Source organism: Mesorhizobium sp. M6A.T.Ce.TU.016.01.1.1 (assembly GCF_003997065.1).
GTDB lineage: Bacteria > Pseudomonadota > Alphaproteobacteria > Rhizobiales > Rhizobiaceae > Mesorhizobium > Mesorhizobium mediterraneum.
The window spans coordinates 172,831-284,909 of the sequence record NZ_RZTJ01000003.1 but is presented as its reverse complement, the minus strand read 5'-3'; the positions used below and the strand labels follow the sequence as shown (position 1 = coordinate 284,909).

At 62.7% G+C, this 112,079-nt stretch carries 116 protein-coding genes (2 of these 116 only partly in view); 62 read left to right on the top strand and 54 right to left on the bottom strand.

What is annotated here, in order from left to right; all coding sequences use genetic code 11:
- The 7 genes from EOC94_RS07540 to EOC94_RS07510 form a co-directional block, all read left to right on the top strand.
- Positions 1-764, top strand: the 3' portion of a protein-coding gene (locus EOC94_RS07540; protein ID WP_126103479.1) for a BMP family ABC transporter substrate-binding protein. It extends 241 nt beyond the left edge of the window; only the last 764 of its 1,005 coding nucleotides appear in the window; its start codon lies off the left edge, out of view; the stop codon is at positions 762-764.
- 177 nt (positions 765-941) lie between these two features.
- On the top strand, positions 942-2,468 hold the full coding sequence (locus EOC94_RS07535; protein ID WP_185928193.1) for an ABC transporter ATP-binding protein: 1,527 nt from the start codon (positions 942-944) through the stop codon (positions 2,466-2,468).
- Positions 2,469-2,481: 13 nt separating this feature from the next.
- Positions 2,482-3,525 carry an ABC transporter permease gene (locus EOC94_RS07530; protein ID WP_185928187.1) on the top strand — a complete coding sequence of 348 codons (1,044 nt, stop codon included), beginning with the start codon at positions 2,482-2,484 and terminating at the stop codon, positions 3,523-3,525.
- Positions 3,513-4,499, top strand: coding sequence for an ABC transporter permease (locus tag EOC94_RS07525; RefSeq protein ID WP_126103481.1), 987 nt, complete (start codon positions 3,513-3,515; stop codon positions 4,497-4,499). Before EOC94_RS07530 ends, EOC94_RS07525 begins: the two co-directional genes overlap by 13 nt.
- 11 nt (positions 4,500-4,510) lie before the next feature.
- Positions 4,511-5,524 (top strand): nucleoside hydrolase, encoded by a 1,014-nt coding sequence (locus tag EOC94_RS07520; protein WP_126103482.1) that lies wholly within the window; start codon positions 4,511-4,513, stop codon positions 5,522-5,524.
- A gap of 11 nt (positions 5,525-5,535) precedes the next feature.
- A complete protein-coding gene (locus EOC94_RS07515) occupies positions 5,536-6,468 on the top strand; it encodes a nucleoside hydrolase (protein ID WP_127289509.1) in 933 nt (310 codons plus the stop codon).
- A gap of 69 nt (positions 6,469-6,537) precedes the next feature.
- Positions 6,538-6,768, top strand: coding sequence for an AbrB/MazE/SpoVT family DNA-binding domain-containing protein (locus tag EOC94_RS07510; protein WP_126103484.1), 231 nt, complete (start codon positions 6,538-6,540; stop codon positions 6,766-6,768).
- A 98-nt stretch (positions 6,769-6,866) separates the two neighbouring features.
- Here EOC94_RS07510 and EOC94_RS07505 read toward each other — a convergent pair whose 3' ends face one another.
- From EOC94_RS07505 to EOC94_RS07445, 13 genes are all read right to left on the bottom strand, one after another.
- Entirely contained in the window at positions 6,867-7,952 is a 1,086-nt protein-coding gene (locus tag EOC94_RS07505; protein ID WP_127289507.1) for an ABC transporter ATP-binding protein, read from the bottom strand.
- A 12-nt stretch (positions 7,953-7,964) separates the two neighbouring features.
- Positions 7,965-8,753: an ABC transporter permease gene (locus tag EOC94_RS07500; protein WP_127289505.1), complete on the bottom strand. Its 789-nt coding sequence runs from the start codon at positions 8,751-8,753 to the stop codon at positions 7,965-7,967.
- A gap of 3 nt (positions 8,754-8,756) precedes the next feature.
- A complete protein-coding gene (locus EOC94_RS07495) occupies positions 8,757-9,677 on the bottom strand; it encodes an ABC transporter permease (RefSeq protein WP_245465519.1) in 921 nt (306 codons plus the stop codon).
- A 142-nt stretch (positions 9,678-9,819) separates the two neighbouring features.
- On the bottom strand, positions 9,820-10,974 hold the full coding sequence (locus EOC94_RS07490) for a PotD/PotF family extracellular solute-binding protein (RefSeq protein WP_126103488.1): 1,155 nt from the start codon (positions 10,972-10,974) through the stop codon (positions 9,820-9,822).
- A gap of 245 nt (positions 10,975-11,219) precedes the next feature.
- Positions 11,220-11,900, bottom strand: coding sequence for a GntR family transcriptional regulator (locus EOC94_RS07485; RefSeq protein WP_095483756.1), 681 nt, complete (start codon positions 11,898-11,900; stop codon positions 11,220-11,222).
- A 78-nt stretch (positions 11,901-11,978) separates the two neighbouring features.
- Entirely contained in the window at positions 11,979-13,616 is a 1,638-nt protein-coding gene (locus EOC94_RS07480; RefSeq protein WP_127289503.1) for a choline dehydrogenase, read from the bottom strand.
- A 54-nt stretch (positions 13,617-13,670) separates the two neighbouring features.
- Positions 13,671-15,170 (bottom strand): aldehyde dehydrogenase family protein, encoded by a 1,500-nt coding sequence (locus EOC94_RS07475; protein WP_127289501.1) that lies wholly within the window; start codon positions 15,168-15,170, stop codon positions 13,671-13,673.
- 93 nt (positions 15,171-15,263) lie between these two features.
- The gene (locus tag EOC94_RS07470) at positions 15,264-16,175 is read right to left on the bottom strand and encodes a dihydrodipicolinate synthase family protein (RefSeq protein WP_127289499.1); all 912 of its coding nucleotides are present in this window, start codon (positions 16,173-16,175) and stop codon (positions 15,264-15,266) included.
- A 109-nt stretch (positions 16,176-16,284) separates the two neighbouring features.
- On the bottom strand, positions 16,285-17,367 hold the full coding sequence (locus EOC94_RS07465; protein WP_126103492.1) for a Gfo/Idh/MocA family oxidoreductase: 1,083 nt from the start codon (positions 17,365-17,367) through the stop codon (positions 16,285-16,287).
- Positions 17,360-17,944, bottom strand: coding sequence for a DUF1349 domain-containing protein (locus EOC94_RS07460; RefSeq protein ID WP_127203612.1), 585 nt, complete (start codon positions 17,942-17,944; stop codon positions 17,360-17,362). The genes EOC94_RS07465 and EOC94_RS07460 overlap by 8 nt, the downstream gene beginning before the upstream one ends.
- A 76-nt stretch (positions 17,945-18,020) precedes the next feature.
- Complete coding sequence (locus tag EOC94_RS07455) at positions 18,021-19,049, bottom strand: proline racemase family protein (RefSeq protein ID WP_095483750.1); 1,029 nt, start codon at positions 19,047-19,049, stop codon at positions 18,021-18,023.
- A gap of 326 nt (positions 19,050-19,375) precedes the next feature.
- Complete coding sequence (locus tag EOC94_RS07450; protein ID WP_127289497.1) at positions 19,376-20,893, bottom strand: peptidase S10; 1,518 nt, start codon at positions 20,891-20,893, stop codon at positions 19,376-19,378.
- 101 nt (positions 20,894-20,994) lie between these two features.
- Positions 20,995-22,092 (bottom strand): lactonase family protein, encoded by a 1,098-nt coding sequence (locus EOC94_RS07445; RefSeq protein WP_127289495.1) that lies wholly within the window; start codon positions 22,090-22,092, stop codon positions 20,995-20,997.
- 190 nt (positions 22,093-22,282) lie between these two features.
- Between EOC94_RS07445 and EOC94_RS07440 the strand changes: the two genes are divergently transcribed.
- The 8 genes from EOC94_RS07440 to EOC94_RS07405 are packed head-to-tail and all read left to right on the top strand — an operon-like array spanning position 22,283 to position 29,806.
- Positions 22,283-22,834 (top strand): MaoC family dehydratase, encoded by a 552-nt coding sequence (locus EOC94_RS07440; protein ID WP_095484001.1) that lies wholly within the window; start codon positions 22,283-22,285, stop codon positions 22,832-22,834.
- Between the two features lie 3 nt (positions 22,835-22,837).
- Complete coding sequence (locus EOC94_RS07435) at positions 22,838-23,998, top strand: CaiB/BaiF CoA-transferase family protein (protein WP_127289493.1); 1,161 nt, start codon at positions 22,838-22,840, stop codon at positions 23,996-23,998.
- Positions 23,995-25,161: an extracellular solute-binding protein gene (locus tag EOC94_RS07430; protein ID WP_126103497.1), complete on the top strand. Its 1,167-nt coding sequence runs from the start codon at positions 23,995-23,997 to the stop codon at positions 25,159-25,161. The genes EOC94_RS07435 and EOC94_RS07430 overlap by 4 nt, the downstream gene beginning before the upstream one ends.
- A gap of 20 nt (positions 25,162-25,181) precedes the next feature.
- The gene (locus tag EOC94_RS07425) at positions 25,182-26,369 is read left to right on the top strand and encodes an ABC transporter substrate-binding protein (RefSeq protein WP_127289491.1); all 1,188 of its coding nucleotides are present in this window, start codon (positions 25,182-25,184) and stop codon (positions 26,367-26,369) included.
- Positions 26,370-26,426: 57 nt separating this feature from the next.
- Complete coding sequence (locus EOC94_RS07420) at positions 26,427-27,164, top strand: ATP-binding cassette domain-containing protein (protein WP_127289489.1); 738 nt, start codon at positions 26,427-26,429, stop codon at positions 27,162-27,164.
- Positions 27,157-27,888: an ATP-binding cassette domain-containing protein gene (locus tag EOC94_RS07415; RefSeq protein WP_127289487.1), complete on the top strand. Its 732-nt coding sequence runs from the start codon at positions 27,157-27,159 to the stop codon at positions 27,886-27,888. The genes EOC94_RS07420 and EOC94_RS07415 overlap by 8 nt, the downstream gene beginning before the upstream one ends.
- On the top strand, positions 27,885-28,835 hold the full coding sequence (locus EOC94_RS07410) for an ABC transporter permease (protein WP_127289485.1): 951 nt from the start codon (positions 27,885-27,887) through the stop codon (positions 28,833-28,835). Before EOC94_RS07415 ends, EOC94_RS07410 begins: the two co-directional genes overlap by 4 nt.
- A gap of 5 nt (positions 28,836-28,840) precedes the next feature.
- Positions 28,841-29,806, top strand: coding sequence for an ABC transporter permease (locus EOC94_RS07405; protein ID WP_127289483.1), 966 nt, complete (start codon positions 28,841-28,843; stop codon positions 29,804-29,806).
- 6 nt (positions 29,807-29,812) lie between these two features.
- Here the strand turns inward: EOC94_RS07405 and EOC94_RS07400 are convergent, their stop codons facing one another.
- Positions 29,813-30,649: an amidohydrolase gene (locus EOC94_RS07400; RefSeq protein WP_127289481.1), complete on the bottom strand. Its 837-nt coding sequence runs from the start codon at positions 30,647-30,649 to the stop codon at positions 29,813-29,815.
- 67 nt (positions 30,650-30,716) lie between these two features.
- The gene (locus tag EOC94_RS07395) at positions 30,717-31,502 is read right to left on the bottom strand and encodes an IclR family transcriptional regulator (RefSeq protein WP_127289479.1); all 786 of its coding nucleotides are present in this window, start codon (positions 31,500-31,502) and stop codon (positions 30,717-30,719) included.
- Between the two features lie 163 nt (positions 31,503-31,665).
- On the opposite strand from EOC94_RS07395, the gene EOC94_RS07390 reads away from it, so the two are divergent.
- The 8 genes from EOC94_RS07390 (at position 31,666) to EOC94_RS07355 (ending at position 38,986) form a co-directional block, all read left to right on the top strand.
- Positions 31,666-32,985, top strand: a complete 1,320-nt coding sequence (locus tag EOC94_RS07390) for a sugar ABC transporter substrate-binding protein (RefSeq protein ID WP_127289477.1) — start codon at positions 31,666-31,668, stop codon at positions 32,983-32,985.
- 138 nt (positions 32,986-33,123) lie between these two features.
- Positions 33,124-34,020 carry a sugar ABC transporter permease gene (locus EOC94_RS07385; protein ID WP_127289475.1) on the top strand — a complete coding sequence of 299 codons (897 nt, stop codon included), beginning with the start codon at positions 33,124-33,126 and terminating at the stop codon, positions 34,018-34,020.
- Positions 34,021-34,022: 2 nt separating this feature from the next.
- Positions 34,023-34,889, top strand: a complete 867-nt coding sequence (locus EOC94_RS07380; protein WP_127289473.1) for a carbohydrate ABC transporter permease — start codon at positions 34,023-34,025, stop codon at positions 34,887-34,889.
- Between the two features lies 1 nt (position 34,890).
- A complete protein-coding gene (gene ugpC / locus EOC94_RS07375) occupies positions 34,891-35,988 on the top strand; it encodes a sn-glycerol-3-phosphate ABC transporter ATP-binding protein UgpC (RefSeq protein WP_127289471.1) in 1,098 nt (365 codons plus the stop codon).
- A gap of 4 nt (positions 35,989-35,992) precedes the next feature.
- Positions 35,993-37,105: a mandelate racemase/muconate lactonizing enzyme family protein gene (locus EOC94_RS07370; RefSeq protein ID WP_127289469.1), complete on the top strand. Its 1,113-nt coding sequence runs from the start codon at positions 35,993-35,995 to the stop codon at positions 37,103-37,105.
- 10 nt (positions 37,106-37,115) lie between these two features.
- Complete coding sequence (locus EOC94_RS07365) at positions 37,116-37,445, top strand: L-rhamnose mutarotase (protein ID WP_127289467.1); 330 nt, start codon at positions 37,116-37,118, stop codon at positions 37,443-37,445.
- On the top strand, positions 37,438-38,514 hold the full coding sequence (locus EOC94_RS07360) for a Gfo/Idh/MocA family oxidoreductase (protein ID WP_127289465.1): 1,077 nt from the start codon (positions 37,438-37,440) through the stop codon (positions 38,512-38,514). The genes EOC94_RS07365 and EOC94_RS07360 overlap by 8 nt, the downstream gene beginning before the upstream one ends.
- Before the next feature lies 1 nt (position 38,515).
- A complete protein-coding gene (locus tag EOC94_RS07355) occupies positions 38,516-38,986 on the top strand; it encodes a MaoC/PaaZ C-terminal domain-containing protein (protein ID WP_127289463.1) in 471 nt (156 codons plus the stop codon).
- A gap of 449 nt (positions 38,987-39,435) precedes the next feature.
- Here EOC94_RS07355 and EOC94_RS07350 read toward each other — a convergent pair whose 3' ends face one another.
- The 11 genes from EOC94_RS07350 to EOC94_RS07300 form a co-directional block, all read right to left on the bottom strand.
- Entirely contained in the window at positions 39,436-40,392 is a 957-nt protein-coding gene (locus EOC94_RS07350) for a C-terminal binding protein (protein WP_127205658.1), read from the bottom strand.
- 15 nt (positions 40,393-40,407) lie between these two features.
- The gene (locus EOC94_RS07345; RefSeq protein ID WP_127289461.1) at positions 40,408-41,163 is read right to left on the bottom strand and encodes an aldolase/citrate lyase family protein; all 756 of its coding nucleotides are present in this window, start codon (positions 41,161-41,163) and stop codon (positions 40,408-40,410) included.
- Between the two features lie 43 nt (positions 41,164-41,206).
- Positions 41,207-41,926: a hypothetical protein gene (locus EOC94_RS07340; protein WP_127289459.1), complete on the bottom strand. Its 720-nt coding sequence runs from the start codon at positions 41,924-41,926 to the stop codon at positions 41,207-41,209.
- Between the two features lie 26 nt (positions 41,927-41,952).
- A complete protein-coding gene (locus EOC94_RS07335) occupies positions 41,953-43,263 on the bottom strand; it encodes a TRAP transporter large permease subunit (protein WP_127289457.1) in 1,311 nt (436 codons plus the stop codon).
- A gap of 3 nt (positions 43,264-43,266) precedes the next feature.
- Complete coding sequence (locus EOC94_RS07330; protein WP_126103513.1) at positions 43,267-43,779, bottom strand: TRAP transporter small permease; 513 nt, start codon at positions 43,777-43,779, stop codon at positions 43,267-43,269.
- A 59-nt stretch (positions 43,780-43,838) separates the two neighbouring features.
- A complete protein-coding gene (gene dctP, locus EOC94_RS07325; protein WP_127289455.1) occupies positions 43,839-44,816 on the bottom strand; it encodes a TRAP transporter substrate-binding protein DctP in 978 nt (325 codons plus the stop codon).
- A gap of 95 nt (positions 44,817-44,911) precedes the next feature.
- Positions 44,912-45,457 (bottom strand): flavin reductase family protein, encoded by a 546-nt coding sequence (locus tag EOC94_RS07320; RefSeq protein WP_127289453.1) that lies wholly within the window; start codon positions 45,455-45,457, stop codon positions 44,912-44,914.
- Positions 45,457-46,551 carry an LLM class flavin-dependent oxidoreductase gene (locus EOC94_RS07315; protein WP_127205677.1) on the bottom strand — a complete coding sequence of 365 codons (1,095 nt, stop codon included), beginning with the start codon at positions 46,549-46,551 and terminating at the stop codon, positions 45,457-45,459. Before EOC94_RS07315 ends, EOC94_RS07320 begins: the two co-directional genes overlap by 1 nt.
- Positions 46,551-47,267 carry a GntR family transcriptional regulator gene (locus EOC94_RS07310; protein WP_185928186.1) on the bottom strand — a complete coding sequence of 239 codons (717 nt, stop codon included), beginning with the start codon at positions 47,265-47,267 and terminating at the stop codon, positions 46,551-46,553. Before EOC94_RS07310 ends, EOC94_RS07315 begins: the two co-directional genes overlap by 1 nt.
- 387 nt (positions 47,268-47,654) lie before the next feature.
- Positions 47,655-48,302, bottom strand: coding sequence for a PQQ-binding-like beta-propeller repeat protein (locus tag EOC94_RS07305; RefSeq protein WP_127289449.1), 648 nt, complete (start codon positions 48,300-48,302; stop codon positions 47,655-47,657).
- Positions 48,303-48,311: 9 nt separating this feature from the next.
- On the bottom strand, positions 48,312-49,532 hold the full coding sequence (locus EOC94_RS07300) for a helix-turn-helix domain-containing protein (protein ID WP_095483723.1): 1,221 nt from the start codon (positions 49,530-49,532) through the stop codon (positions 48,312-48,314).
- 124 nt (positions 49,533-49,656) lie between these two features.
- Between EOC94_RS07300 and EOC94_RS07295 the strand changes: the two genes are divergently transcribed.
- Both EOC94_RS07295 and EOC94_RS07290 read left to right on the top strand, forming a co-directional pair.
- On the top strand, positions 49,657-50,427 hold the full coding sequence (locus EOC94_RS07295) for a DUF899 domain-containing protein (RefSeq protein ID WP_127289447.1): 771 nt from the start codon (positions 49,657-49,659) through the stop codon (positions 50,425-50,427).
- A 7-nt stretch (positions 50,428-50,434) separates the two neighbouring features.
- Positions 50,435-50,740, top strand: coding sequence for a hypothetical protein (locus EOC94_RS07290; protein ID WP_127289445.1), 306 nt, complete (start codon positions 50,435-50,437; stop codon positions 50,738-50,740).
- Between the two features lie 152 nt (positions 50,741-50,892).
- Here the strand turns inward: EOC94_RS07290 and EOC94_RS07285 are convergent, their stop codons facing one another.
- The 5 genes from EOC94_RS07285 to ehuB are packed head-to-tail and all read right to left on the bottom strand — an operon-like array spanning position 50,893 to position 54,696.
- Positions 50,893-51,615: a GntR family transcriptional regulator gene (locus tag EOC94_RS07285; protein WP_095483720.1), complete on the bottom strand. Its 723-nt coding sequence runs from the start codon at positions 51,613-51,615 to the stop codon at positions 50,893-50,895.
- Complete coding sequence (ehuA, locus tag EOC94_RS07280) at positions 51,612-52,391, bottom strand: ectoine/hydroxyectoine ABC transporter ATP-binding protein EhuA (protein ID WP_095483719.1); 780 nt, start codon at positions 52,389-52,391, stop codon at positions 51,612-51,614. Before ehuA ends, EOC94_RS07285 begins: the two co-directional genes overlap by 4 nt.
- On the bottom strand, positions 52,388-53,047 hold the full coding sequence (gene ehuD, locus EOC94_RS07275; protein ID WP_095483718.1) for an ectoine/hydroxyectoine ABC transporter permease subunit EhuD: 660 nt from the start codon (positions 53,045-53,047) through the stop codon (positions 52,388-52,390). Before ehuD ends, ehuA begins: the two co-directional genes overlap by 4 nt.
- Positions 53,044-53,772 (bottom strand): ectoine/hydroxyectoine ABC transporter permease subunit EhuC, encoded by a 729-nt coding sequence (gene ehuC, locus EOC94_RS07270; protein ID WP_127289443.1) that lies wholly within the window; start codon positions 53,770-53,772, stop codon positions 53,044-53,046. Before ehuC ends, ehuD begins: the two co-directional genes overlap by 4 nt.
- Positions 53,773-53,826: 54 nt before the next feature.
- Positions 53,827-54,696 carry an ectoine/hydroxyectoine ABC transporter substrate-binding protein EhuB gene (ehuB, locus tag EOC94_RS07265; protein WP_127289441.1) on the bottom strand — a complete coding sequence of 290 codons (870 nt, stop codon included), beginning with the start codon at positions 54,694-54,696 and terminating at the stop codon, positions 53,827-53,829.
- Between the two features lie 241 nt (positions 54,697-54,937).
- Here ehuB and EOC94_RS07260 point away from each other — a divergent pair, with 241 nt between their 5' ends.
- The 6 genes from EOC94_RS07260 to EOC94_RS07235 all read left to right on the top strand — a co-directional run bounded on the left by EOC94_RS07260 (position 54,938) and on the right by EOC94_RS07235 (position 62,399).
- Complete coding sequence (locus EOC94_RS07260; protein ID WP_127289811.1) at positions 54,938-56,128, top strand: M24 family metallopeptidase; 1,191 nt, start codon at positions 54,938-54,940, stop codon at positions 56,126-56,128.
- A gap of 89 nt (positions 56,129-56,217) precedes the next feature.
- Complete coding sequence (locus EOC94_RS07255; RefSeq protein WP_127289439.1) at positions 56,218-57,366, top strand: Xaa-Pro peptidase family protein; 1,149 nt, start codon at positions 56,218-56,220, stop codon at positions 57,364-57,366.
- Between the two features lie 10 nt (positions 57,367-57,376).
- Positions 57,377-58,633 (top strand): sarcosine oxidase subunit beta family protein, encoded by a 1,257-nt coding sequence (locus EOC94_RS07250; protein ID WP_127289437.1) that lies wholly within the window; start codon positions 57,377-57,379, stop codon positions 58,631-58,633.
- A 16-nt stretch (positions 58,634-58,649) separates the two neighbouring features.
- Complete coding sequence (locus EOC94_RS07245; RefSeq protein WP_210212070.1) at positions 58,650-58,958, top strand: sarcosine oxidase subunit delta; 309 nt, start codon at positions 58,650-58,652, stop codon at positions 58,956-58,958.
- The gene (locus EOC94_RS07240) at positions 58,955-61,909 is read left to right on the top strand and encodes a sarcosine oxidase subunit alpha family protein (protein WP_127289434.1); all 2,955 of its coding nucleotides are present in this window, start codon (positions 58,955-58,957) and stop codon (positions 61,907-61,909) included. The genes EOC94_RS07245 and EOC94_RS07240 overlap by 4 nt, the downstream gene beginning before the upstream one ends.
- Entirely contained in the window at positions 61,902-62,399 is a 498-nt protein-coding gene (locus EOC94_RS07235) for a sarcosine oxidase subunit gamma family protein (RefSeq protein WP_127289432.1), read from the top strand. Before EOC94_RS07240 ends, EOC94_RS07235 begins: the two co-directional genes overlap by 8 nt.
- Positions 62,400-62,426: 27 nt before the next feature.
- On the opposite strand, the gene EOC94_RS07230 is transcribed toward EOC94_RS07235, so the two are convergent.
- The 7 genes from EOC94_RS07230 to EOC94_RS07195 all read right to left on the bottom strand — a co-directional run bounded on the left by EOC94_RS07230 (position 62,427) and on the right by EOC94_RS07195 (position 69,468).
- Positions 62,427-63,464: a phosphotransferase family protein gene (locus tag EOC94_RS07230; protein WP_185928185.1), complete on the bottom strand. Its 1,038-nt coding sequence runs from the start codon at positions 63,462-63,464 to the stop codon at positions 62,427-62,429.
- A 31-nt stretch (positions 63,465-63,495) separates the two neighbouring features.
- Positions 63,496-64,707 (bottom strand): acyl-CoA dehydrogenase family protein, encoded by a 1,212-nt coding sequence (locus EOC94_RS07225; protein WP_127289430.1) that lies wholly within the window; start codon positions 64,705-64,707, stop codon positions 63,496-63,498.
- 265 nt (positions 64,708-64,972) lie between these two features.
- Positions 64,973-65,935 carry a 3-keto-5-aminohexanoate cleavage protein gene (locus EOC94_RS07215; protein WP_127289428.1) on the bottom strand — a complete coding sequence of 321 codons (963 nt, stop codon included), beginning with the start codon at positions 65,933-65,935 and terminating at the stop codon, positions 64,973-64,975.
- Positions 65,932-66,879, bottom strand: coding sequence for a 3-hydroxyacyl-CoA dehydrogenase (locus EOC94_RS07210; protein ID WP_127289426.1), 948 nt, complete (start codon positions 66,877-66,879; stop codon positions 65,932-65,934). The genes EOC94_RS07215 and EOC94_RS07210 overlap by 4 nt, the downstream gene beginning before the upstream one ends.
- A gap of 10 nt (positions 66,880-66,889) precedes the next feature.
- Positions 66,890-67,696: an SDR family oxidoreductase gene (locus tag EOC94_RS07205; RefSeq protein ID WP_127289807.1), complete on the bottom strand. Its 807-nt coding sequence runs from the start codon at positions 67,694-67,696 to the stop codon at positions 66,890-66,892.
- 264 nt (positions 67,697-67,960) lie between these two features.
- A complete protein-coding gene (locus EOC94_RS07200; RefSeq protein WP_245461590.1) occupies positions 67,961-68,548 on the bottom strand; it encodes a sulfocyanin-like copper-binding protein in 588 nt (195 codons plus the stop codon).
- Positions 68,549-68,796: 248 nt separating this feature from the next.
- Positions 68,797-69,468, bottom strand: coding sequence for a GntR family transcriptional regulator (locus EOC94_RS07195; RefSeq protein WP_127289424.1), 672 nt, complete (start codon positions 69,466-69,468; stop codon positions 68,797-68,799).
- Positions 69,469-69,614: 146 nt separating this feature from the next.
- Between EOC94_RS07195 and EOC94_RS07190 the strand changes: the two genes are divergently transcribed.
- The 8 genes from EOC94_RS07190 (at position 69,615) to EOC94_RS07155 (ending at position 78,399) form a co-directional block, all read left to right on the top strand.
- Positions 69,615-70,202, top strand: coding sequence for an amino acid synthesis family protein (locus tag EOC94_RS07190; RefSeq protein ID WP_127289805.1), 588 nt, complete (start codon positions 69,615-69,617; stop codon positions 70,200-70,202).
- A complete protein-coding gene (locus EOC94_RS07185) occupies positions 70,195-72,003 on the top strand; it encodes an alpha/beta fold hydrolase (protein ID WP_127289422.1) in 1,809 nt (602 codons plus the stop codon). Before EOC94_RS07190 ends, EOC94_RS07185 begins: the two co-directional genes overlap by 8 nt.
- Complete coding sequence (locus EOC94_RS07180) at positions 72,000-73,052, top strand: LLM class flavin-dependent oxidoreductase (RefSeq protein WP_127289420.1); 1,053 nt, start codon at positions 72,000-72,002, stop codon at positions 73,050-73,052. The genes EOC94_RS07185 and EOC94_RS07180 overlap by 4 nt, the downstream gene beginning before the upstream one ends.
- A complete protein-coding gene (locus tag EOC94_RS07175) occupies positions 73,049-74,524 on the top strand; it encodes an aldehyde dehydrogenase (protein ID WP_127289418.1) in 1,476 nt (491 codons plus the stop codon). The genes EOC94_RS07180 and EOC94_RS07175 overlap by 4 nt, the downstream gene beginning before the upstream one ends.
- 63 nt (positions 74,525-74,587) lie before the next feature.
- Entirely contained in the window at positions 74,588-75,592 is a 1,005-nt protein-coding gene (locus EOC94_RS07170) for an ABC transporter substrate-binding protein (RefSeq protein ID WP_095483701.1), read from the top strand.
- Between the two features lie 71 nt (positions 75,593-75,663).
- On the top strand, positions 75,664-76,524 hold the full coding sequence (locus EOC94_RS07165; RefSeq protein WP_127289416.1) for an ABC transporter permease: 861 nt from the start codon (positions 75,664-75,666) through the stop codon (positions 76,522-76,524).
- 1 nt (position 76,525) lies between these two features.
- The gene (locus tag EOC94_RS07160) at positions 76,526-77,326 is read left to right on the top strand and encodes an ABC transporter permease (protein WP_126103534.1); all 801 of its coding nucleotides are present in this window, start codon (positions 76,526-76,528) and stop codon (positions 77,324-77,326) included.
- Positions 77,323-78,399, top strand: a complete 1,077-nt coding sequence (locus EOC94_RS07155) for an ABC transporter ATP-binding protein (RefSeq protein WP_127289414.1) — start codon at positions 77,323-77,325, stop codon at positions 78,397-78,399. The genes EOC94_RS07160 and EOC94_RS07155 overlap by 4 nt, the downstream gene beginning before the upstream one ends.
- A gap of 29 nt (positions 78,400-78,428) precedes the next feature.
- Here EOC94_RS07155 and EOC94_RS07150 read toward each other — a convergent pair whose 3' ends face one another.
- Positions 78,429-78,908 carry a cupin domain-containing protein gene (locus EOC94_RS07150; protein WP_164897808.1) on the bottom strand — a complete coding sequence of 160 codons (480 nt, stop codon included), beginning with the start codon at positions 78,906-78,908 and terminating at the stop codon, positions 78,429-78,431.
- An 83-nt stretch (positions 78,909-78,991) separates the two neighbouring features.
- On the opposite strand from EOC94_RS07150, the gene EOC94_RS07145 reads away from it, so the two are divergent.
- Entirely contained in the window at positions 78,992-79,930 is a 939-nt protein-coding gene (locus EOC94_RS07145) for a LysR family transcriptional regulator (protein WP_245465517.1), read from the top strand.
- 121 nt (positions 79,931-80,051) lie between these two features.
- On the opposite strand, the gene EOC94_RS07140 is transcribed toward EOC94_RS07145, so the two are convergent.
- On the bottom strand, positions 80,052-80,237 hold the full coding sequence (locus tag EOC94_RS07140) for a hypothetical protein (protein WP_127289410.1): 186 nt from the start codon (positions 80,235-80,237) through the stop codon (positions 80,052-80,054).
- 68 nt (positions 80,238-80,305) lie between these two features.
- Here EOC94_RS07140 and EOC94_RS07135 point away from each other — a divergent pair, with 68 nt between their 5' ends.
- The gene (locus EOC94_RS07135; protein WP_127289408.1) at positions 80,306-81,202 is read left to right on the top strand and encodes an arginase family protein; all 897 of its coding nucleotides are present in this window, start codon (positions 80,306-80,308) and stop codon (positions 81,200-81,202) included.
- A 74-nt stretch (positions 81,203-81,276) separates the two neighbouring features.
- On the opposite strand, the gene EOC94_RS07130 is transcribed toward EOC94_RS07135, so the two are convergent.
- Together EOC94_RS07130 and EOC94_RS07125 are read right to left on the bottom strand one after the other, a co-directional pair.
- The gene (locus tag EOC94_RS07130) at positions 81,277-81,954 is read right to left on the bottom strand and encodes a TetR family transcriptional regulator C-terminal domain-containing protein (RefSeq protein WP_126103539.1); all 678 of its coding nucleotides are present in this window, start codon (positions 81,952-81,954) and stop codon (positions 81,277-81,279) included.
- Positions 81,917-82,111, bottom strand: coding sequence for a hypothetical protein (locus EOC94_RS07125; protein ID WP_127289406.1), 195 nt, complete (start codon positions 82,109-82,111; stop codon positions 81,917-81,919). The genes EOC94_RS07130 and EOC94_RS07125 overlap by 38 nt, the downstream gene beginning before the upstream one ends.
- A 68-nt stretch (positions 82,112-82,179) precedes the next feature.
- Between EOC94_RS07125 and EOC94_RS07120 the strand changes: the two genes are divergently transcribed.
- The 8 genes from EOC94_RS07120 to EOC94_RS07085 all read left to right on the top strand — a co-directional run bounded on the left by EOC94_RS07120 (position 82,180) and on the right by EOC94_RS07085 (position 91,240).
- Positions 82,180-83,031, top strand: a complete 852-nt coding sequence (locus tag EOC94_RS07120) for a uracil-DNA glycosylase (RefSeq protein WP_245465516.1) — start codon at positions 82,180-82,182, stop codon at positions 83,029-83,031.
- A 2-nt stretch (positions 83,032-83,033) separates the two neighbouring features.
- Positions 83,034-84,665, top strand: a complete 1,632-nt coding sequence (locus EOC94_RS07115; protein ID WP_126103540.1) for a choline dehydrogenase — start codon at positions 83,034-83,036, stop codon at positions 84,663-84,665.
- A complete protein-coding gene (locus tag EOC94_RS07110) occupies positions 84,662-84,982 on the top strand; it encodes an NIPSNAP family protein (protein ID WP_095483693.1) in 321 nt (106 codons plus the stop codon). The genes EOC94_RS07115 and EOC94_RS07110 overlap by 4 nt, the downstream gene beginning before the upstream one ends.
- A 101-nt stretch (positions 84,983-85,083) precedes the next feature.
- On the top strand, positions 85,084-86,154 hold the full coding sequence (locus EOC94_RS07105; protein WP_127289404.1) for a BMP family ABC transporter substrate-binding protein: 1,071 nt from the start codon (positions 85,084-85,086) through the stop codon (positions 86,152-86,154).
- Between the two features lie 61 nt (positions 86,155-86,215).
- Positions 86,216-87,739: an ATP-binding cassette domain-containing protein gene (locus tag EOC94_RS07100; protein ID WP_245465515.1), complete on the top strand. Its 1,524-nt coding sequence runs from the start codon at positions 86,216-86,218 to the stop codon at positions 87,737-87,739.
- Positions 87,736-88,782, top strand: coding sequence for an ABC transporter permease (locus tag EOC94_RS07095; protein WP_095483690.1), 1,047 nt, complete (start codon positions 87,736-87,738; stop codon positions 88,780-88,782). Before EOC94_RS07100 ends, EOC94_RS07095 begins: the two co-directional genes overlap by 4 nt.
- Positions 88,767-89,660 (top strand): ABC transporter permease, encoded by an 894-nt coding sequence (locus tag EOC94_RS07090; RefSeq protein ID WP_126103543.1) that lies wholly within the window; start codon positions 88,767-88,769, stop codon positions 89,658-89,660. Before EOC94_RS07095 ends, EOC94_RS07090 begins: the two co-directional genes overlap by 16 nt.
- A 68-nt stretch (positions 89,661-89,728) precedes the next feature.
- A complete protein-coding gene (locus EOC94_RS07085) occupies positions 89,729-91,240 on the top strand; it encodes an amidohydrolase (RefSeq protein WP_127289400.1) in 1,512 nt (503 codons plus the stop codon).
- A gap of 71 nt (positions 91,241-91,311) precedes the next feature.
- Here EOC94_RS07085 and EOC94_RS07080 read toward each other — a convergent pair whose 3' ends face one another.
- From EOC94_RS07080 to EOC94_RS07045, 8 genes are all read right to left on the bottom strand, one after another.
- Positions 91,312-92,658, bottom strand: coding sequence for an FAD-binding oxidoreductase (locus EOC94_RS07080; protein ID WP_127289398.1), 1,347 nt, complete (start codon positions 92,656-92,658; stop codon positions 91,312-91,314).
- Between the two features lie 174 nt (positions 92,659-92,832).
- Positions 92,833-93,099 (bottom strand): hypothetical protein, encoded by a 267-nt coding sequence (locus tag EOC94_RS07075; protein WP_126103546.1) that lies wholly within the window; start codon positions 93,097-93,099, stop codon positions 92,833-92,835.
- A gap of 71 nt (positions 93,100-93,170) precedes the next feature.
- Positions 93,171-93,926, bottom strand: coding sequence for a cyclase family protein (locus tag EOC94_RS07070; protein WP_185928184.1), 756 nt, complete (start codon positions 93,924-93,926; stop codon positions 93,171-93,173).
- Between the two features lie 173 nt (positions 93,927-94,099).
- Entirely contained in the window at positions 94,100-94,534 is a 435-nt protein-coding gene (locus tag EOC94_RS07065) for a type II 3-dehydroquinate dehydratase (protein WP_095483684.1), read from the bottom strand.
- A gap of 4 nt (positions 94,535-94,538) precedes the next feature.
- Entirely contained in the window at positions 94,539-95,840 is a 1,302-nt protein-coding gene (locus EOC94_RS07060; RefSeq protein WP_095483683.1) for a TRAP transporter large permease, read from the bottom strand.
- Positions 95,837-96,355: a TRAP transporter small permease subunit gene (locus EOC94_RS07055; RefSeq protein ID WP_095483993.1), complete on the bottom strand. Its 519-nt coding sequence runs from the start codon at positions 96,353-96,355 to the stop codon at positions 95,837-95,839. Before EOC94_RS07055 ends, EOC94_RS07060 begins: the two co-directional genes overlap by 4 nt.
- Before the next feature lie 79 nt (positions 96,356-96,434).
- Complete coding sequence (gene dctP / locus EOC94_RS07050) at positions 96,435-97,421, bottom strand: TRAP transporter substrate-binding protein DctP (protein WP_127289394.1); 987 nt, start codon at positions 97,419-97,421, stop codon at positions 96,435-96,437.
- A 48-nt stretch (positions 97,422-97,469) separates the two neighbouring features.
- Positions 97,470-98,378 carry a shikimate dehydrogenase gene (locus tag EOC94_RS07045; protein ID WP_126103548.1) on the bottom strand — a complete coding sequence of 303 codons (909 nt, stop codon included), beginning with the start codon at positions 98,376-98,378 and terminating at the stop codon, positions 97,470-97,472.
- A gap of 178 nt (positions 98,379-98,556) precedes the next feature.
- On the opposite strand from EOC94_RS07045, the gene EOC94_RS07040 reads away from it, so the two are divergent.
- The 7 genes from EOC94_RS07040 to EOC94_RS07010 all read left to right on the top strand — a co-directional run bounded on the left by EOC94_RS07040 (position 98,557) and on the right by EOC94_RS07010 (position 104,842).
- Entirely contained in the window at positions 98,557-99,243 is a 687-nt protein-coding gene (locus tag EOC94_RS07040; RefSeq protein ID WP_127203916.1) for a TetR/AcrR family transcriptional regulator, read from the top strand.
- A gap of 84 nt (positions 99,244-99,327) precedes the next feature.
- Positions 99,328-101,220, top strand: coding sequence for a sugar phosphate isomerase/epimerase and 4-hydroxyphenylpyruvate domain-containing protein (locus EOC94_RS07035; RefSeq protein WP_127289392.1), 1,893 nt, complete (start codon positions 99,328-99,330; stop codon positions 101,218-101,220).
- A gap of 5 nt (positions 101,221-101,225) precedes the next feature.
- Positions 101,226-102,026 carry a 3-oxoadipate enol-lactonase gene (gene pcaD, locus EOC94_RS07030; protein ID WP_127203927.1) on the top strand — a complete coding sequence of 267 codons (801 nt, stop codon included), beginning with the start codon at positions 101,226-101,228 and terminating at the stop codon, positions 102,024-102,026.
- Positions 102,023-102,427: a 4-carboxymuconolactone decarboxylase gene (gene pcaC, locus EOC94_RS07025; protein ID WP_127203914.1), complete on the top strand. Its 405-nt coding sequence runs from the start codon at positions 102,023-102,025 to the stop codon at positions 102,425-102,427. The genes pcaD and pcaC overlap by 4 nt, the downstream gene beginning before the upstream one ends.
- Positions 102,424-103,182 carry a protocatechuate 3,4-dioxygenase subunit beta gene (pcaH, locus tag EOC94_RS07020; RefSeq protein ID WP_127203913.1) on the top strand — a complete coding sequence of 253 codons (759 nt, stop codon included), beginning with the start codon at positions 102,424-102,426 and terminating at the stop codon, positions 103,180-103,182. Before pcaC ends, pcaH begins: the two co-directional genes overlap by 4 nt.
- Complete coding sequence (gene pcaG, locus EOC94_RS07015; protein ID WP_127203912.1) at positions 103,182-103,796, top strand: protocatechuate 3,4-dioxygenase subunit alpha; 615 nt, start codon at positions 103,182-103,184, stop codon at positions 103,794-103,796. Before pcaH ends, pcaG begins: the two co-directional genes overlap by 1 nt.
- Positions 103,793-104,842, top strand: coding sequence for a 3-carboxy-cis,cis-muconate cycloisomerase (locus EOC94_RS07010; protein WP_127289390.1), 1,050 nt, complete (start codon positions 103,793-103,795; stop codon positions 104,840-104,842). The genes pcaG and EOC94_RS07010 overlap by 4 nt, the downstream gene beginning before the upstream one ends.
- Before the next feature lie 44 nt (positions 104,843-104,886).
- On the opposite strand, the gene EOC94_RS07005 is transcribed toward EOC94_RS07010, so the two are convergent.
- The 3 genes from EOC94_RS07005 to EOC94_RS06995 are packed head-to-tail and all read right to left on the bottom strand — an operon-like array spanning position 104,887 to position 106,553.
- Positions 104,887-105,147: a hypothetical protein gene (locus tag EOC94_RS07005; RefSeq protein WP_210212064.1), complete on the bottom strand. Its 261-nt coding sequence runs from the start codon at positions 105,145-105,147 to the stop codon at positions 104,887-104,889.
- Position 105,148: 1 nt separating this feature from the next.
- Positions 105,149-105,820: a 3-oxoacid CoA-transferase subunit B gene (locus EOC94_RS07000; protein ID WP_127203910.1), complete on the bottom strand. Its 672-nt coding sequence runs from the start codon at positions 105,818-105,820 to the stop codon at positions 105,149-105,151.
- Between the two features lies 1 nt (position 105,821).
- Entirely contained in the window at positions 105,822-106,553 is a 732-nt protein-coding gene (locus EOC94_RS06995) for a 3-oxoacid CoA-transferase subunit A (RefSeq protein WP_127203909.1), read from the bottom strand.
- 138 nt (positions 106,554-106,691) lie between these two features.
- On the opposite strand from EOC94_RS06995, the gene EOC94_RS06990 reads away from it, so the two are divergent.
- Entirely contained in the window at positions 106,692-107,453 is a 762-nt protein-coding gene (locus EOC94_RS06990) for an IclR family transcriptional regulator C-terminal domain-containing protein (RefSeq protein WP_127289388.1), read from the top strand.
- Positions 107,454-107,643: 190 nt separating this feature from the next.
- Here EOC94_RS06990 and EOC94_RS06985 read toward each other — a convergent pair whose 3' ends face one another.
- Complete coding sequence (locus EOC94_RS06985; protein ID WP_095483669.1) at positions 107,644-108,549, bottom strand: LysR family transcriptional regulator; 906 nt, start codon at positions 108,547-108,549, stop codon at positions 107,644-107,646.
- A gap of 135 nt (positions 108,550-108,684) precedes the next feature.
- On the opposite strand from EOC94_RS06985, the gene pxpA reads away from it, so the two are divergent.
- The 5 genes from pxpA to EOC94_RS06960 form a co-directional block, all read left to right on the top strand.
- Entirely contained in the window at positions 108,685-109,407 is a 723-nt protein-coding gene (gene pxpA / locus EOC94_RS06980) for a 5-oxoprolinase subunit PxpA (RefSeq protein ID WP_095483992.1), read from the top strand.
- Positions 109,408-109,473: 66 nt separating this feature from the next.
- Positions 109,474-109,707 (top strand): acetyl-CoA carboxylase, encoded by a 234-nt coding sequence (locus EOC94_RS06975; protein ID WP_013533152.1) that lies wholly within the window; start codon positions 109,474-109,476, stop codon positions 109,705-109,707.
- The gene (locus EOC94_RS06970; RefSeq protein WP_127289386.1) at positions 109,707-111,071 is read left to right on the top strand and encodes an acetyl-CoA carboxylase biotin carboxylase subunit; all 1,365 of its coding nucleotides are present in this window, start codon (positions 109,707-109,709) and stop codon (positions 111,069-111,071) included. The genes EOC94_RS06975 and EOC94_RS06970 overlap by 1 nt, the downstream gene beginning before the upstream one ends.
- 9 nt (positions 111,072-111,080) lie before the next feature.
- Positions 111,081-111,956, top strand: a complete 876-nt coding sequence (locus tag EOC94_RS06965; protein WP_126103558.1) for a carboxyltransferase domain-containing protein — start codon at positions 111,081-111,083, stop codon at positions 111,954-111,956.
- Positions 111,946-112,079, top strand: partial view of a biotin-dependent carboxyltransferase family protein gene (locus tag EOC94_RS06960; RefSeq protein WP_127289384.1) — the start only. It continues 838 nt past the right edge of the window; the window shows 134 of its 972 coding nt (coding positions 1-134); its start codon is at positions 111,946-111,948; its stop codon lies off the right edge, out of view. Before EOC94_RS06965 ends, EOC94_RS06960 begins: the two co-directional genes overlap by 11 nt.

The window sequence follows — 112,079 nt, the reverse complement described above, 5'->3', positions numbered from 1 at the left end:
AGGCCAAGCAGTACGACCTGATCTTTGTGATGGGCTGGGAACTGGTGGACTCGCTGCAGAAGGTCAGCAAAGCCTATCCCGACCAGCGCTTCGTGTTCATCGACGGCGTGCTCGACAATCCCAACATGATCTATGCCAATTTCGCGGAGGAGCAGGGATCCTTCGTCGCCGGCGCGCTCGCCGGCATGATCGAGGCCAAGGGCAGCGAATTCCCCAAGATCGGCGACGGCATGGCGATCGGCTTCGTCGGCGGCCGTGATATCCCCGTGATCCGCAACTTCCTCGGCGGCTACGAGCAAGGCGCGAAATATGCCGCGCCCGACGTGAAGGTGAACTCCGTCTTCGCCGGAACCTTCGATGACCCGGCCAAGGGCAGCGAGCTTGCCCAGGCGCTTTACGGCCAGGGCGCCGACATCGTCTACAACGTCGCCGGCCCGACGGGCGAAGGCGTGATGCAGGCAAGTGCTGCGGTCGACAAATACTCGATCGGCGTCGACATCGACATGTGCGGCACGGCCCCCGGAAATGTGCTCGCAAGCATGCTGAAGCGCGGCGACATCGCCGTCTACACGCTGATCAAGGACGAAGTCGAGGGCCGTAAGGTGACCGCTGGCACCCGCACCTTCGACCTCGCTTCGGGTGGCGTCGAGGTCAAGGTCTGCGATGATATCGCCCCGACGATCCCGGCCGATGTGACGGCCAAGCTGGACGAGATCAAGAAGGCCATTCTCGATGGCAAGATCGAGATCGCCAAGGCGAAGTAAGACAACAACCGCGCATCCTCCCAGGAAAGCGCTACGCTGATCCGCTGCGGCTTGCCGCGACGGATCAGCGTCCAATTTGCGAGAAGCAAGGTGTCGAACGTGCCGGGGTTTCCGACCCTCCACAATGCCAGCAACAATGCTGCCGGCGCCAATGTTGCCAGCCCCAATCTTGCTGGGATGGCCGTCGCGTTGACGGGCATCACCAAGCGTTTTGGCGCCTTCGTTGCCAATGATGGCATCGACCTTGCCGTGCGCCGGGGCGAAATTCACGCCATCATCGGCGAGAACGGCGCCGGCAAGACGACGTTGATGAACATCCTGTTCGGCCTCCTGCAGCCCGACGAAGGCTCAATCCGGCTTAACGACGAGGAGACGGTGGTCGCCGATCCCGCCGTCGCCATCAAGGCCGGTCTCGGCATGGTGCATCAGCATTTCAAGCTGGTTCCGTCGCTCTCGGTCGCCGACAATGTTTTTCTCGGCATGGAGATCCGCCGCCATGGGCTGATCGACCACGCCACGCAGATCGCGCGCACGCGCGAACTGTCGGAGCGTTTCGGGCTGCGGGTCGACCCGACCGAGCGCGTCGGACTGCTCTCGGTCGGCATAGAGCAACGCATCGAAATCCTGAAGGTGCTGGTGCGCGGCGCGCGCACCATCATCCTCGACGAGCCGACGGCGGTCCTGACGCCACAGGAGAGCCGTGAGCTGTTCCAGACGCTGCGCAGTTTCGTGGCGGAGGGTATGACGGTGATCTTCATTTCGCATCACCTGGAAGAAGTGATGGAAGTCTCGGACACCGTGACGGTGCTGCGCAACGGCAGGAGGGTGGCGACGCGCCCGACGGCCGAACTCAGCAAGGACGAATTGGTGCGCATGATGGTCGGCCGCGAGGTCAGCTTCGATCGCCGCCCGCGCGAACCGCTGCACGGCGAGGTGATCCTCGAAGTCGAGCAACTGTGGGCGCGCGACGACCGCCGATTGCCGGCGCTACGCGACGTTAACTTCACCGTCCGCTCCGGCGAGGTGGTGGGAATTGCCGGCGTGGCCGGCAATGGCCAGACGGAACTGGCGGAGGTGCTTTCGGGCCTGCGTCCGGCAAGCCATGGCGTAGCCCGGCTGAAGGGCCGCAACCTTGCCACCCTCTCCCCCGCCGAAATCCGCGAGGCCGGCCTTGCGCATGTGCCAGGCGATCGGATGGTCCGCGGGGTCGACCGCAATGCATCGATTGCGGCAAACATGCTGATGGGCCGCCAGCGCCGTGCGCCATGGAGCAGCAGTGGCCTGCTCAACTGGAACGCCATCGGCCAAAACGCCTCCAAGCTGATCAAGGATTTCGATATTCGCGCGCAAGGATCGGGCGATGCCGTCAAGCGGCTTTCGGGCGGCAATATCCAGAAGGTCGTGCTGGCGCGCGAGTTCACCAACGGCGCCGACTTCCTGCTGATCGATCAGCCGACGCGCGGCGTCGACATCGGCGCGCAGGAGGCCATTCATGACGAGATCATGCGCCAACGCGCGGCCGGCCGCGCAATCCTGCTGATATCCGTGCAGCTCGACGAACTTGCCGCCCTTGCCGATCGCATCCTGGTGATGTTCAACGGACGGATCATGGGCGAGGTCGCCGGCGATGATGCCGATGAAGACCGTATCGGCATGATGATGGCAGGCGTGGCTGTGCCGGAATTCGCCGCGGAGCTTGCATGATGCCGGAGTCTCCATGATGAACGACCGCTTGCGTGCCGTTTCCGGTCAGATCATTGCCGTCGCCGTGGCGCTGCTCATGGGCGCGATCATCATCCTCATGGTCGGTGAAAGCCCGGTACGCGTCTTCATGACGCTGTTGCGCGGCGCCTTCGGCGATCAGGCAAAGATTGCCGGGACATTGCTGCAGACGACGCCGATCCTGATCTGCGGCGTCGCTGCCTGCGTCGGCTTGCGCGGCGGCATGTTCAACGTCGGCATCGAGGGTCAGCTTTTCCTCGGCGGCTTCGCTGCTGCTTGGGTTGGCTTCGCCTTTCCGCTCCCCGCGGGCATTCACATGCTGGCGGCACTGGCGCTCGCGGTCGTCGCGGGTGCCGCCTGGGTCGCCATCCCTGCCTATTTCCGCGCCCGCTACAACACCAACGAAGTCGTCTCGACGATCCTGTCGAACTACGTCGCGGTGCTGCTGACCTCCTATTTCACGATCTTTCTGTTCAAGCGGCCAGGCGGCTGGTCGGAGACTCCGCCGATCCTGCCGACGGCCTATCTGCCCGGGATCTTCGACTTCTCGCGGTTGAACTGGGGCCTGGTCATCGGTCTGGTGCTGGCGATCGGCGCGGCACTTGTCTTTCGCTACACCAGTTGGGGCTATGGCGTGACGATGGTCGGCTCGGCGCCGAAATTCGCCGAATATGGTGGCGTCAACGTCAAACGGCAGGGCTTTTTGGTCCTGCTCCTTTCAGGCGCCGTTGGCGGCCTGGCCGGTGGCGTCGAGACGCTCGGCGTCCATCACCGGTTCATGGAAGGGTTTGCTCCCGGTTTCGGCTTCGATGGGCTTATCGCCGCCCTGCTCGCCAATGGCTCGCCGGTCGCCACCATCTTCACCGCGCTGTTCTTCGGCGCCCTGCGCAACGGGTCGCTGCTGCTCGAGGTCGATACCGGCGCGTCGCGCGAGATCATCACCGTGATACAGGCGCTCATCATCCTCAGCGTGTCGGCGCAGGTTCTGGTCAGGCGCCGCGGCGACAGCCAGGCAGGGGAGCGGCGATGGAAATTCTAGACAAGCTCGTCAACGTCGCGCTGATCGCCGCGACGCTTCGCACCACCGCGCCCATTCTTCTGGTCGCGCTCGGCGGCTCGTTCACCACCAAGGCCGGCATCTTCAACATCGGCCTCGAAGGGCAGATGCTGGCAGGCGCCTTCTTCGCCGTCCTCGGCTCGATCTGGACAGGTTCCGCGCTGCTGGGGGTCGCCTGCGGCGTCGCGGCAGCGCTCGCCTTCGCCTTGGTTTTTGCGGTTCTGGTGGTGAGTTTCCGCGCCAATGAAGTGGTTGTCGGGCTGGCGCTCAACATCCTGGCCGGCGGCATGACGATCTCGCTGATGAAGGCGATCTTCGGCACGCGAGGCTCCATTGTCGGTCAAGGCATCGTCGGCCTGCCGAAAGTCCAGCTGCCCGGCGCCCGCGACCTTCTCGGCTCATGGGCATCGCTGATCTCCGGCTTCACGCCGATCGTCTATGTCGCCTTCATCGCGGTGCCGCTGCTGGTCCTGTTCTACAACCGCACCCGCCTCGGGCTTTACATCCGCGTCGTCGGCGAGAAACCCGAGGCTGCCGAGGCGCTCGGCATCTCGATCACGCGTGTCCGTTACATCGCGTCGCTGCTGTGCGGATTTCTGGCGGGGCTGGCCGGCGCGCATCTGTCGCTCGGCTACATAACCATGTTCACCGAAAACATGTCGTCGGGCCGTGGGTTCATGGCCGTGGCGATCCTGATCTTCTCCAATGGTGATCCGCTCAAGGTGCTGGCCGGCTGCCTGCTGTTCGGCTTCGCCGATGCCTTCTCGCTGCGCCTGCAGACGTTCGGCTATCCGTCCTACCTGGTTCTCACGGTTCCTTATGTCGTCGCGCTCACGGCGCTGTTCGCGCTCTCCTATCGCGCGCGGCCAAAGATCATCACGGAGACGCTGGCGTCGATGCAGAAACTGCTGTCGGCAGACAAAAACACCGAGCCGGGCAGCAAACATCCCTCATGAAGGAAACCTCCATGGAACGCATAATCCTCGACGTGGATTCTGCCGGCGACGATATTCTCGCCGTGCTGTTTGCCGCGGCGAATCCAAATCTTCGGCTCGAAGGCGTGACCACGGTGACCGGCGCGGCCGGCCCGATCGAGCAGGTCACCAATGTCGTGCTCAACACGCTGGCGCTTGCCGGGCGCGACGACATCCCGGTTCACGCCGGTGCGTGGCGGCCGATCGTCGGCAACGCCAAGGCCGACATGGAAGCGCCGGTTCATTTCGAAAAGCGGCTCGTGGCGCGCTTCGGCGACCGCCTGAAGAAATTCAATCCACCGGCGCCGACGCCGGCGCGCCAGGCAACGCCGGGGCACGCGGTCGACTTCATTATCGAGACGGTGATGGCCAATCCCGGCGAGATCACGCTGGTGACGACCGGCCCGCTGACCAACGCGGCGATGGCGCTGCTGCAGGAACCCCGGCTGACGGAGGCGCTCAAGCGCCTGCTGGTGCTCGGCGGCAACTTTCAGACGCCCGGCAACATCACGCCGCTGTCGGAATACAACATCTGGGCCGACCCGGAGGCCTCGCGCATCGTGCTGAACGCCGATGTCGACAAGATCCTCGTGCCGCTCGACATCTGCGAGGACAACCGTGTCGCCGCCTCGATGCTGACGCGCGACGACCTCGCGGACATGCAGGCCGGCGCCAAGGACAATCCCGTTCTCGAGATGATCGCCGACAGCTTTCCGATCTATATCGACATCTGGCGCGAATTCTTCGATCTGGTCGGCTTCCCGATGGACGACGTGATCACTGTAGCGCTAGCTTTCGATCCGGGCCTTGCCACGATGACCGAGCCGCTGTTCGTCGACGTCGTGCTGGACGGGCGTATAGCGCGCGGACAGATCGTCGCCTATCGCGGCCGGCAATTGCTGCCCGGCGGCGGACCGAAGACCACGCGCATCTGCACCGACCTCGACGGCCGGCGCTTCCTCAACATGTTCAAACAGACCGTCGCGCAGTACGAGCGGGCGGCGTGAGGAACGATACGATGACCACTGCAACTCCCATATTGTTCGATTGCGATCCTGGTCACGACGACGCCATTGCGCTGGTCATGGCGCATCGCTCGCCGGCCATCAAACTGCTCGGCGTCACCACGACCTGCGGCAACGCAGAGGTCGAGAAGACGACGGCCAATACGCTGCGCATCCTCGAATTCATCGGCGCCGGCGGCGTTTCGGTGGCGCAGGGCTGCCATCGCCCGCTGGCACGGCCTCTGGTGCTCGGCACCGCCGACGGGCCAAGCGGCCTGGAAGGCTCCCCCTACCTGCCGCAGGCAACGATCAAGCCGGTCAAGCAGCATGCGGTCGATTTCCTCGCCGACACGTTGCGCGCCTCGCCCGAGCCGATCCTGGTTGTCGCCACCGGGCCGCTGACCAATATCGGCCTGCTGATCCTGAAACATCGCGACGTGCTGCCCAAGATCAAGGAACTGATCTGGATGGGCGGCGTGTTCTATCGCAGGAGCGAGATCATCACGCCGACCGAGTTCAATGCCTTCTGCGACCCGGAAGCGCTGAAGATCGTCCTGGACAGTAGTGTGCCGATCCTGATGGTCGGCCTCGATGTTACCATGCAGGTGCTGATCGAGGCGCCACAATATGCCGAGCTCGCAACCATCGACACGCCGCTCGGCCGGCTCGTCAACGACTGGCTGCTGTTCTACGAGAAGCTGCATCGCAACTCGATGGGCGTCGGTGGGGCGATGCACGATCCTCTGGTGCTGGCGCTGGCCATCGACCCGACGCTGGTGCGCACGCGTCCCGCCCATATCGGCGTCAATCTGTCGGGCACTTACGCATTCGGCGCGACCGTTGCCGATTTCTGGGGCGAGCGTGGCGAACAGGACAACGCCCGGATCGCGCACGAAGTCGATGCAAACCGCTTCTTCAAATTGATGTTCGATCTGCTCCGGGATTAGACTGGGTCTTTCGGTCCTAGCCTCCTGCGGATATACATCTCGCCGGACGTATATCCATGGGAGAGCGTGATGCGGGTCTCGAAGTGGGGCGACAGTCTCGCCATCCGTCTTCCCGCCGTTGTCGTCGAGGCGCTCGAACTCAGGGAAGGCGATGAGATTGAAATCCATGTGACCGATGCCGGACGGCTTGGCGTCGCGCGCAAAGCTGCGCCCGAGGAATTGCTGAAACGGCTTCGCGCCTTCCACGGTCGCCTTCCCGCCGATTTCAAGTTCGACCGGGAAGAGGCGAATGCCCGGTAGAACGAGCCGCGGAATGTTTATCAGCCGGTCAGTTAGGTCTTAGCGGCACATATCCTGTGCAGGCTTCCTTTTCCGAAGATCTGACCGACAGCCGGCAATCAGGATTGCGGAAGGATGACGACATTTTCCGAGTCCCAGAAAACTTCTGCCTTCTCACCCGGTTTCGGCAAGCTGGTACGCGTGCTCCGCTGGATTTGAACGCGAACGCGAATGCCGTCAGCCAGGCGGATGGTATAGAACGATCTGCTGCCGATGAAGATGACATCCTCGACCTGCCCGGTCGCCGATTGCGTGGTGTCATTGTCTCTGGCGAAGCGGAAGGACTCCGGTCGGATTGAGACGATCACCTTGCCGCGCAATTCGCCGGCGGGAACGACAGAACTGTGAAAGCGGAGCCCCGATGCGGTGACGGCAGTCATGCCGGAAGCATCGTCGCTTGCCATTGCCGCCTCGAACAAATTGGTCTCGCCGAGGAACTTGGCGGCGAACAGCGACTTTGGTGCCGCGTACATGATTTCGGGCCGGTCGATCTGAACGATGCGGCCTTTCTCCATGAGAACGACACGGTCGGAGAGGATCATCGCCTCGTCCTGATCGTGCGTGACGTAGACGAAGGTGGCGCCGGTCTCGGCGTGAATGCGCTTCATCTCGACCAGCATGTGCTGGCGGATCTTCAGATCGAGGGCGGCAAGCGGCTCATCGAGCAGCAGAACTTTCGGACCATTGACGAGCGCCCGGGCGAGCGCCACGCGCTGGCTCTGGCCGCCGCTCAACTCGTTGATATAGCGGTTGGCGAAGCTGTCGAGTTGAACGATATGCAGCATGCGCTGGACCCGCTCGCGGATTTCCGCCTTGGGCGTGCCCCTGACCTTCAGGCCGAAGGCGACGTTCTCGAAAACGTCGAGATGCGGAAAAAGCGCATAGCGCTGGAAGACCATGTTCACAGGCCGCCGCTCGGGCGGCTGGTCGGCACAATCCTTGCCATCGATCTTGACGGTGCCGGCAGTCACTGTCTCGAAGCCTGCTATGAGCCGCATGAGGGTCGTCTTGCCGCAGCCGCTGGGACCAAGCAAGGTGACGATCTCGCCCTGTTCGATGGACAGGCTTATGTCGCTCAGCGCCTGAAACGAGCCGAACATTTTTTGGGCAGCGGCGATCTCGATCACCGGTGGGCGAATAGTCATGCCTGTCGATCCTTATGTCACGGTACGGCCGGCGACGGCTGATCTTCTGCGCAGATGGCCGATGAGCCAGGCGATGAAGAGGATGGCGATCGAGAACAGGAGAGCGAGCGTGGAAATGGCGTTGATGAGCGGGGTGACGGTGCGGCGCATCATCGACCAGATATACATGGGCAAGGTCGTCTCGGTGCCGGCGACGAAGGACGTCACGACGAATTCGTCGAAAGACACGGCAAACGCCAATATGGCCGAAGCGATCAAGGTCGGTGCGATCAGCGGCAGCGTCACCTTGCCGAAGGTCTGGATCTGGCTGGCGCCCAGGTCGCGCGAAGCTTCCTCCAGCGACGGGTCGAACAAGGCAAGCCGGGCGCGCATCGCCACGATCAGGATGGGCAGGGCCAGCACAACGTGCGAGATGACGATGGTGACCGTCGAGAGCTGGACGCGTGCCTGGGCGAACAGCACCAGAAGCGAGACGCCGACGAAGAGGCCTGGAAGCGCGATCGGCGTCAGGCACAGCACCTCCAGCAAGACGCGACCTCCCGGCCCCAGGCGAAGCCAGGCGAGCGAGGCAGCCGCACCGAGGACAAGCGTGATCAACGCGGTGAAGCTGGCGACGGCGAGGCTCTTGACCATTGCCGAGCCTAGCTGGGCGTTGCCAAGCACATCGGCGTACCAGCGCAGACTGAAGCCGGCAAAGGGAAAGGACAGCGACGGGCTCGCGTGGAAAGAGAACAGAACGATAATCACCAGCGGCATCAGCAAGAACGCCAGGATCGACCAGACCACAATTCTGAGGACCACTGGCTACGCTCCCGCTTTCTTTGCAGGCCGGCGCTTCACGATCAGACCTGTTGCACGCCCAAGCCCCATCACGGCGAAGTAGATGGCGATCGACACCAGAAACATCAGGAAGGCCTGGGCGGCACCGAGGGGCCAGTTTCCGGTCTTGCGGAACTGATCGGCGATCAGCAGCCCCGTCGTCTGGCCCGACGAGCCGCCCAGCATCTGCGGCGTGACATAGTCGCCCGCGACCATGACGAAGGTCAGCATGAAGGCGCCGACCAGCCCGTTGGCGGCGTTGGGCGCGATGACGCGGAAGAAGGCGCCAAGCGGCGAGGCGCCAAGGTCGCGCGCGGCGTCAACAAGGTCCTTCTTGATCTCGCTGAGCGACGACACCACCAGCAGGATGCAGAATGGCAGGTAGATGTGGATCAGCGTGATCGCGACCGCAAACCGGCTGAAAAGGAATACCCCGACCGGCGTGTCGACGATGCCGGCCTGAAGCAGGATGGTGTTGAGGACGCCGCTGGTGCCAAGCAGGGTGCGCCAGGCATAGATGCGGACCAAATAGCTGGAGAACCAGGTGATCAGGATAAGATAGAGGATGACCTGCGAGCGGCTGACATAGACGAGGTAGTAGCCGACCGGGATCGCCAATACCAACGTGATCGAGGCCGTGACAAGCCCGATCAGGATGGCGTTGATCGTCACCGTCCAGAACAGTGGCGACATCAGCGAATTCAGGTAGTTCGAAAACACGAAGTCCGGCACGATCCTGTACGAGGCCGCCGTCCAGAAACTGTAGACGAACAGGATCAGGCTCGGCACGACGAAAAACACGACCATGTACAGAACGGCGGGTGCTGCCAGCAGCCCGCCCATATTAGAGCGCCGCGCGTCCTTTTGGACGCGCAAAGGACGCTCTAACACTTTAAATCTACGCATCGTGCTTTCCGAAAATCGAGTGCGATTTTCGGGCCGATGCGGTAATTCTTGATGCCTTCATGGACCGATCCCACGCAAGAACGCGCTATCGGCAACAACGCCGATAGCCAATTCTCAATTCAACCTGTTGAAACGGGGATATCTACATTCCCGCCTTGAATTCCTGCCACGCCGCGACCCAATCGTCGTAGGTGGCATGGGTGTCGGATGCCCGTGGTGGAATGCCGGGCAGGCCGGCTGCGAACATCGTCTCAATGGCATCATAATCGATGCGGCTGCGCGACTTCTCATCAAGCAATGCGACCGCCTTTTTGGAAACCGGCGCCTGAACCACAGCCATGGCGACCTTGGCCTGCACGGCGGGATCGAGCGACTGGTTGATGAAGGCGTGAGCGGCCTCGATATTGTCCGCCGAAATCGGGATGAACCAAGCATCCACCCACAGGACCGGGCCTTCTTTCGGCATGGCCATCTCGATCTTCATGTTCTGCTGGTCGGTCTGTGTGATGATAGAGGGATCGGCGCAAAGTGCTGCAACGACCTCGCCGGAAACCATGAGATTGACGAGCTCGCCCTGGTTGAGGGCGATGACGCGGGCCTGAGCGCGGTATTTGGAGAATTCCGCGAAAGTCTTGCCGAGCTCGTCTTTGGTCAGCAGCGGATATTTGTCGCCGAAACCGGCAACGCGCGCGGCGACCGGCCAGGAGCTTACCGTGTCGTCCATGATGGCGATCTTGCCCTTGAGCGAAGGATCGAGCAGGTCGGCGTAGGATGTCGGCTTGGCCAGCTTGTCGGCATTGAACAGGATCGTGTTGAACCCCCAGATATAAGGCGATCCCCAATGTTGCCCGTCGGCGAACCATGTCGGCTGGTCGTAGAACTGGCCGAAGAGGTTGTCGGGATTGTAGTTCGGCACTTTCGACATATCGATCGGATTTACGATCTTCATTTCCCGGACGTAGAGATCGGCATAGGCCTGATTGTATTCGGCCAAATCGATGGGCGGTGGATTGCCGGCCACGAATTTTGCCTGCACGTCATCCTGGTTGGCGATCGACGTGGCCTCGACCGTCACGCCGTTTGCCTTGCGCCAGTCCGAAAGCTCGTTGGTCAGGTCATAGCCTTCCCAGGCCATGACCTGGAGTTCGCCGCCCGCAGCGGCCTGCGCAGGCAGCGTGGACAGCCTCAACAGGAATGCCCCGCCTCCCAAACCGGCCATTCCGGTGAGTACGGCTCTCCTGCTGATCGCTGACGTGAACAAGCCCGAATTGACCTCGTCTCCTGCTTTGCGTGTCATTGCGAATTCCCCTTTTTTTGGTGGCAATTTACGACAATCTTGCTTTACAGGATATTGGATACAATAATCTTCAGAGTCAAACGAATTCGCCCTACCACCGCTCGGCTTTGATTGTCTTGCGAAGATTTTGCGGATGCGTCACGGCTATCCAGATCGGCTGCGCTCGCTTCAGCCGATTTTGAACGACAGGCAGATGTGCGCCCGGCTTCGACGCTACGAAAAAGGCTGATACAGCTGAAGCAGCATCAGCCGGCGGCTTCGCCTCGCTTCAGTTGGCTGACGATTTCTTCGGCCGCGTCGGCGACATGCTTCTTGAGCAGTCTCGATGTCTCGACGGCGTCACGCAGGCGATAGGCTTCAAAAATGTCACGATGCTCCTGCAGCGCTTTGGTCTGCGCCTTCAACGGCTCGATCTGCAGGCGCAGATAGCGATCCGCCGAACTGTAGAGCGTTTGTAGCACCGCCATCGAACGCGGTCGCATCGACGGCTCGAGCAGCGCCGTATGAAAGGCCCAGTTGAGACGGCTGAGCTCCTTCGGATCGCCCCTGGCGATAGCAGCCTCATAGTCACGAAGCGCTCGCTCGACATTGGCGATGTCCTGATTGGACAGGCGCGCTATGGCCTTCTTGACCAGGAAGGGTTCCAGCAGAAGCCGCGCGTCGAACAGGTCGATCGCATCGTCAGCCGATAGATCGGAGACGACTGCGCCGCGATGCGTCCTGATGACGACGAGACCTTCGGCTTCCAGTTGCAGAAGCGCCTCGCGCACCGGAATCCGGCTGACGCCCAACTCGGCCGCTATCGCCTCCTGGCGAATCTGGTGGCCGCCGGGATAGTCGCCGCCGATAATTTTGGCGGCTATATATTCGGCCACCATCGCGGTTACGGTCTGGCGCTGCAACAGAGGCTTGGGCGGTGTCGGCATGGCAGGCGCTTTCAGAATCGTTCTACTTGTCGCAGGATCGTATCCAATATTTCATTGAGGTCCAATGTCGGCGTTGCATCAACGCTGATCCGCATAATCAACCGTCTCTGGCGGCAGCGGCGCGCGCCCACGCACGCGTTCGACAAGCTTTTCCGCAATCATCATGGTCGGGCAGTGCAAATTGCCGCTGGTGATGCGCGGCATGACCGACGCATCGATGACACGCAACCCCTCGGTCTCGTGCACCTTGCCGTCGGCGTCGACGACCGACATGTCGTCGACGCCCATACGGCAGGTCGAGCACGGGTGGTACTGCGTGCCGAGGTTTTCCTTTAGCCAGGCAAGCACTTCGGCATCGGGCATCGTCCTGAGCCCTGGCGTCAGGGCTTGCCCGCGCATGCCGTCCCAAGCGCGTTGCTGGATGATCTCGTCGGTGTGACGCACGCCGTCGATCAGATCCCGCTGGTCCTGCGGATGCGCGAGGTAATTGGAAATGATCGACGGATGCATCCGCGGATCGGCTGATTTCAGTGTAACGGCGCCCCGGCTCTTCGGCCGCATCAGACAGGTCTGGTATTGGAACCCCTCCTCGATGTTGACCGTGCCGTGCATGAGTTCGCCCAGCATCGGCAGAAACTCGTGCTGGATGTTGGCATAATCGGCAGCCGCACTGCTCCTGAAGAATGTGCCGACCTCCCAAAGATTTGTCACGCCGAGCCCGGAGCGCAGGAACAGCCATTGCGCGCCGATCAGGCCCATCTTGAACATGTTCAGGTCCATGGCGGGGGAGACGCCGCGACGCGATGCCCGGTAACGCACCGAAACGGCGACATGGTCGACCAGCCCCTTGCCGACACCTGGCACATTAGCGACGGACTTGATACCCAGATTGCCCAGTTCGTCTGAGCGACCGACGCCCGACAGCAGCAAAAGCTGCGGCGAGTTGAAGGCGCCGCCGCACAGCACCACCTCGCGTCCAGCCTCGACTGTGTGGGTCGCGCCATCTGCCTCGTAGGTAACGCCGACCGCGCGCTTGCCGTCGAAATTGACCCGATGCACCAGCGCATTCAGCTTCAGCTCGACATTGCCCCTGCGCATGGCAGGCCTGAGATAGGCCCTGCCGCCGCTCGCCCGCACACCCCTGTCGATATTTGCCTGGTAGATATGGACGCCTTCCTGGCGATAGGCGTTGTAGTCGGGATTGAGTGGATGACCGGCCTGTTGGCCAGCCTCGAGAAACGCCTTGAAGACCGGCAGATCGCCTTTGAGCGTCGTAATCGCGATGGGGCCATCGCCGCCTCGATAGGCATTGGCGCCCTTGTCATAGGTTTCCAGCCTCTTGAAGTAAGGCAGGCAATGCGCATACGACCAATCCGGCAGACCGTCCTGCGCCCAGCCGTCGAAGTCGCGCGGATTGCCGCGGACATAGACCATGCCGTTGAGCGACCCGGAGCCGCCCAGCATCTTGCCCCTGACATGCGTGATCATGCGCTCGCCGAGCGCGGCCTCCGGTCCCGTCTCGAAACTCCAGGTCCGGCGCTGGTCGGTCAGCGGGTAGGACATGGCGGCCGGCATGCGCACGTAGATGGAATTGTCGCTCGGGCCGGCCTCCAGCACCAGCACTCGAACGCTCTTGTCCTCGCCTAGCCTGGCGGCGACGATCGAACCGGCGGCACCTGCCCCGACGACGATGTAGTCATACGCCTTGGAAGCCATGTCGAACTTACCTTCGCTTGCACCTGACCGGATGTTTCGGGCCAGGCTGAGTTCCTATGTTGCCCACCAGATGCTTTTGGTCCGGGAATACTGGTCGAGCGAATGAATGCCTTTGTCCTTGCCGCCGAAGCCGGACGTCTTGAAGCCGCCGAACGGAGTCGTGAAGTCGCCCTCGCAGAAGGCGTTGATCGCCACGAACCCCGCGTCGAGCGTGGCCGATGCCTCGCGAATTGCGTTTGGATCCTCGCCGAAGACATAGGCACTCAGGCCATATTGCGTGTCATTGGCGCTGCGGATCGCGCCGTCGAGATCGTCGTAGAACCTGACGGACAGAACCGGGCCGAAAATTTCTTCCCTCCAGGCCTCGGCGCTTTCGGCGACATTGAAAAGCACGACCGGCTCGACCAGGCGTGGCGATGCGCCTTTGGTTTCGGCTGCCGACACGCTGAAATCACTGTTGTGCCGCTTCTCGTTATCGATGGCGCGATTGACCTTGGCCGCATGGGTGTCGCTGACCAGCGGCCCGATGCGTGTGGCCGGATCGAACGGATCGCCGATCGGCCATTCCTTCATCTTCGCGGCGAGCATGTCGCGAAGATCGGCTTCCAGCGTGCGCGGCGCGAGAACCCTCGATATGGATGAGCAGAGCTGGCCGGAATTCATCAGGAAGCCGGTCGCAATGTCGTCGGCGAAACGGTCGAGCGATTTGACATCGGGCAGGATGATGGCAGGATTCTTGCCGCCGCATTCCAGCGAGATTTCCTTCAAATTCGAATCGGCCGAATAGTGCAGGAAGCGCCGTCCGGTGGCGGTCGAGCCGGTGAAATTGATCGCCGAAACATGATCATGCAGGCCCAGCGCCTTTCCGGCAACCGCGCCAGTGCCGGGCACGACATTGATGACGCCAGCCGGGAAACCCGCTTCGACCGCGAGTTCCGCCAGCCGCAGCGTCGTCAGCGGCGTATCGTCGGCCGGCTTGCAGACCACCGCGTTGCCGGCGGCCAGCGCCGGACCGATCTTCAGCGCCAGCGTGGTCAGCGGATAGTTCCAGGGCAGGACGATGCCGACCACGCCTTGCGGTTCGCGCACGATCTGGCTGAGCACGCCATTGCGACGGGCAGGGCTGAGATCGTAGGCGGTTTCGGTCAGGCTGGCATACCAGCGCAGCACGCCGACCGTCGTCGGCACATCGTCATTGTAGGAATGCAGGATGGGCTTGCCGACGTCGAGGCTTTCGAGAAGCGCCAATTCGAGCCGATTCTTTTCGACGGCGTCCGCCAGCGCGCGGATCAACGCCGCACGTCGCTCGTGCCCCATCGTGCCCCAATCTGCCTTCAGCGCGGCGCGGGCGGCGTGCACGGCAAGATCCACCTGCCTCTCGCTGGCAAAGGCGACTTCGCTGATCGTCTCCCCATCGAAGGGAGACATGATGTTTCTGACGTCGGAGCCGCCGTCGCGGGAAAACCCATCGCCAATCCAGGACGTGTCCAGCCGCCGCGCCATATCGCGGACCTGCTTCAGGTCGGACACGCCGAACATTGGAACTTTATCCATGCAATCCATCCCTGACACATCCATCGGCTGCGGCTTTCGAAGCGCAACCGACGACGCGGAGCTTTGCGTGCCGACCCAGACGTCCGCGTGGGATCAGGCGGCCCGGCGTGACTGCATCTGCTTGAGCTGCTCGATTGTCGCCTTGATCGTGGCAACGACGCGCTCGCGCTCCTCGCCGGCCAGTGGCAGTCGCGGCGCCCGGGTCCATTCGGGCGCGCCGTAGACGAGGTGCTCGGCCATTTTGATGTATTGAACGAGCTTCACATGCGTATCGAGGTGGAAGGACGGCGTCATGATGCGATAGAGGTCGCGTGCCCCGGCAAAATTCCCGGCCGCACACAGGGTGAAAATCTCGACGCATTCCTTCGGCCAGGCATTGGTCATGCCCGAAACCCAGCCCGTCGCGCCAAGCGACATGCTTTCGACGATCTGGTCGTCGACGCCGCAGAAGATATCGAAGCGGCTGCCCAGCTCGATGAACATGTCGGTGACCCGGCGCACGTCACCGGTCTCTTCCTTGACCGCCACGATGGTCGGGCATTCGGCCAGCACCTTGAGGATGGCGGGCGTGACGTCGACGCCATAGGCGATCGGGTTGTTGTAGATCATGATCGGCAGGTCGCTGGCACCGGCGATCGCCTTGTACCATTCGGCCGTCTCTCGCGGGTCGGTTTTGTAGCCGAGGCTCGGGAACACCATCAGGCCTTCGGCGCCGTAATCCTGGTACTTGCGGGCGCTCGCGGCCGCGCCCGCGGTCGAAATCTCGGCAAGGCCGGAGAGAAGCGGAACGCGGCCGGCAACGGCTTCCTTTGCTGCCCGGATGACGGCTTCCTTCTCCTGCGGCAGCAGCGAGGCGTTCTCGCCCAGCATCGGCAGCACGATAATGCCTGAAACGCCATTGTCGATGAGGCGGTTGATGCTCGCCTGCGTCGCTTCGAGATTGATCGAACCGTCCTGGTCGAGCTTGGTGGTAACCGCCGGGAACACCCCCTGCCAATGCGTCATCGTCTGGTCTCTCCTTGGACTCGCTTTCGCAATAATGTATCCAATCTACAATATTCTATTTGAAAGTCCACTATGAAATCGACCTTGCGGCAGCGCCGATACGGCCATGTCACACCACCGGAACGGGCGGATTTCCCTCGAAGCGCGGCACGGACACACGCACCCCCTCTTGCGCCGAGCGTCTGACCGCCAGTGCCGTTGCCAGCGAGGCGACGCCGTCCCAACCCGTCGCCGCCGGACGTTCGCCATGAAGCACTGCCGCGTCGAACTGGGCGATCGTGGCGGCGTAGAGGTTGGCGGGCTCGACCGGGATTTCCGTCATCTCGGTGCCGCGGCGAAGATAAACCCGACCGGACGGCGCCTCATCCAGGATGCCCCGGCCATAGATCGACCCTTCGGTGCCATGGATCTCAAGCGCGGTCTCGTGATGGGCGAACACCTGGCCCTCATGCATGTAGGCAATCAACCCGGAAGCGAAGTTGACGATGGATTGCACTTGGTCCTCGACACCATTCTCGCCGATCAGGCTGCTCGCCTTCATCGACATGACCTCGACCGGTTCGTCCGCGAGGACGAAGCGCAGAACGTCGACATTGTGCACGGTCAGGTCGTAGATGACCCCGCCCTGTTCCTTGTCCTTCGTGCGCCAGGTCTGCAACTCCTTGGGCAAGTATTCGCAATACATCGCGCGCGCGGCGAGCGGCCGGCCGATTTGGCCTGTCAGCACCAGGTCGCGGATCGCCCTGTGCGTCGCCGCGCCACGCATATGATGGTTCGTCGCCAGGACGACGCCGGCGCGGTCGCAGGCCCTGGCCATCTCGACGGCATCATACAGCGTCAGCCCGAGCGGCTTTTCGCAGAGCACGTGCAGGCTCGCTGCCGCAGCTTCGAGCGTGTCGTCGCGATGCCTAGCATTGTTGGTCGAGACGTAGACTGCATCGATCGCGGTTTCGGCAAGAAGCGATTTGAGGCTTGTCGCGGATACCGGTATCCCGAGATCGTTGGCGAACGAACGGCCGCGCTCCGCACTCCTGCTGACAACGGCCACCAACTCCGCATCCGGCACCGACTGGATTGCCTTGGCGACCCAGGAGCGGGCGATCTGGCTTGCCCCCACGATCGCCCAGCGGACCTTGTCCGCATCTCGACGCGCGCGGCTCGCGGCCGGCACCGCTTGGGGCGTGTCAGTCATGGAGTTCCCTCGATATCGCCGGGCCGACCGAAAAATCACTGAATGTGACTTCGAAACCTTCACGTTGCGGCGAGCAGCACATCATGCCGACATCGATCGTTTTCGAGGGTGGGAAATAGGCAAGCCGCACCGGCTTCCAGTGGCCGTCGGACGCATCCAGATACTGGATGCGGATCGCTTCGGCGTGGCGGGTCAGTCGGATCCTGACGCCGTCCGGACTTGCCGGAATGCTGACCAGCGACCAGTCGGACGCATCGTTGGTGACGACGACGGAGAAATACATCAGCCCGTCGGTGAATTCGATGCCGGCCTTGACCCAATGCGTCTCGCTCAGCCGGACCATCAATCCGGCCTGGTCGTAGAGCACCTTGTAGTCGCCCTTGACCGTGACCTCGGCGCTGAAGTCGCCCTCGACCTGGCGATAGAGGAAATGACCGCTGTCGCGCCAGAAATCGTAGAATGTCTCGCGCCAGAAATCGGTCTCCTTGCCGGTGCGCACATTCAAAGTGTTGCCGGAAAACGCGTGATGTGGTGGTGGGTTGAGCCAGGTCAGGTCGGTATTCTTAGATTTCGTCATCGGCTTTTGCCTGTTCGGTTCGCGTTGCGTGATGGGTTTTGCGCAGTCTGATTAGCCGGCAAAGTTTTGTCGGCGGCTACCTGAACCAGGTGTCCGACAGGCGGTAGCCCTCGGGAAATGGATCCTCCGGATCAACCCCGTAGTGGCTCACTCCGGTCAGCCAGGCGCGCCCGGAGATCTCAGTCACCACCGCGGGCACATTGCCCGCCATCGCCGTTTCAACGATGCGGCAATCGAAGACGGTGTCGAGAATCGAAGTATGCCGGAAGCGCTCGCCCACAGCGAGATCGCCGCGCGCATGCAGCAAGGCCATCCGCGCTGAGGTTCCCGTGCCGCAGGGGCAACGGTCGAGCCGACCGGGAGAGACGACCACGGCATTCTTCGAGGTCTTCACGCCGTCGACGACCCGCAGCGGACCGGCGAACTCGGTTTGGTTGACGGTGTTGATCGACGGGTTCTCCGGATGGATCGAGGGAAGCTGTTCGGCCGCTGCCGCCTTGATGCGTTCGCCGAGCTCGATCAGGTCGCGCGCCTCGTCGCGCGCCAGGGTGACGCCGACGTCCTCGGCATCGACAATGCAGTAGATCATGCCGCCATAGGCGACATCGACCCGTAGCGATCCGATCCCGGGCACGTCGACCATCCGGTCGCGATGCATGACGAACGACGGGACGTTGCGGAACGTGATGCGACGGCACTTGCCGCCACTGCAATCCGCCGTCACCTCGACCAGGCCGGCCGGCGTGTCCACCCTGACGATAGTCTCAGCGCCGCGCATCGGGATCATGCCCGCCTCGAGGGCGACCGTGACCGTGCAGATCAGGTTCGAGCCCGACATCGGCACGAAGTAGTCCGACTCCATGACGATCATGCCGATATCGGCGTCGGCGCGTATCGGCGGCGTGATCAGGTTGACGGCTGCATTGACGCTGCCGCGCGGATCGAACAGCAGCATGTTGCGAAGCCACGCGCTTTCGCGTTCCAGATTCTCCATGCGCTCGAACATCGTAGCACCCGGCGGCGGCAGGACGCCGCCGGTGATCACCCGGCCCACCTCGCCCTCGGCATGGGCTCCGACGACGGTAATGACGCGATCCAGGTTCATTGGCTTGTATCCTCAGGTCCAGGTTTGTCGACGATCATCACGCACCTGGTGTGCTTTTGTCGCAAGTGGTCCGCGTATTGCATCCAATATATTGGATTATTGCGGCGATGATTTTTTGTCAATGCGCTCATCGAAAAGAGTTGGCGTCCGGCATTCAGGCCGGCACCTACACGTAGTGATGGCGACTGGATCCACCCGGTTAGACGAAGACCATCGGGTGATGATCGACTATCCGGCTACAACCGCGTTCATGGCCGCACGCATCGTTCGAAGGCAGCCAAAGCGTCTTTCACATTTGGAAAGCAAAAATTGCTTCACAAGCTGTTTCACTTCGGCGCTTGGTAAAGCTCGGTCGCGGCCTCTCTCAGCGCGCGCCGGCTGTCTGGCCTGAAATACATCATGTGGCCGCCTTCCAGCAGGTCGACGCGGATGGGCTTCGCGCCAGGAAGCGAAGGAATCTGGCCGACAAGATAGCGTGACACCAAATAGGGTGTCACCAGGTCGGTGTAGCCGTTGACGATCAAAACGCCGAGGCCGGGGTTCAACGCGCGCGCCTGCTGAAGGTCATCCATCACGCCGACATAGCCCTGACGCGTCGGGCTCGTCCCATAATCCCAATTGCCGCTGACTTCACGGTTGAGAAGCCGATAGCTGAGATCGGTGCGGAATTTCAATTCGTCACGCATATAGCTGACAAAGGCGGAAGTGAGCACCGGCACGCTTCGGTCAAGGACCGGATCAGGACCGCTATATCTCGGGCTTTCCGGGGCGATGTCCGCCGTTTCGATCATGCCGTCATAGGCGCTGAGAACATTGCCCCTTGCCCGTGCAAACTCCCTGGCGAAGAGTGCGGTGGGAATGCGTGCAAAGTTTCGCTTGACGAGTTCAAGCGGCAGACCGGTGATTTCGGCCACGCGCGGGCTCGCCAGGCGCCCACCCTGTTCGAGCCCGCTGGCAAGCGCGACGAGATAATCGCCAAGCGCATAGCGTTCGACATCGGCCAACCGCTCCTGCAGCTCGGAACCGGTGACGCCTTCGCTGCGCAGGCGCACCGCCGCCAGCGACGGGAGCTCAAGCGCCCAGTGAAGCGGCTGGAACTCGTCTGGCCGCACGAGTGTGAACTCGAGCGCCGGCGAGATGAGCACGATGCCGCGAGGACTGATGCCGATATCATCCTGAAGCGTCTTGGCAAGCAGTGCCGCCCGAAACCCGCCATAGCTTTCGCCGGCAAGAAACACCGGCGATGCTGCGCGGCCCGCCTGTGCCAGATAGAGCCTGATGAAGGCGCCCATCGCGGCAGCGTCCTGGTTGACGCCCCAGAAGCTGCGTGCCTCGGTTCCGGGTGCTTCGCGGCTGTAACCCGTTCCGACCGGGTCAACAAAGACCAGGTCGGTCATGTCGAGCCATGTGTTCGGGTTGTCCAAAAGCCTCTGCGGCGATGGAAGAAAACTTCCATTAGCCGCCGTCGCCATGACGCGTGGACCGAGCGCGCCGATATGCAGATAGGCGGAAGCCGCTCCGGGACCACCGTTGAATACGAAAGTGATAGGGCGCTGGGGATCAGGTTCGCGGCTTGGCTCGGGGCGTAGCGTGTAGGCGACATGAAAAACTGCCGCGGTGACGTCGCCCTTGCCGGACAGCAACGACTGCGTGCCTGCCTTCGCCTGGTAGTTCAGCGTACGTCCCGCGATCACGATCGAATGATCAGAGACCTGGGGAGGCGGAAGCAGCGACAGAACTCCACCCGAAGGCGACGGCCGCTCGGCCACTTGCGCATGGCCGGCTGGAACGCCGCCAACCAGCAGCAGCATAGCGAGGGTGATTTCTAGCAGCTTGGTACGCATGACGACTCCGGAACGGAAACGACTGGAAACTACCACGCCGATGGTTCAGCCGAAATCACAGGATCGTGCAGGCCTTCGCTGCTGGAAGGAGACCTGTGGCTTCAACGCACGATCTTCACGCACATCGGCGTGCCGACATCGATGGACCGTCCGGTGTCGGCCAGCCGGCCGGTGGCCATGTCGCGCGCGAAAATCGAGATGCGGTCGGCGTTCTGGTTGGCGGAGAAGAGGTGGTGGCCCGAGGGTGTCAGTGCCAGATTGCGCGGCGTAGCGCCCCCACAGGGCGTGTAATCGACCAGCGCAAGCGCGGCTGTTTGCTGGTCGACGGAAAACACCGCAACGCTGTCATGGCCGCGGTTGGATCCGTAGAGGAAGCGGCCGTCGGGCGAGATCTGGATGTCGGCGCAATGATTGCCGTCACGCGCTTCGGCCGGCACGGCCGGCTTCGTGTCGATGACGGTGAGCCTTCCTGACACATCGTCGAGCGCAAGCGACACGACCGTTGAATCGAGTTCGTTCATCACGAACACGAAGCGCCCGCCCGGATGCAGCGCCACGTGACGTGGGCCGGCGCCTGAGGCAAGCACCGACTCCGCCAGTCTGGTCAGGCCGCCATCAGGCCCGACGCGGTACGAGACAAGCCGATCGATGCCAAGATCGGCGACGATCGCCACGCCGCCGGCAATTGTCTCGGTGACGCTGTGAGCATGGGGGCGTTCCTGACGAACTGTATCGGGACCAGTTCCGGCATGGGCGACGCTCGACAACGGCGCGGTCAGGCCGCCATCCTCGCGCAGCCCATAGACCGCGATCGAGCGATCGGGACCGCCTTCGCCCATGCCGTAGTTGGCGACTAAGAGCTTCGTCCCGTCGCGCATTATGGTGTTGTGCGCCGTGATGCTGCCAAGGGTCGGCTGCTTGTTGATGTAGGAAAGCGCGGCGGTCTGCCTGTCGAAGCGGTAGGCCGAGACCACGCCTTCGCGCCAGGCGAACACTTCGGAGTTGGCATAGATGTAGGAGCCGTCCGGCGTCACCGACAGAAAGGTCGGATTGTCGACGTCACCCGTCTCGGCCAATTTCCGCGTCTCCAGCGTCTCCTCGTCGAAACTGTAAACGCTGATCCCGACGCCGCGCGCGCCCTGAAAATACGGCGCCTCGCGGTTGAGGCTGCCAACGAAGACCAGACAGGCATTCTGCATCAAATCCTCCCTTGTTCCGCCGGCGTTGCCCGCCGCGGATTGGGGCAAAATTTCGCCTGTTCACGCTTGCAACACAACCCCATATGTGAAAATACTATTCACAAAAGAAGATTGCGGGAGGATCGATCATGCAATTTGCTGGCCCGCGGCGCGCCCGGACGGATGATCCGTGCTTCCAACGGATACCGTCATGACTGGTTTCGCGCCGACCGTCGGCGTGGCGTCGACACATCCCGCCAACATGCCGAAGGACCACGCCGATCTCCCGGTCTGGAACGCGGAGAACTGGTTCTACGAGGACTGGCCGGTCGGCCAGAAAATCCGTTCGCTGCGCAGGACCATGGCCGAGGGCGACAGCCACCTTTTCAACGCGCTGGTGCTCGATATCCACCCTTACGTGCAGGACCAGATGTTCGCCGAAACGGAAGGCATATTCGGCAAGCGCCTGGTCGCCGGCGCCTTCGTGTTCTCGGCCGGGCTCGGCCTCGTCGCCACCAATTGCGTCAACGCCTTCTCCTATGGCTACGACAAACTGCGCTTCATCAAGCCGGTGTTCATCGGCGACACGATCTATTCGATCCGCTCCAACCTCGACAAGAAACCCAAATACAAGGAGATGGGTCTGATCCGCGCCAGCTATGAAGTCTTCAAGGGTGAAGGAGAGCTCGTACTTTATTGCGAGCACCTGCAGACGGTGAAATACCGCAATCCGGCCGATTTCGCCGGCAAGACAGAGAAATAGGCGATGGCCGCCGCCGCCGAATTGCCGCTGACCGGCCTAGTCGTCGTCGACATGAGCCAGTTCCTGTCCGGGCCTTACTGCTCGCTGCGACTGCTCGATCTCGGCGCCCGTGTCATCAAGATCGAGCGGCCGGATGGCGGTGACCTGTCGCGCCGGCTTTATCTCAGCGACACCGAGATCGGTGGCGATTCCACCATCTTCCATGCCATCAACCGGGCCAAGGAAAGTCTTGCCATCGACCTCAAGGACGCGGCCGACCTTGCGGCGCTACGCGGCCTGCTGGCCAAGGCCGACGTGCTGATCCAGAATTTTCGGCCAGGTGTCATTGAGCGCCTGGGCCTCGACTTTGAGGCGGTGCGCAAGATCAACCCGCGCCTAGTCTATGCGTCGATCAGCGGCTATGGCGAGGAAGGTCCCTGGGTCAAGCGGCCCGGTCAGGATCTGCTGGCGCAGGCACGCTCGGGCGTGATGTGGCTCAACGGCGACGAGGACCAGGGACCGGTGCCTTTCGGCCTGGCAATTGCCGACATGCTGGCGGGCTCCGCCGCCGCGCAAGGAATTCTTGCCGCACTGGTGCGGCGCGGCGTGACCGGCACGGGCAGCCATGTCGAGACCAGTCTGCTCGAAGCGCTGGTCGACTTCCAGTTCGAGGTGCTGACCACGCATCTCAATGACGGGCGCCGCCTGCCGCGGCGATCGGCCTTCCGCAGCGCCCATGCCTATCTATCGGCGCCTTACGGCGTCTATCCGGCCAAGGACGGTTATCTGGCGATCGCCATGACGCCGATCCCGAAGCTGGCCGATCTTCTGGGGCTCGAAGAGCTTGCGCCCTACCGCGACCAGCCGTCGACATGGTTCACCGCCCGCGACGAGATCAAGGCGATCATCGCGCAAAAAATCGCGACGAAGACGGTCGACGAGTGGCTTGCCATCCTCGAGCCTGCCGACATCTGGTGCGCCAGGGTGCTGACCTGGCCGGAGATGATGGCCAGCGAAGGCTTCCAGGTTCTCGACATGCTGCAGACGGTGACGCGCGAGGATGACGTCTCGATCCTCACCACGCGCTCGCCGCTCCGGGTCGATGGTGTGCGTGCGAAGGTCGAGCGCGCCGCGCCACGCATCGGCGAGCACAGCGCAAAGATCCGCAAGGAGTTCGGGCTGTGAGCGACGTGAGGCTCAAAGGCATGACCTGGAGCCATCCGCGCGGCTACGACCCGATGGTCGCCTGTTCGGCACTGTGGAAGCAGCGGACTGGCGTTACTATCGAATGGGACAAGCGCTCGCTGCAGGATTTCGAATCCTTCCCGGTCGAGGAACTGGCCCGTGCCTATGATTTGATCGTCATCGATCATCCGCATGTCGGCCAGATCACCGCCGAGAATTGCCTGGCGCCGCTCGACGTCGCGGGCCGCGAAGCGGAACGTGCGACGCTGGCGGCGGGCAGCGTCGGCCGGTCCTATCCGAGCTACAACTGGCAAGGCCGGCAGTGGGCGTTTCCGATCGATACGGCGAGCCAGGTGCAAGCGTGGCGGCCTGATATGCTTTCCGCTCAGCCGGCGAGCTGGAGCGAAATGCTCGATCTGGCGCGGCAAGGCCACATGCTGTTGCCGCTCAGGCCGCCGCATTCGCTGATGGTGTTCTACACGCTTGCCGGCAATCTCGGCCGGCCCGCCGTCGAGGAGCCTGGCGCTCACGTAAACGCTGATGTGGGCAGCCGCGTTTTCGAGATGATGCGCGAGATCGCGGCTCTCGTAGACCCGGCCTGCCTCGGCATGGACCCGATCGACGTCCTGGAGGAAATGGCCAGGTCCGGCTCGCGGATCGCCTGCGCGCCGCTGATCTATGGCTATGTCTCCTATGCCATTGCCGGATTCCGGACCAACCGCCTTGCCTTCGCGGACATCCCGGCTGCGGGCAATGCCGGTCCGGTCGGCTCGGCGCTCGGCGGCACCGGCATCGCCGTGTCGGCCTTTTCGAAGGCCAAGCAGGCGGCCATCGACTTCGCTTACTGGATCGCCAGCGGTGACGTGCAGCGCGGCCCCTATGCTTTGGCCGGCGGCCAGCCTGGCCACGCCGCAGCCTGGGACGATGCCGCCGTCAATGCAGCCGCCGGCAATTTCTACAAGGATACGCGCGCCACACTCGAAGGCGCCTGGGTCAGGCCACGCCACGATGGCTACATGGCCTTCCAGCAGGCGGCGTCCGATCGCATCAATCTCGGCCTGACCGAAAAGCACGATGCCGGCCGCGTCGTCGCCGATCTTAATCGCCTGTTTCTGGAGAGTTTCCCGGCACGGGTGTCCGGCACTGCCGGTGGAGGAGCCTGAAACAACGAATGGAGGAGACTATGAACAGCCTGATCCGCGGCCTTATGGCTGCGACCGCCCTTGCATCGATCACGACAATCGCCTGCGCCCAGGACGTTTCGGGCGTGATCGCTGGACTGCCAACTGAACTGAAGGCGCAATATGACGGCGCGCCGCAGAAGATCCTGCCATCGGCGTGGGACAATTTCACGCCGCCGGCGAAGCCGTGGAAATGGTGCCACTCGGAATCCTACCAGGGCAATCCGTGGCGGGTCACCGTCACCAAGGAGTTGAAGCGGCTTGTCGACGGACTGATCGCCGACGGCACGGTGGCGAGCTTCGAAGTGTCGGACTCCAACAACGATGCCAGCCAGCAGATCAACCAGATCCGCGCCTTCATCGATAAGAAATGTTCGATCATCACCTCGATCCCCGGCTCGGCGACGGCGCTGGATGATGCCATCGATGCCGCCGCAAAGGCCGGCATTCCCTTCATCACGGCGGCTGGGTCGGTGACCAGCCCGAATGCCATCAACGTCGATTCCAACTATGCGCGCTGGGGCTACGACATGATGACGGCGATCGGCAAGGCAATACCGGGTGGCGGCAGCATACTTCTGGTCGAAGGCATCGCAGGTCATCCGATCGTCGTGCAGGAGCGTCAGGGCGCCGACAAGGCGTTGGCCGAGAACCCTAAGCTCAAGGTCTCGCGCAGCGTCAACGGCAACTGGACGGCCAACGTCACCAAGACGACGGCATTGCAGGCGATCGCCACCAATCCGGCGCCGATCGATGCGGTGTGGACGACGGGCAGCGAAAGCCGCGTCGTCGCCGAGGCCTTTGCCGAAGCCGGCCGCCCTGCCCCGCTGATCACCGGCTCGATCACCGGCGACGCGCTCGGCTACTGGAAAGCCAATCCGGACAAATATCGTTTTGAAGGCCATGCGGTTCTGCCGCACTGGACTGCCGAGACGCTGTTTCGCGTCGGCGCGCGCATGCTCGACGGACAAAAGCCGAAGCTCAACACGCTGCTGATCCCGATTCCGCCGGTCCACAATGCCGACCTCGGCGCTTGGTACAAGGACTGCATGACGGCGGACGCAGTGTCGATCTTCCCGGTTCCGCCGCAGGATCCGATGCCGGAAGAATGGCTCGATGCCTATTTCGCCAATCCTGCGCCAACCAAGGGCTGGGATTATTCGAAGGTGCCGGACGCCTGCGCCAAGTAAGCTCCTAGAAGCCGGCGCCGCGGAAGCGGAGCCGGCTTTCCCTATCAGGAATCCCTCATGCTGGATGTTCAGGGTGTCTCGAAACGCTATGGCGAAACCGTCGCTCTCGCGAATGCCTCCATCGCGTTTCGGGCCGGCACGATCCACACCATCCTGGGCGAGAACGGTTCGGGCAAGAGCACCCTGGTCAAGCTGCTGTCGGGAATTGTCGAGCCGGACAGCGGCACGATCCTGTTCAATGGGGCGCCCTTCGCCGGCTTCGGGCCGGCGGCGTTCCAGGCTGCCGGTTTCGCCACCGTGTTCCAGGAAGTGCTGATCGCGCCCGACCGTTCGGTGACGGATAACATCCTGCTCGGCCTCGACGGCTTGCTGACGCGCACCGTGCCACGCGCAGAGCGGCGGCAGCGCGCACAAGCGGTGCTGAGACAGTTCGCGGTGACCGAGATCCCGCTCGACCAATTTGCCGGGCAATTGCCGCTGGCCGTTCAGCAGCTGGTCGTGCTTGCCCGCGCCGTCGTCCGCAATCCGCGCATTCTCATTCTTGACGAGGTGACGGCCGCGCTCGACTTTGCCGACCGCGAGGCGGTTTTCGCCATGATGCGCAAGCTTGCCTCCGAAGGTTGCCTGATCCTGTTCATCACCCATCGCATGGACGAGGTGATGGCGCTTTCCGATCGGATTTCCGTGCTGCGCGGCGGCAGCGTGGTGACGACCGAGGAACGCGGCACGTCCACCGCATCCGAGCTTCTCAAGGCGATGGCGCCACGCACGGCGGCGGAGCTGGCGCATGGCTGATCGCGCCAGCCTTTCGGTGCGCGGCCTGGTGATCGCGCCGGGCGCGAACCCCGTGACGCAGACCATTGCGCCGGGCGAGATCGTCGGCCTTGCCGGCCTCGACGGCCATGGGCAGGAGCGCTTCCTGAAAGTGCTGGCCGGGCTGGAGCAGCCGGCCGGCGGTGGCGTGACCATCGACGCGCGCGCGATCACCAGCTTCCGCAAGGCGGTCGCCAGCGGCATCGCCTATTTGCCGCGCGACCGGCGCGCTACCGGCATCTTTCCGACCCAATCGGTGCTCGACAATTTTGCCGTCTCGACACTGTCGCGTGACATGCGTTTCGGCCTGCTCAGCTTCGCCGCACGGCGGCGGCGCTACGAGAGTTACCGGGACAAGCTCTCCATCGTCGCGCCGCGGCCGGATGCCTCGATCACCACGCTGTCCGGCGGCAACCAGCAGAAAGTGCTGCTGGCTAGGGCACTGGCGCTGGAGCCGGCGATCCTGCTGCTCAACGACCCGACGCGCGGTGTCGACGTGGCGACGCGCCATGTCCTCTACGATGTCTTCCGGGGACTGGCGGCGGACGGCATGGCTCTGGTCATCCTGTCGAGCGAGATCGAGGAGATCCTCCTGCTTTGCCATCGCGTGCTGGTTTTCCGCGAACAGCAGGTGGCGGCCGAAATCACCGGAGACGAGATGAAAAGCGATACGGTGATCGCCGCCATGTTCGGACGCGCGGCATGAGCGGGTTTCGGCGCATGGCAGAGCGATGGCGTGGCGCGGGCTTCGCGACGGTGCTGCTGGTCATCCTGATCGCGGTCAATCTGCTGCTCAATCCGTCACGCTTCCATCCTTCCGCATGGGGCGCGCTGATCGGGCTCGCCGCGCCGTTGATCGGCGCAGCACTTGCCTCGGCTCCTGTGATCCTCGCCGGGCGCGGCGGCATCGACATTTCCGTCGGGCCACTGATGGGCTTCGTCAATGCGATCGTTATCCAGCTGCTGTTTCTCAAGCTCGGCATGACTTCGCCGCTGGTCATCGTACCGGCGGCGCTTTTGATCGGCGCGCTGGTCGGCGCGGCCAACGGCTTTCTGGCGACCGTCGTTCGCATCCAGCCGATCGTCGCGACGCTTGGCACCTATCTGATCCTGACCGGCATGACCCTGACCATCCTGCCGGCGCCGATCGGCCCGGCGCCGGGCTGGCTGAAGGCGATGGCCGGGCCCTGGTCGGCACTGCCGCTCGCGCTAATCTTCCTGTTCTGGTGGCTGGTGCGGCAGACCCCCTACTACGACCAGCTGATGGCGGTGGGCAGCGATGACCGCGCCGCTTACACGGCCGGCGTTCCGGTCACCAAAGTCCGTTTCATCGCCTATGTCATGACCGGCATTCTCGCCGCCTGCGCGGGCTTGATGCTGACGGCGCTGATCGGTTCGGCCGATCCCAACATCGGACCAACCTACACGCTGATCGCGATCGCAGCGGTGGCGCTCGGCGGCGTCAGCCTTGCCGGCGGGCGCGGCGGTCTTCTGGGCGCCGCGATTGGCGCCATCGATATCTTCCTGCTGCAGAGCGTGCTGACCGCCTTCAACGTCTCCACCTATGTGCTGCAGATCGCCTATGGCGTCATTCTGGTTGTAGCGGTCATCATGACGGCGCTGCAGGAACGGCTCTCCGGACGGAAAGGCTGAGAAGCATGAGCCAGACCTGGTTTCAGTCCACCAATGCCCGCGTCGCAGGCGCCTTTGCGGTCGCTGCCGCCTTGCAGATTGTCGGCACGCTGCTCATCCCGGGCTATTCCGCACCGTTCGCCATCCGCGCGCTGCTGGTCATCGCTTCGCTGCTGGCGGTGGCATCGATCGGCCAAACGCTCGTCGTCATCCTCGGCGGCATCGACCTGTCGATCCCCTTCATCATCGGCTTCGCAAATGTCGTTGCGGCACAGCTCTACGGCGCCGGCTGGAATTTTGCCCTTGTCTGCGTGATCGTTGGCGTGCTCGCCGTGCTGATCGGGGCGCTGAACGGCCTGATCTCGCGCGGGCTCGACATCCACCCGCTGATCGTCACGCTTGGCGTTGGCATGATCGTGCAAGGCGCCGTGCTGTTGTGGACCGGCGGCTTTCCATCCGGATCGGCGCCTGCAGCTGTTTCCGCCTTCGTCTCGATCGGCGGTTCGGTCGGACCGCTGCCGGTGCCGGCACTGGTGCCCTGCGTTGCGGTGCTGACCTTGCTGGTGGCGCTGGTGCTGGCGCGCACGGCCTACGGCCGCCGCCTTTACGCGCTTGGCAGCAACCCCGGTGCAGCCCCGCTGGCGCTGATCGATCCGGTCCGCATGTGGACGGTGACCTACGCGGCAAGCGCTTTCTTTGCTGCCGCGGCTGGCGTGCTGCTGCTCGGCTTCACCGGTTCGGCCTATGGCGATGTCGGCCAGCCCTATCTGTTCCAGACGATCGCGGCAGTCGTGGTCGGCGGCGCGGCCCTTGTCGGCGGCCGCGGCAATTATTTCGGCACCATCGCCGGCGTGCTGGTGCTGACGGAGATCAACACGCTGCTGATCGGCCTCGGCTTCCGGCCCTCGACAGTGCAGGCTGCGCTTGGTCTGGTCATCGTGCTGCTGGTTTCGCTTTACGGTCGCGAGCGGCACGTATCGGCGACAATCTGAGGCGGCTTACAAACTCCACAGCCGCTTCGTGTTGGCGGAGAGCAGCTTTTGCCGTTCCTCGGCGCTTGCGCCGCCAAGCAGCGCATGCGTCGCTGCAACCCAGGTCGCTAGCCCGCCGCCAAGCGTGCAGACCGGCCAATCGCTGCCCCAGACGACGCGGTCCCAGCCGAAGCATTTGATGGTGTGCTCGACATAAGGGCGCAGGGTTTCGACGGTCCAGGATCCGGCAGCCGCATAGGCAACCACACCGGAGATCTTGCCGACGACGTTCGGGCGCCGCGCGATCTCCGCCATATGCTCGCGCCAGGGATGCTCGCCGCTGCCCTTGATGTCGGGCACGCCGCAATGGTCGAGCACGAACTGCACATCCGGCGCGAGATCGGCGAGTGCGATCGCCTTGGGGATCTGATGCGGCAGAACGACGAGATCGAAGGTTAGGCCGGTGCCGGCAAGCCGCATGATGTTTTCGCGAAACAGCGCGGCCTCCGAAAGCTCATCCGGCATGACGTGGAGGACACGGCGAAAACCCTTGACGAAGGGATTGGCGCGCTGGCGCTCGAGATAAGCGGCAAAGCCAGGCTCTTCCGGTCGGCAGGAGGCGATTGCCCCGCGCAGCAGACTAGCCCTCTGTTGTGACAGCGCTTTCACATGACCGGTCTCGGCCTCGATGTCGGCGGGATCGACATCGACCTCCATATGCAACGCACCCTCTATGCCGGCACGGCGAGCCTGGACTGCATATTCGTCGTGGGAAAAATCGCGGTTGAGCGCCGGCACGCCGGAGAGCCAGGGATAGCGCAGCACCGACTGGTCGATCAGGTGCAGATGGGTATCGAAGATCATGACGGCGCGCTCCTCCTCTGGCGTTCCAGGATCATCTCATGGAGAAATTCTTCATTCAAATAAGAATTCACTTCGAGTTGACGGCCGACCCCGCCAGTTGCGAGAGTTTTTCGCTCGCCGCCCGCAGCAATTCGATTGTCCGGGTTATGTCCGGCGCCTTGGGGGCATTGACCAGCGTTATATAAGGGATCGACAGCGCCGCGATTGCCCTGCCGTCAGAGCCAAGAACGGGTGCCGTCAGATTGAACACGCCGGCGGTCTGCAGCGACGCCATCATCTCATAGCCGCGCTCGCGGACTTGGTCGAGGCGGGCAAAGAACTCCGGTGACTGAGGCGGCCTGTCGGTGCTGCGCAGATATTCGGAGATCATCATCTGCCGCTCTTCCGGCGAGCGGAAGGCCAACAGCACATGTCCGGAGCCGGTGTCGAACAGGCTGATATGGGAGCCGACGCGGATCGAGATGCCCCAGTAGTCAGGAGCCTCCTGCTGCGCGATCACCACGGCGGAACCACGGTCGAAGACGACAAGCTGGTTTGCCTGCTGCGAGGTTTCGGCAAGCTCGCGCATCAGCGGCGTCGCGTAGGAAACCAGCCGTCGCACCGGCGCGTGCAACTGCGCCAGGCCAAACAGCTTGAGCGTCAGCGAATAACGATCGCCGTCGGGCCGCGTGACGTAGCCCCGTCGCACCAGCCGGTCCAGCATGCGGTAGAACTCGTTGGGGCTGCGGTCGAGCTTCTTGGCGATTTCCGCTTGCGTCAAGCCACCGTCGACGCCGGCCAGAAGCTCGAGAATGTCGAGCCCCTTGTCCAGCGCCGGGGCACGATATCGGTCATCGTCCTCGTCCTCCGCCATAATCGCTCCCCAGTGAATTTCGGCTTTCATATACGCACAATGGCCCGCATCCGGAAAGAACTTTCAACTTGACGACTACATAAATGTTTTGTTTGTATATGAATGAAGCGCTGCAGATCGGATCGATACGAGTTCGCCGACGCAGGCCGTTGGGAGGAACCAAATGACCAGATTGTTTTACGGCCTGTCGGCCGGCGTGGCGCTGCTTGCGCTTGGCGCGGGCGCTGCTTTTGCTGCCGAACTGCCCGGCAAGTTCGACGGCGTCACCATCGACGCCAAGCTGATTGGCGGCCAGCAATATGAAGGGCTCTACGCGCGCATCGGCGAATGGGAAAAGCTGACCGGCGCCAAGGTCAACGTGATCTCGAAGAAGAACCACTTCGAACTCGACAAGGAAATCAAGTCGGACATCGCGTCCGGCAGCATCAACTGGTGCGTCGGCTCGAACCATTCGTCCTTCGCGCCGCAATATCCTGACATCTACACCGATCTCAACACGCTGCTGCCCAAGGAGGAAGTCGCCGCCTTCGTGCCGTCGACGATCAAGGCCTCGACGCTCGACGGAAAGCTGGCGATGCTGCCGCGTGCGCAGTTCGACGTCTCCGCGCTCTACTACCAGAAAAGCCTTTATCAGGACGAGGCCAAGAAGGCCGCCTACAAGGCCAAGTATGGCGCGGAACTGGTGCCGCCCGACACCTGGGACGAGGTCGCCCAGCAGGCGGAATTCTTCGCCAGCCCGCCGGATTTCTACGGCACCCAGTTCGCTGGCAAGGAAGAGGCGATCAACGGCCGCTTCTACGAGATGCTCATCGCCGAGGGCGGCGAGTATCTCGACAAGGACGGCAAGCCCGCCTTCAACTCGGAGGCCGGCGTGCAGGCGCTCGACTGGTTCGTCAATCTCTACAAGGCCAAGGCGGTGCCGGCCGGCACCACCAACTATCTCTGGGACGATCTCGGCCAGGGCTTTGCCTCGGGCACGGTTGCCATCAACCTCGACTGGCCGGGCTGGGCAGGGTTCTTCAACGATCCGAAGTCATCGAAGGTCGCCGGCAATGTCGGGGTAAAGGTGGCGCCGAAAGGTTCGGCTGGCATTCGCACCGGCTGGTCGGGGCATCATGGATTTTCGGTCACCGAAAACTGCGCCAGCAAGGAAGCTGCGGCGTCGCTGGTGTGGTTCCTGACCAACGAGGACAGCCAGAAGCTTGAAGCAGCAAGCGGACCACTGCCGACCCGCACCGCGGTGTGGGACTGGGACATCCAGCAAGCGGCCGGCGATCCTTACAAGACGGAAGTGCTGGCGGCTTTCCAGGAACAAGCGAAACACGCATTCGCCGTACCGCAGACACCTGAATGGATCGAAATTTCCAACGCCGTCTATCCCGAGTTGCAGGCGGCCATCCTCGGCGACAAGACCTCCAAGCAGGCGCTGGACGACGCTGCCGCCAAGGCCACCCAGATCCTCGAAGACGCTGGCAAACTTTGACATCTTTCCACGGGGCGCTGCGCTCATCGAAGAGCGGCGCCCCGACTTTTTTTGAACCATGCGCAACACGCTTTGTCTTGATCCCAGCTCGCCGATGGCGGCCTTCGGTGTCCGGGCACCAACCAGAACCGGATCGACATGAAAGGCTGGAGACCCTCGCCGCCATTGCTGCTCCTGCTTCCGGCGGTCATCGTGCTGGCGGCGGTGGTGGTCTTGCCGCTGCTGCTTTCGCTCTACTCCAGCTTCACGCCGTTCCGGCTGACCAACCCGGAGACACTCTGGGTCTTCATCGGCGCGCGCAACTATGTCAACATCCTGAGCAACGGGGATTTCTGGATTGCCTTCGCCCGCACCGTGGTGCTGCTGACGGTCGCGCTCAACCTGGAAATGCTGATCGGGCTGGGGCTGGCGCTGCTGGTGGAGAAGGCGTCGCGCGGACAACGTATCCTGCGCACCATCATGATGTTTCCGATGATGTTTTCGCCGATCCTGGTCGGCTTCCAGTTCAAATTCATGTTCAACGACAATATCGGCCTGGTGAACAACGCCTTGCAGGCGCTCGGCCTGACCGACCGCGCCATCCCGTGGCTGATCGACGGCAATCTCGCCTTTATTGCCATCCTCACCGCCGAGATCTGGTCGTCGACTTCCGTGTTCGCGATCCTGATCCTTGCCGGGTTGCTGGCGATGCCGCGCGAGCCGGTCGAGGCGGCCCGCGTCGACGGCTGCACGCCATGGCAGACATTCCGCTATGTCACCTGGCCGTTCATCATGCCGTTTGCCTTCATCGCAATGACCATCCGCTCGCTCGACGTCGCGCGCGCCTATGACATCGTCAAGATCATGACCGACGGCGGTCCCGCCGGCCGCACCGAGCTCGTCTGGACGCTCGTTGCCCGCACCGCTTACAGCGACGCCAGGATGGGCATGGCCAACGCCATGGCCTATTTCTCGATCCTGCTTTCGATCCTGTTCACCGTTTATTTCTACCGCAAGCTCGCCGCGGCGCGCACGCAGATCGCGGCGGAGTGGTGAGGATGGACCAGAACAGCCTGCATCGCGTCCGCAACAAGGCGCTCGGCATAGCTCATGGCATCGGGCTGTTCCTGGCCATGTTGGTCATCTGCCTGCCCGGCATCTGGATCGTGCTGTCATCGCTGCGGCCGACCGTCGAGATCATGGCCAAGCCGCCGGTGTGGATCCCGCAGGAGCTCTCACTCGATGCCTACGTCGCCATGTTCAGCGGCGTCGGCAAGGGCGGCATCCCGGTGCTCGACTATTTCCGCAATTCGCTGATCATCTCGGTGACCTCGACGGTGATCGCGATCGCCATCGGCATGGCCGGCGGCTATGCCTTTGCCCGTTATCGCTTCCGTGCCAAGTCGGCGATGTTCCTCGGCCTGATGCTGACACGCACAGTGCCCGGCATTGCGCTGTCGCTGCCACTGTTCTTCGTCTTTGCGCGGCTCGGTATCATCGACACGCATTTCGGGCTGATCCTGGTCTATGTCGCACTCAACGTGCCCTTCACCATCTGGCTGATCGACGGCTTTTTCCGCCAGGTGCCGAAAGATCTCGCCGAGGCCGCGCAGATCGATGGCTGCACGCGCTGGCAGGCCTTCTGGCAGGTCGAGTTTCCGCTTGCCGGGCCTGGCATCGCCTCAGCCGGCATCTTTGCCTTCCTCACCTCGTGGAACGAGTTCGCGCTGGCCTCGCAGTTGACGCGCTCGATCAACTCCAAGACGCTGCCGGTCGGCCTGCTCGACTATACGGCCGAGTTCACCATCGACTGGCGCGGCATGTGCGCGCTGGCCGTGGTCATGATCATACCGGCTCTCACGCTTACCTTCATCGTCCAGAAACATCTCGTCGGCGGTCTCACCTCCGGCGCGGTGAAAGGCTGACATGGCAACCGTATCCCTGAAGAAACTCACCAAAAACTACGGCCCAGTGGCGGTCGTGCACGGCATCGACCTCGAGGTCGCCGACCGCGAGTTCATCGCGCTGGTCGGTCCGTCCGGCTGCGGCAAGTCGACAACCCTACGCATGATCGCCGGCCTCGAGGACATCAGCGACGGCGTCATCGAGATCGGCGGCCGCATGGTCAACGATCTGCCGCCGCGTTCGCGCAACATCTCGATGGTGTTCCAGTCCTATGCGCTCTATCCGCACATGACGGTGCGCGAAAACCTCGGCTTCTCGCTCAAGATCGCGGGCGCGGCGAAAGAGGAAATGGACCGCCGTGTCGCCGAGGCATCAGGCATTCTCGGCCTCGACCAATTGCTTGACCGCCGCCCGTCACAGCTGTCGGGCGGACAGCGCCAACGCGTCGCCATGGGTCGCGCCATCGTGCGCGATCCCGACGTCTTCCTGTTCGACGAGCCGCTTTCCAATCTCGACGCCAAGCTTCGGACGCAGATGCGCACCGAGATCAAGAAGCTGCACGCCAAGGTCAAATCGACGGTGATCTACGTCACCCATGACCAGGTCGAGGCGATGACGCTCGCCGACCGCATCGTCATCATGCGCGACGGTTTCATCGAGCAGGTCGGCACCCCCGACGAGGTCTTCCGCCGGCCCCAGACGCGCTTCGTGGCGGGCTTCATCGGCTCGCCGCCGATGAATCTGCATGAGGCAGCGATCGACGACGAACAGCTGCTGTTCGCCAGTGGCGAGAGATTGCCTATGCCCAGCCAGTTCAAAGCCAATGTCGGAACCGGCGACAAAGTGGTGTTCGGCTTGAGGCCCGACGATATCTATCCGACGGGACACGGCATCAGCTCCGGCGAGGACGCCGATGTGCACCAGTTGGAGTTGCCGGTGACCGTCACCGAGCCGCTCGGCAACGAGACGCTGGTGTTCGCCGAATTCAACGGCAGTGACTGGGTATCCCGCATGCTCAATCCGAAACCGCTGAAGGCCGGCGACCGGGTGAAAATGAGCCTGGACTTGTCGCAGGCCCATCTGTTTTCTGCCGATACCGGCAAGACATTGCGAGGTTGACGTCATGGCAAAGATCGAAAAAGTCGAACTGCGGATGGTCGACCTGGTGCCGAAGGTCAAGCGCACCGATGCGATCCAGAGCTTTGTCAGCCAGGAAACGCCGATCGTCACCATCACCGACGCCGACGGCGCGGTCGGCACCGGCTACAGCTACACGATCGGCACCGGCGGCTCCTCGGTGATGCGGCTGCTGGCCGATCACCTTGCGCCGCGGCTGATCGGCCGCGACGCCGACATGATCGAGGCGATCTGGCACGAACTCGAATTCGCCACCCATGCCACGACGATCGGCGCCATAACGGCAATCGCGCTGGCGGCTATCGATACCGCGCTTTGGGACCTGCGGGCGAAGAAACAAGGGCTACCGCTGTGGAACCTCGCCGGCGGCGCCAAGGACCGCTGTCCGCTCTACACGACCGAAGGTGGCTGGCTGCATATCGAGACCGAGGCGCTGGTCGACGACGCGCTGGCCGCCAAGGCAAAGGGCTTTCGCGGCTCCAAGGTCAAGATCGGCAAGCCGCACGGCTCCGAGGATCTCGCCCGGCTGACAGCGGTGCGCCAGGCGGTTGGAGACTCCTACGAGATCATGACCGACTGCAACCAGGGCTTTTCGGTCGACGAGGCGATCCGCCGGGCCGAGCGGCTGCGCGACCTCGACCTCGCCTGGATCGAGGAGCCGCTGCCGGCCGACGACATAGACGGCCATGTGCGGCTGTCCAATGCCACGTCGACGCCGATCGCCATCGGCGAGTCGCTCTATTCGATCCGCCATTTCCGCGAATATATGCAAAAAGGCGGCTGCTCGATCGTGCAGGTCGATGTCGGCCGCATCGGCGGCATCACGCCCTGGCTGAAGGTGGCGCATGCGGCCGAGGCGTTCGACATCCCGGTCTGCCCGCATTTCCTGATGGAACTGCATGTCAGCCTGACCTGCGCCATTCAGAACGGCCGATATGTCGAGTATATTCCCCAGCTTGACGACCTGACCGGCAAGAAAATGCGCATCGAGAACGGGCACGCATTGGCGCCGGACGAGCCCGGCATCGGCATCGACTGGGATTGGGACGCGGTCAAGGCGAAGAGCATCGCGGAATTCACGACCGACATAACGAAATAGGGAGCCGGACATGCAGCGGATGGGAATGGTGCTCGGCCTCAAGCCGGAAAAGGTCGCAGAGTATGTGCGGCTTCACGCAGCCGTCTGGCCCGATGTGCTGGCCATGATCTCCGCCTGCAACATCAAGAATTATTCGATCTACCTCAAGCAGCCGGAGCACCTGCTGTTCAGTTATTTCGAATATCATGGCACCGACTACGCCGCCGATATGGCGAAGATGGCCGCAGATCCCAAGACGCAGGAATGGTGGGCGCTGTGCATGCCTTGCCAGGAGCCGCTGCTGACCCGCAAGGAGGGCGAGTGGTGGGCGATGATGGACGAAGTCTTCCATCATGACTGATGGCGTTTTCGATCCTGCCTCGCTCGCCCAGGCCTGGGCGCAGCCATCGAAGCCGAGACCGATCGTGATTTTCGGCGCCGGCTCGATCGTCGGCGATGCGCATTTCCCGGCCTATGGGAAAGCCGGCTTTCCGGTCGCCGGGCTTTTCGATCCCGACCACGCCAAGGCGGAAAAACTCGCGGCAAAATGGGGGGTGACCGCTTACCGGTCGGTCCAGGAAGCCGCGGCAGTGAAGGACGCCGTCTTCGATCTGGCGACGCCGCCGGCTCATCATGCCGGCGTGCTCAGGGCGTTGCCCGACGGCGCCGTAGCGCTGATCCAGAAGCCGATGGGCAGCGATCTTACCGAGGCCACCGAAATCCTTGAAATCTGCCGCTCCAAAGATCTGAAGGCTGCGGTGAATTTCCAGCTCCGTTTCGCGCCGATGATGCTGGCGCTGAAGGATGCGATCGCCAAGGGCTGGCTTGGCGACGTGGTCGATTTCGACGCTTGGCTGGCCCTGGCAACGCCCTGGCAACTCTGGGAGTTCCTGCTCAAGGCGCCGCGCGTCGAGATCGCCATGCATTCGATCCATTATCTCGACCTGATCCGGCAATTGCTCGGCGATCCCCGGGGCGTTCACGCCAAGACGCTCGGTCATCCCGGCCACAAGGTTGCGCAAACCCGCACCAGCGCCATCCTTGACTATGGCGATACTGTGCGCTGTGCGCTGTCGATCAATCATGACCACAAATTCGGTCGCCGGCACCAGGCTTGCGAGTTCCGCATCTGCGGCACCGAGGGCGCCGCCTATCTCAAACTCGGACTCAATCTCGACTATCCGCGCGGCGAGCCTGATATTCTTGAAATCTATCCGAAAGGCGGCTCCGACTGGGTTAGGGTGCCACTCATCGGCGAGTGGTTTCCCGACGCCTTTGTCGGCCGCATGGCCAACGTCCAGCGCTACGCTTGCGGGGAAGACGCCGAACTGGTCAGTTCCGTTGAGGACAGCTGGAACACCATGGCGCTGGTCGAGGCCGCCTACCAATCGAGCGCTGCGCCGGCAACTCCGATCGCGGCGAGGCCCTGACATGGAGCAGACGATTTACTTTGAAGATTACCAGATCGGCTCGTCGCGCATGACCAGCGGGCGCACCATCACCGAGACCGACTTCGTCGTGCATGCCGGCCATACGGGCGATTTCTTTCCCCATCACATGGACGCCGAGTTCATGAAGACGACGCCGTTCGGCCAGCGCATCGCCCATGGCACGCTGGTCTTCTCAGTCGGCGTCGGGCTGACGGCAAACGTCATCAACCCGGTCGCCTTCTCCTATGGCTACGACAGGTTGCGCTTTATCAAGCCGGTGTTCATCGGCGATACGATCAAGACCCGCACCACCATCTCGGCCAAGGAAGACGACCCGAAGCGGCCGGGTTCGGGCCGGGTCATCGAGCGCTGCGAGGTGATCAACCAGCATGGCGATGTGGTCCTGGCGGCCGACCACATCTACATCGTCGAGCGCCGCGACAAGCCGAACAGCGCTTCGAACTCAGGTTGACAAAAAGCGCGGTAAGGGACGACGCCGAAACCTGAAACAAAACCCGCCTCGTCGGCGGGTCGTTGGCGCAAATCAGCACTATGCATAAATTCCTAGCATAACTGCCGTCACCTGTCAAGTTGAAACTACCCACGGTTGCAGGGCAATCGCTTCGGGTTTGTGCTGCCCGTTGCCCCGCGGATCAGCGTTGGTGGTTGGCGAAAGCCGAAGCGGCATTCGATCTCCCCCCTTGCGGGGGAGGTGTCCGGCAGGACAGAGGGGGTGTGAAGGATCGCCAACTTTCGACTTTCAGCTATTCCCAACCGGAATCAGCCTGAGCGCGCGGCTGTAATTGGTTGAAGGCCGGAGGGACAGCACCCCCCTCTGCCCTGCCGGGCATCTCCCCCGCAAGGGGGGAGATCGGCAGCTTCGCCGACGGTGCCGACAGGCGGACGCCGACTTTGAATTGGTCACACCCGGTTGACCGGATATAGCGGCTTGCCGCCGCGCAGGACCGATGCGACATCGGCAAACACCTTGTTGCGAACCTCGGCGTAAGACTGGGTCGAGTAGTGCGCCGCGTGTGGACTGACCAGCACGGTGTCCAGCGCCAGCAGCGGATTGTCGGGCGAAGGCGGCTCCTGCTCGAATGTGTCGATGCCGGCGCCGGCCAAATGGTTGCACCGGATCAAATCCGCCAACGCGACTTCGTCGACCAGGCCCCCACGGGACACGTTGATGAGCATTGCCCCTTCCTTCATGCGTGACAGGGCTTCAGCCGACATGATGTTTCTGGTCTCCGGCGTAGCAGGAACGTGCAATGACACGATGTCGGCCCTGGCGAGCAGCTCGTCGAAACCGACCGGTTCGGCACCACCGGCCGTAATGCGCTCCGCCGGCATGTGCGGATCGTACGCGATGACATGATAGCCGAAGACCCGCGCCCGCTCGGCAGTCAGGCGTCCGATCTGGCCGAAGCCGATCAGGCCGAGAATCTGCCTGTCCGGCCGCGTGATGCCGGCGCCGTCGGTCATTGCGGCCCAGCGGCCGGCGCGGACTGCGCTGTCGAACTGTTTCAGCCTGCGCGTCAGGGCCAGGATCAGCGCCATCGCATGTGTGCTGACCTCCACCAGGTTGGCGTCCGGCACATAGGTTACCTGAACACCGGCACGGCTGGCGGCCTCGATATCGATCGAGTCGAGCCCTACGCCGAACCGTCCGATGACCTTGAGGTTCTTCAGTTCGGCCAGCACGCGAGCCGTGATCGGCTCCCGTAATATCATCAATGCATCGGCGTCACGGCACTGCTCGATCAGGGCATCCTCTGTGAGAAGCGTCTTTTCGATAAACTCGGCGTTCAAGCCGTCGAGGTAGCGCAGCTGCTCTTCCTCGACTGACAACACGCCGTCGGTCTTGATTATCTTCATGCCAATCTCTTGCTATCAGGCGCTGCGCGCAGAGGCCGCACCGGCGGCAAGGCCGGCGCCGAGAAACATCGTGTCGCTGGCCAGCATGTAGAAACTGATGCCGTGCTTCGACCATTTGCCGACATCATCTGCCGAGGGGCGAAAGATGCCGACGGCCTTGCGCGCCGCACGCGCCGCTGCCGCGATCCTGATAATCGCGGCATTGAGCTTGTCCTGACCGGCCGGGCCTATGGCGTCGATCGAGACGGACAGGTCGCCGGGACCAATGAAGATCACGTCGACGCCGTCGACCTGGACAATGTTGTCGATGTTGGCGAGGCCCTCGGCCGTCTCGACCTGGATGGCGACGGTCAGGGCCTCGTTGGCCGATTTGAGGTAGTCCGGAATCCTGTACCCATAACCGGCGGCACGGCCTGGGCCGACACCGCGTGCGCCGACAGGCGGGTAACGGCAGGCCATGACCGCCATGCGCGCCTGCTCGGCCGTCGAGACGCGCGGCACCAGGACGCCTGAGGCGCCGGCGTCGAGCGCGGCCGCAATCCACTCCGGCGTGTGGCCGGGCACCCGCACCATCGCAGGAACCTTGTGGACATCGGCGGCACGGATCAGATCCTCAAGCCGCTCTCGACCAATCTGCGAATGCTCCCAGTCGATGCACAGGAAGTCGACCCCGCTGGCGGCCGCCACTTCGACCGCCACCGGATGCGGGATGGCGCAGAAGGTGCCGATAAGGCGATCGAGCGAGACACATTTTTTCCGAAAGTCGTACATGAAATCTCCAGAGATTTTTGGCATCGGCGAAAACTATTCGCGCTTACTTGGCGGTAGTCTGCGGCAAGGAATGCACGGCTTCCGTCGACATCGGGAAATGCCGGCTGCCGCCTGAAAAAGGCGGGAAGGTCTTGTAGTCGGCGCGCATCTCCAGGCGCGCCGGCGATTGCAGTGCGTGCGTCAGCGCCGCAGGACTGTCGAACATGACCCGGTTGCGCTGCATGTAATCGACCCGCGGCCAAGGCAGCGAGCCGCACCAGTCCAGTCGCGACAGAACCTCGATGTGGCGAATGCCGGGGAAGCCCCGCATCAATTGCGGATGATGCGTCACATAGTGATAGAGCCAGGCATTCATGTCTTCGGCCGGCCCGGGATAGTGGACAAGATAGCTGCAGGGCAGCCCAGACGTCTTCACGGCAGCGTCATCGACGGGGAACGGACGCACGCACATTGCCTGCTGCGTCGGCCTCGAACCGGCGATGCTCGACAGCACGGCCGGTGCGGTGAGCGCCTGCAGATGGCCGGACGGCGCGAGCGCCGCCTCCATGTCCGCCAGCTCGTCGAAATAGAGCTGGAAGCCAAAGACCGGCGGTGGCCCATCCTTGTTGAACATGTCCGTCGCCACTTCGGGCAGATAGATGTTTGCAAGCGCTAGACCCGGCGTTGTCGCGATCACACGCCGCACAGCGTCGACGTCTTCATCGGCGATGGCCGGGTTTGCCTGACGGTCATCGTGGAAGAAAGCAAGATAGGCAAAGCGCATGCAGACACCTGCTGGATCGAGTTCGGCTAGATCAAATTCGGAAGGAAGAGGGCGATCTGCGGAAAGAGGACAATCAGCAGGATCAGCAGGAGGGTCAGCGCGATGTAGGGCGCCGCGGACATGGCAACCGTTTTGAGCGACGTGCCTTTCGGTGCAACGCCGATCATGATGAACAGCAGCAGACCAAACGGCGGCGTGGTGAAGCCGACCTCGTAAGCGAGCAGCAGGATCAGCCCGAACCACACGGGATCATACCCGAATTGCTGGGCGATCGGCAGGAAGATCGGCAGCGTGATCAGCATCATCGAGACCTGATCCATGAACATGCCGAGCAGCAGGATGACCAGCACCATCATGAGCAGCATGGAATACGGTCCAAGATCGTAGCCCACGATGAACTGGATAAAGCCGTTCGACGCGCCGGAGAAGGCGAATATCTGCGAGAACGTCGTCGAAGCCGAGATGATCAGGAAGGTCATGCCCGTGACCTTCATCGCATCGTCCAGCGACTTCCAGACAACCGACCAGCTGAACCTTCGATATACAAACAACAACGCGAAGACGGCGGCACATCCGAGCCCTGCCGACTCCGTCGGCGTCGCTATTCCAAGGATGATCGTGCCGACCACCATGAACACGATGACGCTCATCGGAATGATGTTGACGGCAACCGCCCTCACCTTCTCGGCCGCACGAACGGCGGGCACCGGATAGTGCGGAGCGGCGTCAGGGTCGATCTTCGTCTGTGCGAAGATCAGCATCGCGTACATGACGACGAGAAGCAGCCCAGGCAGAGCCCCTGCTATGAGCAGCGCGCCAACGTCGATCTGGGCCAGCGAGCCGAGCAAGACAGCCAGCGAGGATGGCGGGATGATGACCGCAAGGCTTCCGGCACCAAGCACCGGTCCGTAGGCCATGTGCGGCTTGTAGCCCCGCTTCAGCATCTCGGGCACCATCAGCGAGCCCATCATGCCGGTGTTGGCGAGGCTCGAGCCTGACAGCGCAGAAAAGATCGTGCCGGCGGCGAGCACGACATAGGCAAGACGTCCCCGCAGATTGCCGATGCACAGGTCGAGCGCGTAGATGACTTTCTCGCCGAGGCCGGAGCGGAAGAACAGGCTGCCCATGACGAGGAACATCGGCAGCGGGGCGAGCGCATAGGTCGAGACGGCGTCAGAGAAGTTGGCGATCATCTGCGTCACGCCGATCGAGCCGCCGAAGAACAAATACAGCCCGATCACATTGGTGACGAAGAACGCGAAGGCGACCGGCAGCCCAAGGCCCATCAAAACAAGGATGGCGCCAACAAGCACGGCGAATGGAAACAGCCAGGCCATCGATCAGAGCCCTTCCATTTCCAGAGGATCGAGCGTGTACAGCGTGTCATGGCCCAGCAGATATCTGAGCCATTCCAGCGCCGAGAGGTAGAAGGCGAGTGTGATGGGCAGAAAGACCAGCCATTTCGGCATGTCGAAGCTGCGCGTCTCATATTCGCCGCCCGACACGGCGCTTATCAGGGAAGAGAGCGCGACGCTGCCAAGGTAGAGGCAGACGCCGATGCAGGCGAGATAGACCAGCTTTTCAAGCACAGCCCGGGCCCGTGCAGGCAGAGCCTTGCGCAGGAACTCGACGAAGACATGGCCCTTGCTGTGGACCAGCCAGGGCATCGGCAGAAATGCCGCGTAGAGCAGACCATATTCCGTCGCAGACACCGCCCAGGCAAGCGGTCTCAGGCCCAGATTGCGGACGCATACATCGGCGACCACCGCGACAATGATGAGGCCAAGCACCACCTTTGCCGCCGCCGCCAGCGCAAGGCTCAGCTTCCCGATCGCTGCAAACAACTTGTCCATTCCTGACGGCCCTCATGCCCACCTTGATAAAGGGCGCACGAAGGCGCCCTCCTATCGGACTATTGAAAGAATTTCTTCAACTGCTCGATGTTGCTGGGATCGCGTTTGGTCATTCTTGCCCAGCTCGCCTGCGTGGCAGCCGCCAGGAATTTGTCGCGGCCAGCGCCCGTCAGGCTGATCACCTTCTGCCCGCCGTCGATCATCGCCTGTGCCTGCTTTTCAGACTCGGCAAGATTGGCGTCGTAGCTCTCTCGCTCGTATTCGACGGCCGTGTCGGCAAGCAGCTTCTGCGCCTCGGGCGACAGCGCATCCCATTTCGCCTTGTTGATCGAGACAAGCACATCGGTTTTGAAGAATTGCGGGTCGACGCGGTATTTGGTGAACTTGTCCCAGCCGAACGATGAATAGCCAAACACGGTATAGGCGTTGGCATTGACGACGCCGCGCTCAAGCGAGGTGTAGACGTCTCCCGGCGCTTGCACGATGACGGTTGCGCCCAGGGATTCGAGGAAATCACGATAGAGCGGCGACGAACGTATCTTCAGGCTGCTCCAGTCGATGCTGCCTTCATCATTGAGCTTTGGTTCGTCGATGGTGAAGATGTTGAAACCCGAGCCCGCGTCGACGTGGGCCAGCAGATGGGCATTGGCCTTCTTCTCGAAAATTCCGCTGATGAAATCCCAGCCGCCATTCTCGCGAACCTCCCAGGGCGTCTTCGTCGATGCAGAGAAAACCTCGCCTTCGGGAACGAGCTCCAGGAACTGACCTGCCGGCGTGTCGATCACGTCGATCAGGCCGCTCTTGAGCGCCGCACCCTGCTGAATCGGCGGAACGACCTCCGGCCCGCCACGCACATTGATCTGAACCACGCCCTTTCCCTTTTCGTTCACCTTCTGAACGAATTTTAGGAAACTCTGTGCGTAGCCGTTCTGCGTAGGCGTAAAATGCACGGCGTTGAGGACAACTTCTTCGGCCGTGGCGAGACCCGCCACACCCGACATGAGTGCAGCCAGAACAAGGGACTTCCAAATGCGCATTGCCGTAATCCCTCTGATAGATCACTTCGCTTATGTTGGGCCCGCGATCGGGCCGATCTGAAATTGCGATCGCTGCTCCGCTGCGCGAACGGCATCTAGTTGGCCTCATCTCCTACCGTCAGGAACCGTCCATGCGCGTAGAAGACCGGCGATCGGTCAGCGCGATCCAGCGCCACCCCCGAGACGATGCCGATGACGATCATGTGCGATGCCCGAACGATGATTTCGGCTACCCGGCACTCGAACATTGCCCGCGCGCCGACAAGCAAGGGCGCGCCGGTTCCGCCGCGCACCCATGATCCGGACGAGAACCGCGCCACGCCCTTGGCTTTGGTCATGCCGCCAAAGGCACGCGCAACATTCTCCTGGTCGCCGGCCGGAAGATTGACGGAAAAGGGCACGCCTTCGCGAATGGCCGAGGCAAAGGTGCTGCCGCGGTTGACGCAGGCCAGCAGCGAAGGCGGCTCGGCGCTGAATGAGCAGACGGCTGTCGCCGTGATGCCGCAAAAGCCGATCTCGTCATGCTCCGACGCGAGGATGGCGACCGAGCCCGCCACGGCCCGCATTGCCTGCTTGAAGGCGCGCGGATTGATGGCGTCGTGCCCATGCACCCATGGCGTCGGAATGGCGGCCGCCGGCATCAATTTACGCGAAGCCCGGCCTGGCGCATCAGCGGCAGCACGCGGTCACAGAAGAAGGGCAATTCGTAGGTGTAGTTGACGAATGTGAGGGCGGCGCCGGAATAGCCCTGGTCCATGATCTTAGTGAGATCGTCGACGATCTTTTCCGGCGTACCGATGAGCGGGAACGTTCCAGCACCGCCGGCGAACCTTTGCCGATATTCGGTGAAGGCTTTTGCATCATGCGAGTTCGCGAATTCCTTCTTCTTGCGCATATGCTCGTCGACCGCGCCCTCGTCCGCGCATTCAAGCGCGTAGTGCCGGTAATAATCCTCGGCTTCCTGCTGGGTCTCCCGGCAGACGACATGGCAAACCGTGTAGACGCCGACTTCGCGTCCGACTTCAGCCGCCCGGTTGGTGATGTCGACCACATGCGCGCGGCCATCGGCAATTTCGGAAAAAGTAGAAAAGAGGTAGTCGCAGTGGCGCGCCGCATAGTTGCGCCCCGGCGCGCCGAAAGCGGCGTTCATGGTCACCGGGCGCGGCGCCTGCAGGCTTGGCGGACGGCTGACGACCCCCTTCAGATCATAGAATTCGCCGCCAAAGTCGAACGGCTCCCTGGACTGGTAGGCACGCTCGATGATGTTGATCCATTCTTCGGCCTGATCGTAGGTCCGGTCGCCGACCGTCTGCCCGAACATGGCGAACTCGTCCGGGTTCCAGCCGCAGACAATGTTCAAGCCGGCACGCCCGTTAGAGATGTGGTCGACCGTCGCCAGCGCTTTTGCAGCCTGCAGCGGATGAACCAGCGGCACATGCACGGTCATGAACAGGCCGATGTTCTCCGTGGCGACGGCGAGACCCGCCGCCCAGGTGAAAGTCTCGAACGACCACTCCCGCACATGCGTCAGACCGCCGAAGCCGCGCCAACGCGCGATCGGCAGCAGAAACTCCAGGCCGGCCCGATCGGCGATGCAGGCAGAATTGAGGTTGTCTTCCCAGCGGGCGCGCCAGCGCTCGGGAACGGTGGTCATTGCCAGGCCGCCATCGGCGTTCATCGAAAAGACGCCGAGCTTGAATCTGTTCGGCCCTTTCAGCGGATGTTGCTTTCTGATCATGATTTTCCCTGCCGCGGAATGCTCGCAGCTTCGTCGTCGAACTGTTGCAACGGCGGGCTCAGCTTCATGAAACGCTCCTCGGCGTTCTGAATGAAGTGGGTCATGCGGTCGTAAGCCGCGACGGCGTCGCGCTTGGCGAACGCCTCGTAGATGGCGCGCATGCCGGCCACGATGACGGCCTGCGTCGGTTGGTGCGACAGCGTCTTCAACCGGACGACGAGGACGTGGTCGGCGAAGCGGGCAATCGTTTGCGAAAGGCGGTCGTTCTCGACAGCGCCGAGCCAGCAATTCCTGAATGCCGAATTGGCCTGGAAAAAGAGGGCGGCATCGCCGGCGGCGGCCGCTGCTTCTGCCTCCTGAAGCGCGGCTGCCAGCGTCTTGAGGCCAGCGGCGTCAAGTGTCCGTGTGGCGTGCGCGGCCGCCCGCGGTTCGAGCAGGCGGCGGACCTCGAAAATGTTGGCAATATCCGTCGCAGTAAGCGTGGGCAGCGTGAAGCCGCGTGTCGTGCCGACGAGATAGCCTTCATGCACCAACTGCATCAATGCGTCGCGGACAGGCATTCTGGAGATGCCAAGCTGGGCGGCAATATCGACATCGACGAGCTTCTGGCCAGGCGCCAGTTCGCCGCGCTGTATGGTCAGGCGGATCTGCTGATAGACCTGGGCACGCAGATTGCCCTCGCCAACCCGTTTGAACTCTATCGCTTCCGCCATCCACGCCTTCCCATGCGAAGATTTCGTATATGGTTGCGGCTGTGCTCTCGCGGTCATCCCGTTTGAAGTGCAGCCATATGTCGGCTGAATTTGACCTGTCAGCCATGTTCCCGGCCCAAGTGGAGCATAGGCTGGATCACCTGGCAAGATATTTTAAGTCTATAATGTATACTGTTTTGATTTGGCGAGCCGGAGGACGGCCGCGGAACGGCGATACCGCGCTGAAAAGCAGAGGCGCGGTGACATGCAATCGGCGGGCAAGGGCTCCCGCGATCCAGTCCGCCATGTCGATGGCCAACCGACCTGCTGGCGGTCCCAGCAGACGGTTCGTCGAAGCTCGCCCACGAGGGCCGCTTCGGTTACTCCGCTCGTTGAGTCGATCGGGATCTAGGAGCCGGAGCTTCGCCTCGGCCGGCGGACGGCTCTCACCTTGCCGCTGTTTCCACCACCGCAGAAGAACTGATCGCCACCATCGGACTCGAGACCCGACACACCTGTTCCAGGCGGCATATCAAGTTTCTCCAGAACCTTTCCCGTTTCAGGATCTATCCGCCTGACGTCGCTCTCGTCACCTTCCCAGGTGCCGTGCCAGAGTTCGCCGTCGACCCAGGTGACCCCTGTGACGATACGGTTGGAATCGATCGTGCGAAGAATTGCCCCTGTCTGGGGATCGATCTGGTGGATTTTACGACCGCGATTCTGCCCCACCCAAAGTGTCCCTTCGGCCCAGGCGAGCCCGGAGTCGCCGCCGCCACCAGGGGCCGGGATCGTGGCGAGCACGCGGCCGGTCTTCGGATCGATCTTCTGGATGCGATCTTCGGCGATCTGGAACAGGTGCTGACCGTCGAAGGCCGTTCCTGCGTGGGCGGCGACATCGATCGAGCGCACCGTCTCACCGCTCGCGGGATCGAAGGCGTTCAGCCTGTCTCCCGACGCAAACCAGACGTGCTGACCGTCGAACGTAACCCCAGCCACCTGGTCGACACCCGGGAAGGGTCCATATTCGCGGAGGATTTCGGCTGCAGATCGTTCCATGGTTCTATCCTAGTAGCCCGACAGTGAACCGGGGAGTAACAAGATTGTCGGGAATCCCGGCACCGGTGGGGTCATCCAACGGCGCGCTCGCCCGCGGCCGAACGACTGCACCTTGCCTGCTGCAGCAAGCTGCTCGAGCGATCGCTGCACGGTGCGCGAGCTGGCTCCGAGCGCAATCGCCAGCGCCGAGCTCGACCACGACTCGCCGTCCGCGAGAAAGGCGAGCATCCCCGCATGCTGCTCTTCGACGGGCGGCGCCAACACGACGATCTCGGGCGCGCGGCGCGGCTTAAGCGCAAAGCCTCGCTTGGTCGCGCTCAAATCCGCCAGCGACCGCAGCTCAACGCGAAGCCGCCCGATTTCGACTCGCAACCGGGCGCGATGCGATTCATCGGCGTGCTTGCCGCCGAAGGCGCGGGCGACGAGCGTGCTCCTCGGCACGTCTGCGGGCCAGGCTTCGCCCAGCGTGCGCGCAAGCGCGAACAAGACCGGGCGCGTCGCGAGCGAGACGATCATGCCGGCGCCCCGCACGACATTGCGGCACGCGTCCACGACGAGCGCCTCCGACGCCAGCAGCGCTTCGACCTCTTCAAGCAGAAGCGGGCGTTCCTCGCCACGCGCGATCAGGCGCGCCGCGGGCGTGTTCATCACGAGGGATGTGCCTTCGACCTCTGCCGTTAGTGCCGGTATATCCGCCTCGCGCGCGGCATGCTCGGCGCGAGCGAGCGCAGCGCGCGCCGCCCTAGTCTGGAGGCGTCGGATCGCGATTCCCGCAACCACCATCTCGTGGGCGGCCCTCGACGCGGGTGGGAACGGTGTGGGGTCGAACCCGGCGAGCCTGCGCTCGGCCTCGTCGAGGCGTCCTATCAGGAGCAGGCGCCGGACCTCGAGATTGAGCGCATGCGCGGCATTAACGTGGTCGCCGTGCTTTTCAAGCGTCGACCGCGCGGCGTCGAGTGCCTTCGCCGGCCAGCCGAGGTCGCGCGAGACGAGTGCGATCTCGGCTTCGGCGACGACGCACCTCGCGCGGGCCACGGCCTCTTTCGGACCGAAGGCGCGCGCAGCACTTTTGAGGAGAGCCTTTGCTCGAACGAAATCGCCGAGCTGCGCCATCGCAATGCCGCGCAGCGCGAGCGCAGGCGCATCGTCACGCAGGGCGACCCGCTTCAATGCGCCGAGGGGATCACCCGTCGCGAGGGCGCGCGCCGCAGCGGTGATCAGCGAGTCCATCGGAATCCCGTCACACTTGTAACTCTCACCATTCGATATCCGGTCCTAATCTATCTCAAGACCAACAGCCAGCGCGCCGCATGGAAAACGGTGCGAACGACGCAGGACATAGAGGAGAAGAACGATGCCGACACACAAGACCGGAACACGTGAGCAGTGGCTGGCAGCGCGGCTTGATCTGCTCGATGCGGAGAAGGAGCTCACGCGGCAAAGTGACGAGCTGGCGCAGCGGCGGCAAGAGCTGCCTTGGGTTCGGATCGACAAGGACTACCGATTTGAGACCGACGAAGGCAGCGCCTCACTGGCGGACCTTTTCAGGGGGCGCTCGCAGCTCCTCGTCTACCATTTCATGTTCGGGCCCGACTACACGGCGGGGTGTCCGGCCTGCTCGGCGATCGCGGACGGGTTCGACGGCTTCGTCGTCCACCTCGCCAACCACGACGTCACGCTTTCGGCGGTATCGCGGGCGCCGTTGGCGAAACTGCAGGCGTACAAGCGGCGGATGGGATGGACTTTCCCTTGGGCGTCCTCGCACGGCAGCGACTTCAATTTCGACTTCGACGTCTCGTTCACCGAGGAGCAGCAACGCGAGGAGGGCATCGAATACAACTATGTGCGCGAGACGCCTCTCGCCGAGATACCCTCGCGCACGACTGCCGACGGCTCCACGACGTTCGCTGCGATGAGCGGGACAGACACGGCCACCTACACGCGCGAGAGGCCGGGCATGAGCACGTTCGTGCTCGAGGACGGCGTCGTCTACCACGCCTATTCCACCTATGCGCGCGGATTGGACGGCCTCTGGGGCATGTATCAGTGGCTCGACCGCGCGCCTCGAGGGCGCAACGAGAAGGGCGTCTGGTGGCGCCGCCACGACGAGTACGGCCAGGGCTGACGTCTCGATGACACTCCACCCCGACCACGCGCTGAAGACGCCGCCCGCACGCAGCGGATCTGCCGCTTTCCCAAGCGACAATGTCGCCGCCTGTGGCGCGGCCGACTGGCTGTCGCTGGCGGCCGCGCCAACATTCGCAATCATGGCGCTGCTGACGACCGTTACCGGTGATGCGGACATGATCTGCTCGGCGGCGCAAGATGCGTTACCACTGAACGGAATGGTCATGATGTACTTGCTGATGAGCGCCTTCTATTCGGCGCCTTGGCTGAAGCTGGTTGCCAGCCGACGAAGCGCTGCCCACCGGTCGTGATCCGGCGTTCGCCGGATCAAACGGCAACTAGAGCAATTCCAGGAAAAGTGTGAAACGGTTTTCCGTCTGGAATTGCGCAAAAACAAAGAGATAGAGCGGTTCGGCGTTTCCCTGAAACGATGAACCGATCTAGCGCGCGACCTCGCGTAGCCCTACGTGGCGATGTTGGCCTCGCCTGCATGACGCATCATGCGGCGAAAGCTCATCGAGATATGAGCGCGTCTTATGTGCCCGATGGACTCCCAGTCGCCGATTTCGGCGGCGGCAAGCACCTCTTCCATTTCGCGACGGAACGCAGTGAACTCCTCGACAAGGCCCAACTGCGGCATCAACTTCAGCACGACGCGCGCGACTTGAAAATACAGGCGCTCGCTGATCTCACGCAGCGGCTGGTTACCGGTCATCGCCGTGAGCTCGTAGAAAAAATCCATGTTGAGGCGCAGGAAAGCGCGCTGGTCGGGATTGAGCACATCGGAATCGCAGCGCGCGATGAGCGCCCGGATCCGGTCGAGGTCGTCCGCCGTGCGCGGGATCGGCGAAAGCTTGCCGACGAGGAGCGCCAGCTCCAGGCGCAAGTGATAGACCTGCTGCAATTCCTCGATGTCGACGTCGGTGACGATCGTGCCGACGCCATGGACTGACTGAACCAGCCCCTCGGATTCGAGGCGCGCCAGGACACGCCGAACCGGCGTGCGGCTGATCTGGAATTCCTGGGCAAGTTCTTCCTCGGAGAGATGGCTACCCGGCGCGTAGTCGAGCAGGCAGATGCGGTCGCGCAGTATCCGGTAGATACGCTCGAACCGCTCCCGCGCCGAGAGCGGGCGCGTCGGCGCGGCGGTCACGGCTATGGGCGTGGCATCTGTCTCAAGCGTCATCCAGCCTCCAGGACAGCGTGCAGGAACTGCCGTGTCCGCTCGTTCTTGGGGGCGCCGAACAACTCGGCTGGCGGCCCCTGCTCGCAGATCTTGCCCGCATGGAAGAAGCAGACGCGATCGGAGAACTCCTTGGCAAATCCCATCTGGTGGGTGACCATCAGCATGGTGAGGTCATGTTCCCTACCGAGTTTTCGGATAACTTCAAGCACTTCGCCGACGAGCTCGGGGTCGAGTGCCGAGGTCACTTCGTCGAACAGCATGATCTTGGGCCGCATGGCGCAAGCGCGGGCGATGGCGACACGCTGCTGCTGGCCGCCGGAAAGCTGCGAGGGATAGTGGTCCTTCTTCTCCGACAAGCCGACCATGTCGAGCAGTTCGGCCGCACGCGCCTCGGCATCGGCCCGCTTCATGCCGAGCACGGTTATCGGGGCCTCGATGCAGTTCTGCATCGCCGTCATGTGCGGGAACAGATTGAACGACTGGAACACCATGCCGATCTTGGCGCGGATCTTGCGAATGTGTGCGAGATCGGCGGGAACAAGCTTGCCGTTCCTCTCCATGTGGGTGAGCGGCTGGCCTTCGACCCAGATGACCCCGTCATTGATCGTCTCCAGCGTCATCAGCATGCGCAGCACCGTGGTCTTGCCGGAACCCGACGGGCCGATGATGGAGACCTTCTCGCCGCGCGCTATTTCGAGGTTGAGTCCGTCGAGAACGGTCAGCGCGCCGTAGCGCTTCGAGACATTGTCGAAGCGGACCATCGGTTGTTCCGTCATCGCATGGTCCTCCGGTTGAGCAGGCGTTCCAGGGAGCGGATGAGCACGGCCGAAACCAGGCTCATGGCAAGGAAGAACAGGCCGACCAGCGTCATCGGCTCGGTGTAGCGGAAAGTATCGGAGCCGATGATCTTGGCGGTCTGCATCAGTTCCATCACGGCGATCGCGGAAAGCAATGGCGTCTCCTTGAACAAGGCGACCAGATAGTTGCCGAGCGCCGGAACGATCGGCGGAATCGCCTGCGGGATGATGATGTCGCGGAATGTCGTCCAGGACGACAGATTGAGCGCGATCGAGGCTTCCCACTGACCGCGATGGATGTTGTCGAAACCGGCGCGATAAACCTCGGAACAATAGGCAGCGTAGTGGATGCCGATGGCAAGCACCCCGGCGGTGAAGGCATCGAGCACGACACCGAATTTCGGAAAGACGAAATAGAGAAAGAATATCTGGATCAGCAGCGGGGTAGAACGGATCAGCTCGACCAGCACCGAAATCGTCCAGCCGGTCCAAGGCACGGCAATGCGGACGACCGCCAGCACCAGGCCAAGCGAGGCGGCAAGCGCAAAGCCGATCAGCGTCGCTTCGATGGAGACGATGGCGGCGCGGGCGAGCACCGGCAGGATTTCAAAAGCAAATGCCCAATCCCAGATCATGCTGCCTTCCCCCGCGCCAGCCCAAGCGAAGCTCGCCTTTCGAGAAGCCGCATGCCGATGGTCACAACCAGCGACATTGCCAAATACATCAGCAGGACGAGGGTGAAGATCGGAATGGTCTTGAACGTATTCTGGTTCATCTGCTGCGCCTTGAAAGCGAGGTCCGAGAGCGTTATCAGCGAGACCAGCGCTGTCGATTTCAAAAGCTCGATGAACAAATTGCCCCAAGGTGGGATCATGGCGACGAAAGCCTGTGGCAGTATGATCCGGCGCAGCATCTGGGGGCGGCTCATGTTCAGCGCAGTGCACGCCTCCCACTGTCCGCGAGCGACGGACTGGATCGCGCCGCGCACGACTTCCGATCCGTAAGCACCAACGTTCAGGCCGAGCGCCAGAACGGCAACCAGAAATGCGTTGAGGGTGACACCGAATTGCGGCAGCACGAAAAACAACCAGAACAATTGCACCAGCGCCGACGTGCCGCGGAAAATCTCGACATAGACCGTGGCCAGCCATCTGAGCGGCGCCGGGCCGTACATCCGCGCCAGCGCTGCCAGCACGCCCATGACAACTGCCAGCAGGCTGCCGAGGATGGCGATCTCGATCGTCAGGACCGCGCCTTGCAGCAGCCCCGGTAGAAACAGGCTATAGGCTTCCTGCGTAGCCAAGGCGGCGATCACGCCAAGCGCGACGATCAGCAGGGTGACAAGGGTACGGATTCCCATGCGATTCCCCTAGAAAAAAAGGGCGGCGCTTTCGCGCCGCCAGCAGTTGGGAACCTACTCGCCCGCGCAAAGCTGCGCGGTGGTCTTGTTGGGGAGATAGTCCTTGCCGAAGCCGAGCGGCTCGACCAGCGCGATGTGCTCCGGTGAACCGAGGAACGTCTTCAGCTCGGCGTTGAACGCCTCCTGCAGATCGGTATCTTCCTTGCGGAAGCCGAAGCCGCCATGGCCTTTCACCGACTTGCCGGCAACCTCGCCGAACGGCTTGGTCGATTCGACGCCGTCGGCCTTCTTGGCCATGTCGGCGATCGAAAGGGCGGTCAGTGCGGCAGCGTCCGCGCGGCCAGCCTGAACAGCGGCCACAAGGCTGGACTGGTCGGGCAAAGCGACAATCTGCCCTGCGGCGACGCCGGCGTCCTTGGCATAGCCGCCCTCGACGGCGCCGGCCATCACGGCGAGCTTGAGATCCGGATTGTCCTTGATGCTGGAATAATCCTTCACGCCCTTCGGATTGCCTTTTGCCACCAGCATGGCCTGACCGATGCCGTAGGACGGCTCGGAGAAATTGATCTCTGCGCAGCGCTTCGGATTGATGAACATGCCAGCGGCGATGATGTCGAAGCGGCCGGCCTTGAGACCCGGAATGAGCGAACCGAATTCGGTGAGCACGCCGTCGACCTGCGCGATACCCATCTTGGCGAGCACCGCCTTGGCGACTTCCGGCGCCTCACCGGTCAGCTTGCCGTCAGGCGTGGCGAAACCGAACGGCGCCTCGTTGGCGAAGCCGACGCGAATGTAGCCGTCCTTCTTGGCCCGTTCGAGAGTGGTTTCCGCATGAGCGGGCAACGACGTCAACGACGTGGCGGCGAGCGCGAGGCAGGCGGCGGCTTTGACGACCATCCGGCGCGATATCGATGATTTGAACATGCTTTTCTCCCATTGAACAACTGATGAATGGTTCCCAGGGCGCAGCCTTCTTCGAGGTCGACACCCGCCTGATAAGACGTATACAACTGCCCTGGACATTGCGCAAGTGAAGATATAAAAACGTTAGAAATTCGGCGATAATTCGCAGTCAAAAGACAAATTATTGTCTAGTTGTGCACAATTTAGGCAAGTTGCCCGTGTGAAAAGGGCAAAACAGCGCATCCGTAAAGGCAGGATTTCGGTGGCGAGCGCGAGCGGTTTCGGGACATTCACGCAAGCGGAATATACGCAGCGCCTAGCTGGCGTGAAGAGACGCATGGAGAAGGCCGGCTTCGACCTCATCGTCTGTCAGGATCCCGCCAATATGTGCTGGCTGACCGGTTATGACGGATGGTCGTTCTACGTTCCGCAGTGCGTCCTCGTCCATCTGGAAGAGGACCGGCCGATCTGGTTCGGCAGGGCGCAGGACGCCAGGAGCGCACGCCTGACCACCGGCCTGCCGGAGAAAAACATCGTGCCGTTCTCGGAACGGCTGGTGCAGCAGCCCGTCGAACACCCCTATGACGAACTCGCCCAGCTGATCCGATCGCGTGGCTGGGGAAAGGCCCGCATCGGCGTCGAGATGGACGCGCATTATTACACCGCGCGCTGCCACGCCCATCTCGTCAGCGGGCTGCCTGACGCGCACTTCGCCAACAACCATGATCTCGTCAACTGGGCGCGACTGGTCAAATCCGAAGCCGAGCTGGTGCTGATCCGCGAGGCCGGTGCGATCTGCACGCACGCCATGAACCGCGCCATCGAAAAGATGCGACCTGGCGTGCCTCAGAACCACGTCATTGCGGAAATCTATCACGCGCAGATCATGGGCGTGCCCGGAGCAGGCGGCGACTATGCTGCAATCTGTCCGCTGATGCCCGTCGGCGAGGGCACCAGCACGCCGCATCTGACGTGGTCCGATGCGCCGTTGCCGGACAGCGGCCTCGCCATTCTGGAGATCGCCGGGGTGCGGCGGCGCTATCATGCGGCGCTGACGCGGACCGTGCATTTCGGCAAGCCGCCGCAAGCCGTCCTCGACATGGCCAAGGCGATCGTCGAGGGCGTCGACGCCGGCCTTGAGAAGGCGCGCCCCGGCACCACCGCCGAAGAGGTGGAAGCCGCCTGGCAGGCAGTCTTGAGGAAGAACGGGCTGAAGAAGGAAAGCCGCGTCGGCTATCCGGTCGGGCTCGCCTACCCGCCCGATTGGGGCGAGCGCACCGCAAGTCTCCGTCCCGGCGACACCACCCAGATGCAGTCCGGGATGTGCTTCCATTTCATGGCCGGCGTTTGGCTCGACGATTTCGGCATCGCCATCTCGGAATCCTTCGTTGTCACGGATCGCGGCGGCGAACGCCTCTGCGATGTGGCGCGCGAACTCATCGTCATCGACTGACCCATGGGACTGACCATGACGGACGGGAACCCGGAACTGACGAAAGATCATGCCGGCAACGAAACCGGCACCCAGCACGAGGACGCCTGATGGACCGTAATCCGTTTTCCGAAGCCGAAATCGCCGGCCGCCTTGCCAAGGTCCGCACGGCGCTGGCCGAGCGTGAGCTCGACGGGGCGGTCTTTGCATCGCCGGAGAACGTCTTCTACCTCACCGGGCTCGATCACTGGGGTTATTTTGCCCCTCACCTGCTGATCGTCCCGCTCGAAGGAAAACCTGTTCTGGTCACCCGCTCGATGGAAAAGGTGACGATCGAGAAACAGGTGACCGCAGCGGAATTCCGCGGCCATTCCGACAGCGAAACGGCGGCCGATCTTGCCGCGCGCGTGCTTGCGGAACTCGGCCTGTCCGGCGAGCGGATCGGCCTCGAATACTGGACGGCTGGCCTAAGCCATGGGCTTGCCATCGCACTCCAAACGCAGGCTGATGCCAGATGGAGCGATGTCTCCGGTCTGGTCGACAAAATGCGGCGGGTGAAGAGCGCCGAGGAACAGGCGCTGATGCGTCAGGCGGCACAAGTGACTGACGCTGCCGCCGGCGCCGCGATCGCGGCGATCTCGGACGGCGCCTCCGAACAAGAGGTCGCGGCCCAATGCGTTGCGGCGATGATCCGCGCCGGCGGTCATGCTCCGGGCTTCGGCCCGTTCATCCGCCCGGCCGCGCGCCTGGGCGAAGAGCATACGACCTGGGGTGACGGGATCTATCGCAAGGGCGAGCCGGTCTTCGTCGAAATGTCCGGCTGCATCTCGCGATATCACGCACCGCTCGGCCGGCTCGTTCACATCGGCCACATCAGCGACGAAGATGCCGCGATGGCGGAAGTGACCGCCAAGGCCTTCAACGCGGTCGTCGAGGCGCTGCGGCCCGGCGCCAGAGCGCGCGACGTCTACGCCGCCTGGCAAGCCGTCGCCGACGATGCCGGTCTTTCCCACTATCGCCGCCATCACTGCGGCTACCTGGTCGGCGCCGGACAGCCGCCATCATGGACCGGCGGCAATTCGGTGACCGGCTTGAGGCACGATTCCGATCTCGAGATCGAGATGGGGATGAGCTTTCACATCCTGTCGTGGCTGATGGGCACCGGTCGCGGTGATGACTTCGTTTCCAACACGGTGCTTCTGACCGATGCGGGTGCCGAAGTGCTTACCCGCACGCCGGCCGGCCCGATCGTTCGATAGGCCCGCACGCATGGCGCGCTACTCGGCATTCTCGATTTTCCGCAACGCGCTGTCAGGACAGAAGAACTGGCAACGCGCCTGGCGGGCAGCGGAGCCAAAACCGTCCTACGATGTGATTGTCGTCGGCGGCGGTGGACACGGCCTCGCTACCGCGTTCTACCTCGCCGAGAACCACGGCATCCGCAATGTCGTTGTTCTCGAAAAGGGCTATATCGGCGGCGGCAATGTCGGCCGCAACACCACCGTCATCCGCTCCAACTACCTGCTCGACGGCAACACCCAGTTCTACGAATTCTCGATGAAGCTCTGGGAGAACATGTCGCGGGCGCTGAATTTCAACGTCATGTTCTCGCAGCGCGGCCAGCTCGTCACGGCGCATTCGGCCGACCAGCTCGATAGCTTTAACCACCGCGCCAACATCATGCGGCTGAACGGCATCGATGCCGATATCCTCGACCACGACGAGGTGCGACGGCTGGTGCCCTATCTCGACTTTTCCGACACCGCCCGCTTTCCGATCCATGGCGCTATCTTCCAGGGCCGGGCGGGCACGGCGCGCCACGACGCCGTCGCCTGGGGCTATGCCCGCGCCGCCGACGGCCATGGCGTCGACATCATCCAGAACTGCGAGGTGACAGGCTTCCTCCGCGACGGCGACAGGATCGTCGGCGTCGAAACGACGAAAGGCCGGATCGGCGCCAGCAAGGTCGGCCTCGCTGTTGCCGGTCATACATCCGTGCTCGGCGCCAAGGCCGGCCTGGAACTGCCGATCGAAAGCCACGTCCTGCAGGCCTTTGTCACCGAACCGCTGAAGCCGTTGGTAGACCAAGTCGTCGCCTATGGCGCCGACCATTTCTACGTCAGCCAGTCGGACAAGGGCGGGCTGGTCTTCGGCGGCAATCTCGACGGCTACAATTCCTACGCCCAGCGCGGCAATCTCGGCGTCGTGCGCGAAGTCGCGGAGGCGGCGATTGCGCTGATGCCGTGCATTTCGCGCGTCCGTCTGCTGCGCCATTGGGGCGGCGTCATGGACATGACACCCGATGCCAGTCCGATCATCTGCCCAACGCCGATCGAGGGCCTCTACCTCAACGGCGGCTGGTGCTATGGCGGCTTTAAGGCGACACCGGCTTCCGGCTGGTGCTTCGCCCACACGATCGCCACCGGCAAGCCGCACCCCTTGATCGCAGCCTACGGGCTCGATCGTTTCCGCACCGGCCACACGCTCGATGAGGCTGGCGCCGGCCCTTCCGCCTGGCTGCAATAGGAGGCGCAAAACAATGCTGCGCATCGAATGCCCCTGCTGCGGTCCGCGCGACCATGACGAGTTCCGCTACGGCGGCGATGCTTCCGTCACGCGTCCGGCCCACGGCGATCCTGATCCGGAGGCCTGGTACCGTTACGTCTATGTCAGGACAAATCCGGCGGGCCTGCATCGCGAATTCTGGCAGCATCTGATCGGTTGCCGCCAATGGCTGGTGGTCGAACGCGACACGCGCAACCACGCCATCGCATCCGTCGACCTCGCCAGGAAATTGCCGGCCAGGAAATCACCCGCCAGGAAACCATCGGCCAGGAAATCACCAGCATGAGTTCGAACCATAAGCGGCTGTCGATGGGTGGCCGTATCGACCGCGAGCAGCCGGTCGATTTTACCTTCGACGGCCGCAAGCTGGCTGGATATCGCGGCGACACGCTGGCGTCTGCGCTGCTTGCCAACGGCGTCACCCTGGTCGGGCGCAGCTTCAAATATCATCGTCCACGCGGCGTTTTTTCCGCCGGGCCCGAGGAGCCGAATGCGCTGGTTACGCTCGGAATCGCAGGCAGGCGCGAGCCGAACCTGCCGGCGACGACACTGGAACTCGCCGACGGCATGGTCGCGGAGAGCCAGAACCGCTGGCCCTCGCTTGCCTTTGACCTGCAAAGCGCCAACGGCCTGCTGGCGCCGTTCCTTTCGGCCGGCTTCTACTACAAGACCTTCATGGGCCCGACACGCCGCGCCTGGATGTTCTACGAGCATTTTATCCGCAAGGCGGCCGGGCTGGGCAGAGCCGGCACCGACCCTGACCCCGACCGTTACGAGGTTCGTCATGCGTTTGCCGATGTCGCGATCATCGGCGGCGGTCCGGCGGGATTGTCGGCGGCGCGTGCTGCCGCGGCCGCCGGCGCGCGGGTCGCGCTGATCGAGCAGGATTTCCTGCTCGGCGGCCAACTCCTGGCGGAACCGTCCGACAGCGCGGCGGCCGCATGGTTGAGACAGACCGAAGCCGAGCTGGAGAGCTCCGAAACCGTCGCCTTGATGAAGCGGACGACCGCTTTCGGTATCTATGACGGCAATGTCATCGGACTGGTCGAGCAACGCGACCCAACCAATCGCCAGCCGGTCGGCGAGGCGCGGCAGACGTTCACCATGCTTCGCGCCCGCTCGATCGTTTTCGCCACCGGCGCCATCGAGCGACCAATGGTATTCTCGAACAACGACCGGCCCGGCGTCATGCTTGCCTCGGCCGCCCGGACCTATCTCAACCGTTTCGCCGTCCTGCCCGGCAAAAAAATCATCGTCGCCACCAGCAATGACGGCGCCTGGCGCACCGCCTTCGACCTTGCCGCAGCCGGCGCAGAGGTGACGGTTGCCGATCTGCGCGCATCACCTCCTGCAGCACTTGTCGCGGAGGCCGCACAGTTCGGCGTGGTTGTGCGGGCCGCAACGCACATCGTCGACCTGCGCGGCGGCCATGCCGTCAGGCGTGCAACGCTCAACGGGCCGGACGGCCAATCCGAGGCCGCCTGCGACCTGGTCTGCGTGTCCGGTGGTTGGTCGCCAACCGTGCATCTCACCTCGCACCTGGGCATCAAACCTGCCTACCGCGACGACATCGGCGGCTTCGTGCCAGGCGCGTTTCCGGCGGACCGGTTCGGCGCCGGCTCGATGATGGGAGCTTATTCGACCGCCGGTGCCATCGAGGACGGTCACCGCGCCGGCACCCAGGCGGCATCGTTGTGCGGCAAGTCGGGACCGGCGCCCACTCCATCGAAACTCGATCTTGGCGAGACCGCCGCAGCCCCGCTTCGCGAGGTCCTGCCCGCTGGGCGTGGAAAGGCCTTCGTCGATTTCCAGATGGACGTGACGACCGGGGATATCGAGCTCGCCCATCGCGAGGGCTATGAATCGGTCGAGCACCTGAAGCGCTACACCACCCTCGGCATGGGCACCGACCAGGGCAAGACCAGCAATTTTCCGGCGCTTGCCGCGATGGCCACCCTGCGCAACGCAACGATCCCCGAGACCGGCGCCACGACCTTTCGCCCGCCCTACACGCCGGTCGCCATCGGAGCGCTCGCCGGACGTGCCATCGGCCATCATTTCAAGCCGATCCGCCGCACGCCGATGCACGACTGGCACATGACGAATAGCGCCGAGATGCTGGAGGTCGGGCTCTGGATGCGGCCCTATTTCTATAAGCAGTCCGGACGTGACGTGAACGAAGCCTACGTCGCCGAAATGCGGAATGCGCGCCAGGCCGCGGGCCTGATGGACATTTCCACCCTCGGCAAGATCGACGTCCAGGGTCCGGACGCCGCGATTTTCCTGGATCGCATCTACGCCAACGGCTTTGCCAAACTGCCGGTCGGCCGCGCCCGCTACGGCGTCATGCTGCGCGACGACGGCATCGTCTTCGACGACGGCACCACGACGCGGCTGGCGGAGAACCGGTTCTTCATGACCACCTCGACCGCCAAGGCCGCCGATGTGCTGTCGCGTCTCGAATTCCTGCTCGACACGGCCTGGCCGGATTTGCGCGTAGCGGTGACCTCGGTGAGCGATGAATGGGCGGCGATGTCGGTTGCCGGACCGAAAAGCCGCGCAATTCTGAGTGCGGCGTTTCCCGCTCTCGACGTTTCCGACGCGGCACTTGCGCATATGGGGTTGCTCGAAAGCGAATGGCGAGGCCGTGCGCTCCGCATCCTGCGTCTCAGTTATTCCGGCGAGCGCGCCTACGAAATCTATGTCGGCGCAACCGCCGGTGAACAGCTCTGGAGCCGCCTGCTCGAAGCAGGCAGAGCATTTGACCTGAAGCCTTACGGCGTCGAGGCGCTCGGCGCGCTGCGCGTCGAAAAGGGCCATGTCGCCGGACCTGAAATCGATGGGCGCACGACGCTCGACGATCTTTGCCTCGGCCGCATGGCCGGCAAGCGCACCGGCTTCGTCGGCGACGTGTTGCGACGGCGCCCCGCCTTCCAGGCGCCAGACCGGCAGCGCCTGGTCGGGCTGGAATGCATCGAGGAGGGAAAACGCCTTCGCGGTGGCGCCATCCTGTTCCTGCCGGGTGAGAAACCTTACGGCCACGGGCGCGGCCGCGTGACCTCCGTCACCTTCAGCCCTGAACGCGGTCGCTATGTCGGGCTGGCCTTGCTTGCTGGCGATGTCGCTAGCGAAGGAAGCGAGATCGTGGCCGTCTATCCGATGAAGACCGAAACGGTGCGCGCCCGCATCGTCTCGCCGGTATTTCTCGATCCGCAGGGAGAGCGGCTACATGGCTAGCCCGGATTTCAGCCTGTCCGTGGCCGATTGCCCGCTCATCCAGGTCGAGGGCTGGGACGGCACGCTGGGGCAATTCGAATCGAGCCTCTCGACGTCGCTCGGCACCAAGCTTCCTGCCTCGGTTGGAGAGACTGTTCGCCACAAGGGTTTCCTTGTCATCCGCGTTGCCCCTCGCCGTCTCTGGCTGGCTCTTGACGACGGCGCGCAGGCACCTTCGCTTGCCGTCGACCCGGATCTCGGCTGTTCAGTTTCTCTCGACGAAGGTCGCGTGCGTTTCAGAATGGCTGGGGCTGACATCGCGCGGGTTCTCTCCAAATGCATCGCCGTCGACTGGCGCGCGTCGGCGGCCGCCCCGGGCCGGGCCGTGCTGACGTCCTTGCATCATGTGCCCGTGCTTTTCCTGCGCACCGGTGAGACCGCGTGCGAACTCATGGTGCCGCGAAGCTTTTCGCGAAGCCTCTCGGACTGGATTGCTGACGCCGCGGAATAGGGAAAGGACCAGGCGCGAACGCTCTCCTCAGGAGCCGCTCCACGGCCTTGCTCCTTGGATGATCTCTTGGGCACGCACGGCAAAGCGGCCGGCGAGAGGCCACTTCCCGGCGGCATCGGCCGACGCCGCGCTGCCTGCCCGCGCCCGGTCGGCGATGCCGACGAAGATCACCGCGAAACGAAACAGCGAAAAAACCAGGTGGAAGCGTTCCAGGGGCGCAGTGGGCACGGCATGCGCGAAATAATGGTCGAGGAATTCGCGCTGGCTGGGGATGCCGAGTGCGGCATGATCGAGGCCGAGGATGCCGCCATACTCGTCCGGGGTCGAATGCCAGGTCATCGAGCAAAAGCCGAGATCGGCGAGCGGATGGCCGATCGTCGACAGCTCCCAATCGAGAATGCCGATCACCTCCGGCTTGCCGGGATGGAACAGCAGATTTCCGAGGCGGAAGTCGCCATGGGCGATCGCCACGCGCCCATCATCCGCGGGCAGGTGCTGCGGCAGCCAGTCGGCGACCACTTCGAGTGCCGGAATTCTGTCACTCGGCGATTCCCTGAGCTGCTTGGTCCAGCGGCCAATCTGGCGCTCGAAATAGTTGCCGGGCCGGCCGTAGTCGCCGAGACCGACCTCGTCGGGACGGACAGCATGCAATTTGGCCATCGCTTCGGCCATGCCGAAATAGATGCCGCGTCGCTGCGCGGGCGAAAGGCCGGGCAGCGAACAGTCGTGGAAGACGCGACCATCAAGCCGCTCCATCAGGTAGAAGGGCGTGCCGAGCGGCTCGACGCCGTCGTGATAGAGCACCGGCCCCGGCACCGGGACGTTGGTCGATGCGAGCGCCTCAAGCACGCGGAATTCGCGGTCGACGGCGTGCGCCCCGCGCAAGACCGGCCCAACCGGCTTCTTGCGCAGCACCATGCGATGCGCACCATAGTCCACGAAATAGGTGGGGTTGGACTGTCCGCCGCCGATCCGCTCCAGCGTCATTGCGGCATCGCCGAAGCGGTTCGCGAGAAAGCCCTTCAATGCCGCAGGATCGAAATCCGCATTCAACGGCTGCGCCATCTTTTCCTCCTGAGATGCCACCGCGCGTCGCTTATGCCTCGCCTTCGACAGTCCAGTGCCAGAAGCCCTTCTCTTCCTCGTTGAGGAAACGGTTCAGCACCATCTTATGGACCTCATCGGCACCGTCGACCAGCCGCGCCTGGCGCGCATAGCGGTAGATCCATTCGAGCACCGTGTCCTTGGAATAGCCACGCGCGCCATTGATCTGGATCGCCACATCGGCCGCGTCATGCAGCACATTGGCGACCTGCACTTTGGCCATCGACACTTCCTTGCGGGCAAAGCCGCCGCGGTCCAGCTCCCACGCAGCCTTCATCACCAGGATGCGGCCGATCTCGATGCGCATGGCGAGGTCGCCGAGCTTCAGCTGGACGCTTTCGCGGTCGGCGAGGCGCTGGCCGAAACCGTAGCGCTCGGCAGCGTAGGCGCGCGCGATCTCGACGCAGCGCTTGGACAATCCGAGCCAGCGCATGCAGTGGGTAAGCCGCGCCGGGCCTAGCCGTACCTGCGTCACTTTCATGCCCCTGCCCTCGCCGACCAGCATGTCTTCGACAGGGATTTCGAGCCCATCGAACTCCAGCTCGCAATGCCCGCCATGCTCCTCCGGGCCCATGATCTCGATGCGGCGCACGATGCGCCAGCCTGGCTGGTCCTTGTGGAACATCAGGGCCGACAGCCCATGGCGCGGGTCGTCCGAGGTTCGCGCGATCAGAATGAAATGGCTGGCCTCCTCCGCGCCGGTGATGAACCATTTGCGGCCGGTCACGACATATTTGTCGCCGCGCAGCTCCGCATGCGTCATGATCATCGAAGGGTCCGAGCCGCCGCCGGGGTGCGGTTCGGTCATGGCAAAGGCCGATCGCACCTTGCCCTCGACGATCGGCTTCAGCCATTTTTCCTTTTGTGCTGGCGTGCCGAGCGCCTCCAGAACCATCATATTGCCATCGTCGGGCGCTGCCGAATTGAACACCACGGGTCCGAAGATCGACCGGTTCATCTCCTCGTAACAGACCGCCATGTCCACCTTGCCGAGGCCGGCGCCGCCGGTTTCGGGCTTGAGCTGCAGGCACCACAGGCCCGCCATCCGCGCCTTGGCGCGAAGCGCCTCCAGCAGCGGCAAGGCGATATTTCCATGCGCGTCATAGGACATCTTGTCGGCCTCGAGCGGCAGGATCTCACGCTCGACGAAGTCTGCAATGCGGACGCGGTAATCTTCGGTGCGGGCTGGAATGTCGAAATTCATGGACAAACTCTCAGCGAAGCGAGGTGGCCGCCATCGTCTAGAAATCGAGCGAGCGCTCGTTTTCCGTATTCGCCTCTATCCCCTTTTGCAGCCGCCGTCATCCGGCGAAGCGTGGTTCCGCAACGCCTTTGATGCCAAGGCCGGTTATTGCGAACAGGCTGCCGCAGCGCCACCCCGGCCGGTGTCGACGCGGGCGAAAGTGCGCCGGTTGCTGGCAGCACCAGTCGCGATGTCATAGTCATAAGCCCAGATCTCGCGATCCGCCTCAGAACGCGACCTTGTCGCCGCCCTTCAATGACAGGATCTCGCGCGCCTCGTCGGGCGTCGCCACCTCCATGCCGAGGCCTTCGATGATCTTGCGGGCAAGCACCACCTGTTCGACGTTCGATTTGGCAAGCTTACCCTTGCCGGCCCATAGGCTGTCCTCCAGGCCAACCCTGATGTTGCCGCCAAGGGCCGCCGACTGCGCGGCAATGCGAAGCTGGCTGGCGCCGGCACCGAGCACCGACCAGCGGAACTGGTCGCCGAACAGCCGGTCGGCGGTGCGCTTCATATGGGCGACGTCTTCAGGATGCGTGCCGATGCCGCCGAGCAGCCCGAATACCGACTGCACGAAGAACGGTGGCTTCACCAGCCCACGGTCGGCAAAGTGCGAGAGATTGTAGAGATGGGCAATGTCGTAGCACTCGAACTCGAAGCGCGTGCCGTTGTCGTAGCAGGTCGCAAGAATGTATTCGATGTCTTTGAACGAATTGCGGAAGACCAGGTCGCGCGTCGCTTCCAGATGCGGCTTTTCCCAGTCGAACTTGAAGGTCTCGTATTTGTCCGCGAGGTGATAGAGCCCGAAATTGATCGAGCCCATGTTGAGCGACGCGACTTCCGGCTTGAACTCAGCGGCTGGGCGCACGCGCTCCTCGACCTTCATGTAGGGGCTGCCGCCAGTGGTGATGTTGATGGCAGCGTTGGTGCCTTGCTTGACGCGCGGCAGGAAACGCGCGAACGCCTCCGGCGTCTGGTCGGGCTTGCCGGTCTCAGGGTCGCGGGCATGCAGGTGCAGGATCGCGGCACCCGCCTCTGCCGCCGCGATCGCCTCGGACGCGATCTGGTCCGGCGTGATCGGCAGATAGGGCGACATGGTCGGCGTGTGGATCGCCCCCGTCACCGCACAAGTGATGATAACCTTGCCCTTGGCCTGCTGAGCGCTGAGCTTGCGGTTCGTTTCCGTCATCGTCCGAACTCCTGATCCGATTTTCTCTTATGCGCCGCCAGCGCCATCAGCCGGCGATCGCGCCAGACCTGCCGTTCGCCGAGTTCTTCCCGCGGCAGGCGCTTGCGGCGGTCCGCCTCGACCGTTGCCATGACCTCTCCGGCCCAGTCGACGCGGCGCAGCGTCTGCGGAAAAATGTTGGCATAGATCGTCTGATAGCGCTCGACATAGTCGCGCACGCCGCCCGGTGCATTGAGGTCGATCGTCTCGAACGGACCCATGAACGACCAGCGTAGCGCCAGCCCGTCGCGAATGCCGATATCGACATCCTCGACGCTGGCATAGCCGTCGGCAACAAGTCGAAAAGCCTCCTCCAGCAGCGCACCCTGCAGGCGGTTCATGATGAAGCCGTCGAGCTCGTGCTTCATCACCAGCGGCGCGTGGCCTGCGGCGACGAGGAAGGCGCGGGTCCTTTCGACCGTTTCGGGCGAGGTCCATGGCGCCGGCACGACTTCCGCAGCCGGAATGAGATAGGGCGGATTGATCGGATGCACGACCAGGCAGCGGTGCCGCCCTTGCAGATGATCGGTGAATTTCGACGGCAGCAGCGCCGAGGTGGAACTGGCGATCACCGCTTGCGGACCGGCCAACGCATCGATCAGAGAGAACACCTCGCGCTTCACGTCGAGGCTTTCGGGCGTGTTCTCCTGGATATGGACCGCATCGGCCAGCGCTTCTTCCAGCTCCGCAACGACGGCGATGCGGCCAAGCACGGCATCGATTGCCTGTCCCCGCAGCAGATCGTTCGCGGCGAGGTCACCCAGCACGCCGGCGACGTAATCATGCGCACCGCCCGCCGCGGCCGGCGACTGATCCCACATCCGCACATCGTGGCCGGCGCGGGCGAAGCTGATCGCCCAGGCCCGTCCGATGAACCCGCTGCCGACAATTGCGACCTTTGTCATGATCGGTTCCTCAAAGCGTTTCGACATTGCCGTCGACGCCGAGCGACTGGCCGGAAATGTTGATCCCCGCATCGGACAACAGGAATGCGACCATCGAGGCGACGTCATAAGGGCTGGTCATGCGGCGCAGCGAGATGTTCTGGAGATAGCGCTCCGTCATCGCCTCATTCGACACACCAAGCTGCTTGGCCCGGTCGGCGATGACCTTGTCGATGCGTGGTCCCTCGATGATGCCGGGCAGGATGGCGTTGACCCTTATGCCGTGCGGCCCGAGTTCCTTGGCGAGGCTCTGCGTGAAACCGATGACGCCAAACTTGGCCGCCGAATAGGGTGTGCGGAAAGCGTAGCCGTAGCGGCCGGCCGCCGACGACATCGAGACGATCGAGCCGCCGCCCGCCGCCCTGATCAGCGGCACGGCACGTCGGGCGCAGAGGAACTGGCCGGTCAGGCAGATGTCGATGCAGCGCCGCCACTCCGCCGGATCGATCTCATCGACGCCGCCGGTCGGCCCGGCAACGCCGGCATTGTTGATCAGCGCGTCGAGGCCGCCGAGCTTTTCCTTGACGGTCTCGAACAGCCGGTCGACGTCGTCTTCGCGCGAGACATCGGCCTTGACCGCGGCGACGAGCGCTATCCTGTCCGGAGCAGCGGCCAGCGCCTCGTCGGAGACGTCGCAAACGACGATGCGCGCGCCGAGCCGCGACAACGTGTCGGCAATGGCAAAGCCTATACCGCCGGCGCCTGCCGTCACCAGCACGCGCTGCCCCTTCAACCCGGTCAGAAAATCGTCCGCCGATGACGGTGCCCCTTTACTCATCGCCGTCGCGCTCATCGTGTTGTCCTTTCTCATTGCAGCCGCCGTTCGCGCAGCGCCATGACAGCGCCCAGAACGACCAAGCCGTACAGAATTGCCCTTGTGGCATAGGGCAGCTGAAATAGTGACGAAAGCATTGCCCGCTGGTGGCTTGGCGAGCAAAGGCAGCTGCTCGGGCACGCCAGACTTTCGAATTTCCGGTAAGCCGCCCTGGGTTTGCATTGATCTCCACGACCAAGCCATGGCGCTGGCTTGCTCGCGTAGCCCCTAAGGCCGTCCTGGGGGCTGCTCCTGCGGAAATTTGTTTTCGTCTATGATTGCCACAGCCTGCTCGATGCTGTCTCTCACCTCGAAACCGATCCAATGTCCGTCCATCAGATGCGTTTGCCTCCCGCAGGCGAGGAAATAGCTCCCGGCCTGCTGCGCAACAAAGTTGAGTTGCCTCCTCTCATTGATTTTAATCCCCTCTGGCGGATCGGTGTACACCCCCCAGATCGCATCCTCGGCCGTCAACTTCACGGGCATCTCTGACTGAGCGTAGACCCTGGTCAGCATCAGGCTGTGCCGGAAAGACGAGGAGCCATTGATGAACTCGATCTTTACCGACCATTCTGCTGGCACGACGATGGTAAGATTGCCGCCCCAGTAACCGTTGAAGTCGATAATGTCGGTCCGGATGTTGTCCCTGCGATACCGCTCGACTTGGTTCCAATCGGCAACAATCTCTATGGCCACTGTCTCGGCTGCAGGATCGTTCTTGATCCAGCTCGGGACGAAAGGCTCCCCAGCCAGTGCAATTCCAGGCAAAAATCCCAAGGCAACGGCGAGAAGGGCGAGGTGAGCAAAGCGCGCCATCGCAATCAGAGGCTCCTCCCGAGCGGGGCGGCCGAGCGCAAGCGACCGCCAATCGAAGTCGACCTGGCTTGTTCCCTAAGGAAGAGAATACGCTTGAAACGGCATCCACACCAGCAAACCCAGAGTGCGCTATCGTCAGCCGTCAGAAACAACGCCATTGCTGCTATATCATCGGGATGCGCGTTGGAATTGCCTGCAGTGCGTCAGTGCGAGAGCGACGGGCGATTCCGTAATGTGAAGTTTCTGCTTCAGCTGTTGCGAAGGGTCTGTTGCGCAATTCGCCACGCCTGCTCCACATGTCGCCGGGCCGCGGCTTCGGCGTCATCGCCGTTGCGCGACTTGATCGCGTTCATGATGTCGGTCATTTCGGCAATTGCGGCATCGCGGCGGTCCACCGAAGCGATGGTCATGGAACGCAGCTGGTTGATGCGGACGTTCAGACCCTGGACGATTTCCCAGGCGATGCGCTTGTCGGCGGTATCGAAAAGCACTTCATAGAATTTTGTCGTCGCCCGCATCACCTCGATCGGATTGGCTGAGGCCCACGCCGTGAGCAGCACATCGAATGCGCGCTCAAGCGCAGCGATCTGGTCCTCAGTCGCCGTCAGCGCGCAGGCGCGCGCCGCGATGCCCTCCATCAAAGCGCGGAGTTCATAAATCTCATCGGTGCGGCTGAGATCCGGCCTGGCCACCGCGGGTCCGTGGCCTGGTATCATCTGAACAAGGCCCTCAGTCTCCAACTGCCGCAGAACTTCGCGCACCACCGAGCGACTGACGCCGAGCTGGTCGCAAAGCGGCCGTTCGACCAACCTTTCGCCGGGTTGGAAGTGAAACCCCATGATCGCGTCGCGCATGCGCTCCAGCGCCAGCGTTCTCAGCGTCTTGGTGGATCGTTCGATCCTCAGTGTGTCGTCGGCCAATTCATCTACTCCCAGCATCCGCAAACAAACAGATTCGACGATCCGTTGACAAGGGATTTGGTCTTCAATAGTATGGTATACCATAAGATGACCGGGGCGGAAGGGAGCTTTTCCGGATGCCTCGGCCGACGACCACCGAGGATTCGATGAAGCCGGCCATCCGAAAGATCGTCACCTATGTCGAGAACACGCTGATTGAAGGCGGCAAGGTGACCCCCCGGCCGCTGCGCCTGATCGGCGTGGCGGCGGTGCTCGACAATCCTTGGGCCGAGCGCGGTTTCACTGAGGACCTTTCTCCCGAGATCCGCGCCTATGCGCCGGTTTTGGGAGAGATGCTCACCCGCGAAATCCTCGCAGTCGCGGGATCGGGCGAAGCCATCGAAGGCTACGGCAAGGCCGCAATCTGCGGCACGTCGGGCGAGATCGAGCATGCCTCGGCGCTCATCCACACGCTGCATTTCGGCAACCACTATCGGCGTGCCGTCGGCGCCAAGACCTATCTCGCCTTCACCAACCTGCGTGGCGGGCCGAACACGCCGATCATGATCCCGCTCATGGACAAGCACGATGAAGGCCGACGTTCGCACTACCTGACTGTGCATTTCCAGATCGGCGACGCGCCGGCGCCGGACGAGCTGGTGGTAGCGCTTGGCGCCTCGATCGGCGGACGACCGCATCATCGCATCGGCGACCGCTACCAGGATCTCAAGGAGGTCGGCGACCTGCATGGCTGAGCTGACGGAGCCTGCCTGGCATCGCGAAACGGCGCCTGACGGCACCGGCTTCATCCGGGCCGGATCCGGCGCGCCGGTCCTCCTCATCCACGGCGTCGGTATGAACGCGGCGATCTGGGGGCCCCAGATCGAGCTGATGCGGGACAGATGGGATGTGATCGCGATCGACATGCTGGGGCATGGCCGGTCGCCGCTACCGCCCGAGGACGCCAGCCTTGCCGACTATGCAGGACAGGCAATCCGGCTTCTTGATCACCTTGGCCTGGATGCCGTCTCGATCGTTGGCCATTCAATGGGGGCGCTGGTCGGGCAGGAAATCGCTCTCAACGCACCAGAACGGGTCCGCCGCATGGTGTCGCTCAACGCGGTCTTTCGCCGCCCGGCGGACCTTGCGCAGGCAGTGCGCGAGCGCGCCGCCGAATTGAATGGCGCGGAAAACCCGTCAGGGACGGACGCAACGATCGCGCGCTGGTTCGGCAACCCCGTCCCCGACAGCCTGGCCGAGGCGGCGAGGACAACGCGCGCGGCACTGCTGAGCGTCAACCCGGAAGGCTATGCGCGCACATATCGACTTTTCGCCCATGCGGATGCGGCGCATGGCGATCGTCTTTCCGGTCTAGCGATGCCGACTCTGTTCATGACCGGCTCGCAGGACAGGAATTCCTCGCCTGCGATGTCGGCGGCGATGGCCCGCCTCGCGCCGCGCGGTCGCTGCGCCGTTCTGGAGGGCGAAAGACATATGATGGCCGTAGCCTCGCCTGACATGGTCACACGGCGCATTGTCGATTTTCTCGAGAGCAACGACGGCGCAAGCACACCGGCGCGACCGGCGATGGACACAGCCTTCGACGCGGGCGAATTCAGGCGGGCGCTCGGTTCCTTCCTGACCGGCGTTACCATCGTCACCGCGATCGGGCCGGAAGGAGAGCCTCGAGGCTTCACCGCCAATTCGTTTACATCCGTTTCGCTCGATCCGCCGCTTGTGCTGGTCTGCATCGCCAAGAAAGCGCTGGGCCATCCGGTGTTTTCGACCTCGAAGTGCTTTGCCGTCAACGTGCTCTCGGAGGAACAGCGAGCCGCGTCCGGCGTCTTCGCTTCTAAATCGCAGGACAAGTTCTCGGCTGTCGAGTGGCGCTTCGGCCCGACCGGCAGCCCGCTGCTCGCTGGATCGGTGGCTACGTTTGACTGTGACATGGAGCAGTTGGTCGACGCCGGCGACCATTCGATCCTCATCGGCCGCGTTCGCGAATTCTCCCACAATTCATCGCAGCCCCTCGGCTATTGCCGTGGGGCGTATGTCTCGCCCGGTCTCAGCCAGGAAGCGCTGGCGGCCGCGCCTCCGGACATGGAAGTCGGCGCCATCCTCGAAGATGAAGGCCGCGTGCTGTTCTTCGAAACCGTCGACGGCTTTTTCGAACTGCCGGCGGGCCGAGGGCTCGGAACGCCCGGCGACACGCGAAGCCTCAAGGGATGCCTCGCTGCGAAAGCCATCGAGGCTCATCTCGGATTCCTGTTTGCGGTCTGGGACGACGCCGCAAACCCATCGCGAACGCATGTCTACTACCGCGGCACGGTGGACGCGCCCCACTCCAGCGATCGCCAGGTCCGGCTCGTCGACATCGACAGGATTGCCGGACTGAACATCGCCGACGCTGCTGTGCGCTCTATGCTCGCCCGCTATGTTCTTGAATGTCGGGAGGATGCGTTTGGAGTCTATGTCGGCAATGAGGTCGAAGGTGAAGTCCGTCCGCTCGCCAAGCCGGTATCCATGAACACTTCTAATCCGGGTCAACAGGTATGAAGTTCTCGCTCTTCGTCCATATGGAACGCTCGGACCCGGCAAAGCCGCATGCCGAGCTCATCGACGAGCTTGAGGAACTGGTCCTGATGGCCGAGGCGGCAGGCTTCGAGACGGCCTGGATCGGCGAGCACCACGGCATGGAGTTCACCATCTCGCCAAACCCGTTCATCAACATCGCCTATCTTGGCGCCAGGACGAAGCGCATCCGGCTCGGGACAGGAACGGTCATCGCGCCGTTCTGGCATCCGATCAAGCTCGCCGGCGAGGCAGCAATGACCGATGTCGTCACGGCTGGCCGGCTCGACATCGGCATCGCGCGCGGCGCCTACAGCTACGAATACCAGCGCCTGTTCCCGGGGCTCGATGCCTGGGGCGCGGGCCAGCGCATGCGCGAGATCATCCCCGCTATCAAGGGCCTCTGGAAGGGCGACTTCGAGATGTCCGGGGAGTTCTGGTCGTTTCCCTCGACCACCTCGTCGCCCAAGCCGGTGCAAAAACCGCACCCGCCGATCTGGGTGGCGGCGCGCGATCCGAACTCGCACGACTTCGCCGTGTCCAACGGCTGCAACGTCCAGGTGACGCCGCTCGCCTCGGGCGATGATGAGGTAACCAGCCTGATGGAGCGCTTCAACGCGGCGTGCGCGGCGCATCCAGACATCGCCCGCCCCGAGATCATGCTGCTGATGCACACATTCGTTGCCGAAGACGCCGCCGATGCAGAGCAGCTGACGAAGGACCTGTCGCTGTTCTACTGCCAGTTCGGCGCGTGGTTCCAGAACAAGAAGCCTGTTCGCCAAGGCATATTGGAAGCGCTCACCGGCGACGAGATCGCGGCCATGCCGCAATACGCGCCCGACAAAATGCGACAGAACCTGGTTATCGGCGAAGCCGAAGAGGTGATCGCCCGGCTGAAGGCATACGAGGCGCTCGGCTACGACCAATATTCGATCTGGATCGACAGCGGCCTACCGCACGAACGCAAGAAGAAGTCGCTGCAGCTGTTTGTCGACAAGGTGATGCCGGCGTTCGGGCATGGGAGGCCGCAATGACCCTTGTGGCATTCAGCAACTTCATAGATGGAGCGTTCGATACGCCGACGGCCACCTTCGAAAGCATCGATCCGTCCACCGGAGCGCCCTGGGCGACGATGCCCGCTGCAACCGAAGCCGATGTCGACCGCGCCGTCGAAGCGGCGCACCGGACTTTGCACTCCGCCGCGTGGGCATCGCTGACGGCGACGGCGCGAGGCAAGCGGCTGGCGCGCCTCGGCGACCTAGTCGTCGCCAATGCCGGCCGCCTGGCGGAACTGGAGACGCGCGATACCGGCAAGATCATCCGCGAGACCCGCGCCCAGATCGCCTATGTCGGCGACTATTACCGCTACTATGGCGGGCTTGCCGACAAGCATGAAGGCTCGCATCTGCCTATCGACAAGGCCGATATGGACGTCACCATCAGGCGCGAGCCGATCGGCGTCGTCGCTGCCGTCGTGCCGTGGAATTCGCAGCTCTTCCTTTCGGCCGTCAAGCTCGGTCCGGCACTGGCGGCCGGCTGCACGGTCGTCTTGAAAGCCTCGGAAGACGGCCCAGCGCCGTTGCTGGCCTTCGCCGAACTCGTTCACGAGGCCGGATTTCCCGCCGGAAGCGTCAACATACTGGCCGGGTTCGGGCACGATTGCGGCCGGCGCCTGACAAGTCATCCGTTGGTTTCACGCGTCGCCTTCACCGGCGGACCTTCGACCGCTCGCGCGATTATCCGCAACACGGCGGAAAATCTCGCCTACACGACGCTGGAGCTGGGCGGGAAAAGCCCGGTTGTCGTTTTCGCCGACGCAGACCTGGACAGTGCGGCAAACGCGGTCGTGGCCGGGATTTTCGCGGCGTCTGGACAAAGCTGTGTCGCCGGCTCCCGGCTGCTGGTCGAGCGTTCGATAAAGGCCGAGTTCCTCGACAGGCTGAAGCACAAGGCCGAGGCCATCAAAATCGGTGATCCGCAGGATCCGGCCACCGAAATGGGACCACTGGCAACACTACGTCAGCGGGAATGGATCGAGAGGATCGTTGCCGAGAGCCTCGCCAGTGGCGGGACGTTGATCACCGGCGGAAAACGGCCCGACGAGCATCCGCGCGGCTTCTACTACGCACCGACCATTATCGACACCGAGGATACAGCGCTGCCCTGTGTGCGGGAGGAATTGTTCGGTCCGGTGCTCAGCGTTCTCACCTTCGACACGGAAGCCGAAGCCCTGGCGCTTGCCAACGATACGCCGTTCGGCCTGGCCTCGGGCGTGTTCACCACCAATCTCGCCAAGGCGCACCGCATGGCGCGCGACATCCATGCCGGTGTCGTCTGGGTCAACACATACCGCGCCGTTTCGCCGCTCGTGCCGTTCGGCGGATACGGTCAGTCGGGGCTCGGCCGTGAGGGCGGGCTCGACGCCATCCGCGATTACACGCGCTCGAAATCCGTCTGGATACGGATATCCGACGAGCCGATCCCGGATCCGTTCGTCATGCGATGAGGGCAGCGCCAATCGCGCAATTTCATAAAAACAAGAAACCAGCAACCAACAGAGGAGAATGACATGAAACTGATTTTGACCGGCATTTTGGCCGGACTCTTGGCAACCACCGCCGCACGGGCCGATGAAATGGTGTTCACCAGCTGGGGCGGAACCACCCAGGAGGCGCAGACCAAATCCTGGGCTGCTCCGTTCGAAGCCAATTCCGGCATCAAGGTCCTGCAGGACGGCCCGACGGACTACGGCAAGCTGAAGGCCATGGTGGAAGGCGGCAGCGTCGCCTGGGATGTCGTCGATGTCGAAATGGATTTCGCCATCAAGGCGGCTAAGGATGGCCTGCTGGAGCCGATCGATTTCAATGTCGTGCCGAAAGCCGATCTCGATCCTCGCTTCACCACCGAGCATGCGGTCGGCAGCTTCTACTATTCCTTCGTTCTTGCCTGGAACAAAGGGGCGGTGTCGGGCGAGCCAACCAGCTGGGCCGACATGTTCGACCTGACGAAATTTCCCGGCAAGCGCACGTTCTATAAATGGTCGGCGCCAGGCGTCATCGAGATCGCATTGCTGGCCGACGGCGTGCCGGCAGACAAGCTCTATCCGCTCGACCTCGACCGGGCGTTCAAGAAACTCGATACGATCAAGTCGGAAATCGTCTGGTGGGACAGCGGCGCGCAGTCGCAACAGCTGATCGCCTCCGGTGAGGCAGCCTTCGGGCAACTCTGGAACGGGCGTGTCTTCGCCCTCCAGCAGGACGGCGCCGATGTAGGGGCATCCTGGAAACAGAACATGACTGCCGCCGACGTGCTCGTCATCCCCAAGGGTTCGAAGAACAAGGCTAGCGCGATGAAATTCCTGGCCACAGCGACAAGCGCGAAAAGCCAGGCAATGTTTGCTGAAGCAAGCGGCTACGCCCCGATCAACACGGCAGCCAAGGCCGAAATGCCGGCCGATGTCGTCAAGTCATTGCCGGACGCCTATGTCGACGGGCAGATCAACCTCGACATGAACTACTGGGCTGAAAACCGCGACGCGATCGCGGAGCGTTGGTACGCCTGGCAGGCCAAATAGCCGCCGACCTCACCCATGAACCGGCGGGGCGCCGCGCTAGGCGTCCCGCCTGAGCTGCCGGGATCATCGCCATGTCGGGCAATTTGCTTCATCGACAGCCAATCCTCCGAAGGCCAGACGGCATCGGCGGCGCCTTGCCGGCGCTGACCCTCATCACCCTGTTCTTCGTGGTGCCGGTCGTCGCGTTGCTGTTGCGCAGCGTGACCGAGCCCGTACCGGGCCTGCAGAACTACGCCATCCTGTTTGGCGACGGCACTTATGCGCGGGTCTTCTTCAACACCTTTCTGGTCGCCACCGTCGTCACCGCCGTCACCGTGATCGTGGCGTTTCCGGTCGCCTGGATGCTGGCGATCATGCCGCCTGCCCTCGGCTCGATCGTCTTCGGCATCATCATCCTGTCGATGTGGACCAATCTGCTCACCCGCACCTATGCCTGGATGGTGCTGCTTCAACGCACCGGCGTCATCAACCGGACGCTGATGGATATTGGCCTGATCAGCGAGCCGCTGCCGCTGATCAACAACCTGACCGGCGTCACCATCGGCATGGTCTACATCATGCTGCCCTTCATGATACTGCCACTGGTCGGAACCCTGCGCGCCATTGATCCGATGACGCTGCGCGCCGCCGCCCTGTGCGGTGCGAGCCCCTTCGACGCCTTCCGCCGCATCCTGCTGCCATTGTCGCTTCCCGGAATCGCTGCAGGCGGCCTGATGGTTTTCGTCATGTCGCTCGGCTATTTCGTGACGCCGACGCTGCTCGGCGGCACCTCCAACATGATGCTCGCCGCAATGATCGCCCAGATGATCCAATCCTTGCTCAACTGGGGGCTCGGAAGCGCGGCGGCTTTCATCCTGCTTTTGGTGACCATGGCCCTCTACGCGCTGCAACTGCGCCTCGTCGGCGCCAAGCGCATGACAGGAGGCATCTGAGATGCTGCTCGACTACGACCGGCTGGGCTGGCTGCGCGCAGCACTTCTGGGTTTCACCGGCCTGGTTGCCGCGTTTCTGCTGCTGCCGGTGGTTTTCATCGTGCTTTTGTCGTTCGGATCGTCGCGGTGGCTGGCTTTTCCGCCGCCCGGCTGGACGCTGAAATGGTATGAGGAGCTCTTCGCCGATCCGGCCTGGCTCGAAGCAGCGCTGACCAGCGCGCACATTGCCACCATGGTCGCGATTCTTGCCGTCGTCATCGGGCTCCTGGCTTCTTTCGCCCTGGTCAGGGGACAGTTTCGCGGGCGCAACACGCTTCGCGGCCTGCTGCTGACGCCAATGGTGCTGCCGGTCGTGGTCTTCGCCATCGCCATCTATGCATTCTTCCTGCGGATCGGGCTCGGCGGCACCACGGCAGGCTTCGTCATCGCACACACAGTCCTGGCACTCCCCTTCGCCATCATTCCCATCACCGCGGCACTCGAAGGTTTTGACAAATCCATCGAGGATGCGGCGATCGTCTGCGGCGCAAGCCCATTCGAGGCAAAACTCCGGGTCACCTTGCCGGCGATCAAGATCGGGATTTTTTCGGCGGCGATCTTTGCCTTCCTCGCCTCGTGGGACGAGGTGGTGGTCGCGATCTTCATGGCCAGCCCCACCTTGCAGACCTTGCCGGTCAAGATCTGGGGCAGCCTGCGCCAGGATCTCAGCCCGGTCATCGCCGCCGCCTCCAGCCTTCTGGTACTTCTGACCTTGAGCCTGATGATCGTAACCGCACTCATTCGGCGGAAACTGTCGAAATGACCGAACCGTTTCTCTCCATTCGCTACCTGCGCAAGACATTCGGCAGCTTCGTCGCCGTGCACGATGTCACGATCGATATACCCAAGGGCGAGTTCCTGACCTTCCTCGGCCCTTCCGGCTCCGGCAAATCGACGACGCTCTATGCGGTCGCCGGCTTTCAGCAGCCGACATCCGGCGACGTTCTTCTCGAAGGCAGGTCGCTGCTGTCGGTGCCGTCGCACAAGCGCAATATCGGCATGGTGTTCCAGCGCTACACGCTGTTTCAGCATCTCACCGTCGCCGAGAACGTTGCCTTTCCGTTGCGCGTGCGCCGCCGGCCGGACGCCGAGGTGAACCGAAAAGTCGCCGAGATGCTGTCGTTGGTCCGGCTCGAGAGTTTCGGCGGCCGATATCCTGGCGCGCTTTCCGGCGGACAGCAGCAGCGCGTGGCGCTTGCCCGGGCGCTGGCCTACGATCCGCCGATCCTTCTGATGGACGAGCCGCTCTCGGCGCTCGACAAGAAGCTGCGCGAGGAAATCCAGGCCGAGATACGACGTATCCACCGCGAAACCGGTGTAACGATCCTTTACGTCACCCACGATCAGGACGAGGCCCTGCATCTTTCGGATCGCATCGCCCTGTTTCGGGACGGGCGCATCGAGCAGATCGGCACCGGTGAGGACCTCTATCTGAGACCTGCGAGCGAATTCGTGGCCAGCTTCATCGGAAATTCCAATTTCCTGCCGGCTGAGCATCTTGAAACCGTCAACGGCTCCGCCACGATCCGCCTGGCCGATGGCTCGGTCGTCTCCGGCGTCAGGATCGATCAGGACTTCAGCCATGGCCAGAAGACCCGGCTGATGGTGCGGCCGGAAGCGTTTCGGCTGAGGCCCGGCCCGGCCACTGCCGGGCTTGCGGTCGAATTCATCGACACCGCCTTCTTCGGCGAGCGGCGGCGCGTCATCGCGCGCACGGCCGCCGGCCAGGAGATCGACGTCAGGCCGACATCCAACATGGCAGAAGCACATGAAGGCTTCGCCTCGAGCAGACAGATTTTTTTCGATCCCGCCGCCGCATTTCTGTTTCCCGCCTGACGGGCGCGCTGGCGGTCTGGAACGAGATCTCAGGCAGCCGGCGGCTCGATGGTGACGCCGTATTTGGCGGCGATGGCCATGAGCTTTGCCATTTCCGGCATGCCGGCGGCGGTCGCGGCGTCCAATTCGCCAAACATCTGATCAAGGCCGCAACTCGGCGCGCAAAGGACGAGCACGCGAGCCGGCTTGTCGCCGACATTGCGGATGGCATGGCGCCGGCCGCGTGGGCCGAAGAAGAAGCCGCCGGGCACAATGCGATGGGGCGCGGATTCGCCCTCGAATTCGATGACGAGTTCGCCGCTCAGCGCGTAGAAGGCTTCATCCTCACGGGCATGGGTGTGCGGTGGCGTTCCCGCGCCCGGTGGAACCACGGACTCCCAGAGCGAGAAGGACCCCGCAGTCTCAGCGCCGGTGGCTTTGTAGATATGGGTGATGCCCAGAACGTTGAGCGTCGATCCGGCCGCCGGTTCGCGAACGAACGGTTCGGCTGCTGTAACTTTGGCATCCATCGTCGATCTCCTTTGTGGCTCAGGTGGGTCACCAAGAGACATAGGTCCGTTCTCGCCCGTCGATTAGCCGGAATTGTATGGACATGCTGTCCGGATTTCAGGACAATCCGACGATGGATCCGCTCGATGGAATCGCTGCGTTCGCTCGTGTCGTTGATAGCGGCAGCTTCTCAGCGGCGGCACGGCATCTCAAAATCTCCAAATCCGCTGTTAGCGCCCATGTGCAGCGGCTTGAGGAGCGCCTGGGCATTCGCCTGCTCAACCGCACCACGCGTCGACTCTCGATGACCGAAGCGGGCGCAGCCTATTACCGCCACTGTGCGCGGATTCTCGCCGAAGCTGAAGCTGCGGAACAGGCGGCGAGCGCGCTGCAGCGCGAGCCGCGCGGCACCCTTCGCATTTCGGCGCCCGACAGCTTCGGCTGGATGCATGTGGCGCCGGCCGTCCCCGAGTTCCTGAGGCGCTATCCGGAACTTTCCGTCGATATTGCTTTGAGCCCGACGCATGTGAGTCTGGTCGATGAGGGGCTCGATCTGGCGATCCGCATCGGCGTGATCGAGGATTCGCCGCTTGTCGTGCGCAAGCTCGCGCCATCCCGGCTCGTCGCCTGTGCTGCGCCCGCTTATCTCACGGAGCGTGGAGCGCCGCGCGAGCCGGGCGACCTTGCCAAGCACAACTGCCTCTGCACCAGCCTCCTGCCTTGGGGCGATGGATGGCGCCTTGCCGGCAAACGAGGCGAGGTGCGGGTGGCTGTGGGCGGCAGCTTTCGCAGCAATAATGCGGAGATGCTGCGCGTTGCGGCGCTCGGTGGCATCGGCATCGCCCTACTGCCCACTTGGGCGGTAGCGGAGCCGCTGCGTACTGGCGCGCTGCGACGCGTGCTTGACGCCTGGGAGCCTCCAGCCAGCACGATTTATGCCGTCTATCCCAGCAACAGGCTCATGTCGATGAAGGTCCGCGCCTTCGTCGACCACCTTGCGCGATGCATTGGGCGCATGCCGTATTGGGATGAAGGCCTTTGAGAAGAGCGCCCGTTTTGGATCGTTTTGAGCTACGGCACCCATTGATCCAGCCTCGCAACTTTCTCTCAGAACGCAGTCAGGAACAGTCTCCATACCGGTCAGAAAACTTGCGATCTTGACTTCAAAAGGGACTTGGGCGGGTTGAAATTTCCTCGGTTTTGCCCACTTTCGCTATCAATTGGCCGAGTGGTGCGATTTCCGGCGAAAACAGCGCGATCGAATTGACGAGAAAAATACCGTCAGCGGTGCTGGAGATATCGTCGAAGAGCGTGGCGGCCTGAAGAGCAATTTGGATCTTGCGTACCAAAGCTGCGTTGGGCGCGCGCTCAGTGGCAGAGAGCGCCGGTTCTCACTCGCGATACCTGGGAGCATCTGATGCCGACCCGCCCCTATGCCATTCTTGAAGCGCCGTCCGCGCTGGGTCTGGCGACCGACGGCGTGGAGGACTTGCCCAGTCGGCTGCTGGAACTGGGCCTCGCCGACCGAATCCATGCGCGCCATGCCGGGCGGCTGGCCGTCCCGCCGAAAGACCCGAAGCCCGACCCTGCCACCCTGACGCTCAATGCCAACGCGATCGCGGCGTGGTCGCCCAAGCTCGCCAACGCGGTGGAGGAGGTGCTGGACGCAGGCGAATTCCCGGTGGTGCTGGGCGGCGACTGTACGATCGTGCTGGGCCCGATACTCGCGCTGCGCCGGCGCGGCCGCTACGGCCTGTTCTTCATCGACGGCCACGCCGATTTCTTCCAGCCCGAGGCCGAGCCCAACGGCGAAGGCGCGTCCATGGACCTGGCCTTCGTCACCGGCTACGGGCCGGCGCTGCTGACCGACCTGGAGGGTCGCCGCCCGTTGGTGCGCTCCGAGGACGCTGTCGCCTTCGCTTTTCGCGACCACGAGGACCAGGCCGAATTCGGCAGCCAGCCTTTGCCGGCGGAGCTCATGGCCTACGATCTCCATGCCATCCGCCACCTGGGCGTCGAAGCCGCCGCCCGGGCGGCCGTTGGCCACCTGACGCGGCCTGAGCTCGACGGCTTCTTCATCCATTTAGACGCCGATTGTCTCGACGATGCGATCATGCCGGCGGTCGATTTCCGCGTACCGGGCGGGCTGTCGTGGGAGGAGCTATCGGCGGCGCTCCGGATCATCCTGGCAAGCGGCAAGGCGGTCGGGCTCGAGGTCGCCATCTACAATCCGCGCCTCGACGTCGACGGCAGCGCCGGCCGTGGCCTTGTTGATGTCCTGGCCGTAGCTCTCGGCACTTCCGCGCCCGCTTAAGGGGGCTGGGCTGCCCCGATGAGCTGCCAACTCATCAGTCGCCGCAGAGGTCGGACTCCCTGCCGTATTGTCCATCACGATGGACGGGTAAGGAGCCCCCGCAAGACCGTCTCCGTGATCGTCTTCGCAGCCAAATTGTAGTCAGCCGCCTTTAGCTGGCTGACATGTAGCGCATCGCAGGCGAGAGCCTCGAACTCGGCATAGAACTGCGTCGCGGACCACAACAGAATAAACAGATGGCGCGCGTCGACTTTCTCTATCTTTCCGGCCATGGCCCAAATATCGATCACCCGGGCCTTCTCGGACGTGACGGTTCGCATATGATCGCGAGCCTCGGTCGAGAGATGTACAGCTCCCTGCAGTATCTCGTTTGCGAAAAGGCGCGTCTCTGCGGCATTCTCCCGGGCATGGTCCAGCTTCGCTCGAATGTAAGCCTCGATTGCCTCGCCGGGCTCACGATCGGCCGATATATGCCGAAACGCGTCGTCCCAACTATGGATGAGGCGATCGATGGCGGCATTGTAGATCTCCTCTTTCGACGAGAAGTAATAGTAGACATTGCCCTTCGGCAGCCCTGAGGCCTTCGCGATCTCAACAATGCGGGCACCATCAAGGCCCTTCCGCGAGAAGATCTCGACAGCCGCTGTCAGGATCTTGAACACGTTCCTCGCTCTGATCGGCTCATCCGACGCGGCCTGCGACGGGTGCCCTTTTTCAGCGGAAGCACGGGGCGCGTTCAGTTCTTCTGCCATTGGTTAATCCATTATTTTCATTGATTTTTTGCGCCTGGATGATCACCCGGGTCAACAGTTCGTTTTTGCTCAGAGACCTTTCAACCGGATTGTATGAGGCCTCGAGAATCGAAGCACCACTAAAAAAGAAGTTGACAATCTGGTCAAGTTTTTTCATGAAAAGCTGACAAAACGGTCAGGTTCCTGAAGGAGCTGCCGCAGTCGACCACCTTGGAGAGGGTGCGAATGGCAATGTTGCTAAAGACCGCCATGGAGGAATTCCTTTCAGATTGGTCCGCCGATCTGAACGGACCCTGGCGTGCACTGATCAGGCATGCGGGGCCGGATATTGACGGGATCGCGGCCGAACTTGAGCTCGAGGTCTGGGAACCGATCTTTCCCGTCCGTCGCGGCAAGCACTTTCCGGGAATGCCTGCGGGCGCGCATTGCCTGAGAGCTTTCGACGGAATCGCCCCCGATGAGGTTCACTGTGTCGTTCTGGGCCAGGACCCCTACCCCGAACCCGGGTTTGCCACCGGACGGGCATTTGAAGCTGGAAACTTGGCGGGATGGCACGAGCTCGACAAGATGTTTTCAAAGAGCATCCGTGCCTACATGCAGATGATCCTGGCAGCGCGCACCGGTGACCTGTCCTATGCCCGCAGCTTCGACGATTGGCCGAAGACACTTGCAGCCATGGAGAGCGGTGCAGCCGACATCGAGCAGCCGTCCGATATCGCGGACCGCTGGGTCTCGAAAGGCGTTCTCCTACTGAATGCCTCGCTGACGCTCACTCGCTTCAAGGTGGATGTGGATCCGCATCAGTCCAAGGGCCATCTCCCGCTCTGGCGTCCGCTGATCGTGGAAACCTTGCGCGCCCTTGCCTCGCGGGAAAAGCCGCTGGTATTCCTCGGGTTCGGCGACGCCGCCGCGGAAGCACTGGCAGAAGCGGGAATCGACGAGAACGCGGGCGGGCATCTTCGCTGCGTTCTGCGCGATCATCCCGCCCGCGCCGAAGCCGTCCTTTCCAGACCCAATCCATTCATTCTTTGCAACCGCTACCTGGAGGAGATGGGCTCTCGTCCCATCGCGTGGTGACCATGGCGGCAACGAAGACATTCGATTTCATCATCATCGGCGCCGGTTCGGCAGGCTGCGTTCTGGCAAACCGCCTGTCCGCCGATCCCGCCAACAAGGTGCTTCTGCTCGAGGCCGGCGGCAGGGACCTCAACCCGCTGTTCCGGCTGCCCATGCTGATGGGCAAGCTTTTCCATTCGGGCATCTACAACTGGCACTATCACACAGAGCCCGAGCCGCATCTGAACGGACGGTCGCTCTACTGGCCTCGTGGCAAGGTGCTCGGCGGCACATCCACCATCAACGGCATGATCTATGTTCGCGGAAACCGGCACGACTACGATCGCTGGGCGCAGATGGGCGCCACAGGATGGTCCTACGATGAGGTGTTGCCAGCGTTCCTCCGCTCGGAGACCCATGTGCAGCGCAATGGCGCCTATCACAATGCCGAAGGCGAACTGACCGTCTGCCGGGCGCGCGGCTGGAACAGCCTGCTCGATGTCTTTCACGAGGCAGGCGGACAGGCGGGATATCCTCACAACGACGATTTCAACGGCGAAGAGCAGGAAGGCTTCGGCCGTTATGACTTCACCATCGCGAAGGGCAAACGCTGCTCGGCAGCCTATGCGTTCCTGCGGCCGGCAAAGAAACGCCCGAATCTGACGATCATCACCCGCGCCCATACGAGGCGCATCCTCATCGAGAACGGCCAGGCTGTCGGCGTCGAGTTCAGCCGAAAAGGCAACATTTCGAGAGCCTATGCAGACCGCCAGGTGATCCTGTCGGCCGGCGTCGTCAACTCGCCGCAGATCCTCATGCTTTCGGGGATCGGCGCTGCCGACGAACTCGCACAGCATGACATCCCTGTCGTCCAGGATCTTCCTGGTGTCGGCAAGAACCTTCAGGATCATGTCGATTGCGTCATGGCCTATGAATGCCGGGAGCCGGTCACGCTCTATTCGGACCTGCGCGCCGACAAGCTCACCTGGTCGGTGATCCAGGGCATGCTGTTCGGTGAAGGCATCGCCACGACCTTCCCGTACGAAGCCGGGGCCTTCGTCAAGTCGCGCACCGATCTGGCCGCGCCTGACATCCAGCTTCACTTCATGCCGGCGCTCGAAAAGACGGCAAACCTGCATTTTCCAAACCCGTTCAAGAAAGAGCGGGTGGAGGCCAACCATGGCTTCTCGTTGCGCGTCGGCCCGGTCAATCCCGAGAGCCGCGGCGAGATCAGGCTGCGTTCGGCCGATCCGATGGACCGGCCGCGCATCAACGCGAACTACCTGCAAACCGAATTTGACATTCGCACGATGATCAACGCGATCCGCATGACGCGCGACATCATCAAGCAGAAGGCTTTCGAGAAATATCGCGGCAAGGAGCTCGCTCCGGGTCCGGCCGTCGAAAGCGATGCCGAAATGGTCAAGTGGCTGCGTACCAATGCCATGACGACCTTCCATCCGGTCGGCACCTGCAAGATGGGCAACGACCCGATGGCTGTGGTCGACGCCCGACTGAAAGTTCACGGCATCGAGGGCCTGCGCGTAGCGGACGCCTCGATCATGCCAATCATTTCCAGCGGCAACACGAACGCGCCGTCGATCATGATCGGCGAGCGAGCCGCCGAATTCATTCTCGACGAGGCATCCAGATGATCGTGGAACATCGCACGTACACCTTTCGGCCGGGAACAGTCGATGGCTGGCTGAAGAAATACGAGACCGAGGGCCTGCCGATCCAGAAGCGGCATCTCAACACCTTCCTCGGGCTCTATGTCAGCGAGATCGGCCGCCTGCACACGACGGTCCTGATGTGGCGTTATGACAGCCTCGCCGACCGCGAGACGCGGCGGGCAGCCATGTATGCCGACCCGGAATGGCAGGCGTTCATCTCCGGCGTCTGGTCTCTCGGCGCCATTCAGAGCCAGGACGTGATGATCATGAATCCGGCGCCGTTTTCTCCCGGCGCCTGAGGAAGGGGATGCAAACCTTGCATCCCAATGACGACCGGGCGGCGAAGCCACCCCAATAAGAAGTTGCAGATATCGAACCTCTAGAGCAAGGAAAAGGGAACATGACCAACAAGACTTCAAATGAAATGAATGTGCTGCACCGGCCGGTCGGCCGCCGCAGGCTCCTCAAGGCCTCGGCAGGATTGGCTGCCTTTACAATGGCGGGCGGCCTGCTGACAGCTGCCGCGCACGCTTCGGGCGGCCTCGTGGCGCTGGTTCACACGCAGGCGGCAGGCGATGCCGGTCCGGTCGACTCGATGATTGCCAAGCTCAAGCAGCTCTCCGAGGAGCAAGGCTTCCAGTATCGCGCGGTATACGCTCAGGACCCGGCGACCTACGAGACCATTTTCCGTACGCTGGGCGATGCTGGTGCGGCAGTGATCGTCTCGACCTTCAACGAGGTCGCGGAACCCTTCAAGGCGCTCGCTCCCTCCTATCCCAATACCAAGTGGATCCAGCTGTTTGCAGATCCCTTCGAGCCGGCGATCCCGAATGTCGTCACCGTTTCCTATGATTACTATCTGGGCTGCTATCTCTCCGGCATTTTCGCCGCGCGTGTGAGCAAAGCAGGAAAGCTCGGCTTCATTGGCGGTGTTTCCATTCCGCCGATCAATGCCGACTACAATGCGTTCAAGGCAGGCGCCCAGTCCGTGCGTCCAGACGTATCCGTCGCCATTGCATTCGCGGGCTCTTTCCAGGACCCGGCCAAGGGCCAGGAAATCGCCACGCAGATGTACTCGAGCGGTATCGACTTCATCCAGACCGACGCCGCGGCAACCGACTTCGGCATCATCGCCGCCGCAAACGAGGCGGAAGGCCGCCTGGTGAGCGTGCTCGACCCGGCTCAGTTCCCGCAGGGGCCAAAGTCCGTGATCTCGATCGTAGGCCTCGACTTCGGCACCTCGCTTTACAACGAGGTCACGAAGGCACTCGGCAGCGATTTTTCCGGTGGCACACATGAGCATACCGGCCTTGGAACAGGCGTCATCGACTTCATTCCGTCGCCCCTCTTCACGCAGCAGGGACCGGCTGACATCATCGCCAAAGGCAAGGAGGCAGGGGCAGAAATAGCGGCGGCGCGCGCAGCGATCCTCGATGGGTCGCTGAAGGTGCCGTTCAATACGAGCCTCTGACCTTCGACTGGATCATGCTGCGGTGACCGAGGACAGATCCCCTATATTTGAATGCCGCAATGTGACTGTGCGCTACGATCACATTGTCGCGCTCTCCGATGTCGGAGCAGTCTTCGAACGTGGCATGATCCACGCCGTGGTCGGCCAAAACGGCGCGGGCAAGACGACTTTTGCCCGAGTCCTGGCCGGTCTCGTGCGCCCTGCATCGGGCGAGCTCAAAATCGACGGCCGCCCGCTTGCGGGTGGAAACGTGAGGGATGCCCGGCGTTCGGGCGTCGAACTCGTCCACCAGAGTTTTGCCCTTCCCCCCTCTTTCACGGTTGCCGAAGCAATGCAGTTCGGCGCGGAAGGTGGAGGGCTATTCACAAAGGCAGCCCTCGAAAAGCGGTGGCAGCATCATCTCGATGCGCTCCATGTGAAGGTGAAGGCCAAGCAGCGTATCCGCGACCTGCCTGTGGAAACCCAGCAGAGTGTTGAAATCGCCAGAGCCCTCGTCTCGGATGCGAAGCTCCTCATCCTGGATGAGCCGACCGCGGTCCTGTCTCCCGAAGGCGCTGAGAAGCTTTTCGATCGGATTCGACGTCTCAAGGAGCGCGGCGTCACGGTCATCCTCATCCTGCACAAGATCCGGGAGGTTCTGGCGATTGCGGATACGGTGACGGTTCTGCGCGGTGGAAAGCTCGTCGACGGGCCACTATCCTGCGACGGGATTGATGCGGATCGGCTGGCCGAGCTCATCATCGGGCCAGCCGCCGCCCGCAATCTCAGCTCGGATGACAAGGCGGCTTTGACAGGCGCAGCAGTGATCACCCATGCCGAACAGCATGTTGCGGACACCGGTGCCGCCCCAGTCCTCAAGATGCGCGCCGTTTCCACGCGACGCGATCCCGAAGGCCCGGCACTCGACGAGGTCAGCCTCGACGTTCGCCCCGGGGAAATCGTCGGCGTGGCCGGCGTCGAGGGCAATGGGCAGAGAACGCTTGTGCGCGCGATCTCGGCACTGGCCGATATCGTCAGCGGCGATATCTCCATCGACAGGATGGACGTGACCCGCGCACCACTCGCTGCACGAGGGGCGGCCGGACTGCGCGTCATTCCCTTCGAACGGAATGTCGAAGGCCTTAGCCTGACCAGCTCTCTTTGGGAAAACTGGTCGGCGCGCGGTCTCCTTCAGAGACCGCTCCTGTCCGCCATCAGCCCCTCTGCTCTGCGCAAGCAATGCGATACCGCCCTCAAGCAATGGGATGTCCGCTATTCCGATGTCGGTCAGCGGGCCGGCTCGCTGTCGGGCGGGAACGCCCAAAAGGTGATCCTGTCGCGTGAGATGGACGAAAACGCCCGTCTTATTCTTGCGGCGCAGCCCACGCGAGGTCTCGATATCGGCGCAACGTCGTTCGTATGGCAATCGATGCTCGATGCGCGGGCGCGCGGGTGCGGTCTGCTGTTCATCTCTTCGGATCTCGACGAGATCTTCGATATCTCGGACCGCGTCGTTGTCATGCTGTCCGGGCGCATCGTCGCCGAGTTCCGTCCACCCTATGACATCACAGCCGTCGGCGCAGCCATGACAGGAGTGATCGGATGATCGATCGGTTCGTCTCCGTTTTCCGCGCGCTGATCTTCATCCTGATCGCCCTTGCGCTTTGCGGGGTTATCTTTCAGGCCGCCGGCTATTCGGCGCCCCTGATGTTCCAGTCGATCGCCGATGGCGCTTTCCTCAGACCCGGCGCCCTGCAACAGGCACTTCGTTGGGGGCTTCCCCTGTTCATCACGGCTGTCGGCGTGGCCGTCTCCTTCCGGGCGGGCTATTTCAACATCGGCGCCCAGGGCCAGTTCTACATGGGAGCCATCGCGGCCGCGTTCATGGCCGAATGGCTTGACGGCGCACCGGCGCCGATCCTCATGACCGCCTGCTTCTTCGCCGGCATGTCGGGTGGTGCGTTGTGGGCTTTCTGGCCCGGGCTCCTGCGGCTGAAATCCGGCGCGGACGAGGTGATCACCACGCTTATGGGCAATTTCATTGCCGGTCTGGTGCTGCTTTATGTGACGGCCGGACCGCTCAAGGACCCATCGGGCACCGGGCAGCAGGCGTCAAGCCGCCCGCTCGACAGCGCTTACCGGATCAGCGACTCGCTCGGATTGTCTCCGACGATCATCGCCATCGCCGTTCTGGTCGGCCTGGCAATGTGGTTTCTGGTCAACAGAACCGCCTTCGGCGTGCTCTCCGGCCTTGCCGGCCGCAATCCGACGATGGTCGAGTGGCAGGGCGCGAAGACATGGCGCATCGGGCTCGCAAGTTTCCTGCTCAGCGGCGCGCTCGCCGGTCTTGCCGGCACGATAGAGTTCATGGGGCCCAACGGACGACTGACCGGCGGTTTCCTGCCGGGCCACGGCTTCACCGCAATCCTCATCGCACTCGTCGCCAACTTCTCGGTCGTCGGCACGGCTATCGTGTCGCTGTTCTTCGGTGGGCTAGCGTCCGCCGCCCTCTACCTGCCGATCATGGCCGGCCTGCCGTCGTCGGCAATCGACATCATCAACGCAGCCATTGCTCTGTTCATCACCGCGAAATCCAGCGCCGTCGACCGGATAGCAAAACTCGGAGGACGGATATGGAAGACTTCGTAATCGCCATCCTGCGGTCGGGCACTCCGCTGATCTACGTGACCCTTGCCGGCGTCATCGCCCAGCGAGCCGGCATCTGGCATCTCGGCCTCGAAGGCCTGATGATTACCGGCGCTTGCGCAACGATCCTCGGCATCGTGCTTACGCAATCGATCTGGATCGCGCTTCTCGGTGCGATCACGGCGTGCGTCCTCGGCTCAATCCTGTTCTGGTTCGTGGTGGAGAAGCTCAAGGCCAACCAGATCATTGCCGGCCTCGGGCTTACAGGGCTCGGCCTCGGAGGAACCGCGCTTGCCGTGCAGTCGATTTTTGGAACGCAGGCCGCAGTCAGCGCACCCTTCGGCCTGCCGCGCATAGGACCCGCCTTCGGGGCGTTCGGGTCGCTTTCGATCCTCGTCGTCATGATGCCGGTGATCGTCTTCGCGATGTGGGTTGTCTTGCGGCGAACCCGTTTCGGCCTGCGTCTGGCGGCGTCGGGCGAGCATCCCTTTGCCGCGCGCGGTGTGGGTGTCAATCCGGCGGCAATGCGCCTCGTCGCGCTGATGACCGGCGGCGTGCTTTGCGCGCTCGCAGGCGCTGAGCTTGCTGCGGGGAGCCTTCAGATCTTTGCGCAGAACATGACAGCCGGCCGCGGCTTCATGGGATTTGCCGCCGTCATATTCGGCGCGGGTCATCCAATTGGCGCGACTCTGGCAGCCGTGTTCTTCGCCGTCGTTGGTGCGCTCGGCATCAGGGCGCAGCTCGCCTTCGGCGACCGCGTCCCGCACGATCTGCTGCTCGCCTTGCCTTACATAGCCACCGTTCTCGGCATCTGGCTCAGCACGCAGCTGCGCGGCGGCACCAAGGCCGCCAGCGGCTTCGGTGAGCTGCGCGACCAATAGACACCAGGCTGGCATCGCACCGGACCGGCAGCCGGGCGCGTACAGCGCGACACGAGCAGGACATGCCCATGCCCCAGACACTGATCAAGAACGCCACCCTTTTGACGATGTGCGCCCGGAACGGAAGCAAGCCGTTCCAAGGCGACATTCTTATCGAGGACGGCCGCATCTCTGCCGTCGGACAGAACCTCGTGGCTTCGCCGGATGCCACCCTCATCGACGGCCAAAACCGGCTGGTAATGCCGGGCCTCGTCAATGCCCATGCCCATTCGGGCGAAACCTTCTTTCGCGGCCGATATGAAGGCATGCCGCTAGAGCTCTGGCTTCTCTACGCCTACCCCCTGCTGATGGGCCCTGTCGTCGACGAGCGACTTCTCTACCTGCGCAGCCTTCTCCTCGCGATGGAATCGCTGCGCAGCGGCGTCACGACGATATGCGACGACTTCTTCGATCCGCCTGCGCACGACCTCTCACGGCTGTCAGTCGTCTTCAGGGCCTATGAGGACGCGGGCATCCGCGCCAATGTGTCGAGCGCGGCCATGAACGTGCATGCGCTGGACGCCCTGCCCTACGCCCGCGAGGTGATGCCGCTCCACCTGCAGCAGAAGCTCGATTTCGGGCCGCCGATGTCGACCGACGCCTATATGGACTACTGCCGTTCCGCCTTCGCGTCGCTGCATGGCAGGGCCGGCCGGCTCAATTTCATGATCGCACCGTCAGCGCCGCAACGCTGTACCCCGGACTTGCTGCAAGCCTGCCATGCACTCGCCGTTGACATGGGCGTGCCGCTACACACGCATATCCTGGAAACCAAGACACAGGCCGTGACCGGCCATGAAGTCTACGGCAAGAGCCTGATCGGCTATATGAGCGATCTCGGCGTGCTGTCGCGCAACACGACGATCGCCCATTCCGTCTGGGTGAGCGACAAGGACATCGCGACGATGGGCGAGGCAGGGTGCTCCGTTGCCCACAATGCCATTTCCAACCAGAAGCTCGGCGCCGGCATTGCTCCCATTCGCCGCCTGATGAATGCAGGCATAACCGTTGGTCTCGGGACCGATGGCATGTCGTCGAACGACACGGCGCGCATCTTCGACGTCATGCGGGTGGCCGGGCTGATCCACAGTGTTTCCGGCCCGGATTATGACCAGTGGATCCGTGCTGAGGAAATCCTGACCATGGCGACGATCGGCGGCGCACGCAGTGCCATGCTGGAGAATGTCACCGGTTCGCTCGAAGTCGGCAAGGCCGCTGATCTGCTGATCCTCGATCTCACCACCCTCAGCTTCACCCCGCTCAACGATATCGCCAAGCATCTCGTCTATGCCGAGAACGGTTCTTCCATCGAAACGGTGATGATAGCGGGGCAGATCGTCGTCCATGACGGCCGCCTGCAAACGATCGACGAAGCCGCCATACTGGCCGAGATCCGTGAGCTTGTCCCGGCGTACCTCGCCGCGCACGCCGAACTGGAGACACTGAACGCGGTGTTCCACTCCGCCATGGCGGAAATCCATCGGCGCGCCACGTCGAAGGACATCGGGATGAACCGCTATGCCGGAAATCAGGGCGCATGAGCCTGCGTAGCGGGCACCATCATTCCGCCGGCGACATGCCTCAAGCACCGTCATTATGGTCGGTATGGGGGCTACAAGGCTGGCCCCAATCGGATCGGGCTGCCGTCGCTGAATCGCGAGATGCGGAACCGATTGAGGTTGTGGCCAACCTCATTACCCTGGATCAGGTCCGACACGACGCGGCCTATGCCGGGCCCGATGCCGAAACCGTGGCCGCTCATCCCGGTCGCAACGACGAGGCCTGGAATCTCGGCTACGCGGTCGACGATGGGCACCACGTCCGGCATCGCATCGATCATGCCCGCCCAGCTCGCCTTCAGCCGCACGTCCTTGACCTGAGGGAAAAGCGCCCTGAACCCGCGCTCGATCGAGCGGAGCCCGGAGGGTTCGGGAGCGGGGTTCAGGATGCGCATCCGCTCGAACGGACTTTCCTGGGTCGCGTCCCACTTGCGCGGCGTCGACCAGGCATCCGGATATCCCATTGGCGCCGCCGGCAGGTATCGCGTGCCCAGGGGATTTGCCCTCAAGGCGGGAACGTATTTGATCGCATGCCGGAATGCGTCCGGGCCGACATAGAGCTGGCTGGCACCGCCCGACGCGAGCGTATAGCCGCCATCCTGCCGCCGCCGGAAGGCGATGTGTTCGTCGGTGGCTGCCCCCGCATAGATCTCGGGCATCGGCTCGGTCGCGGCGACGGTCGACCTGACGCTGAGCTGCGGGATCGAGATGCCATGCGCGCGCAGGAAGAGCGACGTCCACGCGCCGCTGGCGACGAGAACATTCGAGGTAGCGATGTGGCCCCTTTCGGTCCAGACGCCGCTGATCCGACCGCCGGATCGGTCAAGCATCCGCGCCGCGCAATTCTCGATGATCGTGACGCCTTCCCGGGCGGCCAGGCGAGCGATCGCCGGCACGGCAACCCAAGGCTCGGCCCGCATGTCCGACGGGGTTATCATTCCGCCCTTGTAGCGCCGCGACATGGCGGGGATCAGATCCACGACCTCATTCGGGTCGAGGAGGCGTGTGTCGACACCGTGTGCGCCGGCGATCCGCACGAACGCAGCAAACGCGGCCATCTCCGTGTCGGTCCGCGCAAGGTATGTGATCCCGGTCTGCCTCAGACCGATATCCTCGCCGCACTCTTCGGCAAGTTGCTGCCAGAGTTGGCGCGCTTCGATCATGATCGGCAGTTCGTCAGCGTCGCGGCCTTGCTGCCGGATCCAACCCCAGTTGCGCGATGACTGCTCGGCCGCGATGCGGCCCTTCTCGACAAGCGTGACCGAGATGTTCCGTCGCGCCAGAAACAGTGCCGTCATCACGCCGATGATGCCTCCGCCAACGATCACGACGTCGGATGTCTTCGGCAACAGCGCCTGAAACTGCACCGGGGTGGCTTCGCTGAACGGGAAGGTTGTCAATGGCAGCCTGTCTTTCTCTTGGTCACATCGACACCTTATCCGCACACTTCTGCCGGCGGCATCGGTCGGCAGGACATCGCAGACGATCGCATTCAGCTGTTATCCAGACAGGCCGCCAGCGTCTCCGAGAATATCCGGATACCCACCGGAATCAGTTCGTCGCGGAAGTCATATTCAGGAGGACGGACCCGTGGCCAGTCGGGGCCGGACCCGAGAAAGAGCATCGCGGCCTTTGCGCCGCTCAGCCCGAACTGCCCGATCCTCCGAACCGACCGACGGCACCTTCTGGTCGCGCCGCCCAATACCCGCACGCTCCAATCCGTTGGCGAGGATAGCCGTCGCCTCGGGCTCGTTGATGGAAGCGGCAAAGACGTCGTCATACTCGTGCGCGCAGAGGAGTCCGTGGTGATTGCGCTTGGTCTTCTTGGCGATCTGGGCCATCCAGCCCTCGATTTTTCAAACGGCTCTCAAGCCCGCAGATCGTCTTTTACCGCAGTCGCCACCGGGTGGATCTAGAGAAGCGCGATCACCCGAGTCGGCCCGCCGGTCGCGCCCCTCACCTTCGGAATCCCGAGGAAGAGACGCGCCCCGACTTCAGGAATCGCGTCTAGATTTGCAAGGCACTCGACGCCCCAGCGACCGCTTCCAAGCCATTCGTAGTGGACGGGAAACGCCCCGCCCGAATTAAGCCCCGTGTCGAGGGAGAGGGTGTCGACCCCAATGCCCTTAACATTTCGCTCGCCTATCAGGAATTGCGCAGTCTCGACGTGAAAGCCGGGGGTATGATTTCTCTTCTCGCCGTCATTGCCGGTGAACTTTGGATCGTCCAGAAGCTTGTGCCATCCGGAATTCATCACCACACAGCATCCCTCCGGAAGAGGCCCGTTCTTTGCCTCCCACGCTTTGATATCGTCGGGGGTGAGAGATGTGTCCGCATTCTCGGCCGCCCGCGAAGCAATATTGATGACTGCGACAGGCACGATCAGGTCGGAGATGGGAATCAGATCGGCCGTCAAGCCATCGGCAGAAAAATGGATGGGCGCGTCCATATGGGTGCCACTGTGTTCGACGATCGTCCAGCGGTTCAGGTTCACCTTGTCCTTTGCGAAGGTGACCAAATGTTCGACGGTGAACCATTTCTCGCCGCTAAAGGTCGGAAACCCTTCATAGAGCGTGTGCGAAAGGTCGACCGTCTCGGTGAAGCTCGTTGGAGCGGCCTGGGCTTGTGGCGTGCCAGGAAACGCCGCGGCGGCGGCGCCGAGGCCCAAAGTGAAGCCGGTTTTGAGAAGACCTCTACGTGTGGCTTTCTCACAGATTGAATGCAGGCATCCCGGAGGGCACATGTTTTTTCCTTCCCATTGGCGATCTTAACGAGACGATTGTCGTACTATCCAGTTAGTATATTCCCGCTGCGGATTTCACGCCTTGCCTGTGGCCTTACCTAACCTTCCATCAGTTGCTTCAGCGAATTGACCGCGGTGGCGTATCCTCGCGGCCCCAAACCGGCGATGACTGCCGTCGCCACCGTCGAGACGAGCGATTTGTGATAGATTTCCTCGCGTCGGTGGATGTTAGAAATGTGGAGCTCAACGATCGGTCCAGGAAACATCTTGAGCGCGTCGAGGATGGCAATCGAGGTGAACGAGAAGCCGGCCGGGTTGATGATGATGCCGGCGCCGTCGTCGATCGCCTCGTGGATCCAGCCGACGATCTCACCCTCGAAATTCGACTGGTGAAAGCGGACTGGAAGCCCGTCTGCGGCCTTCCGGCACATCGTCTCGATCTCGGCAAGCGTCGTCGTCCCGTAGATTTCCGGCTCGCGGCTGCCCAAGCGATTGAGGTTTGGACCGTTGAGAACGAAGATTGGCTTGGTCATGGTCCTATCCTTGATAGCCCAGCAGGCGCGGCAGCCACAGCACCAGCGATGGGAAGAAGGTGATCAGCATCAGGGCGGCAATCATGGCGTAGAGAAACGGCATTACGTCATGCACCAGGTCGCGCAGCGGCACCTCTGCGATGCGGGTCATGATGAACAGCAGCAACCCGTATGGCGGGGTGACGAGGCCGAGCATGATGTTGACGACGACCATCACGCCGAAATGCACCATGTCGACACCGAGCGCCTTCGCCGTCGGAATCAGCACCGGCACGATCACCAGCAGAATAGTCGTGCCCTCCAGCACGCAGCCCAGGATCAGCAGCAGGATGTTGACGAGGATCAGGAAACCCATCGGCGAAAGATCCCAGGACTGCAGGATCACCGACAGGGACTGCGGAATGTTCTCAACCGTGACAACGTAGTTGAACACCAGGGCGCCGGCGATGAGCATGCCGATCGAGGCCGTGGTGCGGGCGCTGTTGAGAAGCGCATGGTAGAGCTGAACCGGCGTCACGCTGCGATAGATCGCGACCGAGATGAGCAGCGCGTAGCCGGCGGCGACCGCCGCAGCCTCGGTCGGGGTCATCACGCCGCCCCTTATGCCGACCAGCAGAACGACCGGCAGCATCAGCGCCGGAAACGCTCGCAAGGTGATCCCCGGAAATTCCCTGAGCGGCACCGGCTTCTCGACCGGAAAGTTCTTCCGGCGCGCATCGATGGCGACGATGATCATCTGCGACAGGGCGAGAAGAAGGCCCGGCACGATACCCGCAATGAAGAGGTAGCCGATGGATGCATCCGAGATCAGCGCATAGATGACCAGCGGAATTGACGGAGGAATGATCGGGCCGATCACGGAGGTGACGGCTGTCAGCGCAGCGGCATAGCTCGCCGGGTACTTGCCATCCTTGGTCATGAGCTGCTGCATCATCTTGCCGGTGCCCGCGGCGTCGGCAATGGCCGAGCCGGACATGCCGGCGAAGATGATCGACTGCAGCACGTTGACCTGCGCCAGGCCGCCGCGGAAACGGCCGACGACAGCGTTGCAGAATTGCAGCAGCCGGTCGGTCATTGTTCCGGCGTTCATCAACTCCGCGGCGAGAATGAACATCGGCACGGCAAGCAGAATGTAGCTCGTGTAGAGCCCGTTGAGGAGCTGCTCGGCGGACGTGCCCATGTCGAGCCCTGCTAGCCAGAGATAGAGGATCGACCCGGCGATCATCGAGTGACCGATCGGCAGGCCAAGCAGGGCCAGCGCTGTGATCGCAACGACCGACAGCGAAAAGGGACTCGCGAGGCTCATACGCCGGAACTCGCTTTCGTCGGGTCAAATTCCGCCGGCGCTTCGCCCCGGAGAGCACGCCACGCGAGCCATAGGTAGCGGGCAATCACGGCGACCACGAAGACGAGGTAGATCGAGAACAGCCAGTCGAAGCGTATCTTGAGGTAGGCGGTGCTCTCGACCTTCATGAAGGTCACATAGTCGAAGACGGCCGGAAAGGACCAGCCATAGAGCGCGACGAGAGCGATCGCGAAGGCGAGCGTCATCGCTCGCCTTATGTTCGGACCGACTGCGGCATAGAGGAGATCAAAACGGATTTCCTCTTCCTCACGAACGACGAACGCTGCGCCGAACAGCACAACCCAAATCCAGAGCACGACGGTGAGCTCGTTGCTCCAGCCGGTCGGCCAGTTGAGAAGGTAACGAAAAGCAACCTGCAGAAGAAACGCGGCGAACATGGCGCCGATTGCGATGGCGATGGCGTTCTCGGCGCGCCGGTATAGCCAGCCGCCGACCTTTCTCAATCCCGGGTTCATCATGCCTCCCTGGCGTCGTCTGGCTAAACGAGTTTGGGCCAGCCGGTCACAAGCGGACCGGCTGGCGAGTTTTGTCGCGTCAAAGCGCGTTGATCTTGTCGATCATCCCGGCCGGCCATTCCTTGGCGAGGTCAGAGGCAAGATATTGCTCCTGCACGTGCTTGCGGAATGCAGCGACGTCGGGCTCGTAGATCTTCAGGCCTTTGCCCTTGAATGTTTCAACGAGTTCCTTCTCGCGCGTCAGGTGTTTTTCTGTCGAGAAGTCGATCGCCTTGTCCGCCGCGGCCTGGATCTTTGCCTGCTTCTCGGCCCCCATCTCGTCCCACAATTTTTTCGAGATGCTGAGAAGGTCGAAACCGACAAGGTGCGAGGTGAGCACGATCTGCGACATGACCTCGTAGAACTTCATGTTCTCGACGTTGGGCAGAGGGTTGTCCTGCCCATCGATCGCTCCTGTCTGCAGGCCAGTATAGACCTCTGCGTAGGCCATCGGCGTAGGATTCGCGCCGAGCGCCTGGCCGAGGAATTGCCAGGCGTCGCCACCCGGCATGCGCAGCTTGACGCCGGCCAAGTCGGCGGGAGTCTTGATTTCCTTATCGGGCTTCAGGCCGACCTGACGCAGGCCGAAATAGGTGGGGCCGAGCACCCTCACGCCGAGTTGGTCCTCGATCATCTTCTTCAGCTCCGCGCCGGCGTCGCTGGCAAAGAAGGCCTTGAGATGCGCGGCGTCGCGGAACAGGTAGCCGGCGGTGACGATAGACCAGGCCGGAATCTGCTTGGAGATGTCCTGCGGGGCGATGTTGCCCATTTCGAGGTTGCCGCGCTGGATGGCGACAAGCTCGGTGCCCTGCTTGAACAGGTTGCCGCCGTAGTAGCCCTCGAAAGCAAAGTCGTCCTTGATGGCGTCAGCGAACATTTTCATCATCTCAGCCCGGATGTCCTGTTCCGAGAACACGGCCGAGAAACGCAGCTTTGGTTTGTCCTGCGCGAAGGCGGGGACAGCGGTTCCGGCGGCAAATGCGCCGGCAGCGATCATAAACATGCGTCGGTTCATTTCAGCTTTCATGTCGATTTCCTCCCAGTGGTCTTCATGCGGCTATAGGCGTCATTGAGTTCATGCGGCGGCCTCGAAGTGATCTGCCATGGCGCGGCGGTCGGCCTTGCGCCCGGTGAAGAGCTCGAACGCGCGGACGGCCTGATAGATCGCCATGCCGATGCCCGGCAGCGTTCTGCAGCCGATCTTACGGGCCGCGATCAACAACTCCGTTTCCATCGGAAAATAGACTATGTCGGCGACCCATTTTTCGGCCGTCAGAAGAGCCGTGTCGAACGGTGTTCCGGGGTATTTCGCCATGCCCACCGGGGTCGTGTTGACGATGCCGTTTGCCATGCGCACCGCTGCGGCCGGGTCCGGCCACGCCTCGACGCGGCCGCCGAACAAGGCGCCCATGCGCGACGCAAGATCCGAGGCGCGATCGGGTTGGCTGTCGACGACGAACAGCCGGCCAACGCCCATCTCCATCAGCGCGTTTGCGACTGCGGCGCCCGCTCCGCCGGCGCCGAACATGGCGACACTGCCCATCGATGCGCCTGTCATCGCTTCGCGAAAACTCTCCGCGAAACCCCAGCCGTCGGTGTTGTGGCCTTCCTTGCGTCCGCCAGCGAACACGATCGTATTCACCGCGCCTATCGCGCGCGCTTCGGGCGACAGCGCATCGAGGACGGGAATAACAGCCTGTTTAAACGGATGAGTGACGTTGAGGCCCTGAAAGCCCGCAATTTGCGCCGCCGCGATCAAGTCGCCGATCGCCGCGTCCGGAAATCCGAGCCTGTCGAAATCGAGCAAAAGGTACGAATAGCCGATGCCAAGGCGCCGGGCTTCACGCTCATGCATGCCGGGAGTGCGCGAGGACTGAATGCCGCGTCCGACAAGGCCAATCACGACCTTTTCGCTGTCGCCGCTAGCAGCGCTCTTGTGCTCGTCCGCAAGACGGCAAAGGAGGTCGACAAGGCTGTCGCCCATCTCCCGAGATTCCTCCCTGTGCGGGCCGCCTTCCTAGCCCAACTGCGGCAATTCTTGGATCGCCCTTGTGTTCACGACAAACGCGCCGGTAAATAAGTCCCTCGCGATTTGCGAATGATGTACTAACTGGTTAGTTTAGTCAATTGCCGGCTGGCGCCGGGGCGGGAACTCAAACTGCATGGCCGTTATCAAGAAGGAACGAAAGACGAAGCAGGACGCGAGCACGACGCGTATCCAGGACCCTGAGGGCACGCGCCGCAACATCCTGGAGATCGCCTCCAAGGAGTTTGCCCTCAACGGCTTGTCGGGCGCGCGCATAGACGAGATTGCGGCGCGCACACGCTTCAGCAAGCGCATGATCTACTACTACTTTGGTGACAAAGAGGGCCTCTACCTGCGCGCGCTCGAGAACGCGTATCGCCAGGTACGCGAGGGCGAGGCCCAACTCGATATCGAAGGTTTGCCCCCCGTGGCGGCACTGACGCGCCTAGTGGAGTTCACGTTCGACCACCATCACCGACACGAGGAATTCATCCGCATGGTGATGATCGAGAACATCCATCACGGCCAATACCTCGAACAATCGGATGCGATCCGCGATTTGAACGTGACTGCGATCGACCATATCTCTCGCATCTATTCACGCGGTGTCGAAGAGGGGGTCTTTCGGCCGGGACTCGACGCGGTCGAACTCCATTGGCAGGTAAGCGCGCTGTGCTTCTTCAACGTTTCCAATCGCGCCACCTTTTCGATGATCTTCGGACGCGACTTCGGCGCGCCGGCACAACTCGAGCGGCTCAAACGCAACAGCGTGGAGATGCTGTTGCGTTTTGTCGCGAAGGACGAAGCTTCCGCAGAACGCTAAGCGCGCCAAAACTTGCGGTGCTGCCAGCGTTGCCTTAATTATGTACGAACTGGTTCGTTCATAACAACCAGGGAGGAGGCGCGTTTGAAGACTTCGATCGCGACGGTGTCGATCGCCGGTGACCTGGCGGAGAAATTCGCGGCAATTTCCGCCGCGGGTTTCGACGGTGTTGAAATCTTCGAGAACGATTTCCTCGCCTTTGACGGCTCACCGCGCGACGTCGGCCGAATGGCTGATGACGCAGGTTTGACCATAACGCTCTTCCAGCCGTTCAGGGACTTCGAGGGTTTGCCGGAGCCCCAGCGTAGCCGCGCTTTCGACCGTGCCGAGCGCAAGTTCGACGCCATGCAGGAACTCGGCACCGACCTGATGCTGGTATGCTCGTCGGTGTCGCCGGTCTCGCTTGGCGGGATCGACCGGGCGGCCATGGACTTTCACGAGCTTGGCGAGCGCGCCGCCAAGCGCGGCCTGCGCGTCGGCTACGAGGCATTGGCCTGGGGGCGTCACGTCAACGATCATCGCGATGCGTGGGAAATCGTGCGCAGGACTGCGCATCCGAACATCGGGCTGGTTCTCGATTCTTTCCACACGCTAGCCCGCAGGATTGAGCTCGGCTCCATCCGTTCGATACCCGCCGACAAGATCTTCATTGTCCAACTCGCCGACGCGCCGTTGATCGAAATGGACTTGCTCTATTGGAGCCGGCACTTCCGCAACATGCCAGGCGAAGGCGATCTGCCGGTGCGACAGTTCATGCAGGCGGTCGCGGCAACCGGTTATGATGGCTATCTGTCGCTCGAGATTTTCAACGACCAGTTCCGTGGCGGGTCGGCAAAGGCGATCTCCGTCGACGGACGGCGTTCGCTAGTGTGGTTGATGGATCAGGTGCGGCGTGAAGAACCGGCACTTGACGTGGCTATCCCGCCCATGCCCGACCGCATCTGGGTTGGAGGGGTCGAGTTCATCGAGTTCGCGGCCGATCGCCCGGACGCCGGACAGCTTGGATCGCTGTTGCGCATGCTCGGCTTTGTCGAGGCCGGTCGACACGTCTCGAAGGACGTCACGCTCTACCGCCAGGGCGAGATCAATATTGTCATCAATACGGAGCGGCAGGGCTTCGCCCATTCTTCCTTTGTTGTCCATGGCACATCGGCATATGCGATGGGCCTGAAGGTCGAGGACGCCGCCGCCTCGGTTGCGCGCGCCGAGGCGCTGGGCGCGGAGATCTTTCACCAGCGGGTCGGCCCTGGCGAGCTGTCGATCCCGGCGATCCGCGGCGTCGGTGGCGGGCTGATCTACTTCCTCGACGCCAAGACCGACCTGGCGAAGGTCTGGGACATAGAGTTCACGCCGGTCATGCCGACAAGTTCCGGCAATGGCGTCGGCCTCACCCGCATCGATCATGTCGGGCAGACCATGGCACAGGAGGAGATGCCGAGCTGGCTGCTGTTCTATGTCTCGATCTTCAGGACGACCAAGACCCCTATGGTCGACATCGTCGATCCGGCCGGCCTCGTGCACAGCCAGGTGATCGAAGGTCTGGACAAGCGCTTCCGCCTCACGCTGAACGGCGCCGAGAGTCACCGCACCCTGGCTGGCCATTTCATCGCCGAAACCTTTGGTTCCGGCGTCCAGCATTTCGCACTCGCGACCGATGACATCTTTGCGACGGCGGCGAAGCTGCAGGCCAACGGCTTCGAACCGCTTCAGATATCGATGAACTACTACGACGACATAGAGGCGCGCTTCGGTTTGGATCCGGAGGTCGCCGATCGGTTGCGCTCAGCCAATATTCTTTATGACCGCGACGACAACGGCGAATTTTTTCAGCTCTATGCGCCGACATTCGGAGAGGGGTTCATTATCGAGTTTGTTGAACGGCGCGGCGCGTATGCAGGATATGGTGCGCCGAACGCACCATTCCGCATCGCCGCGCAAAAGCGGCTGATGCGGCCCAAAGGAATGCCAAAGATATGACCGGTATGAACTTTGCTCGCATCAACGACGCGACGATCCACTATCGGTATCGTCCCGCAGCTGGCAGGCCGACGGTCGTCTTCGCGAACTCGCTCGGCACGGATATGCGCATCTGGAACGAGGTCGAGCGAAGGCTCGCCAACGACTGCACGTTCGTTGCATTTGACAAGCGCGGACACGGTCTGAGCGAACTGGGTGACGCGCCGCAAACAATCGAGACCCATGCGACGGACCTTGCAGGGCTGCTCGACCATCTTGGCGCAAAACGCGCTGTGATCTGCGGGCTTTCGATCGGCGGCGTCATTGCGCAATGCCTTTACAAGACGCGGCCGGATTTGATCGAGGGGTTGATCCTTTGCGATACGGCAGCGAAAATCGGCACGGCCGAGATGTGGAACGGGCGCATCAACGCGGCGCTGTCGGAGGGCATCGCGAGCTTTGCCGACGACGTGATGCGAAAATGGTTCACACCGGATTTCCATAAGAATCGCGGCGAGGAACTGGCAGGGTATAAAACGATGCTGACGCGCCAGGATCCGGCCGGCTACGCTGCTGCCTGCGCAGCTATCCGCGACGCCGATTTGACCGCTACGACCGCCGCGATTAATGTGCCGACACTCTGCATTGTCGGCGATCAAGACGGATCGACGCCGCCTGAACTGGTGGAATCGCTGGCCCTCTCAATCCCCGCCTCACGGTTCGAGGTCATCGCCGGTGCGGGCCACATCCCATGCGTCGAGCAGCCGGGAAGGCTCGCAGGGCTGATCCGTGGCTTCCTGAACGACATGCGAAGGGAGCGCGAATGAGCAAGCCACAACACGGCGCCCGATACGTCGAAGGGATGACGACGCGCCGTTCGGTGCTGGGTGACGCCCATGTCGACCGCGCAGAGGCGGCCAAGACCGAATTTGACATTCCTTTCCAGGAACTGATCACGGAGGCTGCATGGAGCCACGTCTGGTCACGGCCGAACATCACCAAGCGCGAGCGTTCTATGATCACCATCGCGCTGCTCGCCGCGCTGAAGCAGGACGAAGAAGTCGCGATGCATATCCGCGCCAGCGTCAATACCGCGGCGACGCGCGACGACATACGCGAGGCGCTGCTGCATGTGGCAATCTATGCCGGCGTGCCGGCGGCAAATCACGCGATGAAGATCGCCAGAAAGACGTTCGACGAAATGGATGCTCAAGCCGGCAAATCATGACCAAGTCGCGCTTTCCCGCCAACCGCACGCCGGAACTCGGCGCCTTCTTTCAGCGCGACCGCAACTGGCATCCGCCGGCCTTCACGCCAGCCTACAAGACTTCGGTGCTGCGCTCGCCGCAACGGCCGCTTCTTTCCCTCGACAACACCCTGTCGGAGCTTACGGGGCCGGTCTTCGGCCACAATATTCTCGGTGAGCTGGACAATGACCTCATATACAATTTTGCCGGGCCGGGCGAAAGCGCGATCGGGCCGCGCATCCTCGTCTATGGCCGCGTACTCGATGAGCGCGGCATTGGCGTCGCCGGTGCGCTGCTGGAGATATGGCAGGCCAACGCAGGCGGACGCTACCGACACAAGAAGGAAACCTATCTCGCGCCGCTCGATCCGAACTTCGGCGGCTGCGGCCGCACCATCACCGGCGAGGATGGCTCCTATTGTTTCCGCACAGTCCAGCCGGGGCCATATCCCTGGCCCAACGGACCCAACGACTGGCGTCCAGCCCACATCCATTTCTCGATCTTCGGGCACGGCTTCGCGCAGCGCTTGATCACCCAGATGTATTTCGAGGGCGACCCGATGATCTGGAGGTGCCCGATCGTGCGGACCATCAACGACCGCCGCGCTATTGAAGGCCTCACCGCCGCGCTCGACATGGAGGCAACGATGCCGATGGATGCGCGGGCATACAAATTCGACATCGTGCTGCGCGGCCGCCGCTCGACGCTGTTCGAAAACCGCATTGAGGGCAGCTGATGGTCCAGGGTCTCAGCCGGCTGAAGGAAAGCGCCTCGCAGACTGCGGGACCTTACGTCCATATAGGGCTGACGCCCGACTTTGCCGGCATCTCGGGCATCTATGAACGCGACCTTGGCGCCGCGATGGTCAACGACAAGACCAAGGGCGAGCGCATCAGGGTCAACATCCGGGTGATCGACGGCGCCGGCTCGCCGCTGAAAGACGCGCTTGTGGAGATCTGGCAGGCGGACGCCGCCGGCATCTACAATTCGCCCTCGGATCTGCGCGGCTCCGCCGACCCGAATTTTACCGGCTGGGGCCGGCTGCCCACCGACATGACGACGGGCGAATGCATGTTCGAGACCATCAAACCCGGTCGCGTGCCCTTTTTTGACGGCCGCAAGATGGCGCCGCATTTGACGGTCTGGATCGTCGCGCGTGGCATCAACATTGGCCTTCACACCCGCATGTATTTCGGCGACGAGGAAACGGCCAACGCCGAGGATCCCGTCCTGATGCGTATTGAGCAAAGAGAGCGCGTGTCAACGCTGGTCGCGCCGCGCGATGGCGACATCTATAAGTTCGACATTCATCTTCAGGGCATGAACGAGACGGTCTTCTTCGACATATGATCGCAGCATTCGACAGTCCCCTCCTGTCCGGGCTTCTCGGCGATGAGAAGATGGCGACGCTGCTCGGCGTCGAGGCCGAACTTGCGACGATGCTGCAATTCGAGAAGGCGCTCGCCGACGCAGAAGGCGCACTCGGCATCGTCCCGGCGGCTGCAGCAAGCGCAATCGGACGCGTCCTCGACAACTTCCGGCCGGACATTTCGGCCCTGAGGGACGGAACGGCGCGCGACGGCGTCATGATGCCGGAGCTCGTGCGGCAGATCAGGCATGCTGTGGGAGAGCCGCATTCGGAGCATGTGCATTTCGGTGCGACCAGCCAGGACGTGATCGACACGGCCATGATCCTGCGAATTCGCGCCTGTATCGACCTGTTGGAAGAACGGCTTTCGGCACTGGTGGTCGCCTTTGCCGATCTCGGTCATCGGTTTGGCGATCGCCCGCTGATGGCCCGAACCCGAATGCAGGCAGCGATCCCGATTTCCGTAGCCGACCGCGTCACAAGCTGGCGCGAACCGCTCGTGCGCCACCACGAGCGGCTTCAATCGATGCGAAGATCGGTTCTCGTCATCCAGTTCGGCGGCGCCGTCGGGACACTCGAGAAGTTCGCAGACAAGGGAGCCGCCGTCCGTGCCGCGGTGGCCGAGCGGCTGAGCCTCGGCGACGCGCCGCAATGGCACAGCCAGCGCGACCGCATCGCTGAGCTGGCCAACTGGCTGTCGCTTGTGACGGGCGGCCTCGGCAAGTTCGGGCAGGACATTGCGCTGATGGCGCAGGCAGGCGACGAGCTGCAACTGGCGGGCGGCGGTTCATCGTCGGCCATGGCGCACAAGCGCAATCCCATCGATGCCGAGATGCTGGTGACGCTCGCCCGCTACAACGCCGTCCAGCTCTCCGGGACGCATCATGCGCTCGTCCACGAGCAGGAGCGCTCTGGCGCCGCCTGGATGCTGGAATGGTTGATCCTGCCGCAGATGCTCATGGCGGCTGGAGCATCGACCTGTGTCGCGGACAGGCTGCTGAGCAACATTACGGCGATCGGAGCCTAGAGCGGGATGCATTCAAATTAAACTGGACATCCCGCTCTATATATTTATCTTAGCTGCATTTCTGCGACGCCAATTGATTCCACTTGGCTGCAAAATGCTCGCGCCACGTTGCGATTGTCTTCGCCCGCCTGATTGGCGCAGCCGAAGATTACATCGTCCACGGCCTCCCAATCGACGCCACCGTTGCGCGCTAGCAACGCCTTGAGCGGAATGGCGCCGAGAACGTCGGCCCGTACCGAAGAGAGTGCCCCGCCAAAGCGGCCGATCGGCGTGCGGATATAGTCGCCAATGAAAACGTCCGTCATCCTAGAGTTCCGGGACGATCAGGTCGGCAACAGTGCCGGTCACCAGCAATTCGGCGCCAGTGACGGCCTGCAGATCATCGAGGGACAATGCGGGCAGCTTCTCGCGCAGGACGAAGCGCCCGCCCTCGATGTCGATCACCGCAAGCGAGGTATAGACGCGCGTCACGCAGCCGACGCCGGTCAGAGGCAGGGTGCAGCGCCTCAGAAGCTTCGGCTTGCCGTCTTTCGTCACGTGATCGGTAATCACCGCAACGCGCCGGGCACCATGGACGAGGTCCATCGCGCCGCCTACCGCCGGCACCCCATTTGGCCCTGTCGACCAGTTGGCGAGGTCGCCACTCTCGGCTACCTCATAGGCGCCGAGGATCGCCACATCCAGATGGCCGCCCCGCACCATGGCGAAGCTGTCCGCGTGGTGGAAGAACGCGGCGCCAGGCTTCAGCGTCACCGCCTTCTTGCCGGCATTGATTAGATCCCAGTCCTCTTCGCCTTTCGGCGGAGGCTCGCCGAAGCTCAGTATGCCGTTTTCGGTGTGAAAGATCGCCTCCCGACCGGGCGGCTGATACTGCGCCACCTTCTCGGGAAAGCCGATGCCGAGATTGACATAGGCGCCGTCCTGAATGTCCTGCGCGGCGCGCCAGGCGATCTGGTTGTTGGTCAGCTTCACAATCATCTCAGGCAATTTCCGGATAGACGGCGTTCGCGCGGTTCAGATCTTCTTCCTGCCGCGGATGGGCGACCGCGACCACCTTCTGGACGAAGATGCCGGGGGTGATGACGATTTCGGGGTCGATCCCTCCCTCCGGCACGATCCGCGTCGCCTGCACGACGGTCTCCGCCGCCGCCATGCACATCAGCGGATTGAAGTTCCTCGCGGCCGCCCGATAGGTGAGATTGCCATGGGCGTCTGCAATCTCCGCCTTCACGAGCGCTACATCGCACTTCAGCCAGCGTTCCTGCACATAGCACCGTCCGTCGAATTCAGCGACCGGCTTGCCCTTCGCGAGATCCGTTCCGTAGGACGTCGGCGTATAGAAGGCCGGGATTCCTGCCCCACCCGCGCGGATGCGCTCGGCAAGCGTGCCCTGCGGCACCAGCTCCAGCTCGATCTTCCCGGACAGATAGAGATCGGTGAACACCACCGGATCAGCAGAGCGCGGGAAGGAGCAGATCAGCTTCTTCACCATCCCGGCCCCGATCAGCGCGGCGAGGCCGACATGGCCGTTGCCCGCATTGTTGTTGATGATCGTCAGGTCCTTCGGGTGCCCCGTGGCGCGGAAACGGTCGATGAGCGCGTGGATCAACTCGATGGGCGAACCCGCCCCCCCAAAGCCTCCGATCATCACGGTCATGCCGTCTCCGATCCCCGCCACCGCCGTGGCGGGGTCTGCGACTGTCTTGTCCATCCGAGTTCCTCTCAGTTCCGTGGCACAAAACGCCTGCGGCAAAGCGAGGGATAGGCCCGGCCCGAGCTTCCGTCCATTCAGCTTGTGCGATATGATGCATTTGTTCGCATATCGCTCAAGATTGAGGTAAGAAGCAGCATGACCGTCACCGAACGCGACCTGATGGGCGGCCTCGCCAAGGGCCTGGCTGTGATCGAGACGTTCAGCCCCAACCACCCGCGCCAGTCGATCTCCAAGGTCGCGGCGGCCACCGGGCTAGATCGGGCGACGACACGGCGGTGCCTGCTGACGCTCGCACATCTCGGCTATGCCGATTATGACGGGAAGTTCTTCACGCTGACCCCGCGCGTGCTGCGGCTGGGCACCGCATGCCTCGCCACCATGCCGCTGCCGCAACTCGTGCAGCCGCTGCTCGACCAGTTGTCCGACGAGATCGGGGAAAGCTCCTCGGTCTCGATCCTCGATGGCGCCGAGATCGTCTATATCGCCCGCGCGGCGCAGCGAAAGGTGATGTCGATCACGTTGATGCCCGGCTCGCGCCTGCCGGCCTATTGCACCTCGATGGGCCGTGTGCTGCTCGCCGCCCTGCCCGAGGCCCAGGCGCGGGAGCGGCTCGGTTCCGTCCCCCTGCCCTGTCGCACCCCGCATACGCTTACGGAGCCCGAGGCGGTCATGGCCGAGCTGGCTCGCGTTCGGGCAGAAGGCTATGCCGTCATCGACCAAGAGGTCGAGATCGGCCTCCGCTCCATCGCGGTTCCCCTGGTGACGGCACGCCGTGTCATCGTCGCTGCCGTCAATCTCGGGTTGCCGGCCCGCAGCGAGCCGATCGAAGAGCTCGCAGCGCGCTATCTCCCGGCGCTTCAGACCGTCAGCTCGAGAATGCAGGAAATCCTACGCTGAACATGGTCGCGCAATGGTTCAGCCCGGACGACCGCGCCGGCGGGCGCGGAACCAACTCGCGACGCCTGTGTAGCGTGGCTCGCCAGTGGAAGCCGCTCCCAGAAGGACGCGATCGTCGCGGACTATTTCACGACCATCCGCTGTCCAACCAGCGAGCCTGAGGTAGAGCGTCTGTCTGACGGGCCGGCGGTTAGCCGCCGCCGCCCATGGTCACGGACATGAAGGCCCGGAAGGCCGCCGCCGCCGGGTCGATTGGTCTGTCACGCGACCAGGCCAGGCCGACATCCATAGTGGGGATCGGCTCGACAAGCCCGCGCACTTCGATGCGCTGCCCCTCCAAGGACCAGGGGCGGTAAACCATGTCGGACAGGACAGTGACCCCCATGCCGGCAGCCACGAGCGACCGCACGGCCTCGACCGAACTGGTGGTAAGGACGGCGCGGAGCGAAAGGCCCGCGGCATCCCAGTAACGGGCGGCCGTCGTGCGTGCCTCGTCCACCGTCAGCATGACATAATCTTCCGCCGCCACATCGGCGAGGCTGATTTCCTGCCGCGCGAGCAGATGATGATCAGCCGAAAGCCAGAGCCGGCGGTTCGATCGCATCAAGACCTCCTGCGCCAATTCCTCGGTGTGCTCCAGGTTGGACACCAGCATCACGGCCATGTCGATGTCCCCGCACATCAAGCCGCTTTCGAGAGCGTCTCGGGGCAGTTCCAGCACCTCGACCTCGATCTCGGGATAGGTCTTTCGAAACCGCGCGTAGTGGCGCGACATGTAGTAGCCGACGACCGTGTAGGTCATGCCCAGCCGCAGCTTGCCCGCCAGGCCTTTCCTATCGCGCAACGGGCTTCGGACGGCGGCTGCGACCGCCCCGGTGATAACACGCGCATGTTCAAGAAACCGCGCGCCCTCCATCGTCAATCTTACGCCAGCGTGGTTACGCTCCAAAAGCCGTACGCCCAGGTCAGCCTCAAGCGTCTTTATCGCCGCAGTGACCGCCGATTGTGAGATGTTGAGTTCCACCGCGGCATGACTGACCTGTCCGCTCTCGGCGGTCGCGATAAAATAATCAAGCTGTTTCAAGGTGATGGTCATGGTGCGCTCCGGCCCAGAACCATTATCTGTTTTTTTGATATGACAATCAATAAACTACTATTTCACAAATGCCCGCGCATGCGCAAAAAATGCTGCAACGCCGCAAAGACGGCAGCTTCGAGGGGTAACAATGCGATGGCGGTGACGCTAAACTGCGACATGGGCGAAAGCTTTGGCCTCTACAAGGTTGGTGATGATGTGGGCATGATGCCGATCATCGACGTTGCCAATGTCGCCTGTGGTTTTCACGCTTCCGATCCGGATCACATGCACGCCGCCGTCCGCAGCGCCAAGGCGAGTGGCGTAAAGATCGGCGCCCATCCAGGCTTGCCGGACATTCAGGGTTTCGGCCGGCGCGAGATGCGGCTGACCCGCGACGAAGTCAGGAACACCATCATTTACCAGGTGGGAGCGCTTGCCGGATTCCTCAAGGCCGAGGGTGTGGAACTCCACCATATCAAGCCGCATGGCAGCCTTTACTTCATGGCAATGCAGCAGGAGGCAATCGCCCATGGCGTGTGCGACGCGGCAGAGGTTTTCGGCGTACCCCTCTTCGGCATGACGGGCACCCTGCACGAGGAGATCTATCAAGAGCGCGGTATCCCATTCGTCGCCGAGTTCTATGCCGATCTCGACTACGATGCCTCTGGCAAGCTGATTCTGACACGCGTTCATGACGCTAAGGACCCCGCAGAGATGGCCGAGCGTTGCGTGCGCGCCATCAGCGAGGGTGAGGGCACCGCAGAGGACGGCAGTTTCTTCCCTGTACGCTGCGAAACCATCTGCGTGCATTCCGATACGCCGAACGCCATCGAAATAGCCAGGGCCGTGCGCACTGCAATCGCCCCTTGGCACTGAAGTCGACCGAAACCGCCCGCGCAGGCGGTTACAAATTAGCCTGTCAGCAGTTTTCCGGAGCTTTTTATGGCCCAGATCCTTTCGCCTCTTCCCGGCACTTTTTATCGGAGCGCTTCGCCAGACCAGCCGCCCTACAAGGCGGATGGCGACGCGGTTTCCGCCGGAGACGTAATCGGTCTCATCGAAGTGATGAAGTCGTTCCACGAAGTGAGGGCCGAGACGGCCGGTACGAACATCCGCTTCATTGCCGACAATGAGGACCCCATCATGGCCGGCGCACCTATTGCGGATCTCGACTGATGCTGAAAAAGCTTCTGGTTGCCAACCGGGGCGAGATAGCGGTCAGGATCATCCGGGCCGCACAAGATCTGGGCATCGCCACCGTGGCGGTGTACTCGGCCGCAGACGCGGGATCGCTCCACGTCCAGCTTGCAGACGAAGCGGTCAACATCGGCCCACCGGCAGCAAAGAAGTCCTATCTCAACGTCGAAGCAATTCTGAAGGCTGCCCGCGACACCGGTTGCGACAGCGTTCATCCTGGCTATGGTTTCCTTGCCGAGAATGCCGCGTTTTCCGACGCGGTCACAGGCGCTGGATTGGTCTTCGTCGGCCCGTCGGGAGATGCGATCCGGATGATGGGAGACAAGGTCTCGGCGCGATCGGCCGCTGCCGCTGCAGGTGTCCCTGTGGTGCCTGGCTCGGCTGGCCGAGTCGAGGGCCTCAAGGCTGGCCACGAGGTGCTGACCGAAACCGGTTTTCCGGTGATGATCAAGGCTGCGGCGGGCGGCGGCGGGCGGGGCATCCGCATTGCGAACTCGCTCGCAGAGTTCGAACAAGCCTTTCCTCAGGCCGAAGCAGAAGCTCTCGCCGCCTTTGGCGACGGTGGTCTCTACATGGAAAAGGTGATCGGCAAGGCCCGCCATATCGAAGTGCAGGTACTGGCAGACGGAAGCGATGCCATCCACTGCTACGAGCGGGAGTGCTCGCTGCAGCGGCGACGCCAGAAGGTTTGGGAGGAGGCGCCGTCGCGCGCACTTTCCGACAGGCTGCGCGAGGAGCTCTGCGCTTCGGCGGTCGCTTTGGCCAAGACGGTCAAATACTCTGGTGCCGGCACGGTGGAGTATCTTTATGGCGATGAAGCAGATCGCTTTTACTTCATCGAGATGAACACCCGTATCCAGGTTGAGCACCCGGTCACCGAGGCGATCACCGGCATCGACCTCGTTGCGGAGATGCTTCGCATCGCCGGCGGCGAGAAGCTGCGGATTCGGCAAGGCGATGTCTCCGTCAAGGGGCATGCGATCGAAGTCCGGCTCAATGCCGAAGACCCGGCGAAGGAGTTCGCTCCATTCCCCGGGCAGGTGGCCGAGCTTCGCATTCCCGGCGGTCCGGGCGTACGCTTCGATTCCATGCTCTACCAAGGCTATCAGGTGCCGCCCTTTTATGACTCGCTGCTTGCCAAGCTGATCGTGCATGCAGAGACGCGCGAGGCGGCGATAGTGCGCCTGATCCGCGCGCTCAACGAGTTGAAGATCGGCGGGCTCAATACCACCAAGCCGCTGTTTCTTGCGCTGGCCGCCGATCCGGCGGTGCGGGCGGGAGACGTGCATACCCGCTGGCTGGAAGGCTGGCTCATCGAAAACGCCGCAGCATTGGCGGGTTAAGGAGGATCGATGTCGATACGATTCAACTTCGGCGGTGACGAACATATCTTCGGCGAGGTGTCCGAGGAAATGTCGCTCACCTCCTTCTTTACCGGCCTTTCGATGACCAACGCGGTGCGTACGGCAGGCATCCGAGGTGTCACCGAGATCTGCCCAGCCAACGCCAGCTTCCAGATTCGCTTCAACCCCGACATCGTCAAGCCCCAGGATTTGCTCAGCGAACTGAAGTCGATGGAAGAGGCGGCCTCAAAGGCGGACCCGGTGCTGAAGACCCGGATCATCGAACTGCCGGTTTATTTCCAGGATCCGTGGACGCGTGAAACCTGCTTGCGCTTCCGCGAGCGCCATCAGGACCCGTCCTCCACCGATCTTGAATATTCGGCACGCATCAACGGCTACGCCACGGTGGAAGAGTTTATCGCTGCCTATTCCGGCCAGCCCTGGTTCGTATCCATGGTCGGCTTCGTCGCTGGACTGCCCTTCCTGTACCAGATGGTTGAGCGCAAGAAACAGATTCAGGCGCCGAAATACTTGCGTCCACGCACCGACACTCCCAAGCTCACCATTGGCCATGGCGGCTGCTTTGCAGCGATCTATTCGGTGCGCGGCGCTGGCGGCTACCAGATGTATGGCATAACCCCGGCCCCGATCTACGACCCGACCAGGAAGGTGCGCTACCTCTCCGATGACATGTGCCTGTTCAAGCCAGGCGACATCGTCAAGTTCAAGGCCATTGGCCGCGATGACTACGACGCCACGCTGGAGGAAATCGAAGCCAATCGGTGGCAGCCGACGGTTCGCGAGTGCACCTTCAGCCTAAAGGACTTCAACAGCGATATTTACGGCACCAATGCAAAGCTGATGGAGCTTATCAATGGCCGTTAAGGTAATCTCTCCCGGCCTCTCCACTTCCGTGCAGGACCTTGGCCGACCAGGCCACTATCATGTTGGCATTCCCGAAGGCGGCGGCATGGACCGCTTTGCCACACGCATCGCAAACCTGCTTGT

Bases quoted from the DNA above. Each gene is read 5' to 3' on its own strand.
- EOC94_RS07535 (WP_185928193.1), top strand. From the start codon at position 942: ATGGCCGTCGCGTTGACGGGCATCACCAAGCGTTTTGGCGCCTTCGTT.
- EOC94_RS07530 (WP_185928187.1), top strand. From the start codon at position 2,482: ATGATGAACGACCGCTTGCGTGCCGTTTCCGGTCAGATCATTGCCGTC.
- EOC94_RS07525 (WP_126103481.1), top strand. From the start codon at position 3,513: ATGGAAATTCTAGACAAGCTCGTCAACGTCGCGCTGATCGCCGCGACG.
- EOC94_RS07520 (WP_126103482.1), top strand. From the start codon at position 4,511: ATGGAACGCATAATCCTCGACGTGGATTCTGCCGGCGACGATATTCTC.
- EOC94_RS07515 (WP_127289509.1), top strand. From the start codon at position 5,536: ATGACCACTGCAACTCCCATATTGTTCGATTGCGATCCTGGTCACGAC.
- EOC94_RS07510 (WP_126103484.1), top strand. From the start codon at position 6,538: ATGCGGGTCTCGAAGTGGGGCGACAGTCTCGCCATCCGTCTTCCCGCC.
- EOC94_RS07505 (WP_127289507.1), bottom strand. From the start codon at position 7,952: ATGACTATTCGCCCACCGGTGATCGAGATCGCCGCTGCCCAAAAAATG.
- EOC94_RS07495 (WP_245465519.1), bottom strand. From the start codon at position 9,677: ATGCGTAGATTTAAAGTGTTAGAGCGTCCTTTGCGCGTCCAAAAGGAC.
- EOC94_RS07490 (WP_126103488.1), bottom strand. From the start codon at position 10,974: ATGACACGCAAAGCAGGAGACGAGGTCAATTCGGGCTTGTTCACGTCA.
- EOC94_RS07485 (WP_095483756.1), bottom strand. From the start codon at position 11,900: ATGCCGACACCGCCCAAGCCTCTGTTGCAGCGCCAGACCGTAACCGCG.
- EOC94_RS07480 (WP_127289503.1), bottom strand. From the start codon at position 13,616: ATGGCTTCCAAGGCGTATGACTACATCGTCGTCGGGGCAGGTGCCGCC.
- EOC94_RS07475 (WP_127289501.1), bottom strand. From the start codon at position 15,170: ATGGATAAAGTTCCAATGTTCGGCGTGTCCGACCTGAAGCAGGTCCGC.
- EOC94_RS07470 (WP_127289499.1), bottom strand. From the start codon at position 16,175: ATGACGCATTGGCAGGGGGTGTTCCCGGCGGTTACCACCAAGCTCGAC.
- EOC94_RS07465 (WP_126103492.1), bottom strand. From the start codon at position 17,367: ATGACTGACACGCCCCAAGCGGTGCCGGCCGCGAGCCGCGCGCGTCGA.
- EOC94_RS07460 (WP_127203612.1), bottom strand. From the start codon at position 17,944: ATGACGAAATCTAAGAATACCGACCTGACCTGGCTCAACCCACCACCA.
- EOC94_RS07455 (WP_095483750.1), bottom strand. From the start codon at position 19,049: ATGAACCTGGATCGCGTCATTACCGTCGTCGGAGCCCATGCCGAGGGC.
- EOC94_RS07450 (WP_127289497.1), bottom strand. From the start codon at position 20,893: ATGCGTACCAAGCTGCTAGAAATCACCCTCGCTATGCTGCTGCTGGTT.
- EOC94_RS07445 (WP_127289495.1), bottom strand. From the start codon at position 22,092: ATGCAGAATGCCTGTCTGGTCTTCGTTGGCAGCCTCAACCGCGAGGCG.
- EOC94_RS07440 (WP_095484001.1), top strand. From the start codon at position 22,283: ATGACTGGTTTCGCGCCGACCGTCGGCGTGGCGTCGACACATCCCGCC.
- EOC94_RS07435 (WP_127289493.1), top strand. From the start codon at position 22,838: ATGGCCGCCGCCGCCGAATTGCCGCTGACCGGCCTAGTCGTCGTCGAC.
- EOC94_RS07425 (WP_127289491.1), top strand. From the start codon at position 25,182: ATGAACAGCCTGATCCGCGGCCTTATGGCTGCGACCGCCCTTGCATCG.
- EOC94_RS07420 (WP_127289489.1), top strand. From the start codon at position 26,427: ATGCTGGATGTTCAGGGTGTCTCGAAACGCTATGGCGAAACCGTCGCT.
- EOC94_RS07415 (WP_127289487.1), top strand. From the start codon at position 27,157: ATGGCTGATCGCGCCAGCCTTTCGGTGCGCGGCCTGGTGATCGCGCCG.
- EOC94_RS07410 (WP_127289485.1), top strand. From the start codon at position 27,885: ATGAGCGGGTTTCGGCGCATGGCAGAGCGATGGCGTGGCGCGGGCTTC.
- EOC94_RS07405 (WP_127289483.1), top strand. From the start codon at position 28,841: ATGAGCCAGACCTGGTTTCAGTCCACCAATGCCCGCGTCGCAGGCGCC.
- EOC94_RS07400 (WP_127289481.1), bottom strand. From the start codon at position 30,649: ATGATCTTCGATACCCATCTGCACCTGATCGACCAGTCGGTGCTGCGC.
- EOC94_RS07395 (WP_127289479.1), bottom strand. From the start codon at position 31,502: ATGGCGGAGGACGAGGACGATGACCGATATCGTGCCCCGGCGCTGGAC.
- EOC94_RS07390 (WP_127289477.1), top strand. From the start codon at position 31,666: ATGACCAGATTGTTTTACGGCCTGTCGGCCGGCGTGGCGCTGCTTGCG.
- EOC94_RS07385 (WP_127289475.1), top strand. From the start codon at position 33,124: ATGAAAGGCTGGAGACCCTCGCCGCCATTGCTGCTCCTGCTTCCGGCG.
- EOC94_RS07380 (WP_127289473.1), top strand. From the start codon at position 34,023: ATGGACCAGAACAGCCTGCATCGCGTCCGCAACAAGGCGCTCGGCATA.
- ugpC (WP_127289471.1), top strand. From the start codon at position 34,891: ATGGCAACCGTATCCCTGAAGAAACTCACCAAAAACTACGGCCCAGTG.
- EOC94_RS07370 (WP_127289469.1), top strand. From the start codon at position 35,993: ATGGCAAAGATCGAAAAAGTCGAACTGCGGATGGTCGACCTGGTGCCG.
- EOC94_RS07365 (WP_127289467.1), top strand. From the start codon at position 37,116: ATGCAGCGGATGGGAATGGTGCTCGGCCTCAAGCCGGAAAAGGTCGCA.
- EOC94_RS07360 (WP_127289465.1), top strand. From the start codon at position 37,438: ATGACTGATGGCGTTTTCGATCCTGCCTCGCTCGCCCAGGCCTGGGCG.
- EOC94_RS07355 (WP_127289463.1), top strand. From the start codon at position 38,516: ATGGAGCAGACGATTTACTTTGAAGATTACCAGATCGGCTCGTCGCGC.
- EOC94_RS07350 (WP_127205658.1), bottom strand. From the start codon at position 40,392: ATGAAGATAATCAAGACCGACGGCGTGTTGTCAGTCGAGGAAGAGCAG.
- EOC94_RS07345 (WP_127289461.1), bottom strand. From the start codon at position 41,163: ATGTACGACTTTCGGAAAAAATGTGTCTCGCTCGATCGCCTTATCGGC.
- EOC94_RS07340 (WP_127289459.1), bottom strand. From the start codon at position 41,926: ATGCGCTTTGCCTATCTTGCTTTCTTCCACGATGACCGTCAGGCAAAC.
- EOC94_RS07335 (WP_127289457.1), bottom strand. From the start codon at position 43,263: ATGGCCTGGCTGTTTCCATTCGCCGTGCTTGTTGGCGCCATCCTTGTT.
- EOC94_RS07330 (WP_126103513.1), bottom strand. From the start codon at position 43,779: ATGGACAAGTTGTTTGCAGCGATCGGGAAGCTGAGCCTTGCGCTGGCG.
- dctP (WP_127289455.1), bottom strand. From the start codon at position 44,816: ATGCGCATTTGGAAGTCCCTTGTTCTGGCTGCACTCATGTCGGGTGTG.
- EOC94_RS07320 (WP_127289453.1), bottom strand. From the start codon at position 45,457: ATGCCGGCGGCCGCCATTCCGACGCCATGGGTGCATGGGCACGACGCC.
- EOC94_RS07310 (WP_185928186.1), bottom strand. From the start codon at position 47,267: ATGGCGGAAGCGATAGAGTTCAAACGGGTTGGCGAGGGCAATCTGCGT.
- EOC94_RS07305 (WP_127289449.1), bottom strand. From the start codon at position 48,302: ATGGAACGATCTGCAGCCGAAATCCTCCGCGAATATGGACCCTTCCCG.
- EOC94_RS07300 (WP_095483723.1), bottom strand. From the start codon at position 49,532: ATGGACTCGCTGATCACCGCTGCGGCGCGCGCCCTCGCGACGGGTGAT.
- EOC94_RS07295 (WP_127289447.1), top strand. From the start codon at position 49,657: ATGCCGACACACAAGACCGGAACACGTGAGCAGTGGCTGGCAGCGCGG.
- EOC94_RS07290 (WP_127289445.1), top strand. From the start codon at position 50,435: ATGACACTCCACCCCGACCACGCGCTGAAGACGCCGCCCGCACGCAGC.
- EOC94_RS07285 (WP_095483720.1), bottom strand. From the start codon at position 51,615: ATGACGCTTGAGACAGATGCCACGCCCATAGCCGTGACCGCCGCGCCG.
- ehuA (WP_095483719.1), bottom strand. From the start codon at position 52,391: ATGACGGAACAACCGATGGTCCGCTTCGACAATGTCTCGAAGCGCTAC.
- ehuD (WP_095483718.1), bottom strand. From the start codon at position 53,047: ATGATCTGGGATTGGGCATTTGCTTTTGAAATCCTGCCGGTGCTCGCC.
- ehuC (WP_127289443.1), bottom strand. From the start codon at position 53,772: ATGGGAATCCGTACCCTTGTCACCCTGCTGATCGTCGCGCTTGGCGTG.
- ehuB (WP_127289441.1), bottom strand. From the start codon at position 54,696: ATGTTCAAATCATCGATATCGCGCCGGATGGTCGTCAAAGCCGCCGCC.
- EOC94_RS07255 (WP_127289439.1), top strand. From the start codon at position 56,218: ATGGACCGTAATCCGTTTTCCGAAGCCGAAATCGCCGGCCGCCTTGCC.
- EOC94_RS07250 (WP_127289437.1), top strand. From the start codon at position 57,377: ATGGCGCGCTACTCGGCATTCTCGATTTTCCGCAACGCGCTGTCAGGA.
- EOC94_RS07240 (WP_127289434.1), top strand. From the start codon at position 58,955: ATGAGTTCGAACCATAAGCGGCTGTCGATGGGTGGCCGTATCGACCGC.
- EOC94_RS07235 (WP_127289432.1), top strand. From the start codon at position 61,902: ATGGCTAGCCCGGATTTCAGCCTGTCCGTGGCCGATTGCCCGCTCATC.
- EOC94_RS07230 (WP_185928185.1), bottom strand. From the start codon at position 63,464: ATGGCGCAGCCGTTGAATGCGGATTTCGATCCTGCGGCATTGAAGGGC.
- EOC94_RS07225 (WP_127289430.1), bottom strand. From the start codon at position 64,707: ATGAATTTCGACATTCCAGCCCGCACCGAAGATTACCGCGTCCGCATT.
- EOC94_RS07215 (WP_127289428.1), bottom strand. From the start codon at position 65,935: ATGACGGAAACGAACCGCAAGCTCAGCGCTCAGCAGGCCAAGGGCAAG.
- EOC94_RS07210 (WP_127289426.1), bottom strand. From the start codon at position 66,879: ATGACAAAGGTCGCAATTGTCGGCAGCGGGTTCATCGGACGGGCCTGG.
- EOC94_RS07205 (WP_127289807.1), bottom strand. From the start codon at position 67,696: ATGAGTAAAGGGGCACCGTCATCGGCGGACGATTTTCTGACCGGGTTG.
- EOC94_RS07200 (WP_245461590.1), bottom strand. From the start codon at position 68,548: ATGGCGCGCTTTGCTCACCTCGCCCTTCTCGCCGTTGCCTTGGGATTT.
- EOC94_RS07190 (WP_127289805.1), top strand. From the start codon at position 69,615: ATGAAGCCGGCCATCCGAAAGATCGTCACCTATGTCGAGAACACGCTG.
- EOC94_RS07185 (WP_127289422.1), top strand. From the start codon at position 70,195: ATGGCTGAGCTGACGGAGCCTGCCTGGCATCGCGAAACGGCGCCTGAC.
- EOC94_RS07180 (WP_127289420.1), top strand. From the start codon at position 72,000: ATGAAGTTCTCGCTCTTCGTCCATATGGAACGCTCGGACCCGGCAAAG.
- EOC94_RS07175 (WP_127289418.1), top strand. From the start codon at position 73,049: ATGACCCTTGTGGCATTCAGCAACTTCATAGATGGAGCGTTCGATACG.
- EOC94_RS07170 (WP_095483701.1), top strand. From the start codon at position 74,588: ATGAAACTGATTTTGACCGGCATTTTGGCCGGACTCTTGGCAACCACC.
- EOC94_RS07165 (WP_127289416.1), top strand. From the start codon at position 75,664: ATGTCGGGCAATTTGCTTCATCGACAGCCAATCCTCCGAAGGCCAGAC.
- EOC94_RS07160 (WP_126103534.1), top strand. From the start codon at position 76,526: ATGCTGCTCGACTACGACCGGCTGGGCTGGCTGCGCGCAGCACTTCTG.
- EOC94_RS07155 (WP_127289414.1), top strand. From the start codon at position 77,323: ATGACCGAACCGTTTCTCTCCATTCGCTACCTGCGCAAGACATTCGGC.
- EOC94_RS07150 (WP_164897808.1), bottom strand. From the start codon at position 78,908: ATGGATGCCAAAGTTACAGCAGCCGAACCGTTCGTTCGCGAACCGGCG.
- EOC94_RS07145 (WP_245465517.1), top strand. From the start codon at position 78,992: ATGCTGTCCGGATTTCAGGACAATCCGACGATGGATCCGCTCGATGGA.
- EOC94_RS07135 (WP_127289408.1), top strand. From the start codon at position 80,306: ATGCCGACCCGCCCCTATGCCATTCTTGAAGCGCCGTCCGCGCTGGGT.
- EOC94_RS07130 (WP_126103539.1), bottom strand. From the start codon at position 81,954: ATGGCAGAAGAACTGAACGCGCCCCGTGCTTCCGCTGAAAAAGGGCAC.
- EOC94_RS07125 (WP_127289406.1), bottom strand. From the start codon at position 82,111: ATGAAAAAACTTGACCAGATTGTCAACTTCTTTTTTAGTGGTGCTTCG.
- EOC94_RS07120 (WP_245465516.1), top strand. From the start codon at position 82,180: ATGGCAATGTTGCTAAAGACCGCCATGGAGGAATTCCTTTCAGATTGG.
- EOC94_RS07115 (WP_126103540.1), top strand. From the start codon at position 83,034: ATGGCGGCAACGAAGACATTCGATTTCATCATCATCGGCGCCGGTTCG.
- EOC94_RS07110 (WP_095483693.1), top strand. From the start codon at position 84,662: ATGATCGTGGAACATCGCACGTACACCTTTCGGCCGGGAACAGTCGAT.
- EOC94_RS07105 (WP_127289404.1), top strand. From the start codon at position 85,084: ATGACCAACAAGACTTCAAATGAAATGAATGTGCTGCACCGGCCGGTC.
- EOC94_RS07095 (WP_095483690.1), top strand. From the start codon at position 87,736: ATGATCGATCGGTTCGTCTCCGTTTTCCGCGCGCTGATCTTCATCCTG.
- EOC94_RS07090 (WP_126103543.1), top strand. From the start codon at position 88,767: ATGGAAGACTTCGTAATCGCCATCCTGCGGTCGGGCACTCCGCTGATC.
- EOC94_RS07085 (WP_127289400.1), top strand. From the start codon at position 89,729: ATGCCCCAGACACTGATCAAGAACGCCACCCTTTTGACGATGTGCGCC.
- EOC94_RS07075 (WP_126103546.1), bottom strand. From the start codon at position 93,099: ATGGCCCAGATCGCCAAGAAGACCAAGCGCAATCACCACGGACTCCTC.
- EOC94_RS07065 (WP_095483684.1), bottom strand. From the start codon at position 94,534: ATGACCAAGCCAATCTTCGTTCTCAACGGTCCAAACCTCAATCGCTTG.
- EOC94_RS07060 (WP_095483683.1), bottom strand. From the start codon at position 95,840: ATGAGCCTCGCGAGTCCCTTTTCGCTGTCGGTCGTTGCGATCACAGCG.
- EOC94_RS07055 (WP_095483993.1), bottom strand. From the start codon at position 96,355: ATGAACCCGGGATTGAGAAAGGTCGGCGGCTGGCTATACCGGCGCGCC.
- dctP (WP_127289394.1), bottom strand. From the start codon at position 97,421: ATGAAAGCTGAAATGAACCGACGCATGTTTATGATCGCTGCCGGCGCA.
- EOC94_RS07045 (WP_126103548.1), bottom strand. From the start codon at position 98,378: ATGGGCGACAGCCTTGTCGACCTCCTTTGCCGTCTTGCGGACGAGCAC.
- EOC94_RS07040 (WP_127203916.1), top strand. From the start codon at position 98,557: ATGGCCGTTATCAAGAAGGAACGAAAGACGAAGCAGGACGCGAGCACG.
- pcaD (WP_127203927.1), top strand. From the start codon at position 101,226: ATGAACTTTGCTCGCATCAACGACGCGACGATCCACTATCGGTATCGT.
- pcaC (WP_127203914.1), top strand. From the start codon at position 102,023: ATGAGCAAGCCACAACACGGCGCCCGATACGTCGAAGGGATGACGACG.
- pcaH (WP_127203913.1), top strand. From the start codon at position 102,424: ATGACCAAGTCGCGCTTTCCCGCCAACCGCACGCCGGAACTCGGCGCC.
- pcaG (WP_127203912.1), top strand. From the start codon at position 103,182: ATGGTCCAGGGTCTCAGCCGGCTGAAGGAAAGCGCCTCGCAGACTGCG.
- EOC94_RS07010 (WP_127289390.1), top strand. From the start codon at position 103,793: ATGATCGCAGCATTCGACAGTCCCCTCCTGTCCGGGCTTCTCGGCGAT.
- EOC94_RS07005 (WP_210212064.1), bottom strand. From the start codon at position 105,147: ATGACGGACGTTTTCATTGGCGACTATATCCGCACGCCGATCGGCCGC.
- EOC94_RS07000 (WP_127203910.1), bottom strand. From the start codon at position 105,820: ATGATTGTGAAGCTGACCAACAACCAGATCGCCTGGCGCGCCGCGCAG.
- EOC94_RS06995 (WP_127203909.1), bottom strand. From the start codon at position 106,553: ATGGACAAGACAGTCGCAGACCCCGCCACGGCGGTGGCGGGGATCGGA.
- EOC94_RS06990 (WP_127289388.1), top strand. From the start codon at position 106,692: ATGACCGTCACCGAACGCGACCTGATGGGCGGCCTCGCCAAGGGCCTG.
- EOC94_RS06985 (WP_095483669.1), bottom strand. From the start codon at position 108,549: ATGACCATCACCTTGAAACAGCTTGATTATTTTATCGCGACCGCCGAG.
- pxpA (WP_095483992.1), top strand. From the start codon at position 108,685: ATGGCGGTGACGCTAAACTGCGACATGGGCGAAAGCTTTGGCCTCTAC.
- EOC94_RS06975 (WP_013533152.1), top strand. From the start codon at position 109,474: ATGGCCCAGATCCTTTCGCCTCTTCCCGGCACTTTTTATCGGAGCGCT.
- EOC94_RS06970 (WP_127289386.1), top strand. From the start codon at position 109,707: ATGCTGAAAAAGCTTCTGGTTGCCAACCGGGGCGAGATAGCGGTCAGG.
- EOC94_RS06965 (WP_126103558.1), top strand. From the start codon at position 111,081: ATGTCGATACGATTCAACTTCGGCGGTGACGAACATATCTTCGGCGAG.